Annotated in this window: 101 protein-coding genes, 8 tRNA genes and 2 pseudogenes (2 of these 111 only partly in view); 80 read left to right on the top strand and 31 right to left on the bottom strand. The window is 53.3% G+C overall.

Annotation, left to right across the window (positions count from 1 at the left end; translation table 11 throughout):
* The 8 genes and pseudogenes from KP806_RS12105 to KP806_RS12070 form a co-directional block, all read left to right on the top strand.
* Positions 1–1,561 carry the 3' portion of a sensor histidine kinase gene (locus tag KP806_RS12105; RefSeq protein ID WP_224723872.1) on the top strand. Its footprint begins 191 nt before the window's first position, so 1,561 of the gene's 1,752 nt are visible here — the last part of the coding sequence; the start codon falls outside the window, past its left edge; its stop codon occupies positions 1,559–1,561.
* Positions 1,558–3,159: a response regulator transcription factor gene (locus tag KP806_RS12100; RefSeq protein ID WP_224723866.1), complete on the top strand. Its 1,602-nt coding sequence runs from the start codon at positions 1,558–1,560 to the stop codon at positions 3,157–3,159. Before KP806_RS12105 ends, KP806_RS12100 begins: the two co-directional genes overlap by 4 nt.
* A 102-nt stretch (positions 3,160–3,261) precedes the next feature.
* A complete protein-coding gene (locus tag KP806_RS12095) occupies positions 3,262–4,794 on the top strand; it encodes an ABC transporter substrate-binding protein (protein WP_224723865.1) in 1,533 nt (510 codons plus the stop codon).
* 79 nt (positions 4,795–4,873) lie between these two features.
* Positions 4,874–7,213 carry a glycoside hydrolase family 2 protein gene (locus KP806_RS12090; protein ID WP_224723863.1) on the top strand — a complete coding sequence of 780 codons (2,340 nt, stop codon included), beginning with the start codon at positions 4,874–4,876 and terminating at the stop codon, positions 7,211–7,213.
* A gap of 23 nt (positions 7,214–7,236) precedes the next feature.
* Positions 7,237–8,578, top strand: a pseudogene (locus KP806_RS12085) (glycoside hydrolase family 43 protein).
* A gap of 192 nt (positions 8,579–8,770) precedes the next feature.
* On the top strand, positions 8,771–9,529 hold the full coding sequence (locus tag KP806_RS12080; protein ID WP_397376386.1) for an SDR family oxidoreductase: 759 nt from the start codon (positions 8,771–8,773) through the stop codon (positions 9,527–9,529).
* Positions 9,530–9,544: 15 nt separating this feature from the next.
* Complete coding sequence (locus KP806_RS12075) at positions 9,545–10,354, top strand: SDR family NAD(P)-dependent oxidoreductase (protein WP_224723861.1); 810 nt, start codon at positions 9,545–9,547, stop codon at positions 10,352–10,354.
* A gap of 34 nt (positions 10,355–10,388) precedes the next feature.
* Positions 10,389–12,695, top strand: a complete 2,307-nt coding sequence (locus KP806_RS12070) for a glycoside hydrolase family 2 protein (RefSeq protein WP_224723860.1) — start codon at positions 10,389–10,391, stop codon at positions 12,693–12,695.
* A 113-nt stretch (positions 12,696–12,808) separates the two neighbouring features.
* Here the strand turns inward: KP806_RS12070 and KP806_RS12065 are convergent, their stop codons facing one another.
* Positions 12,809–13,858 (bottom strand): YheC/YheD family endospore coat-associated protein, encoded by a 1,050-nt coding sequence (locus tag KP806_RS12065; RefSeq protein WP_224723859.1) that lies wholly within the window; start codon positions 13,856–13,858, stop codon positions 12,809–12,811.
* 184 nt (positions 13,859–14,042) lie between these two features.
* Here KP806_RS12065 and KP806_RS27965 point away from each other — a divergent pair.
* The 7 genes and pseudogenes from KP806_RS27965 to KP806_RS12030 all read left to right on the top strand — a co-directional run.
* A pseudogene (locus tag KP806_RS27965) lies at positions 14,043–14,171 on the top strand (YncE family protein); the annotation flags it as partial.
* Between the two features lie 108 nt (positions 14,172–14,279).
* Positions 14,280–14,972, top strand: a complete 693-nt coding sequence (locus KP806_RS12055) for a YncE family protein (RefSeq protein WP_224724029.1) — start codon at positions 14,280–14,282, stop codon at positions 14,970–14,972.
* 228 nt (positions 14,973–15,200) lie between these two features.
* The gene (locus KP806_RS12050) at positions 15,201–16,181 is read left to right on the top strand and encodes an ABC transporter permease (RefSeq protein WP_224723858.1); all 981 of its coding nucleotides are present in this window, start codon (positions 15,201–15,203) and stop codon (positions 16,179–16,181) included.
* A 19-nt stretch (positions 16,182–16,200) separates the two neighbouring features.
* Positions 16,201–17,079 carry a carbohydrate ABC transporter permease gene (locus KP806_RS12045; RefSeq protein ID WP_224723857.1) on the top strand — a complete coding sequence of 293 codons (879 nt, stop codon included), beginning with the start codon at positions 16,201–16,203 and terminating at the stop codon, positions 17,077–17,079.
* Between the two features lie 69 nt (positions 17,080–17,148).
* The gene (locus tag KP806_RS12040; protein ID WP_224723856.1) at positions 17,149–18,744 is read left to right on the top strand and encodes an extracellular solute-binding protein; all 1,596 of its coding nucleotides are present in this window, start codon (positions 17,149–17,151) and stop codon (positions 18,742–18,744) included.
* 96 nt (positions 18,745–18,840) lie between these two features.
* Positions 18,841–20,580 carry a sensor histidine kinase gene (locus KP806_RS12035; protein ID WP_224723855.1) on the top strand — a complete coding sequence of 580 codons (1,740 nt, stop codon included), beginning with the start codon at positions 18,841–18,843 and terminating at the stop codon, positions 20,578–20,580.
* Entirely contained in the window at positions 20,577–21,281 is a 705-nt protein-coding gene (locus KP806_RS12030) for a response regulator transcription factor (RefSeq protein ID WP_224723854.1), read from the top strand. The genes KP806_RS12035 and KP806_RS12030 overlap by 4 nt, the downstream gene beginning before the upstream one ends.
* Positions 21,282–21,388: 107 nt before the next feature.
* Here KP806_RS12030 and KP806_RS12025 read toward each other — a convergent pair whose 3' ends face one another.
* Positions 21,389–22,018, bottom strand: a complete 630-nt coding sequence (locus tag KP806_RS12025; protein WP_224723853.1) for an HAD hydrolase-like protein — start codon at positions 22,016–22,018, stop codon at positions 21,389–21,391.
* A 110-nt stretch (positions 22,019–22,128) separates the two neighbouring features.
* Here KP806_RS12025 and KP806_RS12020 point away from each other — a divergent pair, with 110 nt between their 5' ends.
* From KP806_RS12020 to KP806_RS12000, 5 genes are all read left to right on the top strand, one after another.
* Complete coding sequence (locus KP806_RS12020; RefSeq protein WP_224723852.1) at positions 22,129–23,256, top strand: NAD(P)/FAD-dependent oxidoreductase; 1,128 nt, start codon at positions 22,129–22,131, stop codon at positions 23,254–23,256.
* A 103-nt stretch (positions 23,257–23,359) separates the two neighbouring features.
* Entirely contained in the window at positions 23,360–23,746 is a 387-nt protein-coding gene (locus tag KP806_RS12015; RefSeq protein WP_224723851.1) for a hypothetical protein, read from the top strand.
* Between the two features lie 542 nt (positions 23,747–24,288).
* Complete coding sequence (locus tag KP806_RS12010; protein ID WP_224723845.1) at positions 24,289–25,704, top strand: FAD-binding oxidoreductase; 1,416 nt, start codon at positions 24,289–24,291, stop codon at positions 25,702–25,704.
* Positions 25,697–27,082 carry a (Fe-S)-binding protein gene (locus KP806_RS12005; RefSeq protein WP_224723842.1) on the top strand — a complete coding sequence of 462 codons (1,386 nt, stop codon included), beginning with the start codon at positions 25,697–25,699 and terminating at the stop codon, positions 27,080–27,082. The genes KP806_RS12010 and KP806_RS12005 overlap by 8 nt, the downstream gene beginning before the upstream one ends.
* Positions 27,083–27,413: 331 nt before the next feature.
* A complete protein-coding gene (locus tag KP806_RS12000) occupies positions 27,414–28,592 on the top strand; it encodes a transglutaminase domain-containing protein (protein WP_224723839.1) in 1,179 nt (392 codons plus the stop codon).
* 399 nt (positions 28,593–28,991) lie between these two features.
* On the opposite strand, the gene KP806_RS11995 is transcribed toward KP806_RS12000, so the two are convergent.
* Positions 28,992–30,149, bottom strand: a complete 1,158-nt coding sequence (locus KP806_RS11995; protein WP_224723837.1) for a conserved virulence factor C family protein — start codon at positions 30,147–30,149, stop codon at positions 28,992–28,994.
* A 373-nt stretch (positions 30,150–30,522) separates the two neighbouring features.
* Here KP806_RS11995 and KP806_RS11990 point away from each other — a divergent pair, with 373 nt between their 5' ends.
* The 3 genes from KP806_RS11990 (at position 30,523) to KP806_RS11980 (ending at position 34,649) form a co-directional block, all read left to right on the top strand.
* The gene (locus KP806_RS11990) at positions 30,523–31,602 is read left to right on the top strand and encodes an MBL fold metallo-hydrolase (protein WP_224723836.1); all 1,080 of its coding nucleotides are present in this window, start codon (positions 30,523–30,525) and stop codon (positions 31,600–31,602) included.
* A 118-nt stretch (positions 31,603–31,720) separates the two neighbouring features.
* Positions 31,721–32,788, top strand: a complete 1,068-nt coding sequence (locus KP806_RS11985; protein WP_224723834.1) for a Gfo/Idh/MocA family protein — start codon at positions 31,721–31,723, stop codon at positions 32,786–32,788.
* Between the two features lie 241 nt (positions 32,789–33,029).
* Positions 33,030–34,649, top strand: a complete 1,620-nt coding sequence (locus KP806_RS11980; RefSeq protein WP_224723832.1) for an ABC-F family ATP-binding cassette domain-containing protein — start codon at positions 33,030–33,032, stop codon at positions 34,647–34,649.
* A gap of 64 nt (positions 34,650–34,713) precedes the next feature.
* Here the strand turns inward: KP806_RS11980 and KP806_RS11975 are convergent, their stop codons facing one another.
* The 3 genes from KP806_RS11975 to KP806_RS11965 are packed head-to-tail and all read right to left on the bottom strand — an operon-like array spanning position 34,714 to position 37,649.
* A complete protein-coding gene (locus KP806_RS11975; RefSeq protein ID WP_224723830.1) occupies positions 34,714–35,541 on the bottom strand; it encodes an ABC transporter ATP-binding protein in 828 nt (275 codons plus the stop codon).
* A 55-nt stretch (positions 35,542–35,596) separates the two neighbouring features.
* Positions 35,597–36,643, bottom strand: a complete 1,047-nt coding sequence (locus KP806_RS11970; RefSeq protein ID WP_224723828.1) for a FecCD family ABC transporter permease — start codon at positions 36,641–36,643, stop codon at positions 35,597–35,599.
* Position 36,644: 1 nt separating this feature from the next.
* Positions 36,645–37,649, bottom strand: a complete 1,005-nt coding sequence (locus tag KP806_RS11965) for a FecCD family ABC transporter permease (protein ID WP_224723826.1) — start codon at positions 37,647–37,649, stop codon at positions 36,645–36,647.
* Positions 37,650–37,875: 226 nt separating this feature from the next.
* On the opposite strand from KP806_RS11965, the gene KP806_RS11960 reads away from it, so the two are divergent.
* From KP806_RS11960 to KP806_RS11950, 3 genes are all read left to right on the top strand, one after another.
* Positions 37,876–38,880, top strand: a complete 1,005-nt coding sequence (locus tag KP806_RS11960) for an ABC transporter substrate-binding protein (RefSeq protein ID WP_224723820.1) — start codon at positions 37,876–37,878, stop codon at positions 38,878–38,880.
* A gap of 275 nt (positions 38,881–39,155) precedes the next feature.
* Positions 39,156–40,058 carry a cation diffusion facilitator family transporter gene (locus KP806_RS11955; protein ID WP_224724028.1) on the top strand — a complete coding sequence of 301 codons (903 nt, stop codon included), beginning with the start codon at positions 39,156–39,158 and terminating at the stop codon, positions 40,056–40,058.
* Between the two features lie 394 nt (positions 40,059–40,452).
* The gene (locus KP806_RS11950) at positions 40,453–41,511 is read left to right on the top strand and encodes a C40 family peptidase (RefSeq protein ID WP_318153589.1); all 1,059 of its coding nucleotides are present in this window, start codon (positions 40,453–40,455) and stop codon (positions 41,509–41,511) included.
* A 109-nt stretch (positions 41,512–41,620) separates the two neighbouring features.
* On the opposite strand, the gene KP806_RS11945 is transcribed toward KP806_RS11950, so the two are convergent.
* The 3 genes from KP806_RS11945 to KP806_RS11935 form a co-directional block, all read right to left on the bottom strand.
* Positions 41,621–42,244, bottom strand: coding sequence for a YqaA family protein (locus tag KP806_RS11945; protein ID WP_224723817.1), 624 nt, complete (start codon positions 42,242–42,244; stop codon positions 41,621–41,623).
* Positions 42,245–42,416: 172 nt separating this feature from the next.
* Complete coding sequence (locus KP806_RS11940) at positions 42,417–43,832, bottom strand: NAD-dependent malic enzyme (RefSeq protein WP_224723816.1); 1,416 nt, start codon at positions 43,830–43,832, stop codon at positions 42,417–42,419.
* Positions 43,833–43,920: 88 nt separating this feature from the next.
* The gene (locus KP806_RS11935) at positions 43,921–45,036 is read right to left on the bottom strand and encodes an MGDG synthase family glycosyltransferase (RefSeq protein ID WP_224723815.1); all 1,116 of its coding nucleotides are present in this window, start codon (positions 45,034–45,036) and stop codon (positions 43,921–43,923) included.
* 205 nt (positions 45,037–45,241) lie between these two features.
* Between KP806_RS11935 and kapB the strand changes: the two genes are divergently transcribed.
* Positions 45,242–45,634, top strand: coding sequence for a kinase-associated lipoprotein B (gene kapB / locus KP806_RS11930; RefSeq protein ID WP_224723814.1), 393 nt, complete (start codon positions 45,242–45,244; stop codon positions 45,632–45,634).
* A gap of 7 nt (positions 45,635–45,641) precedes the next feature.
* Here the strand turns inward: kapB and KP806_RS11925 are convergent, their stop codons facing one another.
* Entirely contained in the window at positions 45,642–46,961 is a 1,320-nt protein-coding gene (locus tag KP806_RS11925) for a stalk domain-containing protein (RefSeq protein WP_224723813.1), read from the bottom strand.
* Positions 46,962–47,426: 465 nt separating this feature from the next.
* On the opposite strand from KP806_RS11925, the gene gltB reads away from it, so the two are divergent.
* The 9 genes from gltB to KP806_RS11880 all read left to right on the top strand — a co-directional run bounded on the left by gltB (position 47,427) and on the right by KP806_RS11880 (position 57,771).
* A complete protein-coding gene (gene gltB, locus KP806_RS11920; RefSeq protein ID WP_224723812.1) occupies positions 47,427–52,031 on the top strand; it encodes a glutamate synthase large subunit in 4,605 nt (1,534 codons plus the stop codon).
* A 295-nt stretch (positions 52,032–52,326) separates the two neighbouring features.
* A complete protein-coding gene (locus tag KP806_RS11915) occupies positions 52,327–52,677 on the top strand; it encodes a hypothetical protein (protein ID WP_224723811.1) in 351 nt (116 codons plus the stop codon).
* Between the two features lie 87 nt (positions 52,678–52,764).
* The gene (locus KP806_RS11910; protein ID WP_224723810.1) at positions 52,765–53,202 is read left to right on the top strand and encodes a PilZ domain-containing protein; all 438 of its coding nucleotides are present in this window, start codon (positions 52,765–52,767) and stop codon (positions 53,200–53,202) included.
* 246 nt (positions 53,203–53,448) lie between these two features.
* A complete protein-coding gene (locus KP806_RS11905) occupies positions 53,449–53,700 on the top strand; it encodes a hypothetical protein (RefSeq protein ID WP_224723809.1) in 252 nt (83 codons plus the stop codon).
* 275 nt (positions 53,701–53,975) lie between these two features.
* Positions 53,976–54,899, top strand: a complete 924-nt coding sequence (locus KP806_RS11900) for an ABC transporter ATP-binding protein (RefSeq protein WP_224723808.1) — start codon at positions 53,976–53,978, stop codon at positions 54,897–54,899.
* Positions 54,892–55,689, top strand: a complete 798-nt coding sequence (locus KP806_RS11895; RefSeq protein ID WP_224723807.1) for an ABC transporter permease — start codon at positions 54,892–54,894, stop codon at positions 55,687–55,689. The genes KP806_RS11900 and KP806_RS11895 overlap by 8 nt, the downstream gene beginning before the upstream one ends.
* A 164-nt stretch (positions 55,690–55,853) precedes the next feature.
* The gene (cls, locus tag KP806_RS11890; RefSeq protein ID WP_224723806.1) at positions 55,854–57,284 is read left to right on the top strand and encodes a cardiolipin synthase; all 1,431 of its coding nucleotides are present in this window, start codon (positions 55,854–55,856) and stop codon (positions 57,282–57,284) included.
* Positions 57,285–57,380: 96 nt separating this feature from the next.
* A complete protein-coding gene (locus KP806_RS11885) occupies positions 57,381–57,572 on the top strand; it encodes a hypothetical protein (protein WP_224723805.1) in 192 nt (63 codons plus the stop codon).
* 13 nt (positions 57,573–57,585) lie between these two features.
* Entirely contained in the window at positions 57,586–57,771 is a 186-nt protein-coding gene (locus KP806_RS11880) for an H-type small acid-soluble spore protein (protein WP_224723804.1), read from the top strand.
* Positions 57,772–57,837: 66 nt separating this feature from the next.
* Here the strand turns inward: KP806_RS11880 and KP806_RS11875 are convergent, their stop codons facing one another.
* Both KP806_RS11875 and KP806_RS11870 read right to left on the bottom strand, forming a co-directional pair.
* Positions 57,838–58,149, bottom strand: coding sequence for a dehydrogenase (locus tag KP806_RS11875; RefSeq protein WP_224723803.1), 312 nt, complete (start codon positions 58,147–58,149; stop codon positions 57,838–57,840).
* Positions 58,150–58,221: 72 nt separating this feature from the next.
* Positions 58,222–58,668, bottom strand: coding sequence for a cupredoxin domain-containing protein (locus tag KP806_RS11870; RefSeq protein ID WP_224723802.1), 447 nt, complete (start codon positions 58,666–58,668; stop codon positions 58,222–58,224).
* Between the two features lie 341 nt (positions 58,669–59,009).
* Between KP806_RS11870 and KP806_RS11865 the strand changes: the two genes are divergently transcribed.
* From KP806_RS11865 to KP806_RS11845, 5 genes are all read left to right on the top strand, one after another.
* On the top strand, positions 59,010–59,618 hold the full coding sequence (locus KP806_RS11865; RefSeq protein WP_224723801.1) for a DedA family protein: 609 nt from the start codon (positions 59,010–59,012) through the stop codon (positions 59,616–59,618).
* A gap of 78 nt (positions 59,619–59,696) precedes the next feature.
* Positions 59,697–60,263 carry a thioredoxin family protein gene (locus KP806_RS11860; protein ID WP_224723800.1) on the top strand — a complete coding sequence of 189 codons (567 nt, stop codon included), beginning with the start codon at positions 59,697–59,699 and terminating at the stop codon, positions 60,261–60,263.
* A gap of 7 nt (positions 60,264–60,270) precedes the next feature.
* On the top strand, positions 60,271–60,936 hold the full coding sequence (locus KP806_RS11855; protein ID WP_224723799.1) for an MBL fold metallo-hydrolase: 666 nt from the start codon (positions 60,271–60,273) through the stop codon (positions 60,934–60,936).
* A gap of 23 nt (positions 60,937–60,959) precedes the next feature.
* Entirely contained in the window at positions 60,960–63,218 is a 2,259-nt protein-coding gene (locus tag KP806_RS11850; RefSeq protein WP_318153586.1) for a Tex family protein, read from the top strand.
* A gap of 184 nt (positions 63,219–63,402) precedes the next feature.
* Positions 63,403–64,074, top strand: coding sequence for a nitroreductase family protein (locus KP806_RS11845; protein WP_224723798.1), 672 nt, complete (start codon positions 63,403–63,405; stop codon positions 64,072–64,074).
* A 91-nt stretch (positions 64,075–64,165) separates the two neighbouring features.
* On the opposite strand, the gene cmpA is transcribed toward KP806_RS11845, so the two are convergent.
* Positions 64,166–64,309, bottom strand: a complete 144-nt coding sequence (gene cmpA, locus KP806_RS11840; protein ID WP_224723797.1) for a cortex morphogenetic protein CmpA — start codon at positions 64,307–64,309, stop codon at positions 64,166–64,168.
* Positions 64,310–64,384: 75 nt separating this feature from the next.
* The gene (locus tag KP806_RS11835) at positions 64,385–64,750 is read right to left on the bottom strand and encodes a hydrolase/acyltransferase (protein ID WP_224723796.1); all 366 of its coding nucleotides are present in this window, start codon (positions 64,748–64,750) and stop codon (positions 64,385–64,387) included.
* 126 nt (positions 64,751–64,876) lie between these two features.
* Here KP806_RS11835 and KP806_RS11830 point away from each other — a divergent pair, with 126 nt between their 5' ends.
* The 10 genes from KP806_RS11830 to KP806_RS11785 all read left to right on the top strand — a co-directional run bounded on the left by KP806_RS11830 (position 64,877) and on the right by KP806_RS11785 (position 66,937).
* Positions 64,877–65,353, top strand: a complete 477-nt coding sequence (locus KP806_RS11830; RefSeq protein ID WP_224723795.1) for a SprT family protein — start codon at positions 64,877–64,879, stop codon at positions 65,351–65,353.
* A gap of 31 nt (positions 65,354–65,384) precedes the next feature.
* Positions 65,385–65,460: transfer RNA gene (locus KP806_RS11825), tRNA-Asn, on the top strand.
* 5 nt (positions 65,461–65,465) lie between these two features.
* A tRNA-Ser gene (locus KP806_RS11820) sits at positions 65,466–65,556 on the top strand.
* 101 nt (positions 65,557–65,657) lie between these two features.
* A tRNA-Glu gene (locus tag KP806_RS11815) sits at positions 65,658–65,732 on the top strand.
* A 50-nt stretch (positions 65,733–65,782) separates the two neighbouring features.
* Positions 65,783–65,858 (top strand) — tRNA-Lys (locus KP806_RS11810).
* 54 nt (positions 65,859–65,912) lie between these two features.
* Positions 65,913–65,998: transfer RNA gene (locus KP806_RS11805), tRNA-Leu, on the top strand.
* A 176-nt stretch (positions 65,999–66,174) separates the two neighbouring features.
* Positions 66,175–66,489 carry a hypothetical protein gene (locus tag KP806_RS11800; protein WP_224723794.1) on the top strand — a complete coding sequence of 105 codons (315 nt, stop codon included), beginning with the start codon at positions 66,175–66,177 and terminating at the stop codon, positions 66,487–66,489.
* A 108-nt stretch (positions 66,490–66,597) separates the two neighbouring features.
* Positions 66,598–66,672, top strand: a tRNA-Glu gene (locus tag KP806_RS11795).
* A gap of 49 nt (positions 66,673–66,721) precedes the next feature.
* Positions 66,722–66,797: transfer RNA gene (locus KP806_RS11790), tRNA-Lys, on the top strand.
* 54 nt (positions 66,798–66,851) lie between these two features.
* Positions 66,852–66,937, top strand: a tRNA-Leu gene (locus tag KP806_RS11785).
* A gap of 54 nt (positions 66,938–66,991) precedes the next feature.
* Here KP806_RS11785 and KP806_RS11780 read toward each other — a convergent pair.
* A complete protein-coding gene (locus KP806_RS11780) occupies positions 66,992–67,720 on the bottom strand; it encodes a FadR/GntR family transcriptional regulator (RefSeq protein WP_224723793.1) in 729 nt (242 codons plus the stop codon).
* Positions 67,721–68,014: 294 nt separating this feature from the next.
* On the opposite strand from KP806_RS11780, the gene KP806_RS11775 reads away from it, so the two are divergent.
* The 11 genes from KP806_RS11775 (at position 68,015) to KP806_RS11725 (ending at position 83,165) form a co-directional block, all read left to right on the top strand.
* Positions 68,015–69,823: a cache domain-containing sensor histidine kinase gene (locus tag KP806_RS11775; RefSeq protein ID WP_224723792.1), complete on the top strand. Its 1,809-nt coding sequence runs from the start codon at positions 68,015–68,017 to the stop codon at positions 69,821–69,823.
* Between the two features lie 57 nt (positions 69,824–69,880).
* Complete coding sequence (locus KP806_RS11770; protein WP_224723791.1) at positions 69,881–71,236, top strand: ABC transporter substrate-binding protein; 1,356 nt, start codon at positions 69,881–69,883, stop codon at positions 71,234–71,236.
* Between the two features lie 99 nt (positions 71,237–71,335).
* Positions 71,336–72,205, top strand: coding sequence for a carbohydrate ABC transporter permease (locus KP806_RS11765; RefSeq protein WP_224723790.1), 870 nt, complete (start codon positions 71,336–71,338; stop codon positions 72,203–72,205).
* Positions 72,205–73,023, top strand: coding sequence for a carbohydrate ABC transporter permease (locus tag KP806_RS11760; RefSeq protein WP_224723789.1), 819 nt, complete (start codon positions 72,205–72,207; stop codon positions 73,021–73,023). The genes KP806_RS11765 and KP806_RS11760 overlap by 1 nt, the downstream gene beginning before the upstream one ends.
* A 74-nt stretch (positions 73,024–73,097) precedes the next feature.
* On the top strand, positions 73,098–74,690 hold the full coding sequence (locus KP806_RS11755; RefSeq protein WP_224723788.1) for a response regulator: 1,593 nt from the start codon (positions 73,098–73,100) through the stop codon (positions 74,688–74,690).
* A gap of 16 nt (positions 74,691–74,706) precedes the next feature.
* Positions 74,707–76,431: a glycoside hydrolase family protein gene (locus KP806_RS11750; protein ID WP_224723787.1), complete on the top strand. Its 1,725-nt coding sequence runs from the start codon at positions 74,707–74,709 to the stop codon at positions 76,429–76,431.
* A 69-nt stretch (positions 76,432–76,500) separates the two neighbouring features.
* Positions 76,501–77,181, top strand: a complete 681-nt coding sequence (locus KP806_RS11745) for an aspartate/glutamate racemase family protein (RefSeq protein ID WP_224723786.1) — start codon at positions 76,501–76,503, stop codon at positions 77,179–77,181.
* 14 nt (positions 77,182–77,195) lie between these two features.
* Entirely contained in the window at positions 77,196–78,455 is a 1,260-nt protein-coding gene (locus tag KP806_RS11740; protein ID WP_224723785.1) for a ribulose-bisphosphate carboxylase large subunit family protein, read from the top strand.
* Positions 78,456–78,460: 5 nt separating this feature from the next.
* Complete coding sequence (locus KP806_RS11735) at positions 78,461–79,861, top strand: four-carbon acid sugar kinase family protein (RefSeq protein WP_224723784.1); 1,401 nt, start codon at positions 78,461–78,463, stop codon at positions 79,859–79,861.
* A gap of 372 nt (positions 79,862–80,233) precedes the next feature.
* A complete protein-coding gene (locus KP806_RS11730; RefSeq protein WP_224723783.1) occupies positions 80,234–81,571 on the top strand; it encodes a glycoside hydrolase family 55 protein in 1,338 nt (445 codons plus the stop codon).
* Positions 81,572–81,590: 19 nt separating this feature from the next.
* Positions 81,591–83,165, top strand: coding sequence for a glycoside hydrolase family 55 protein (locus KP806_RS11725; RefSeq protein ID WP_224723782.1), 1,575 nt, complete (start codon positions 81,591–81,593; stop codon positions 83,163–83,165).
* On the opposite strand, the gene KP806_RS11720 is transcribed toward KP806_RS11725, so the two are convergent.
* From KP806_RS11720 to KP806_RS11675, 10 genes are all read right to left on the bottom strand, one after another.
* Entirely contained in the window at positions 83,162–84,337 is a 1,176-nt protein-coding gene (locus KP806_RS11720) for a glycosyltransferase family 4 protein (protein WP_224723781.1), read from the bottom strand. The two genes, KP806_RS11725 and KP806_RS11720, sit on opposite strands and share 4 nt — an antisense overlap.
* Positions 84,338–84,394: 57 nt before the next feature.
* Entirely contained in the window at positions 84,395–85,006 is a 612-nt protein-coding gene (cysC, locus tag KP806_RS11715; RefSeq protein WP_224723780.1) for an adenylyl-sulfate kinase, read from the bottom strand.
* A 21-nt stretch (positions 85,007–85,027) separates the two neighbouring features.
* Positions 85,028–86,833, bottom strand: coding sequence for an ABC transporter ATP-binding protein (locus KP806_RS11710; protein ID WP_224723779.1), 1,806 nt, complete (start codon positions 86,831–86,833; stop codon positions 85,028–85,030).
* A 1-nt stretch (position 86,834) separates the two neighbouring features.
* Positions 86,835–88,007 carry a nucleotidyltransferase domain-containing protein gene (locus KP806_RS11705; protein WP_224723778.1) on the bottom strand — a complete coding sequence of 391 codons (1,173 nt, stop codon included), beginning with the start codon at positions 88,005–88,007 and terminating at the stop codon, positions 86,835–86,837.
* The gene (locus KP806_RS11700) at positions 87,925–88,491 is read right to left on the bottom strand and encodes a lasso peptide biosynthesis B2 protein (protein WP_224723777.1); all 567 of its coding nucleotides are present in this window, start codon (positions 88,489–88,491) and stop codon (positions 87,925–87,927) included. The genes KP806_RS11705 and KP806_RS11700 overlap by 83 nt, the downstream gene beginning before the upstream one ends.
* Before the next feature lie 14 nt (positions 88,492–88,505).
* Complete coding sequence (locus KP806_RS11695) at positions 88,506–88,793, bottom strand: lasso peptide biosynthesis PqqD family chaperone (RefSeq protein ID WP_224723776.1); 288 nt, start codon at positions 88,791–88,793, stop codon at positions 88,506–88,508.
* A gap of 1 nt (position 88,794) precedes the next feature.
* The gene (locus tag KP806_RS11690) at positions 88,795–89,751 is read right to left on the bottom strand and encodes an aldolase (RefSeq protein WP_224723775.1); all 957 of its coding nucleotides are present in this window, start codon (positions 89,749–89,751) and stop codon (positions 88,795–88,797) included.
* Positions 89,752–89,847: 96 nt separating this feature from the next.
* A complete protein-coding gene (locus KP806_RS11685) occupies positions 89,848–89,967 on the bottom strand; it encodes a paeninodin family lasso peptide (protein ID WP_224723774.1) in 120 nt (39 codons plus the stop codon).
* A 29-nt stretch (positions 89,968–89,996) separates the two neighbouring features.
* The gene (locus KP806_RS11680; RefSeq protein ID WP_224723773.1) at positions 89,997–91,928 is read right to left on the bottom strand and encodes an asparagine synthase-related protein; all 1,932 of its coding nucleotides are present in this window, start codon (positions 91,926–91,928) and stop codon (positions 89,997–89,999) included.
* Positions 91,925–93,169 (bottom strand): sulfotransferase, encoded by a 1,245-nt coding sequence (locus KP806_RS11675; protein WP_224723772.1) that lies wholly within the window; start codon positions 93,167–93,169, stop codon positions 91,925–91,927. The genes KP806_RS11680 and KP806_RS11675 overlap by 4 nt, the downstream gene beginning before the upstream one ends.
* A 594-nt stretch (positions 93,170–93,763) precedes the next feature.
* Here KP806_RS11675 and KP806_RS11670 point away from each other — a divergent pair.
* The 5 genes from KP806_RS11670 (at position 93,764) to KP806_RS11650 (ending at position 97,923) form a co-directional block, all read left to right on the top strand.
* Positions 93,764–94,513 carry a YveK family protein gene (locus KP806_RS11670; RefSeq protein WP_224723771.1) on the top strand — a complete coding sequence of 250 codons (750 nt, stop codon included), beginning with the start codon at positions 93,764–93,766 and terminating at the stop codon, positions 94,511–94,513.
* Positions 94,494–95,144 carry a CpsD/CapB family tyrosine-protein kinase gene (locus KP806_RS11665; protein WP_224723770.1) on the top strand — a complete coding sequence of 217 codons (651 nt, stop codon included), beginning with the start codon at positions 94,494–94,496 and terminating at the stop codon, positions 95,142–95,144. Before KP806_RS11670 ends, KP806_RS11665 begins: the two co-directional genes overlap by 20 nt.
* 225 nt (positions 95,145–95,369) lie before the next feature.
* Entirely contained in the window at positions 95,370–96,272 is a 903-nt protein-coding gene (gene galU / locus KP806_RS11660; RefSeq protein ID WP_224723769.1) for a UTP--glucose-1-phosphate uridylyltransferase GalU, read from the top strand.
* Positions 96,273–96,274: 2 nt separating this feature from the next.
* Positions 96,275–96,970, top strand: a complete 696-nt coding sequence (locus tag KP806_RS11655; protein WP_224723768.1) for a sugar transferase — start codon at positions 96,275–96,277, stop codon at positions 96,968–96,970.
* 14 nt (positions 96,971–96,984) lie between these two features.
* Positions 96,985–97,923, top strand: coding sequence for a glycosyltransferase family 2 protein (locus KP806_RS11650; protein WP_224723767.1), 939 nt, complete (start codon positions 96,985–96,987; stop codon positions 97,921–97,923).
* 47 nt (positions 97,924–97,970) lie between these two features.
* Here KP806_RS11650 and KP806_RS11645 read toward each other — a convergent pair whose 3' ends face one another.
* The gene (locus tag KP806_RS11645) at positions 97,971–98,204 is read right to left on the bottom strand and encodes a hypothetical protein (RefSeq protein ID WP_224723766.1); all 234 of its coding nucleotides are present in this window, start codon (positions 98,202–98,204) and stop codon (positions 97,971–97,973) included.
* On the opposite strand from KP806_RS11645, the gene KP806_RS11640 reads away from it, so the two are divergent.
* From KP806_RS11640 to KP806_RS11600, 9 genes are read left to right on the top strand one after another with little or no spacing between them, the layout of a single operon-like run.
* Positions 98,194–99,327, top strand: a complete 1,134-nt coding sequence (locus KP806_RS11640; protein WP_224723765.1) for an O-antigen ligase family protein — start codon at positions 98,194–98,196, stop codon at positions 99,325–99,327. The genes KP806_RS11645 and KP806_RS11640 overlap by 11 nt on opposite strands.
* A gap of 3 nt (positions 99,328–99,330) precedes the next feature.
* A complete protein-coding gene (locus KP806_RS11635) occupies positions 99,331–100,689 on the top strand; it encodes a lipopolysaccharide biosynthesis protein (RefSeq protein WP_224723764.1) in 1,359 nt (452 codons plus the stop codon).
* A gap of 53 nt (positions 100,690–100,742) precedes the next feature.
* Positions 100,743–101,984: a glycosyltransferase family 4 protein gene (locus tag KP806_RS11630; RefSeq protein WP_224723763.1), complete on the top strand. Its 1,242-nt coding sequence runs from the start codon at positions 100,743–100,745 to the stop codon at positions 101,982–101,984.
* A gap of 35 nt (positions 101,985–102,019) precedes the next feature.
* Positions 102,020–103,210, top strand: a complete 1,191-nt coding sequence (locus KP806_RS11625) for a glycosyltransferase family 4 protein (RefSeq protein WP_224723762.1) — start codon at positions 102,020–102,022, stop codon at positions 103,208–103,210.
* The gene (locus tag KP806_RS11620; RefSeq protein ID WP_224723761.1) at positions 103,207–104,406 is read left to right on the top strand and encodes a glycosyltransferase family 4 protein; all 1,200 of its coding nucleotides are present in this window, start codon (positions 103,207–103,209) and stop codon (positions 104,404–104,406) included. Before KP806_RS11625 ends, KP806_RS11620 begins: the two co-directional genes overlap by 4 nt.
* Positions 104,403–105,554, top strand: coding sequence for a glycosyltransferase (locus KP806_RS11615; protein WP_224723760.1), 1,152 nt, complete (start codon positions 104,403–104,405; stop codon positions 105,552–105,554). The genes KP806_RS11620 and KP806_RS11615 overlap by 4 nt, the downstream gene beginning before the upstream one ends.
* 2 nt (positions 105,555–105,556) lie before the next feature.
* Positions 105,557–106,930 carry a sugar phosphate nucleotidyltransferase gene (locus tag KP806_RS11610; protein WP_224723759.1) on the top strand — a complete coding sequence of 458 codons (1,374 nt, stop codon included), beginning with the start codon at positions 105,557–105,559 and terminating at the stop codon, positions 106,928–106,930.
* Positions 106,931–106,945: 15 nt separating this feature from the next.
* Entirely contained in the window at positions 106,946–108,703 is a 1,758-nt protein-coding gene (locus tag KP806_RS11605) for a phosphohexomutase domain-containing protein (protein ID WP_224723758.1), read from the top strand.
* Between the two features lie 51 nt (positions 108,704–108,754).
* Positions 108,755–110,092, top strand: a complete 1,338-nt coding sequence (locus KP806_RS11600) for a UDP-glucose dehydrogenase family protein (RefSeq protein ID WP_224723757.1) — start codon at positions 108,755–108,757, stop codon at positions 110,090–110,092.
* Between the two features lie 117 nt (positions 110,093–110,209).
* On the opposite strand, the gene KP806_RS11595 is transcribed toward KP806_RS11600, so the two are convergent.
* Together KP806_RS11595 and KP806_RS11590 are read right to left on the bottom strand one after the other, a co-directional pair.
* The gene (locus tag KP806_RS11595) at positions 110,210–110,578 is read right to left on the bottom strand and encodes a helix-turn-helix domain-containing protein (protein ID WP_224723756.1); all 369 of its coding nucleotides are present in this window, start codon (positions 110,576–110,578) and stop codon (positions 110,210–110,212) included.
* A 196-nt stretch (positions 110,579–110,774) separates the two neighbouring features.
* On the bottom strand, positions 110,775–110,957 hold the full coding sequence (locus KP806_RS11590; protein ID WP_224723755.1) for a hypothetical protein: 183 nt from the start codon (positions 110,955–110,957) through the stop codon (positions 110,775–110,777).
* Positions 110,958–111,259: 302 nt separating this feature from the next.
* Between KP806_RS11590 and KP806_RS11585 the strand changes: the two genes are divergently transcribed.
* Complete coding sequence (locus tag KP806_RS11585; RefSeq protein ID WP_224724026.1) at positions 111,260–111,598, top strand: helix-turn-helix domain-containing protein; 339 nt, start codon at positions 111,260–111,262, stop codon at positions 111,596–111,598.
* A gap of 115 nt (positions 111,599–111,713) precedes the next feature.
* Positions 111,714–112,208, top strand: coding sequence for an acyltransferase (locus KP806_RS11580; RefSeq protein WP_224723754.1), 495 nt, complete (start codon positions 111,714–111,716; stop codon positions 112,206–112,208).
* A 68-nt stretch (positions 112,209–112,276) separates the two neighbouring features.
* On the opposite strand, the gene KP806_RS11575 is transcribed toward KP806_RS11580, so the two are convergent.
* Positions 112,277–112,795, bottom strand: coding sequence for a serine O-acetyltransferase (locus tag KP806_RS11575; RefSeq protein ID WP_224723753.1), 519 nt, complete (start codon positions 112,793–112,795; stop codon positions 112,277–112,279).
* A gap of 365 nt (positions 112,796–113,160) precedes the next feature.
* Between KP806_RS11575 and KP806_RS11570 the strand changes: the two genes are divergently transcribed.
* A complete protein-coding gene (locus KP806_RS11570) occupies positions 113,161–113,439 on the top strand; it encodes an ATP-binding cassette domain-containing protein (protein WP_224723752.1) in 279 nt (92 codons plus the stop codon).
* Positions 113,440–113,497: 58 nt separating this feature from the next.
* On the opposite strand, the gene rpiA is transcribed toward KP806_RS11570, so the two are convergent.
* Positions 113,498–114,175, bottom strand: a complete 678-nt coding sequence (gene rpiA / locus KP806_RS11565; RefSeq protein ID WP_224723751.1) for a ribose-5-phosphate isomerase RpiA — start codon at positions 114,173–114,175, stop codon at positions 113,498–113,500.
* Between the two features lie 79 nt (positions 114,176–114,254).
* Between rpiA and KP806_RS11560 the strand changes: the two genes are divergently transcribed.
* The gene (locus tag KP806_RS11560) at positions 114,255–114,812 is read left to right on the top strand and encodes an NADPH-dependent FMN reductase (protein ID WP_224723750.1); all 558 of its coding nucleotides are present in this window, start codon (positions 114,255–114,257) and stop codon (positions 114,810–114,812) included.
* On the opposite strand, the gene KP806_RS11555 is transcribed toward KP806_RS11560, so the two are convergent.
* Positions 114,809–115,343 carry the 3' end of a low temperature requirement protein A gene (locus tag KP806_RS11555; protein WP_224723749.1) on the bottom strand. 686 nt of this gene lie beyond the right edge of the window, so only the last 535 of its 1,221 coding nucleotides appear in the window; its start codon lies beyond the right edge, outside the window; its stop codon occupies positions 114,809–114,811. The two genes, KP806_RS11560 and KP806_RS11555, sit on opposite strands and share 4 nt — an antisense overlap.

Raw genomic sequence — 115,343 nt, 5'->3', positions numbered from 1 at the left:
CAGTCTCGACGACATCGATTCATACATGAGCTCGGTAGCTTCAGGTTATGATTTGTTGTCGCTTAGTCAAGCGGCAACGGACGGAGATTACTACAGCGCCAAAATTTATTTATTCAACAAATTAAGCCGGGATATTACTTTGTACGATTCGATCGGCTCTTTTTTTGTGTATACGGAGAACAGGCAAGATTTTTTACACGTTTCTAAAGATTATCCTTCTGCGAAAGAAAATGACAGGATTGAACAGCATATGATTGATTTTATTCATTCCAATCATTTTCCAAAGGGGATTTCTTCGGATATATGGAGTTATATGAAAATTGATCAGGTTGATTACCTTGTCGATATTGTGCATGCGGGAGATATCTACCTTGGGGCCTGGATTAAAACCGACCAATTATTAAAGCCTCTCGAAACTCTTCAGATCGGAGAAGGGGGAGAGGTGTTGTTAGCCAATAGGGAAGGGGAACCCATTTCGAATACCAATCTTGTAACCGAATATGGGATTGATTTGCGAAAGAATCTAAATGAATACGACATCTCAGGAGACAAAAAGAGCTTTCTTGTTGTCGGTTCTCCGTCAAGCGGAGGAGCCTTCAGCCTAGTTGCATTGATACCCGACCATTATATTTTGGCCAAGCTTCCGTACCTTAAATCCCTTATTTGGATCATCACAATCGCCGCGGTTCTCTTTATTCCGGCGGGGCTTTATTCGATGAGGCAATCCATTCTGGTTCCTATCTACCGGCTGCTTCGCACGATGAAGAAAGTGCGCGAGGGAGATTGGAGCAGCAGGGTAGAGCTAAGTCATACATCGGGAGAATTTCAGCTGATCGGCGGGGCGTTTAATGCCATGATGACGGAGGTCGAACGGCTGCGCATTAACGTCTACGAAGAACAGCTGAATAAGCAAAAGGAGGAATTGCAGCGGCTGCAGCTGCAAGTCAATCCTCACTTTTTCTTGAATACGCTTAATATTATTTATAATTTGGCCAAAATTAAAAACTATGAATTGATACTGGATACGTCGATGTCGTTAATCGAATATTTCCGTTATATGTTCCGAAGCAATACCTCTTTCGTACCGGTGAAGGACGAGCTTGAACATACCCGGAATTATTTGAGAATCCAGAGCATCCGGTTTCGCGACAAACTGAAGTGGACGATCTATGCACCGGATTACTTGCTCGACGTTCCTATTCCGCCGCTTGTCATCCAATCATTCGTAGAGAATTCGATCAAGCATGCCATCTCGCTGGATGAGACGCTTACCATCTTCGTTCACATCGAGTTTTTGATTGAAGAGAGCGGCTCCAGAATGAGTATAAGCATTAGAGATACAGGCCCTGGTTTTAGCTGCCAGGTACTTGAAGAGCTGCAGGCAGGCAGAAGTGTCCAGAACGAGAAGGGCGAGCACATCGGCATTTGGAATGTGGAGCGGCGCTTACGGCTGCTGTACGGTGAAGCCGTTTCAATTCGATACGATAATGACAAAGAAACCGGCGGCGCAGTTATCGAGATGATTATTCCGACAAATCCGGGAATGGAGGAAACCAGATGAATTATTCTCTTCTGATTGTAGATGACGAAGTTCTTGCCATTGAGGGCGTAAAGTCCGATCTGGATTTGAATAAATTAGGGATCACGAAATTATTTACAGCGATCAATATCAGACAAGCCAAAGATTGGTTTGAACAGGAAAAAATCGATATTCTGTTGTGCGATATCGAAATGCCGCAAGGCAGCGGCTTTGACTTGCTGTCATGGGTACGAGAGCATTCACCGCAAACGGCCACAATCTTTTTTACCAGTCATGCCGATTTTAAATATGCTAAGGAAGCGCTCCAGTTAGGGAGCCTCGATTATTTGCTTAAGCCTGTTCGCGCAATGGATCTGGAAAACGCCATCCGAAAGGCACAAGCCGCCATTGACAGAAACAGTGAAATGAATAGAAACAGCAAATCCCATCAGTTATGGCTCAAGCATCACACTTTTATTATCGAACGGTTCTGGGTGGATCTGATTAACCATTCCATACCTAGTCAACCGGCGGCGATCCGAGAACAAGTTAGACACCATCATATTCCGATAACCGAAGATTCGATCTTTCTTCCTGTTCTTATTTCAATCCAAAGATGGAAAAAGGGATTAAACCGAAGAGATGAGAAGATCCTTGAATACGCCCTTAAAAATACGGCCGAAGAAATTCTGATTGGCGACCGGTCGAACGGAATATGCTTTCAATTAGATCGGGGAATGCTGTTAATCATATTGGCTGCGAACCGCGGAACAAGTTGGGAGCTTGATCATCTGGTAAAAGCTTGCCAACAATTTATCGCTTCTTGTAACGAATATTTTTACTGTGATCTTTCTTGTTATTTCGGACAGTTCGTGGAAGCCCATGAGATGGCGGATATGGTCGCGGCATTAAGGAGGAGAGACCGCAACAATGTCGTCTCTGTCAATCAAGTCATTTTTGACCAAGGTAACGAATTCTCTTTGCAGCCTGCGAAGCTGCCGGCATTGGGGGTAGTCGGGTCTCTTATGAAGACAGGCACAAAAGACGCTGTTGTTCATGAGGTTGAAACGATAGTAAACAGTCTGATTCATAATCAAGGGATGGATGCCGAGATTTTGCATCAATTTAATCAGAATTTTACGCAAGTCGTGTTTTCCTTTCTCAACTTGAGAGGGATTGAAGCCAATCAATTATTCGGAGATGAACAGTCAAGGCACATTTCGGAGACCGCTGTTCGTTCCGTAACGGATATGCTGGCATGGGTTCGTCATTCCGTAAGTAAAGCCATGAACCATGCGGAAGCGGTTAAAGAAATAGATAAGATCGTCCAAACCGTCAAAACTTACATTTCCCTTCATATCGATCAGGATATTACCCGCGAAACGATTGCCGACCAGGTATTTTTGAATCCGGACTATCTGTCGAGAATTTTCAAAAAAGAAACGGGTTATGCCTTATCGGATTATTTAGTATTGGAAAAAATCAAGGTTGCGAAGGAGTTATTGTCTCAAACCGAGCTCCCTGTAAGCTCCATTGCATCGACGCTCGGTTACACGAATTTTTCGTATTTTACCAAACTGTTTAAAAAACATGCGGGGATCGGGCCAATGGAGTATAGGAATCAATTCGGCGGCTCTTAGGTCGTGAAAACGCTATTATGAAGTCGTCAGAGTGTTAGTCGGTCCGCTTACAGAACGATATGATGAAGGTGTGAAAGAAATACATTTCATAGGGGGAATTCGATGAAAAGCAAATCGAAACTGGCTGCATTATCGCTTGTTACAGTCATGTTAGCGGGGGTGATTACCGGCTGTGCGTCATCCAATAAGGAAGGAGGCAATGCTTCTCCGACAGCTCCGGCTTCCAGCGCAAGTCCGGACAGCGCAACAAAAGATCCGTATGAAATCGCAATAGCCATACCTGTATTCGGAGCCGTTCCCAAGGATATTCAAGCGGTACAAGATGAAATCAGTGAAATCTCGAAAGCAAAAATCAACGCTACGGTGAAGCTCCTTCCGATCAGCATCGGGGCTTGGGGGCAGCAGAAAAATTTGATGACATCCGGCCGCGAGAAGCTGGATCTGTCCTTCGAATTCGGGATGGGATATAGCTCCTCAGTCGCATCAGGAACATTGAAAGAGCTTGACAACCTATTAGACCAATACGGAGAGGGCATCAAACAGCAGATTGCTCCCGAATATCTAGGGAGTGCCGAGATTGACGGGAAAATCTATGGGGTACCGGTTTACAAGGATTATACGACCGGGGTTCCAGGTATTCTAATGAGAAAAGATCTGGTGGATAAACACAATATTGATGTATCTTCCATCAAGAGTATCGATGACCTGGATCGCGTGTTTCAGACGATAAAAGAGAATGAGCCCGCTATCGTTCCGTTGGGGTCCGGGTTAACCCTCCCGTCAGATAAGTATGTTTGGTTTGATAAACTGGGTGACCGCTATGGAGTTTTGCCGGGATTTGACAATGATCTTAAGGTCGTAAACCTGTTTGAGACCAAAGAGTATGAAGACTTTCTGAACAAGATGCGCAGCTGGGGGAAAGCGGGATACTTTAACAAGGATGCCGCTACGAGTCAAATAAACGGATCGGATCTGTTGAAAGCGGGCAAGTCATTTTCTTACTTAACTTCCATTAAACCGGGCAACTTGGAATCGGAAAGCCGGGCGGCAGGAACGGAGCTTGTTTTTGCACCGTTAATGCCTAATATATATGCCACTACATCCGATGCGCTCGGGGGATTATGGACCATCTCCACGAATTCCGAAAATCCGGAACGAGTCATGATGTTCCTTAATCTGATGTACACGGATAAGGAACTCGCCAATTTATTCATCTACGGCATTGAGGGGAAACACTATGTGAAGGCGACGGACAATTCGATCGATTATCCGGCCGGCATTGATTCGAAGACGGTTGGATACTCCATTCAAAGCTGGATTTATGCCAATCCTTCCATCGCTTATCTGATGAAATCGGACTTGCAGGAGATGTGGAAATTGACTGCAGAAGCAAATCAAAAAGCGATCAAATCGAAAGCGCTCGGCTTCTCTTTCAATTCGGAGCCGGTCAAGAACGAGATGACTGCTCTAAAGAATGTAACGGATCAGTATCAGAAAGGCTTGGAGACAGGGACCCTCGATCCGGCCGAGAAGCTGCCTGAGTTCAGAGCGAAATTGAAAGCAGCGGGTATCGATAAAGTGATTGCGGAAAAGCAAAAACAGCTTGAAGCCTGGGCGGCTGCAAACCAAAAGTAAGGAAGATGAAAACCGGGTTCTATCTCATTGGACCTGGTTTTTTCATGAAAACATTTGAAGAACCGGAGGGAATGCAAGCATGAGAAAAGTCGTTAATCTGAACATGGACTGGAGATTTGTTAAACAAGATGAAGGCAATGCCATGAGTAAAGTCTTCTGGGACGAACATTGGGAAGCCGTTCATCTGCCGCACACGTGGAATGCGATAGACGGTACATCCGGCGGGGACTACTACAAAGGAGCTTGCTGGTACCGTAAAGAGTTTGCAATCGGCTCTCGGGAACGACGGAATCAAATATTCATCGAATTTAACGGCTCGAACAGCGTTACGGATGTTTATGTGAATGGCCGGCATTTCGGTCAGCACAGAGGCGGTTACTCCATCTTCCGGTTTGATATAACGGATGCGATTGAGTTCGGTCAAAAAAATACGTTAGCCGTTAAGGTTGATAATAGCGTATTCGAGGACGTTTATCCGCAGGCTGCCGATTTTACCTTTTACGGCGGAATTTATCGTGATGTGAATTTGGTTATCGTGGAGCCTGTTCACTTTGATCTGCTGGATTACGGTTCTCAGGGAATCTATCTCGTGCAAGAAAAGGTTACGGCAGAACAAGCCCGGCTAACGGTCAAATCAAGGATTGCAAATGAAAGCGGCGAAGAGAGAAAAGTGAGATTGTGGGTTGATCTTCTGAATGCCGAAGGGGAATGTGTGGCTTATACGGCAAAGGAAGTGTTATTGGCTGCCGGTGAAACGAAAGAAGTCGAAGTGCCGGCTGTTATCGAAAATCCAATCTTATGGAATGGACGTAAAAACCCTTATTGCTACGAAGCAAAGGTATTTCTTACAAGCTTCAACGATACGATTGATGAAGTCTCCTTTCCTTTCGGGGTGCGTCATTTTTATGTGGATCCGGACAAAGGTTTCTTTCTGAATGGGGAGCATTATCCTTTACGCGGCGTTTCCAGGCATCAGGATCGTCAAGATATGGGCTGGGCGATCACGAAGAAAGAACAAGAAGAAGATATGGAATTGATCAAAGAAATGGGGACCACCTCGATTCGATTGGCGCACTACCAGCATGATCCATTTTTCTATGATCTCTGCGACCGCGAGGGGATGGTCGTTTGGGCGGAAATTCCGTTTATTTCGATGATGTCAAGAACGGAATTGGAGGGGATAAATGCCAAGCAGCAAATGATCGAATTAATCCGCCAAAATTTTAATCATCCGTCCATTCTCTTCTGGGGCATTCAAAATGAAATTCAAATTGGCGGAGAACGGCCGGAAGTAAGAAAAGTTGTCAAGGAATTAAACGAATTGACCAAAAAAGAAGACCCTACCCGGTTATCCACAATGGCCAATGTCTATATCGTTAAAGATGATGATGAATATAACTTCATTACGGATACGGTCGGTTACAATCGATACTTCGGCTGGTACAACGGCAAATGCGAGGATTTTGCTCCTTGGCTGGACGGTTTTCACGAGCTTAATCCGAACGTGTGCCTTGGCATCTCGGAATACGGTGCGGAAGGCATTATTCAATATCACAGCAATGATCCGCTGGTTAGAGATTACACGGAGGAATATCATGCGCTATGTCACGAGAAGGTTTGGGAAATTTTCTCAAAACGTCCTTACTTATGGTCAACGTATGTATGGTGCATGTTTGATTTCGGTTCAAGCAGACGGGATGAAGGAGGAGTTAAGGGTCGAAATAATAAAGGGTTAATCACTTACGACCGTAAAATTAAAAAAGATGCTTTCTATCTATATAAAGCCAACTGGTCGGATGAGAGATTTGTCCATATTACAAGCAAGCGATTTGTGGACCGTCCGGATAGCGAGATCAATGTTAAGGTTTATTCGAACTGTGAAGCGATAGCGCTCCACTCCAACGGGATTGAAATCGCCACAAAAACAAGCGATAACGGTATTTTCGTTTTCGAGGCTGTTCCTTTAAAAGACGGCTTGAACGAAATCAAGGCTGTCTCGAAGCAGGATGGAGTAACACACGTCGATGTCGCCCGCTTCAATCGGGTAAAAGAACCAAACCCGAGCTACGAGGCCCCAGATAAAGGGAAGGGAGAGGCTGTCTCCAACTGGTTTTCCGTCCCGGATTTGGACAACGTCATTATTGAGGACATCGAAATCACGGATGATGTATTTTCAACAAAGGTTGTTCTTCGTGAGCTATTGGCGAATGAAGAAGCAAAAGCTATTGCCGAGAAGTATCTAGATAAATTGTTCAAAAGAATGGATGGCTCAATGAATGAAATGGTTCTATCCATGAATTTGGAATCACTGACTTCCTTCTCTCAGGATCCCCGTAAACAGAAACTGTTTTATCGGATGAATAAGGAGCTTACAAAAATTAAAAGGACACAAGCTTTATCGGAAGGAAGTTATCTTTAGTTTTATGAGAGGGGGACGGCTGTATGTCACATGGTCAATATTCCAACCCGGTCATTCCGGGCTTTCATCCCGATCCGAGCATCTGTAGAGCAGGTTCGGATTTTTATCTCGTCACGAGTTCCTTTGAATATTTTCCGGGCGTGCCGTTGGTCCGAGCCCGTTTGGCTGGATTGGCCGAGTATTGATCCGTCTTTATTTTTCGACGAGGACGGCCGCGTCTATATTACAGGAACAGGCGGATTTTTTGGTGACGAGCAGAAGGGGATTTATCAAGCGGAGATTGATTTGGAAACCGGAAAGCTCGTCTCCGAACGACGCCTGATCTGGCAAGGCACGGGGGGCAAATCGGCGGAAGGCCCACACCTTTATCGAGTCAACGGAAAGTATTACTTGATGATTGCGGAGGGAGGGACCGAATACGGTCACATGGTTACGGTCGCGCGCAGCGACTCGCCATACGGACCGTTCGAGAGCAACCCGGACAATCCGATCCTAACGCATCGGAGTTCTGATAGTCCGATCCAGGCGACGGGGCATGCGGATTTCGTTCAATTGGAGGATGAAAGCTGGTGGGCGGTCTTTCTGGGCATTCGTCCGGTGTCCGTTCCCTTCGGCGGGCGACACCACCATTTGGGACGCGAGACGTTTTTGGCTCCGGTCACGTGGTCTCCGGATGGCTGGCCCGTCATCGGGGATGGCGGCAAGGTGACGTTGAAGATGGATGCCGGATCGCTTCCGCTCGAACCCGATGAATCACCTTTGTCAGACACGGATGATTTTGACTCGAACCGTCTTCAGCCCGAATGGAACTTCTTGCGAAATCCGCGGGATGAGGACTGGTCGTTGGAGGAGCGTCCGGGCTGGCTAACGCTTCACGGATCGGCTGTAAGCTTGAATGATACCGGTTCTCCGGCGTTCGTCGGACGGAGACAGCAGCATTTTCGCTGCAGCGTGACGACATTCATGTCCTTCGCCCCGACTCAGGTTGGGGATGAGGCCGGGCTGACCGTGTATATGAACGAGAGGTTCCATTATGAGATTGCACTAACCTGTGGAACGAATGGATGCCTGAGCGTCATCCTTCGCCGGCGAATCGGGTCGTTATGGAAAGTAGAGCTCAAAGAAGAATATGAAGGCAGAGATATTATTCTCGGTTTGGAAGCCGATTCGTCCCGGTATACGTTCTTTTACTCTTCTCCGAACGGAGAACGGAAGTCTTTCGGCGCCGGGGAGTGCTCGCTGCTGTCCACCGAAGTGGCCGGCGGTTTTACCGGCGTGTACTTCGGTCTGTATGCAACGGGTAACGGCAAACCGTGTACAGCTCCCGCTTCTTTCGATTGGTTCCAATATAAGCCACATGCATGATCACCTAGGAAAGGATGAATTTCGAATGGATTGTCGTTAAAACGTTATGGATAAGTCGTTAGAGTGTTAGTGGGGGTGCTGGAATGCTTATATGATAATTAAAGATCACGAGTATCTGGAAGGAGAAAAGCCGGTGATTCCGGCTTTTTCTCACTAAAGATGCGTTGATATCAAAATATGGGGGTATGTGAGATGAAGCTTTCCGGAAAAGTTGCGGTTGTCACAGGGGCGGCGTCAGGAATGGGCAAAGCGATCGCTGAGCTCTTCGCCGCTGAGGGAGCGAAGGTAGTTGTTTCGGATCTGAATGTGGAGAATGCGGGCAAAGTGGTTGAAGGAATTAAGGCGAGCGGCGGAAGCGCCATCGCGGTGGCATCCAATGTCGCGATAGAAGAGGACGTTCAAAGGTTGATCGATACTACGGTACAGGAATTCCGAACGGTGGATATATTGGTCAATAATGCGGGAATTATGGACAACTTCGTACCGGCGGGGGACATGACGGACGAGCTTTGGGAGAAAGTGTTCGCCGTGAACACAACCGGTCCGATGCGGACGACGCGTAAGGTTCTTCCCATCTTCATCGAGAAAAAGCAAGGCGTCATTGTGAATATCGCTTCAGCCGGCGGTTTGTTCGGGTCCCGGGCCGGCGTCGCCTATACCGCTTCGAAGCACGCCGTCATCGGGTTCACCAAGAACGTCGGCTTCCAATATGCGAAGCTCGGCATACGCTGCAACGCCATTGCGCCAGGGGCTGTTGCGACGAATATCGCTTTAACCATGACGGCTCTGAATCCGTTCGGCGCAGAGAGGGCACAAATCGGCATGGGCATTAACCCCGGCTTAGGTAAGCCTGAAGATATCGCGAAGGTCGCATTGTTTCTGGCATCCGACGACTCCGGTTTCGTCAATGGCGCGACGATTACGGCAGATGCAGGCTGGACTGCTTATTAAGAGGGAGGTTTTTTCTTGACGGATTTTTCGAGTGTAAAAGACAAAGTTGCTATTGTAACCGGCGCAGCCGACGGTTTAGGTAAGGCGATTTCGCTGTGTTACGCAGAGAACGGTATGAAAGTCGTTGTTTCGGATATCCAAGCGGAAAAGGGTATGAAGATTGTTGACGAGATAAGATCTAAAGGCGGGGAAGCTTCATTCTATCGAGCTGACGTAAGCAAAGAAGAAGATATGACGGGTCTTGTTGATTTTGCGGTCAAAACGTATGGCCGTTTAGATGGACTTGTGAATAATGCCGGTATCGCCGCTGAAAGCAGACCGACGCATGAGTATTCAACTGCTGAGTTTGACAGATTACTGTCCATTGACTTAAAGGGTGTCTTCATGGGGATGAAGTTTGCCGTCGAGGCGATTCTGAAGTCCAAATCATCCGGCGGATTTATCCTTAATATTGCTTCTTTAGCAGGTGTATTAGGGAACAGCTCTATGGCGATTTACTCTTCGGCCAAGCATGGCGTTGTAGGATTAACCAAGAGTGCAGCACTGGATTATGCGCGATACAACATCACGGTGAATGCGATTTGTCCGGGGACCTTTCGGACGTCGGTTTGGGGACAGGCTCCAGAAGAAGTAATGAAAGAGTACGCAAAGATCTTTTCTCCGAATGGAAGACTTGGCGACCCTGGGGAAGTCGGTTATTTAGCTCTGTTTTTAGCCTCCGATTTGGCACGTTACATTAGCGGTACGGCTATAACGATCGATGCCGGCTCTAGTGCAGGCAAGATTACGCCTACCATATGGTCTCATCCGGAAATTGTCGATTGATTTTTTAATTCAGACAGGGAGAGTGGCTCAACAAATGAAAAGAACTATCGCGATGAATGAGGCTTGGCGATTTATTCGGCAGAATGCAGAACAAGCAGAACATGAAGGGTATAATGACGATCATTGGAATACGGTAGATATTCCCCATACATGGAACGCGATCGACGGTGCTAACGGATATGAATATTACAAAGGCGCTTGCTGGTACAGAAAGGTGTTTACGGTTGAGCCTTCTTACGAGGGGAATAAATTGTTTATGGAGTTCAACGGTTCTAACAGTATTACGGATGTATACGTAAATGGCCGGCATATAGGTCAGCACAAAGGCGGGTACTCCACCTTCAGGTTTGACATTTCAGATGCCGTTAAGTATGGAGCTAATAATGTACTGGCGGTAAAAGTTGACAATACGGTTGTGGATGACGTTTATCCTCAGAAGGCAGACTTTACTTTCTACGGCGGGATTTACCGCGATGTGAATATGATCGTTACGAATCCCGTTCATTTCGATTTGATGGACTATGGTTCAAATGGCGTCTATATCGTTCAGGAAGAGGTATTCAAGGAAAAAGCACGTTTGACCATTAGATCCAGACTTGTTAATGAAAGCAATGAAGAGAAAAAAATTAGACTTTGGGCGGATATTTTTGATGCCGATCATCGAATTGTAACTTACGCCGCTAAGGAAATAGTACTGGCAGCTGGAGAAACCAAAACAGAAGAGATGTCTTGTGGCATTGACAATCCAACTCTATGGCATGGCAGGAAAAATCCTTATTTGTATAGTGCCGCCATTTCCTTGACCAGCTTTAATGACACGATTGATGAAGTATCGATTCCTTTTGGAGTGAGATACTTCCATGTTGATCCCGAACAGGGCTTCTTCTTAAACGGCGAGCATTTGCCTTTGCATGGCGTATCCAGACACCAGGACAGAAAGGATAGGGGCTGGGCCATTACAGAACAAGAGCAAGTCGAAGATATGGAATTTATTAAAGAAATCGGAGCATCATCCATTCGACTGGCCCATTACCAGCATAGCCAATATTTTTATGATTTGTGCGACAAAGAAGGCATGGTGGTATGGGCTGAGATCCCCTTCATTTCGGTCATGTCGCAGAATGAATTGGAAGGGATCAATGCTAAGCAGCAGATGCTCGAATTGATCAAACAAAATTTCAATCATCCTTCAATCATCTTCTGGGGGCTGCAAAATGAAATTCAAATCGGCGGAGAACGACAGGAGGTCAGAAAGCTCGTTAAAGAATTAAACGAATTAACGAAAAAAGAAGACCCCACCAGACTAACGACGATGGCAAATGTTTTATTCGTCAAGGAAGAAGATGAATACAACCGCATGACGGATGTGGTCGGATACAATAAGTATTATGGCTGGTATCACGGCAAGGCGGAGGATTTCGAGCCCTGGCTTGAGAAGTTTCATACGATAAATCCGGATGTGCCGCTATGCATATCCGAATACGGCGTAGAAGGGATTGTACAATACCACAGCGCTAACCCAAAAGTAAAAGACTACACGGAAGAATACCACGCGCTATACCATGAAATCGTTTGGAAAATTTTCGAGAAACGGCCTTTCCTGTGGGCTTCTTATGTATGGAACATGTTTGATTTTGGAGCCAATATCCGAGATGAAGGCGGAGTCAAGGGCAGAAATAATAAGGGTCTTGTCACCTATGACAGAAAGATCAAGAAGGATGCCTTCTATATGTATAAGGCCCATTGGTCGGAGGAGAAATTTGTCCATATCACAAGCAAGCGCTATGTGGATCGGGCAGAGAGCAGCATTCATGTGAAGGTGTATTCCAACTGCAGAGAAGTAACGCTGTACGTTAACGGAAATGAAAGTCAATCGAAAACCAGTGATGATAAAATTTTTATCTTCGAAAACGTATCCCTCGCTGAGGGCATGAATGAAATACGTGCAGTGGCTGCTCATAATAGCGAGCAATATGTTGATATCGCTATATTTAATAAAGTGGAAGCGCCTAATTCAAGCTACGAAGCCCCCGTGGTCGACAAGGGTGAAGAAGTCAACAACTGGTTTCAAGCGCCTGATTTGGATGGAGAAATGACAGAGGAATTACAGATTACGGACGATGTGTTTTCCACCCGCTGCACGTTCAAAGTGCTTTTTGACAATATTGAAGCGGAGGCCGTACTGAATAAGTATTTTGGAGAAGACTATAGAGAGAAACCAACGTATGGCATGACGCAAGGATTTACGATCGATATGCTGGCGGATATGGCGCCGGAATACTTCAATGAAAAGCTGTTATACGCACTCAATAAAGAACTTACAAAAATAAATAAAGTTTAAGCAGCTCCGGCTTCGTCAATAGCGCGACGATTACGGCCGATGCGGCCGGACTGAGCTTAATGGACCTGCCGGATGAAATATCAAGCAGGTCTCTTTTTTATCGACATCGGAATTCAAGTCTGTGACAAATAATAAGCATACTCCAAAGGAAATTTAAATACCGCATCAATCCCGCCGCGTAATCCTCTATTTAGTTTCCAATAAATGGATTTTTGTGGTTTGCCATTGACTTCAATGATCCATATCTCTCCATCTTCATCAATGGCTAAGTCTAGGCCGATTTCCCCCAATAAACCTATCCGTTCGTCTAGTAACTGAGCGATCCTTATACTTAATAGGCTGATCTTTTGGTAGAGTGACTTTTTGTCCGAAGAGGGACGTGACAAGGCTTCGAGTACTTCATCTATATCATGGATGTTCTCGGAGCGATTTGTAATATAAAAGTTATAGGGAGCTACTCGGCTTACCCCTTTTGTAACCTTCCAACAGCCAGTCGCTTCTTTTTGAACGAGTATTCTAAAATCAACAACGCTATCATCTACTCTCGCAAAGTTGATCATTCGTTGAATGACGAACTTTTTATTGGCAACAAGCTGAGCGATTTCCTGGAAGAAGCCGTTTGCGTTATAGGACGCGTACAGAGGCGTGAACGTATCTTCATAAATTTTGAATAGGTGATGCTCTGTCTTTTCAACCATATAGACTTTCTTTCCGTGGAACCCATAGCAAGGCTTAAGAATGAATGGCTTCTCTTCCTGGAGTAATTCCCGAAACCGATCCGGATGATAGACCGATGTCTCGGGCACATATTGCTCAAGATCACTGTTTCTTAGCTCTTGGTATATCTTCCATTTATCTATTTGGGTTACACGATTGAAGCATTTGTTCGGTCCAAGATAGGTTTCCAAACGTTGAATGATTTGTGTTCCTTTTTGATAACAACGGTTATAGACGGCATCGGGAAAGTGAAATATTCGGTATCGCCACATTTTATTTTCCAGGCATAAGCCTCGAATCGTCCTTTTTTTCCAATGAATGTTTTGGGGAGTAAAGGAGAAGAGCCGGACGGAAAGTCTCCCTTTATAGCGTTCATAGGTTTGAAGAATCGGTTTGAGATCTTTTTCATTCGATACCATAATTCCTATCAAAGGGACTTTCTTCATGTATCTAATCACCCGCATTATGCAATAGTAGACTAACAGTTTACGCGGACGAGTCGCTAAGGGTGTGGGACCTATTTGTAAGTCTCTAAAAATAGGTTAATAGCCAAGAGTTATTTGACCTCACGGTTTTAGCCGGACGGAAATACAATGATTAGGCAGCAGACTTTAAACATAATGAAGAGAGGTGTTTGGTTTGGGAGTTCTCCCTGCAAGGGTGCTTGCTTATGTAACCAATCAAGCTGAAAATACAGTTTCGGTCATTGATACGAGAACGGACACGGAGATTCTTCGAATAAGCGTCGGAACGGCGCCAACAGGCCTAGCCCTGGCTCCTAATCAGAGAAGATTGTATGTGGCTAACAGCGGTGATGGCACGATCTCCGTAATTAACACTTTAACGAACAGGGAGATCCTCCCGCGAATGAATTTCTTGTCGTCAGGTATGAGTGTCTCGCCTGATGGCGAACGTTTGTATGTGACCAATTCGGAAGAAGGCACAGTATCCGTTATTAATACGGATACCAATACCCAAATGGGTCAACCCATTCCGGTTGGGTTAAATCCTACTAGTATTTTCATATCGCCGGACGGTACAAGAGGTTATGTCGCAAATTCGGGTGAAAATTCGGTGTCCGTGCTCGATTTAACGGCGAACAATGAAATTGCACGTATCACGGTCGGGAGTTCCCCCGCAGCGGCGACAATAAACCCTAGACGTGCCAGGGTATATGTAACAAATGTGCAAAGTAACAATCTGTCGGTTATTAATACGGACACAAATACTGAAATCCTCCCGCGTATTCCAGTCGGGACAAACCCGATTGTCGCGATCTTCACGTCTAATGGAGACAGAGCCTATGTGACGAACTCACAGAGTAACAATTTATCCGTCATCGATACAGCGCTGAACGCGGAAATTTCCCCTCGCATTCCAGTGGGAGTCCGGCCGTTTACGCTTGCATTTACTCCGGATGGCAGACGAGCGTACGTGACCAACCAGGGAGAGAACACGGTCTCCGTCGTTGACACTATAAGAAATGTGGAACTCCCTAGACGAATTCCGGTTGGTAATGGACCTTTTAGCATTGTTGTGGCAAGGATTCCGAATAGGTAGCTCATGCCATAGTCGGTATACTAACGGAACGAACCGCTACAGGATCGGCACTTTTAATGCTTAACATGGCTCAGCCAATGTTAAGCATTTTTTTGTGAAAATGCGAGAGCTTTAACTGATCTCAACGCGGCGTTCCGGCTGCCTTAAAAAATGACAACGCTTTCTTAAGAATGTAATCTATCTAGCACATTGAAGAGATAGTAAGATGAATACAAAGGAGGACGGCACATGAACCTGAATACAGAAGCGTCATTGCAGTTAAAAGCAAACCGTCAGCACCAACTTTGGAAGCGTTTTAAAAAACAGACCGTGCTTCATTTATTTGTGGGATTGGGCATGTTATTCCTGCTTATATTTGCTTACACGCCGATGTTCGGAATCGTGATGGCTTTCAAAGATTACACGATTGTGACCGGTATCAAGGGGATTTTTACGAGCGATTGGGTAGGGCTCCAATACTTTAATGAATTTGTCGATGATTACCGCTTCGGTGAAATAGTTCGGAATACGCTCGTTCTAAGCTTTCTAAAAGTGATCTTCGCGTTTCCGGCGCCCATCCTGTTCGCGATTTTGTTGAATGAAGTGAGACATCTGGCATTCAAACGTTTTGTCCAAACGGTTAGTTACCTGCCCCATTTCATATCTTGGGTCGTCGTAGTCGGAATCGCGTTCTCCTTCCTCTCGGCGGATATCGGAATATTGAACAAGCTGATGGTCAAAATCGGGCTTATTGACAAGCCGCTCGATTTCCTGACGAGCGCCAATTACTTCTGGGGACTTGCCGTCGGCAGCGCCGTGTGGAAGGAAATGGGCTGGTGGACGATTATTTTTCTGGCTGCGATCGCAGGCATTAATCCGGCGCTTTACGAGGCGGCACAAATCGACGGCGCAGGCAGGCTGTCCAGAATTTGGCATGTTACGCTTCCAGGCATTAAAGGTACGATTGTAGTCGTGCTGATCCTGACGATCGGCAGCATTCTTGGCGGGGGCCTGGTAGGCTCCAACTTCGAGCAGGCGTACCTGCTGGGCAACGATGTCAACAACTCGACGTCGGAAATCGTCCAAACCTATGCGTTTAAGGTCGGGCTTGCTGATGGCAGATTTTCCTACGCCGCTGCTATCGACCTGATCCAGTCGGTTATTTCCGTATTGCTGATCTTCTCCAGCAATTACATCGCGAAGAGAGCTTCAGGCTCGAGCCTATTCTGAAGACAGGGAGGGCAGTCAATTGCCGACTAATCAAAAACAAAAGGATCTGCTGCTGGACAGCATCGTATACGCGTTATTGTTCTGCATCATGCTCTCGACTTTATATCCGTTCTACTACGTCCTCGTCGTTTCGTTCAACCAAGGCAAGGACTCCTTGCTCGGCGGCATTTATTTTTGGCCCAGAACTTTCACGCTGGAAAATTACGCCACGTTTCTTACCGATGCGAAATGGTACAACTCGCTGCTCATTACCGTTGCCCGCACCGGCGTCGGAACGCTCCTCGGCGTCCTGTTCACCTGTCTCGTCGCTTACGGATTGTCGCATAGGGATCTGCTATTCAGAAAAGTTTACTTTACCGTCATTGTGTTCGCCATGTACTTTTCGGGCGGATTGATCCCTTATTACGTCGTGCTGCGGTCGCTAGGACTATTAAATACCTTCGGCGTTTATGTGATTCCATCGATGCTCAGCACCTTCTTCCTGTTGATCGCCATATCCTTTTTTCGCGAAATTCCAATAGAGCTGAAGGAATCCGCCTATATGGACGGAGCTAATGAATTTGTGATTTTCTATAAAATCATTCTTCCGGTCTCCACCCCGCTTCTTGCAACAATGGCGCTGTTTCTCGGGGTAGGGCAATGGAACGCGTGGCTCGATTCGGCTTATTTCGTACAATCCGACGCTCTAAGGACGCTGACCTTCCGAATGATGGAAATCATCAACAAGAGCAACATCCCGATCGAGTCTGTCGGTGCGGCGGCCAGCGCGACGGGCGTCACGAATTATTCGCTGCAGGTGACGTCGATGGTCGTTTCGATTGCTCCGGTCGTTTGCGTGTATCCTTTCTTGCAGAAGTATTTCGTCCAAGGGATTATGCTGGGGTCGGTAAAAGGCTAGCTAAACGTGACTTTCAATATTGAAGCAGCTGCTTTGATATAATTTCAAACAACATGGAGGGGTTTTTAGATGCGGAGTCAACTTTCAAAAATGCTGATGCTGTCGCTTTCCTTCGTCATGATCATTGCCGTTTTGACCGCATGCAGCGGCGGCAATAGCTCCGGAGACAGCTCCGCTGACGGTGCCGACACGGGCGGCAGCACAAGCGCCAATGCGTCGGACGAGCCCGCTGCCGGCAGCCAGGATGTCGAAGAGCTCACGTTGTTCATTAACCACAGCTGGTATCCGGTCAAGGAATGGAAAGGGGCGGTGGCCGATAAAATCACGGAGAAAACCGGCGTTAAGCTCAAGGTTACCGTAGCGACCGACGATAAGCAGCTGCCGCTTATGATCGCATCCGGCGATTTGCCCGATCTGATCTTTACGGCCTCCGATATCGACCGGCTCTCCAATTCCAACATTTCGTATTCGTGGAACGAGCTGATCGAGAAATATGCACCTGATTTTAAAATCGATCCTACGAGAACCGCGATCAATACGATGGACGACGGCAATTTCTACACCATTCGTAATGCGTTCGCGACTCAGCAGGAATGGGAAACGAATCAGTATGCGCTTGGCAATGACGGCAATCCTGGCATAGCTTTGCGCGAGGATATTATGAAAGAGCTTGGCAACCCCGAACTGAAAACGCTGGACGATTTTGTAAAGCTGCTGGGAATGGTGAAGGAGAAGCATCCTGATCTGGTTCCCCTTGTCATGGATAAAAACTGGATCGAATCTTATTTCATGACACAGTACGGCATCGAAGCCGGCTTTGGGTCCTGGTATGAAAAAGACGGGAAGGTAGAGTATTACCTTAAACATCCTAAAATGCTTGACTTCTTCAAATTTATGAACGGCCTTTACCGCAACGGCTATATTCTGGCGGAAAATTTCGCGCACGCCAACGATCAAATCGACGATGAATACGCGGTCGGCGGAAAAGCCTTTGCGCATAGCCACACCGTTAGCGTTGCGGAACGCGACAACATCTCCGCCAAGCAAACCGGCGCCGCATATACCTTTAAGATGATGCCGAGCGCGCTGTCGGAAGAAGCAGTGCGCGTTAGCACCGGGGTAGGCTGGTCCGGGACATTTATTACGAAAAACAACAAAAATCCCGAGAAATCCATCAAGCTGCTGCAGTTCCTTGCCAGCGAAGAAGGAAAGCAGCTTACGATGTTCGGCGTCGAGGGCGAGCATTGGACATGGAACGAGGAAGGATACCCGAATCTGAAATACAACACGGCTGACTCCGATTTCGTCAACAGCAACGGCATTAAGTGGTGGTTCCTTTATTCGGACGCCATTGTAGAGGGACTTTGGGGATATGTACCGGGCACGCAAACGACCCAGGCTTTGCTGGAGACGAAGGCGATCACGACGTACAAGCCTGAAATCGGCATGATCCAGGTCAAGGCGGATTCCGCAGAAAAAACGATCAAAACAAAGCTCGACGAGATGGTGACCAACGAGAAGGTGAAAATCTATCTCGCAAAATCCGAGGAAGAAGCCGTCCAGAACTATGAAACCATGATGAAGAACGCCGAGAAGATCGGGCTTGAAAAGCTCGACGAGTGGGCCAACAAAACGTATCAGGAGAAACAGGCATTGTTTAAGTAACAGGAAAAATCCGGTAGGGCTTGCCCCTACCGGATTTTGCGGGCTCATGATACCCTAAGAAGAAACGGATAAGGAACTACTCAGGGGGGGGCGGCCATGAGCATAGTCAGGAAGATCATACTGGGATACGTAGTGATCGTTTTCATTCCTGTGATTGCATTCGGGATCTATTATTACAATCAGATTTACGGAAGCTTGACACAGCAATTTGTAGGCGGGCGCCAAAAGATACTTGAGCAAGCTTATTCAAACTTGCGGGCGGATATGGTCCGAATTGAATCGGTGCATAGACTGCTGCAGTACAATCCCTATGTAACCGATTACTTGGATGGCATGTACCAAACGGACTCGGATAGTGTCTACGCCCATATTAGATACATCAGCCCGTTATTCACGCAAACGATGTTCGCCAACCCCGAGATCGAATCCGTGATGATCTACAAGCTAAAGGATGAAGTATTTCCGATCACGAAGCAGTTCCTGGATCGATCCGAGCTTGCTCCGGAATTGCGGCCGGCCGTCGAACACCTGAGGCCGGGCAAGGGGGTCTGGATTCGGCGGGAGGAGGGGCTGAGCAAGCCTTCCTTTGTGTATTATCAGGATATTTATAACAGCCTGTTTACGGAAAAAATAGGCTTGCTCGAAATTCGGGTCAGCCATGAACCGATAAGGAAGTTCTTTGAGGCGGCCGGCGCCGGAAACGACTGGAGTGCCTTGCTGTTCTCGGAGCAAGGGGAATTGCTGTTCACCACAGGCCGGAGCCCCGCTGCCGATAACCGCGCGCTGATGAAGGAGATTGAAGAGCGGGATGCCGACGGTTATTTTATTACCCGGGAGTCCATCGTCAATCAATTGCATATCGGGGAATTGGGTGTCCGGGTCGTGGTTACCGGCCTGGTTGAGGATGTGTTTCAAACGGTAAAGCGCGAGAAATATATTCTGATCGGCGCGATTGCCGTTCTTCTTATCGTGCTGTCGGTCGTCTATTATTATTTCGCATCCGCGATCGCCAAACGGATACTGCGATTGGCACGGCATATGAGGTCGGTTCGCGACGATAACCTGAAGGTATTGGTCAACCGGCAGGATAACCAGGATGAGATCGGGTTTCTTACTTCAACCTATAATGCGATGATCCAGCGTATGGATGAGCTGATCAACAATGTCCATCGCGCCGAAATCCGAAATAAAGAAGCGGCCTATAAGGTGCTTCAGGCACAGATCAAACCGCATTTTCTGTACAATACGCTTGAAACGATCCGTATGCTGGCGGAAGCGAACGACGACCACGAGGTCGCCGACATTTCCTATTGGTTCGGCCGTCTCATGAGGTACAGTCTGTCTTCCCAGAAGGACGTTACCGTTCTAAGCAGCGAAATTGAAATGGTCATGTTTTATTTAAACATCCACAAGATGAGGCTCAGGGACCGGCTCGACTTCCAGTTTGAGATTTTGCTAGAGACCGACAAAATGGAGTGCCCACGATTTCTGCTTCAGCCGCTAATCGAGAATAGCGTCATTCACGGAATTTCGGTCCTTCGGCCGGTTCGGATCAAGCTGCTCGTCGAAAAGAAGGACGAATATGTCCGCATCGTCATCGAAGACAATGGAGCAGGCATTCCTCCGGAGAAGCTTCAAGGCATTCAATCGCTGCTGGCGCGCGGAACCGATGTGCTGCCGTCCGGCTCGGATGAGGGAGGGCTTGGGCTGTTCAACGTAAGCGAGCGGATCAAAGCATTCTACGGAGGAGAGTCCCGTCTTGAGCTCGAAAGCGAGAAGGGGAAAGGCACAACATTGACCCTATATCTGCTTGGAAAGGGGGAAGCTGCGTCATGAAGGTGCTGGTAGTGGACGACGAACCGTTGATTCTGCAGGGACTCGTTAAAATCGTGAAGGAAGGAGCCCCCGCCCATACGGAGGTCATATCGGGCAATAATGCATACGAGGCGCTGGATTTAATGAAAAGCTTTATGCCTGACGTTACCGTGACCGATCTCAATATGCCCGAGAAAAACGGGTTCGAATTGATCGAGGAAGCGAAACGGGACGAGTTATGCCAGCGGTTTATTATTTTGACCGGTTATGACGATTTCGAATTTGCGCGCAAAGCCTTACGGGCAGGCGTTGTGGATTACTTGCTTAAACCGATCAACAAGGACGAGATTTCGGTACTCCTGCACCGGATCGCCGGGGAGCTTCCCTGTGAGGCCGATTCCGATTACTGTCGCCATACGGCGAAGCTTCTAGGCTACATCGAAACGAATTTCACGCAGGATCTGTCGTTGGACATGCTCGCTGACTACATGAATATGCATCCCAACTATATCAGCAGCCTGTTCAAGAAAGAAACCGGTGCGACCTTTATCCATTACTTGAATGAACTCCGGATTAACGAGGCGAAGAAGCTGCTTGCCGAGCACCGTCAGATTCCGGTCAATATGATCGGAAGCAAGGTTGGTTATGAAAATCGCCATTATTTCAATAAAGTGTTTAAGAAGTACACGGGAGTTACTCCTGGCCAATATCGGGAGGGCTAAATGGGAGGATCGCTTGACAAAAAATCGTGAATCCTAGCAAGAAAAGGCTGTGCCAAACGGGTTATCCGAGCACGGCCGTTTCTTGTTTTTTATTCTATCGCCGTTTGTTACCGAAAACCCAGTATCTCTACAATTTCATGAGGTTTATTTGCAACAAAATCCGGCTTCGCGTTTTGTAGCAGCTCCTTTGAATCAAATCCCCAGGTTACGGCAATCATTTTGATGCCCGCCCGTTTGCAGGCCTCGATATCCCTTAATTCATCTCCGACGTATATCAGCTCTTCTTTCGAAAAACGATGTAATTTAATGTAGCGGTCAATCAACCGGTGCTTGCCGAAAAGATGGCGTCCGCTAAATACGGACCCAATGGAGCCGGAAAAATGATTCGATTCTATAAAGGCCTCAATCGTATCGGCACGATTGGAAGAAATAATGTCGGGCTTCAGGCCTTTATCCGATAATGTCATTAAGAGCTCGGAAATTCCTTCCACAGCAAATAAAGTATGTACTTTCCTTTTATAGATCTTCTTAAAATCGAATATTAGCTTCGGCAAATGAACAGCCGGGATGTTTAGTTCTTTCATCCGATCCGGTATACTTAACGAGCTAAGCAACGATACCTTTTGCCGTTCGATAGGTTTATAACCTCCGGTTTCGGCTAATTCGTTGTAGATATCGATCGCCAGCTGCTTGCTGTCTGCCATCGTTCCGTCAAAATCGAATATAAGTTGTACCATTGTCGTTTCACCTCTTCCTTCACAAATTTATTTCAATTGCAGCAGGTTGTAAATACGGAAATTTCAAGCTCGCAATTATAGATATCAGGAATTAAGAAAGGAATGGAGTCATGAAAAAATGTATCGTCGTCGGATCAGGAATACTGGGGGCTTCAACTGCGTATCACTTAGCAAAAATGGGAGCCGATGTCCTGGTCATCGACCGCAAAGATAAGGGACAGGCTACGGACGCCGCGGCCGGCATCATCTGCCCCTGGCTGTCGCAGCGGCGCAATCAGGCTTGGTACCGGCTCGCTAAGGCCGGTGCGCGTTTTTACCCCGGGCTGATTGAAGAGCTGCAAAGAGAAGGAGAAACGGAAACCGGCTATACAAAGGTTGGCGCCTTGAGTATCCATCAAGATTCGGAGAAAATTGGAAAAATAGAGGAACGGGCACACTCCCGGAAATCGGAAGCACCGGAAATCGGCGGCATTACCAGGCTTACGGATCAAGAAACCCGCGAGTTTTTTCCGTTATTGGAAGAGGGGTATCATGCCGTCCGGATTGGCGGTGCCGCCCGTGTAGACGGCCGCGCGCTGCGCGACGCGCTGATCCGGTCCGCGCAAAGAAACGGGGCCGTGTTAATCCATGGGGATGCAGCGCTTACGTACCAGTCGAACCGAGTAACTGGAGTTTCTGTCGGCGAAAAACGCTATACGGCTGATACTGCCATTGTTTGTGCAGGCGCTTGGGCAGGTCAATTGCTGCAGCCTTTAGGAATTCGCTTTAACGTAGGTTTTCAAAAAGCGCAAATCATGCATTTGCAGGTTCATGACTCCTATGACACAGAGAACTGGCCTGTCATTATGCCGCCTTCCGATCAATATTTGCTGGCTTTCGGCAAACAGAGGATCGTTATAGGGGCGACTCACGAAAACGGTATCGAAGAGAACGATACAAAAATTACGGCAGGCGGAATGCAGGAAATTTTGAATAAAGGGTTAGCTTTGGCGCCTGGTTTAGCCGACAGCACGTTTCGAGAGGTCAGGGTAGGTTTTCGCCCGTTTACGCCCGGTTTTCTGCCGGTGATCGGCACTGTCCCGGGCTGGGATGGCCTGATGGCAGCCAACGGGCTCGGAGCGTCGGGATTGACGATGGGCCCTTTTATCGGAAGTCAGTTGGCCAAATTGGCTCTGGACATGAAATTGGATATCGATACGAACGATTACGACCTTCGGACTGCGATAGATATCAATTAATCTAAGAAACCGGCCGTTTGCCCATACGGACGCTAGGATGAACGCATAGGATAAAGAGAGAGCTATTAAGTTCAGATCATACTAGTATAGAAGGGAAGCGGCAGTGATCAAAACGAAGCCCTTGCTTATTAAAAACGTATCCAAATCGGCCGGGTCCATCGAGTCATCCGGGCAAAGTTCCGAGCAAAGCTCAGAGCAAAGCTCAGAGCACCGCTCCGCTCATCGAAGCTCAAGCTCGGCCGGCACAAGAGCCATGGAAAGGTCCGTGCACCGTTCGTTGACGGAGGCTTCCAGCTCGCCCGACATCGGCAGCTTCATCTCCCGATTGGGAGGAATCGACGGCATTACGAAAACGATCGTCACGCTTCAAAAGCTGATTCAAGCCGTAACGCCGCTCCTTCCGCTAATCGGCCTTCGTCCGAACGGGGAGCAGAACAGCAGGAAGACAAAAGCTTCGTCCAAAACCAAACAGAGAAGAAAACGCAAATAAAAGGTGCGAAGATTGCAGAGATCCCGCAGAAAGGCCGGGTCGGACGCAATCTTTTTATTTTGCCGATCACAGGCAGTGTTAAATATTTCATAGAGGATGACAATCCGCACAATCCGATAGATTCATAGATTCATATGTTAATAGAGGAACGGCAAGCAGACAACTGCAGCCGAACCTTTAAAAGAGGATCCGAAGCTTTAAGGGGGGGTGTTCGTAATGGCTTATGGCGACTGGTTTGGCATCATATTGGTTATTTTTATTTTGGTGGTTCTCGTTTTAGTTTCCGGGCTTTTAAATACGGATGAATGAATGTAATACAGTATTCGTTTGGTATTGGAAGCGGCAAATTTTGTGAACGGAAAGGCCTGTCCGCAAAATGGTTTGCGAATAGGCCTGTTTTCTTGCAATACATACATATGTGCAGCCTTGAAAGGCCGATCGAAGCGCAGCCGCTTGAGATAGGACTATACAACAATACCCGGGATCGCCTATAATAAGCAAAAAGTCATCAGATGACCTGATTAATATGAGGAGGACGTAAGATGCTGGATACACAATTAATCGGCCGGCTGCGGGCGATTGTGGGGGACGGCCATTTCAGGGACGATCGGGAGGCGCTGGTCGCGCATTCGTATGACGGAACCCCGATGCTTCAAAGCTTGCCGGACGGCGTCATCTATCCCGGAAGTACGGAGCAGGTTTCCGAAATTATGAAAGCGCTGGCGGAGTATCGCGTGCCAGTCGTGTCCCGCGGCTCCGGCTCGAACCTATGCGGCGGAACCGTTCCTGCGCACGGCGGAGTCGTGATGGTGATGCACCGGATGAACCGGATTCTGGAGGTCGATCAGGAAAATTTGACAGCAACCGTGCAGACCGGCATCGTCACGGCCGCATTCACGGCCCATATCGAATCGCTAGGCCTGTTCTATCCGCCCGATCCGAGCAGTATGAAGATTTCCACGATCGGCGGCAATATTGCGGAATGCTCGGGCGGCCTGCGCGGGCTGAAATACGGTACGACCAAGGATTATGTGATCGGTCTTGAAGCGGTGCTGGCCAGCGGTGAAATTATCCGGACCGGCGGGAAGCTGATGAAGGACGTTGCCGGCTATGACCTGACCAAGCTGCTGGTCGGATCGGAGGGGACGCTGGCCATCATAACCGAGGCGACCTTGAAGCTGATCCCTCCGCCGGCAAGCAAAAAGACGATGCTGGCGATGTTCAGGGATCTTTACGGGGCGGCCAGAACGGTGTCGCGGATTATCGAGGCGAGGATCATTCCGGCAACGCTGGAGTTTATGGACAATCCGACGATCCGTGTCGTTGACGACTTCGCCAAGCTTGGCCTGCCGCGCGATATGGAGGCGATCCTTCTGATCGAGCAGGACGGCGACCCGGAAACGGTGGAGCGCGATATCGAGCGGATCCGGGAAATATGCGGGCTGGAGCTTGCGGACCGGATCGAGGTGGCGGAAACCCGGGAGCAGGCGGAGAAGCTGCTAACGGCCAGACGCAGCGCGTTCACGGCGCTTGCCCGGCTTCGCCCGACGACCATTTTGGAGGATGCGACCGTTCCCCGGTCCAAGATCGCGGATATGGTGCTGCGCATTAATGAAATCGCTCATAAGTACAACGTTTCGATCGCAACCTTCGGCCATGCAGGCGATGGCAATCTGCACCCTACGGCGACGACCGATGCGAGGGACAGCGAGGAAATTCACCGCGTCGAGCAGGCGTTCGAGGACATTTTTGCGGCGGCAATCGAGCTTGGCGGAACGATAACGGGAGAGCATGGCGTCGGACTGGTGAAGGCCCCGTTTCTGGAGTGGAAGATCGGAAAGGCGGGCATGGAGGTCATGCGCGGCATTAAACTGGCATTCGATCCGCACAACCTCCTCAATCCGGGCAAAATCTTTGCCAATGAAACGAGAAAAAGGGTGGTGATCGACCGTGGCTAATGCGAATACTGCGGAGCTTCCGCAGAAGCAGCCGGCCGCAGCAAGCGGAAATCCGCTCGCCAGGACGCTGCAGGCGAAGCTGGACTACGATCAATTGACGAATTGCATGCGCTGCGGCTTTTGTCTGCCTGCGTGTCCGACCTTCCGGGAAACCGGGATTGAGCCCGAATCGCCGCGCGGCCGGATCGCGCTCATGAAAGCGGTGGCTGACGGCTTGATGGAGCCGGATCAGGCTTTTAACGATCAAATGAACCATTGCCTCGGCTGCAGAGCTTGTGAACCGGCCTGTCCCGCGGACGTCAAATACGGGCAGCTGATCGAGCAGGCCCGCGACGCCATCGAGGATCACGCGGATCGCGGAATTCCCGTAACGGGCATGCGCAAGCTGTTCTTCAAAGGCATATTCCCGCATCGCAGCCGGCTGCGGCTGCTGGGCGGAACGCTTGCCGCCTACCGGAAATCAGGCCTTCGGCGAATCGTCAGAGGAAGCGGCCTGATGCGTTTGTTTCCTAAGCATTTGCGCGAAATGGAGAGCATTTTGCCGGACGCGACTGCAAAAGGGGTCGTCGAGACGCTCGGCACCGTTTATCCAGCCAAAGGGGAGCCAATTGCCCGAGTTGCACTGTTCCGCGGCTGCCTGATGGACGTGATGTTCGCGGGAACGAACGTCAATACCGTAAAGCTGCTGTCGGAAGCGGGGTTCGAGGTCGTCATCCCGGACAATCAGGCTTGCTGCGGAGCCCTTCATGCCCATGCCGGGGAGATGGCAGCGGCCAGGGAGCTTGCCCGGGTGAACCTGCAAGCGTTCGCGGATGCCGGAATCGAATACATCGTCTCCAATGCCGGAGGCTGCGGCGCGATGCTTGCGGAATACGACCATCTTCTGCATGAGGATCAGCCGCTTCGGGGCGACGCGGAGCGGTTTGCCGCCCGCGTGATCGACGTCAGCAAGCTGCTGGTCGACCGGGGGCGGCTGCCCGCTTTCGCAGAACCGGGAAATAAGGGGCAGGAGCAGGTGACGATTACCTATCAGGACTCCTGCCATCTCCGCAACGTGATGAAAAGTCCGGACGCCCCGAGGCAGTTAATGAAGCGGGTCGCGAACGTCGGCTTCGCCGAGATGAAGGAAGCGGACCGGTGCTGCGGCTCGGCAGGCATCTATAACGTAACGCAGCCCGAGATGGCCGGACAAATTTTGGAGAGCAAAATGGAGCACGCGGTCGCGACCGGAGCCCGGTATTTGCTGACCAGCAATCCGGGCTGCCTGCTGCAAATGAAGCTCGGCGCCGCAAAGCACGGGGGCGACTCTCCGATGGAGGTACAGCACGTCGTAGATTTCCTGTATGAAAGAGCGGTACGGACCGAGAAGCATAGTTGAACCGCTAAAGCTTCCCTGCAGGCCTTAAGGCCTGCGGAGGGGGCTTTTTTAAATATAAGAATTTCATCGCGAAACGGGGTGGTATGAAGGGGCTGTTGCGCACATATGATGGAAACGATACGACCATAGCTCTAAAGGACGGTACAGAACCGGACTGCAGCTAACGGTTCGTGTATAGCAGCAGCCGTTCACGCTTGCGCGAAGATAAAAATTGCATTAACGTATTAGGATATAAGAATCAGGTCGAAAATAGAGAATAAACAAGCCGGCCCGGTTTCCCGTCAGCCAGCCTTATCTTTAATGCCGCTCACCAACCGTTTAGGGGGTTCCTATGAATAAAGCGATTTCGAAGCTTCTCATTATGGCCGTTATCATTTTGGCAGTGGTTAGTCTTGATTTGAAGATTAACTTGTTTCCATCTGCCACGGTATCGAATGAGGAGGCGGCCATGCGGCAGACGGATGAGCTGGAAAGGCTGGAGCTGGAAATCGCGGAACATTTCAAGGCGAGATCCGAGCATTTTTCCGTCTCGTATACGGGAGACAAGCAGGAGCTTTCCGATAAAATGACGGAAATCGTCCGTGCGGCGCTCGGGCATGACGATTATACGGCCTATATACTCGAATCCTATATCTACACGATCCGAAGCTGGGGTAACCGGTCGACGATCGCCATTGAGGCGAGATACCGGGAATCGCTCGAGCAGACCGCGGCAGTCGACCGCGAGGCGGCAAAAGCGCTGGCGGCGATCATCGAGCCGGGGATGAACGATCATGAGAAGGTGAAAGCGATTCATGATTGGATCGTCACGAACGTGGAATACGACCAGTCGCTGACACGCTATACCGCTTATGATGCGGTTACGTCCGGGAAGGCGGTTTGCCAGGGGTATTCGCTGTTAGGCTACAAAATGCTTAAGGAGTCTGGGATTCCGGTGCTCATTGCCGAAGGTACGGTGAATACGGGCGAGCATGCGTGGAATATGGTGCAGCTGGACGGCAAATGGTACCATCTGGATTTGACGTGGGACGATCCGGTCACGAAGACGGATTCTGCCGGAGGGGCGGCCGCACCCGTGTCGAAATCGACCGACAATGTGGTCCGCTACAACTATTATTTGAAGACGGACGAGGAACTTAGGACCGATCATGGGTGGACCAAAACGTATCCCGCTGCGGACACCGTTTATGCCGATGTTATCCGCGAGCTGGAGCAGCAGGGGGAGAAGGCGGAGCGCGAACGCTTCGGCAAGTTGAAGCTGGCGTTAGGCCTGCACTGGCTGGAGCCGGAGTATACGGTCTCGGATGCGGAGCAGCTGCGGACGCTCATCGCATCGGCGCTTAAGTCCCGCGCTTCAAGCCTCGAGTTCAGATACGTGGAGGGCGATCGGTTTCCGGAGGCGCTGAAAGCCGCCTTCCGGGATGTCAGCGTCGCAGCCGGCTACCGCGCCAGCTATGAGCCGTTTGGCAGCGATGACTCGCTGCTCGTTCGCATTCAGCTGGAGTATTAGCTAGCAAGTCGAGTTCCTTGTCACCGCTCAGGCATGGCATAGACGCAACAAAGGAGGCGCCGGGCAGCGCCTCCTTTTTTTTAGGCTGACTTATTCTAATGGACAAAAATGTCGCTTACACAGCGTACTATGCTATTGTTCCGTTCTATGGTTAACATAGAACTTTAAAGCGAGTCCTATTAAAGAAACGCCGCTTCAAAGCGACCCAAGCTCATCTGGTGTCCATTAGCCGATCGACCTCGCCTGCTCATTAGTTACTCTATGAGTTGTCTATGTCCGTTAATAGACACTGCATTACCGACCGCGCGTTGGACAACACTCCGGTTATGCCGCCAGCATCCGTACAGGGGACATGACTCCAGTCCTGCAAACCGAATTCGTGCAATGGACAACACTCCGTCATTGCCCCTCGCCCTTACGCGCGGCGGTCATCTGCTGCCAGACGGAGCCGGCAGCCTCCTCGCCGCGTTCGATCCGCTCGAGCGCCATCTGGGCCTGCAGCCGGATTTCAAACTCGCTGTCCCGGGCCGCTTCGCGCAGCGCCTCGACGGACGATTCGTCGCCCGCTTCGTACAGGAAGCGGGCCGCGCGCCACCGGACCAGCTTGTTCTTATCGCGCAGCGCCTCGATCATCGGGCCGACGGCAGCCGGGTCGCCCAGATCGGACAACGTGTCGCCGGCGGTGCGCCTTACCGAAGCCGAAGGATCGCGCAGGGCGGTGAACAGTTGCGGCAGCGCCTCCGGCGAACGCAGGTCGCCCAAATAGACGACGGCCAGCCTCCGGATCGAGCTGTTATCGTCCCGCAGCGCCTCTGCCAGAAGCGGGATGCCCTCGAGCGTTGCGGTATATCTCTCCAAAGCCGCATACCGCGTCTGCCAATCGGCCGAGCGGAACTGCTCCGTCGCCTCCTCCAGCGTAAGCGGCGCTGGCCGGTAGGCCGGCTGTGCACCATCCTCAGGCACCGATGCGCCTTGCTTAATCGACGCCTCGACGAGGGCGGAGAGCCTTTCGTCCGTATACGAAGCTTCCAGCTCCCTGACGATTTCCGCCGCTATTTCCTCCGGCTCGCCGTAGCGAACGCCGAATTCCTCCAGCCTGCGCTCCCGGATCATGCCCCCGCCGGCCGCTTTTGACACGGCATCGCCGAATTGCTGCGGCAGCGCGGAACGGACCTCGCCGTCGCCCATCCTGACGCGCACCTGCATCGGGATGCCCCTGTACATCTGGACAAGCACCTGCGCTTCGCCATAACCGGCGGAAGGATCCGCCTTGTCCGCGCCTTGCCCGCCATCCGTTTCTTCCTTCTGCAGCAGCTGTCCGGCCTCCGCCAAAATCGCAGCCCAATCCGCGCCGGGCTTCCGGTCAAGCGCAATGAAATCGGCCGTTCGGAACAAGCTGCGCACCCCGTTAATCTGCAGCAGCTTCTGCAGCAGCTCCGGCGCGTCGCCGGCTTCCCCGGCTTTGTATGTCATTCTGCGGCCCCGCGGCAGCGTTTCGTCGACGTTCAGCTTCATCGAGTTCGGGCTCGGCGTCGGTTCTATCGATATGAGCTTCATTTGGAAAGCCTCCTCATTAGTGATAACCGTTTAATCGGCACGGCTTCTGCTTAGCTTGAAATATAAGAATTTATAAGTTCGAACTTATAAATGACTTCTATTTCATCGCGAAACGAGCTTTTACCATAAGCAGGCACAGAACCGAGCTGCGCAAAGATGCAGCTAACGGTTCGTGCGTAGCGCCAGCCGTTTACGCTGGAGCCATGTTTGTGTAAAAAAGCTTATATAGAAAGTTTACCGCATTTGACGGAAGGATGCGACTTTAGAGGAGGACCCGTCAGCCGCCCGGATTGGAGGATTTTCATTTGCAATACGCACCTTTGGCTTGGTATCTTAGTAAAATAAAGGCGAATAGCGAGGGAGGAGTGCACACTTGAGGTTGAAAAGATTTGCCAACATAGATCCGATCGAGCAGCATACTTCGTTCAAGCAATTCAACAGATGGCGGCAGGATCGCATCCGCAAGCAGAAGCATAAGGATTATTCGTTTTGCGTCCCAAGCACCCGTCCGGATATCCAGTACCTTGAGAATAATCGCAGATGGCCTTCGATCACCTGGATCGGCCATTCTACTTTTCTAATACAAATAGGCGGCCTCAATATCGTTACCGATCCGGTATGGTCGTCCCAAATGGCGTTTCAGAAAAGGCTGTCGCAGCCGGGCATCCCGATCGGCGACATGCCTCCGGTCGATGTGGTGCTGATCTCGCATTCCCACTACGACCATTTAAGCATAGCCACGCTTCGCAGGCTGATCGGTCCAAGGCAGATGCTTGTTCCCGCCGGTCTCGGCCCGAAGCTGCGTAAGAAAGGCTTCATTAACGTCAAGGAGCTTCATTGGTGGGAGTCGGTTATCATCCACGGCATCAAGTTCAGCTTTGTGCCGTCCCAGCATTCCACGCGCAGAAACCCGTGGGATATGAACAGCTCGCATTGGGGCGGCTTCGTCATCGAACAGACCGCGCCCGGCAGAGGCAAGCTGATCGGCCATGCCTGGGGCAAAGCGAAAATTTCAAATCTGCCCGAAGCGGAAGCTTCTGCGGCTGACGAAGCGATGCAGGACGGGGAATGGCCGTCCGGCGGCGAAGCCGAGCTGCCGTATGCCGCGGAGATACCGAATATTTATTTTGCCGGAGACAGCGGGTATTTCCAGGGCTTCAAGGAGATCGGCCGCAGGTTCGCCATCGACGTCGCGCTGCTGCCTATCGGAGCTTATGAGCCGGAATGGTTCATGGGACCGCAGCACACGACGCCGGAGGAGGCGCTGCAAGCATTCGAGGATACGGGGGCCAAATGGTTCGTACCGATGCATTACGGAACGTTCAAGCTTGCGGACGATACCCCCCGCGAAGCGCTTGACCGGCTGGAAGAGAACCGAAGGAAACGGTCCATCGAAGAGAAGCGCATCGTTATTTTGCCGCTTGGCCGTACCTGGCGCCTGTCGGGCAAATGACAAACGAGGACACAAGCGCGCCAAATGAGCACAGTGACGCGGGTTTGAAGAAGCGTTATACTAAACAAGATAATAAGGTTGGTACGCAAGCTTCATCAAACCCGAGGAGGAAACGGTAATGACTCAGTCTAATATCCGTCTTGGCATTATTGGTGCCGGTGCGATCGGCAATGTTCATATGGAGACGTTCAATAAAGTAGAGGGCATCGAATTGGCGGGGGTGGCGGACGTTTATGTGCCGCTTGCCGGGCAGCGCGCGGAGGAGCACGGCATTAAGAAGGTTTATGACAGCCCGCAAGCGATGCTGAAGGATGCTGCCATCGATGCCGTCGTTATCGGCGTGCCGAACCAGTTCCATGCGGAGCTGGCGATCGAGGCTTTGAAGCAGGGCAAGCACGTGCTGCTGGAGAAGCCGATGGCGATCGATTCCGCGGCTGCGAAGACGATTGTGGACGAAGCGGCCAAATCGGGCAAAGTGCTCATGATGTCTCACCAAATGCGCTGGACGGGACTCAGCCGCGCGCTCAAGCAGCATATCGACAACGGTGACGTCGGCCACATTTATAATGCGAAGGCAGGCTGGTTCCGCAAGAAAGGCATACCCGGCTGGGGCTCCTGGTTTACGCGCAAGGATATGTCCGGCGGCGGTCCGCTCATCGACATCGGCGTTCATATGCTTGACCTGTCGCTTTATTTGATGGGCAATCCGAAGCCCGTATCGGTGTTCGGCACAACTTACGCGCAGTTCGGGCCAAGACGCCTCGGGATCGGAACCTGGGGCACCCCGAACTGGGATGGCTATTACGACGTGGAGGATCTGGCTTCGGCCTTGATCAAGCTCGACAACGGCGCGACTTTGTCTCTGGAAGTCAGCTGGGCGGCACATTCGGCATTTCTGCCGGAGGAGCCGTTCATTCATCTGATGGGGACCGATGGCGGCGTCGCGATCGTCGGCAGCAACGGCAAATATGTCACCCATACGGATAATGAAGTGGTCGAGACCGATATTGTCCCGCTGGAGGGCGAAGATGACCGTATTTTGATGAGCCGCCATTTCGTCGAATGTATCCGCGAGGGCAAGCAGCCGATTACTTCGGCATTGTCCGGCTATACGAACAACCGGATTTTGGATGCGATCTATGAATCGTCCCGCACCGGCGGCGAAGTCAAGCTCGATTGGGATTAAGCTGCCAGGACAGCGTTATATCAAATGAACTCCGGAGCCTTCTCAGCTGCAATTACGCCAAGTAATTCAGGTGAGGAGGCTTTTTTGATAAAAGCCGCCGGCGCCGCCAACCAAAGAAAATAAGTGCGCACCGGCGCCAACTTTTCGCCCAAAAGCCCGGATTGCCGTTCGTTTCGGCGCGAGACTGTGTTATAATAGTTCGAGATTTAGCGATTTTGTAGTGAAGGACGGGATTATACGAATGATTAGTACGAGTGGCATAACGCTGCGCTTCGGAAAGAAACCGCTTTTCGAAGACGTCAACATTAAATTTACGCCAGGGAACTGCTATGGCTTGATCGGCGCGAACGGCGCCGGCAAATCTACGTTTCTAAAAATATTGTCCGGAGAAGTAGAGCAGTCGTCGGGCGAGGTTCATATTACGCCGGGCGAGCGTCTGGCCGTATTGAGACAGAACCATTACGAATATGACGAGTTCGTCGTGCTCGAAACCGTCATCATGGGTCACAAGCGTCTCTATGAAGTGATGAAAGAGAAGGATGCCCTCTACGCGAAGGCGGACTTCACGGACGAAGACGGCATGCGTGCAGGCGAGCTCGAAGCCGAATTCGCGGACATGAACGGCTGGGAAGCCGAATCCGAAGCGGCCGAGATGCTGAACGGCCTCGGCATTACGCCGGATTTGCACGACAAGAAGATGGCGGAGCTTTCCGGCAACGAGAAGGTTCGCGTCTTGCTGGCGCAAGCTTTGTTCGGCTCGCCGAACATCCTCCTGCTTGACGAGCCTACCAACCATCTGGACATCGAATCGATCCGCTGGCTGGAAGATTTCCTTGGAGGCTACGAAGGCACCGTCATCGTAGTCAGCCACGACCGTCACTTCTTGAACACGGTCTGTACGCATATTGCGGATATCGACTTTGGCAAAATTCAAATGTATGTCGGCAACTACGACTTCTGGTATGAGTCGAGCCAGCTGGCTTTGCAGCTGCAGCGCGGCGAGAATAAGAAGAAGGAAGACAAAATCAAGGAGCTGCAAGCGTTTATCCAGCGCTTCAGCGCCAACAAATCGAAAGCGAAGCAGGCGACTTCCCGCCAGAAGCTTCTCGACAAAATTACGCTTGACGACATCCGTCCGTCCAACCGTAAATATCCGTTCATTTTGTTCAAGGGCGAGCGCGAAGCGGGTAAGCAGCTGCTGCTTGTTGACAGCCTGACCAAATCGCTTGACGGCGACAAGCTGATCGACAATTTGACGATTACGATCAATAAAGGCGACAAGGTCGCATTCGTCGGCCCGAACAGCTTGCCTAAGACGCTGCTGTTCCAGCTGCTGATGGGCGAAACGGATCCCGATGCGGGCAGCTTCTCGTGGGGCGTTACGACGACCCGCGCGTACTTCCCGAAAGACAACTCCGAATATTTCGATGGCGTGGATTTGAACCTCGTCGAGTGGCTGCGCCAATATTCGAAGGATCCGGACGAGACGTTCATCCGCGGTTTCCTGGGACGGATGCTGTTCTCCGGCGATGACGCGATGAAGAAAGCAACCGTATTGTCCGGGGGCGAGAAGGTCCGCTGCATGCTGTCGAAGATGATGCTGGAGGGCGCGAACGTATTCCTCCTCGACGAGCCGACGAACCACTTGGATCTCGAATCGATTACGGCGCTCAATAACGCGTTGATCGATACGGAATGCACAATCCTGTTCACATCGCATGACCATCAGTTTGTTCAGACGGTTGCCAACCGCATCGTTGAGATTACTCCGAACGGTGTTATCGACCGGATGACGACATATGATGAGTACCTCGAAAGCGCGGAAATCAAAGCTTTGCGCGAGCGCATGTACGCCGTATAACAAATAAACGAAGCAAGAGCCGCTTTCCATTGGAAAGCGGCTCTTGCTTTTGCCGGTGCGGCGCTCATCGTGCGGAAGAGGCAGTAGCAGCGGCAGCCAGCTCGAGCTTGCGGCCTTTGCCGTACGGGATACAAAGAGGGGTGCCGAACAGGGGATCGGTCGACATTTGGCATTCCATATCGAACACGTCCCGGATCAGCTGCTCGTTCATTACGGTTTCCGGCTTGCCCTGCGCGTAGATTTGTCCGTCCTTAACCGCCACGATATGGTGGGCATAGCGGCATGCGAGGTTAATGTCGTGCAAAACCATAACGATCGTGCGCTGTTCCTGTTCGTTAAGCTCGAACAGCAGATCGAGAATTTCAATTTGATGGGTCATATCGAGGTAAGTCGTAGGCTCGTCGAGCAGGATGGTCCGCGTGTTCTGCGCCAGCGTCATGGCGATCCATGCCCGCTGCCTCTGCCCTCCGGAGAGCGAATCGACCGATCGGCCCGCAAGCTCGTTCATATGCGTCAGCTCCAGCGCTTTTTTGACCAGCAATTCATCCTCGCGCGACCACTGCTGCAGCCAGCTTTGGTACGGATAACGCCCCTGCTTGACAAGCTGGTGTACGGTCAAGCCTTCCGGAGCAGCCGGGCCCTGCGGCAATATCGCAAGCCTTCTAGCAACCTCTTTGCTCGAGAGCTTCGCGATGTCGCTGCCGTCAAGCAGGATAGACCCCTCCTGGGGTTTCAGCAGGCGTGCGAGAGAGCGGAGCAGCGTCGATTTGCCGCAGCCGTTGCTGCCGATAAAAACGGTAATTTTGCCCGGGGGAACAACGACGTCGAGATTGGAGAAAATCGGCTTTTGCCCATAGGACAAAGTCAGCCCCTGCGCTTGAATGGTGGTCACGGTAACACTCCCTTTTGATTATTTGGTTCCTATATAAATGAAAAGGCCGGACATCTTACGACCCGTTGCGATGACGGTAAAGCAAATAGATGAAGAAAGGTGCGCCGATCGCCGCGGTAAAAACGCCCGCCGGAATATCGAGCGGAATGAACGCGACTCTGGCTACAAGATCGGATAAAAGCAGGACCAGGGATCCGATTAAAGCGGATACCGGAATGACGCCGCCATACGCGGGTCCGACGAGCTTGCGCGCGATATGGGGGGCCATCAAGCCGATAAAATTGATGGCACCGCCGATGGCGACCGCCGCGCCGGCGAGGGCAACGCTGATGATCAGCAGAATCGTCCGTTTCGTATGAACGGCGCTGCCGACGCTGGCGGCGACATCGTCCCCGAGCTCCTGGACGTTCAAATGCCTGGCGTACAGCAGGGCAACCGGCATCAGAACGATAATCCAGGGAAGCAGCGTCTTAACGTCTCTTGCCCAGGATACGCCGTAAATGCTGCCGGTCATGAAAGTAAACGCTTTGACGGCTACGGCGGTCGGCGTGAATGAAGCCGAAAGAATGAGCATGTAAGTAACGGCCGTCAGCGCGGTGGCCATGCCGATGCCGACCAGAACAAGCCGAAGCGGTGTAATGCCTTTCCGGTATGCGAACAAATAAATAAGAAATGCGGCTCCGAATGCGCCGGCGATCGAGCTGACCGGCATGTAGCGGATGCTCACCTGTGAGAAATACAAAATGAAAACGACGGTTCCGAGCGACGCTCCCCCCGTAATGCCGATCACATCCGGCGAGGTGAGCGGGTTGCGGACGATTCCTTGCAGCAGCGCACCGGAGACGGCAAGAGCTGAGCCTACCAGCATGCCGATGACGACGCGCGGCATCCGAAGCTCGAAGATGATCATGAAATCCGACGGATCGCCTATGCCGAGAAGTGTCCGGATGACGTTTAACGGCGGAATCATCAGGCTGCCAAGCGAGGTGCACAGCACGACTGCGGCTGCATTTGCGAGTAACAGGTAGATGATGACTTTTATAGTACGGATGCTAATTTGATACGAATGCCGGGGGCCTCGGATTGTGATCCATTTGTTCATATTAAGAGCGGCCTCCTTTTCTGGCGATATAGACAAAAAAAGGAACGCCGATTATGGCGGTCATAACACCCACCGGTATTTCCTTCGGAAATGCGATGTAGCGCGAGCCGATATCCGCTGCCAGAAGCAGGTTTCCTCCGTACACCGCGCAATATGGGATGACCCAGCGGTAATCGATGCCGACGAGGTAACGGACGAGATGCGGGACGATGATGCCTACGAACGCAATCGGCCCGGCCATGGAGACGGCTCCTCCGGCAAGCAGCACGACGATAACGCCGGCAGCAAGCTTTATGTACGCGGTTTTTTGTCCGAGTCCTACCGCTACGTCGTCTCCCAGAGATAATACGTTCATGTGCCTGGCAAGCAGAAAGGAGCCGACAAGCGCTGTGCCCATATAAGGAGCGGCCGCTTTGAAAATGCCCATATCGCGTCCGGAGACGGAGCCGACGAACCAGTACAGCACCTGGTCGAACGTTTGACCTCCCGTTAGCAGCACGCCAAGCGACAAGGAGGAGAAAAAGGCTGTTATGGCAGCTCCGGCCAAAGTGATTTTAAGGGGAGTCAGTCCGTCGTTTCCGATGGAACCCAGCACGTAGACAAGCACGGCAGTGACGGCCGCGCCGGCGAAGGCGAGCGTCGCGAAGGTCGTTAAGCCGCCGGCCCCGAAAAAAGCGGCACCCGTAACAATGAAAAAAGCGGCCCCGGCATTAATGCCGAATAAGCTTGGCGAGGCCAGCTGATTGCGGGTTATGCCTTGCATAAAGGCGCCTGCGACGGCAAGGCCCGCACCGACCAAAGCTGCAATGAAGGCTCTTGGCATTCTTGCCGTCTGAATGATCAGATGCTCTTGTGAGCCGTTGAAGGCGGTAAAGGATTCGACAATCGTCCGCCAGCCGATATTCGTTACTCCGAAGGCGATGCTGCAGACGATTCCGACTGCCATAAGAAGCAATCCGGCGGCCAGGACCGATGTCTTTTTGGTAGGGGTAGCTAATATGTCCATAATGTCCTCTTTCCCAGTTGTCATGCGTTGCGGGGCGAAGCGTGTATCTACTGATTAAATGCAAGCCCAGAGGGCTACTCAAACATTTTAGGGGATAGCCGGAGCAGTGTCAATGAACTTGAAAATCATTATCAACAAATTCGTTGACATTCCGAATGCCAGCTGTTATAGTTTCGTTTGTGAGTGAGTTGAGAACGATTTTCAACATGAGAGGGAGTAGAAGAAAGTGTTGCATGTATTTAAAAGAAAACTGACATGGACGGCTTCCGCGGCTTTATTGGCGCTGGCAGTCCTTATAACCGGCTGCGGCCAGTCCGGAGCGAATAACAACAGCCAGACAAACTCGGCAAAAACTGCCGAAACTGAGGCCCCGAATGCGGGAGACGTTCGTAAAATTACGCATGCTATGGGCGAAACGGATATCAAAGGAACGCCTGAGCGCATCGTCGTGCTTACGAATGAAGGAACGGAAGCGCTGCTGGCGCTTGGCGTCAAGCCAGTAGGTGCCGTGAAATCATGGACAGGCGATCCATGGTACGAGCATATTAAAGCGGACATGGAAGGCGTTACGGTCGTAGGCGATGAAAGCCAGCCGAACATGGAGCTGATCGCGAGCCTGAAGCCCGACCTTATTATCGGCAACAAACTCCGTCAGGAGAAGGTTTACGCCCAGCTTGAAGCGATTGCTCCGACCGTGTTCTCGGAAACGCTTCGCGGCGAATGGCAGTCCAACTTCAAATTGTACGCCGAAGCGCTCGGCAAGTCGGAAGAGGGCGATAAGGTGATCGCCAATTACGACAGCCGCACCGCCGATTTTAAAGCGAAGGCCGGCGACAAGCTGAACCAGAAGGTATCCGTCGTCCGATTCATGGCAGGCAAAACCCGCATTTATTTGGAAGATACGTTCACAGGCCTTGCCTTCTCGAAGCTTGGCATTACCCGTCCCGACAGTCAACAAAATTATAAAGATACGTTTGTAGAGGAAATTACGAAGGAACGCTTGCCGGAGGTTGACGCCGACCTGCTGTTCTACTTCACTTATGAAACCGGCGACGGAAAAGGCACCGAGATGGAGCAGGAAATGCTGAAGGATCCGCTCTGGCAAAGCCTTAGCGCGGTGAAGAACGGAAAAGCGATCAAAGTAGACGATGCGATCTGGAATACGGCTGGCGGCGTAATCGCAGCTAACCTGATGCTGGATGAGCTTTACAAAATTTACGAAATCAAATAAGAATCGGATCAATGTGTGAAGCAGTCGGGTGATATCCGGCTGCTTCTTTTTTTGGGGATAAGAAAGCGATACTTGTACATAATAAAGGAATTCGTGCCGCCAAATGCCAGGCGTTCGCCTCGGAACGGGAGCGAATTGTTGCCCCCGTGCATAAAAGTGCGTACCCGGTCAACACTGTTTCTCTAGACCCACACGGGTTTGAACGGGTATGATACCAGTATGTCATTTGACTGGCAAATATTTGATCGTTTTTTTGGCTTGGGAGGGTATTGAAACTGGATCAGTATGATGAAATCAAACAGGGCGAGAAAGGCGCCTGGGTCAGTATCGGCGCCTATCTGGCATTGTCTGCCGTAAAGCTTGGCGCCGGTTATTGGTTTGCATCCGGCGCTCTCGTCGCGGACGGCTTTAATAACCTGACGGATATCGTAGCTTCCGTAGCGGTGCTGATCGGCCTGCGGATCTCGCAAAAGCCGCCGGACAAGGATCATCCGTACGGGCATTTTCGTGCGGAGACGATAGCGGCGTTGATTGCTTCCTTTATTATGGCGACGGTCGGCATTCAGGTGCTGATCAGCGCGGTAAAATCCTTATTCGCAGCGGACCATGAGGTACCGGAGCTGACGAGCGCTTGGGTTGCTTTGGCGGCTGCGGTCTGCATGTCCGGCGTTTATATTTATAACCGGAAATTAGCTTTGAGAATTAATAACCAGGCCCTGCTGGCAGCTTCAAAGGATAATCTGTCTGATGCGCTCGTAAGCACGGGGGCTGCCATCGGCATTATCGGGGCGCAATTCGGACTGCCGTGGCTGGACCCTGTTGCCGCGCTGGCCGTCGGAGCGATCATTTGCAAAACGGCTTGGGAAATTTTTTACAGCTCGACTCATGCTTTAACGGACGGCTTCGACGAGAACGAATTGTCCAGCTTGCGCACGACGATCGCGAAGACGAAAGGCGTCAAGACGATCAAGGACATTAAAGCCCGGGTTCACGGCAGCCACGTTCTTGTCGACGTCATCGTCCAGGTTGATCCCGAGCTGACGTTGATCGAGAGCCACCGGATCAGCGACGAAATCGAAAGCCGGATGGGACGAAAACATAATATTATGAGTGTTCACGTTCATGTCGAGCCACACGAGCTTGTGGAGAACATAGAGTTAACGACTGCCGGAAAGTAACAGGTCCGCATCAAGCTTATACAGGAACAAAGACGGGAACACTAGGTCTGAGTTTAAGGGAATTGTTTCCAGAGAAAAGCGCTATGAAAATTATGGGTCTTAAGTCCATATGCTGCATACGGATCGTTGGACTTATTCGCCTGATTGCTTTCGGGATTTTTGGGGCATATTACCAAGCGATCACCTGCAAAACCAGCTTATCGATAGGAAAAAAGGCATCTCTTTTGTAGAGATGTCTTTTTTGCATTTATTTACAGCGGATGAATATGTCCGGATGCTCATTTTGCGAAACGGGCAAATAGGAAGAATGGTCGATTCCTGCCGTATTTTTCCGAATTTACAATGGTACAAGGACCGTTACACAAACACTTCTTACACCAAGGAGGCTTAATTGTTGAATTTCACCTTGATTCAAAGAATGGCGACAGCAACGTTAACGGCTGCACTGTTGTTTAGTTCGATTTCGATCCCGGCAGCTTCGGCGGCGCAAGCGGCTGAGGTTAAGGCAGGCGTGAATATGCGTTCGGCTCCGTCGGCATCGGCAGCGGTCATCCGTGTTCTGAAGGCAGGCGAGCAGCTCAGCGTGATCGAGAAGGTTAATGCTTACTGGTATAAAGTGACGGACGCAACTGGGAAAACTGGCTACGTATCGACCTCATCGCAATACCTTTCGCTTGAAGCTTCTCCGGCACCAACGAGCCCTGCGCAGACGCCAAGCCCCGAGCCGGCTCCTGCGCAGACGACGAACGCCGCCGTCAAATCGCCGGTCTCGCTCCGAAAAGCACCATCTACCTCGGGAGAGCTTATCCGTTATTTGAAAACGGGCGAACAGGTTGCTGTCGTGGCCAAAACGAACAGCTACTGGTACGAAGTGACGGACAGCAGCGGAGTCCGGGGGTATGTAAGCACGAATTCCGCCTATTTGAATGTAACGGGCAGCATTCCCGGAAGCGCTTCCGGCTCCGGCAGCACAGGCGGAGTTGCAACTCCGCAGCCTGCGGTAACGGGAAGTGCAGCAGTCGAGAAGGTGATCGCGGCAGGCCTCAAGTATTTAGGGACGCCGTACGAGTACGGCTCCAGCCGCAGCACGACGACAACCTTCGATTGCTCCGATTTTGTAAGACAAGCGTTCCTGGACGGCGTTGGCCTTAAGCTGCCGGCCTCCTCCAGTCTGCAGGGGCAATACGTGAAAAACAAGGGCGGTGCCAAGACGGATTGGCGTCAGCTGAAACGCGGAGATCTCGTGTTTTTTATGTCCTACAAAGGCTCGAAGGCTTCCGCCTACAGCGGGATCGACAAATCGACGGCCGCAGTAACGCACGATGCGATTTATTTGGGAGACGGCAAGCTTCTGCATACGTTCTCCAAGGAAGGCGGAGGCGTTACGATTACAACAAGTATGGCCGGCACGGCGTGGGAGTACCGCTTCCTGTACGGGGGCAGCGCGCTATAAGAAAAGGAGTGTCCTCACAAGCCTTAGCGGCCGGGGGACACTCCTTTTTTTATTTGTCGAGAAACGTATGCCGAAACTCGAAAGGACGGCGTCATCCGTTTACTTTTGGTTAGGAATTAATTTGAACCCGATCTTCTTGTGCTTTGACCTTTGCTTCCCGCGAGGAGCGTTCCTTCTTGCTCAGGCGCCTCTTGCGAAGCAGCAGGTAGACGATGGCGACCGGCACGGCGCCGATGAAGATGTACAGCGAAACGTCCTTCACCATGTTCTCGGCCGCGCGGCCGTATAAGTAGAACAGGATGCCGACGATATAAAATTTAAGTCCGCGGCCCAAAGCTGCGTACCCGATCAATTTCCACAACGGAAAATTCAAGACGCCCGACAGTATCGTAAACACTTTAAACGGAATAGGCGTAAAGGAACCGATGAGAATGGCGGCTTCGCCGTTTTTCTGGAATTTCTCGGTCGCCGCATCGATCCATTCCTTCTTCAAAAATTTATATAGGACGGATTTCCCCATTACTTTCCCTAAGTAGTACCCGACCGGTGTGCCGAGCATGCAGGCGATATATCCAACGGTTGCGAGCCATAAAGCGGTCGACGGATTCAGGATGCTGAGCGACACTTGAAGAAAGAATGCAGGGATGGGAAAGAACACAGCATCGATGAAAGCGTGAATGAACAATCCCAAAGGACCGAAGTCCTTTAAAAAATCTACTACCGCTTGAAACATTTGAGGGCTCCTTTTCCTTCGACTGGCCATTCTTATTATATCATATTTAATACGGTTAAAAAGATGATAGGTGTCATGTCTTTTACGTATACAAAAAAAGAAATCACAGCTTTCGAACCCGGAGTTTGAGCTTCCGAATTCGAAAATGTGATTTCATTGAAGACTTGCGCTTCTAGTCCCTGATCTGACGGCGCGACACTCCGCTCCGCTGGGCGGCTTGGATCACCCTGCGGCGGACCTCCTCGACGACACGGCTGTTGAAGACGCTCGGAATGATATACATCCGGTTCAGCTCGTCGTCGCTGATTACCGAAGCGATGGCTTCGGCTGCCGCCAGCTTCATCTCCTCGTTGATCGTAGTCGCGCGGCTATCGAGCGCACCGCGGAATATTCCGGGGAAGCACAACACGTTGTTGATCTGGTTCGGGTAATCCGACCTGCCGGTAGCGAAGACGGCAACGATGTCTTCCGCAAGTTCCGGCCTGATCTCCGGCTCCGGATTGGCCATGGCGAACACGATCGGATCCTTCGCCATCGACTCGATATGGGCCCTCGACAGAATGCCGCCGGCGGAGACGCCGATAAATACGTCGGCCCCTTCCAGCGCTTCCGTCAGTCCGCCGCTAATACGGTCCGGGTTCGTGTGGTCGGCGTACCATTGCCACATCGGATTGCCGTACGATTTGTCCGCGGTCAAGATTCCCTCGCGGTCTACGCCAACGATGTGCACAGCTCCGCCGGCAAGCAGCATCTTCGTGCAGGCGGTGCCGGCCGCTCCGATGCCGCACACCACGATGCGTGCCTCCTGAAGGCTGCGGCCCGTCAGCTTCAGCGCGTTGAGCAGGCCGGCGTACAGCACGACAGCCGTTCCGTGCTGGTCGTCGTGGAAGACGGGGATGTCCAGCTCCTCCCTGAGTCTCTGCTCGATTTCGAAGCAGCGCGGCGCTGAAATGTCCTCAAGGTTTATCCCGCCGAAAGCCGGAGCAAGATTTTTTACGGCTGCGATGATCTCCTCGGTATCCTGTGTATCGAGGCATAGCGGGAACGCGTCGACGTCGGCGAATTGCTTGAACAGCATCGCTTTGCCCTCCATAACCGGCATGGCGGCATACGGGCCGATATTGCCGAGTCCGAGCACCGCGCTGCCGTCGGATACGACGGCAACCGTGTTTCTCTTGATCGTCAGCGTATGAGCCTTGGACGGTTCCTCGTGAATGGCCTGGCACACCCTGGCCACCTCGGGCGTATAGACGCGCGAAAGGTCGTCGCGGTTCTGGATCGGCGTTTTCGGCTGAATCGTAATTTTTCCGCCCAGGTGCAGCAGGAAGGTTCTGTCGGAAATGTTGATCAGTCGAATGCCGGGCAGCGACCGAAGCGCATTGGTCAGCCGGTCGGAGGCGCCCTGCTCCGTAATTTTGACGGTTAAATCTCTAATATTTTTGTTCTTGTCCGTATGTATGACGTCTATGGCGATAATATCGCCCCGCGCCTGTTCGATTGCCGTTGCCGCTTGTCCGAATCTCGCAAGATCCGTATCGATTTCCAGCCTCAAAATGATCGTTTTGCCGTCCGCCAATTGTGTACTCATGTTCGTACAGCTCCCTTCATCATATATACTATGTGGAAATGGGGATACAAATTATGCTTCGTACGGAAGCGGTGAGAATAGAAAGCCGTTACTGCATGAGACGCAGAACGGCTTTCGGACAGCTCATCGGGTCGTATTGTTGATTTCTCTTGGTTAGCAGGCTGTTCCTGAATTGCCCGGATGCGTAGGCGTCGTGGATGAGCGAAAACCATCTGTCGACGGTATCGTTCGAATCCAGCATTTCACCGAATCCGTTCTTGATGAAGTATTCGCAATTCTCTTCTTCTTGTCCGGGGATCGGTTCGTAGAACAGCATCGGGATCCCCTTGCTCATTCCTTCGGTGCACGTCATGCCCCCCGGCTTCGTGACCAGCAAATCGGATACGTCCATAAGCTTGTTCACCTCGCGGGTGAAGCCAAGAATGTGGATGTTCGGATGCTGAAACATCGGATCGGCCAGCATCTTCTCCTTCATCTTCTCGTTAGAGCCTACGCAATAAATCAGCTGAGTCGTTTCCCGCCATTTTGTCATATACTCGAGTGCGTTGTCCTCGTACATGATCCCCCAGCCCCCGCCCATAATAAGAACGGTCGGCATCGGCTTGAGCCCGAACTGCCGCAGAACCTCTTCCTTATCGTTTGTATGCCAGAAATTCGGGTGGACGGGTATGCCCGTTACTTCGACGCGGCCGGGCTCAACGCCTTTCTCCACAAGCCTTTCCTTCACGAGCGCGGAAGAGACTAAATATTTGTTCACCTCTTTGTTGACCCATGAGCCATGCGCGTCGTAATCCGTAATAAGCGTGTAGAGCGGCATGTCGAGCCCGAGACGCTTCAGCCTGGCGACGACGGCGCTCGGTACGGGGTGCGTACAAACGATTAATTCCGGCTTCAGCTGGGATATTACTTGGGAAGTTTGGGTATAAAACATACGATGAAGAGCGAGCTGCGTAATCCGGTTAAACGATTTTTTGTAATTGCTTCGATACATGAGCCCTACCATCTTAGGCTGTTTGCTGACGGTTTTGCGGTAAGCGGATATGATCCAGGGTCCCAGCACCGGGTTCAGGAACTTTCCAAGCTCGATGACGCGGCTCTGGATATCCGGGCACAGCTGCTTTAATCCGACAGCGAGCGCATAAGCGGCTTGGGTATGGCCGGAGCCGAAGCCTTCAGAGAGCAGAAGCACTCTTTTCTTACGCATTCATTTCCACCTACTTTTCTAATTCCATATTACGATGCAAGTGCCAGTAACACAAGTTTTATCCGCAAGGGTTGCCATGAAAGGAGAGGATAAATTATCCTTAAGTGCGGATGAGCACATTTACAGTATATGAATTCCTGCGGTCAACTATATTTACATATATTTTACAACCGCATGTCCATATAAAAAAGTGAGGATGATAATAGTGGATCAAAGAAATGATTTTTCTCAAATACAGGTTGGAGATTTGGTAAAAGCGGAGGTTCGGTCCGGACAATATATAGGCGAGGTTATGGAGCTCGGCGGGCCCAGGGCACTCGTAAAGGTGCTGGCGGTAATGAAGCATCCCGAGCAGGGGGATCTGCATAATCCATACAACCCGGACGTTCCGATGTTCCATGAACGGCGGGCGCTGAGCTATACGGAGAAAACGACGGTGCCGCTCCGCGACATCGTCCGGTACGAAGGTAGCGTACCGGACTACGTCGAATCGCTGCGTGCCGCGGCTGCGGCGGAGATAGCCGCGCTCGACCGGCTGCAGCGCTGGGCGGCCAAAGGGCTGGAGCAGATGCTGCAGCTTCAAAAGGAATATAAATAAAAGTTTATTATTTATTAATGAAGGCGGTTTTCAGCGTATCGCGGTAGACGACCTGGAACGCAAGACCTTCCGATAAAGCGGCAAGCGGGAGATAGGTTTTGCTTTCCTTGCCGACCTTGTGAAGAAAGGCGGGCTGGGCGTTCAGCTTCGTCTTTACACCGTTGACGGTGAAGGTGGTCGCTCCGATCGTAATCGCGACGGTGCGGCCTTCCTGCTCGATGGTCGCGGTCTGCGTTTTCGAATTCCATTTGACCGTTGCGCCCAGCGCTTCCGTTATTTCGCGGAGCGGCACGAACGTTCTGTTCTGGATGAGCACGGGCTTATAGCTGCTGACAAGCTCTTTGCCGTTCACGACCACGGAGATCGGTACGTTCTTGTCCCGCGGCTTTACCGCCAGGTATTCGTTCCATATCGTTTCGGAGAACGCTTTGCCCATAGCGGCATAACCTAAAGCATTGGGATGAATATCCCCTCTGGCTACGGAGGTATAGGCCAGTTCATTCCCGGTGAACGGTTTGGCGACATTGGCCGCCTTCACGTCGATTCCGTCCTGTACTAGACGGGCAATGAGCGAGCCGAGACGGCTTTGCAGCTGCTTCTGGGCGCTGATCAGAAATTGGCGGTTCGTTTCCGGATAAAGCTCGACCGGCGAGTCCTTAATGATAAGAGGCGAAGGAACCGGCAAATATTGGTCGGCCACGACGATTTCGGCACCGGGCTGCAGCTGTGCGAGCAGCTTGAGAGCCGCTTCGAGCTCCTTCTCGTATTCGGACAGCGAGGTTTCAAGCAGGGCTGCGGCGGCCGCAAGCTCCGCTTCGGTTGCTGCCTTCTCGCTGCTAAGCGCGGTAATCACCGTCTTCAAATCGTTGCCGCCGATAGTCATCACAATGAGGTCCGCTTTTGTCAGAGCTGTGCTGAGCTTCGGAGTATCTGCAAAGATGCGCTCCGCTCTCGGGTCGGCCAAGCCCGTTTGAACCTCTTCGGCCGTGATGCTTTTCTTCTGAGACACCGCCTCGATCCAGCGGGTAAGCCCCGGCGATTTAAGCCCGAGCACGCCGTAATTCACGTATTCCGCCCGCAGCCCGTGGAACAGCGCCTGCTCGTAGACGCGCTCCACGTAGCCGTACGGAACGGATTGCTCGGTGAAGCCCAGCTGGTAGCCGGCTGTCAGCGAGTCGCCGACCGCGACGATTTGATAAACGCCGTCGTCGGCCGCGCCGGCAGCCGCTGCGGGAGAAGCTGCGCCCGTGCCCGAGAAGGCCAGCGCCGCGGCCAGGAGCGGAGCGGCAAACGCCCGGAAAGAAACTTTCCTTAACTTGCTATACAACACGAACACATCCTTTTGCTAATATAGTAGATGATATAAATTTCATTTTAATACACAATCCAGCTTTAGGTAACGATTAGACGAATAATATCGGCGCTTTTGTTTTTTATCGTTCGCAAACCGAACGGAAGAGACAGGCCAGCGTGCCGGACAGACGTTTTTTAGTCAAAAAGTACAAACAATTATCAAAAATATTAAATTGATTCCGTTTTGGCCTGATGTTAAAATAATATAATAATCGCATTGTCGCGGTATAGGCCCGGTATGGTTTTTCGGAACGGGCGCTTCCGGATCCGGACGGCGCACGTTCCGCTTTAAGAATGGCAAGGGCAGGCCGATGCGCCCAGCTTACTATCATTCTATGATGAAACAAGCCAATCATGAAGCGTAACGCGCATTCATCGGTGCTTATCTACAATCCGTTCACGCTTGCCCAAAAATCTTCTCATAGAAAGGTTGCACACAATGAAAGAACATATTTTGGGATTGCCGCCGAAGCAGGGGCTATACGATCCGCAATTTGAGAAAGACGCCTGCGGTATGGGCTTTGTGGCCAACATCAAGGGAATCAAATCGCATAAAGTCATCCAACAAGCGCTCATGCTCCTCGAGAATATGGAGCACCGGGGCGGTCAAGGCAGCGAACCGAATACGGGGGACGGAGCAGGTATTTTGCTTCAAATTCCGCACGAGTTTTTTGCCGCCGAACTTAAGAAACAGGATATTGAGCTTCCTCAGCAGGGACATTACGCCGTCGGTATGATTTTTATGCCGCACGATGCGGAAGCCCGCAGCGCAATCGAGCGTGAAGTGGAGTCGATCGTGAAGGAAGAGAACCAGACGGTTATCGGCTGGCGCACGGTTCCGACGAACGACGAGAAGCTCGGCGAATCTGCGCTTAAAGTGAAGCCTTACGTCCGTCAGCTGTTCATCGCTCAGAACGAAGACCTGAAGGACAACATGGCGTTCGAACGCAAGCTGTACGTCATCCGCAAGCGCGCGGAGCTTGCGATCCGCTATTCCGGCAAGGAAGGCGGCAATATGTTTTATTTCTCGAGCCTTTCCTCGAGAAAGATCGTTTACAAAGGCATGCTTACAACCGAGCAAGTTCGTTCGTTCTATATCGAGCTTAACGACGAGTCGGTCGTATCCGCGATGGCGCTTGTCCACTCGCGTTTCAGCACGAACACGTTCCCGAGCTGGGAGCGCGCGCATCCGTTCCACTACATGATCCACAACGGCGAGATCAACACGCTGCGCGGCAACGTGAACTGGATGCACGCCCGTCAGACGCTTTTCGCGACCGAGCTGTTCGGCGAAGACCTTGAGAAAATCAAGCCGATCATCAATCCGGACGGCTCCGATACGGCGATGTTCGACAACACGCTGGAGTTCCTGTTCCTGTCCGGCCGCTCGATGGCGCATGCGGCGATGATGATGGTTCCGGAGCCTTGGTCCAATCACGAGAGCATGAGCGACGAGCGCAAGGCGTTCTACGAGTATCACAGCACGCTGATGGAGCCTTGGGACGGACCTGCCGCACTCGGCTTTACGGACGGTGTGAAGATCGGTGCGGTACTTGACCGCAACGGCCTGCGCCCTGCCCGTTACTACGTGACGAAGGACGATCATATTATCCTCGGTTCCGAGGCTGGCACCGTCGTGCTTCCGCCGGAGGATATTTTGTACAAGGACCGTCTGCGTCCGGGTCGCATGCTGCTCGTCGACACGGAGAAAGGCCGCATCATTTCCGACGAAGAAGTGAAACGTGAAATCGAGACGGAGCACCCTTACCGCGAGTGGCTTAACGAGCACCTCGTCGATCTCGAGGAGCTTCCCGAGGCGCCTGAGCTGCCTGAACCGGATCACGCGACCGTTCAGAAGAGACAGCAGGCGTTCGGCTACACGTTCGAAGATATCCGTAAGGTGCTTGAGCCAATGGCCGGCAGCGGCGCAGAGCCGATCGGCTCGATGGGCTACGACGCCCCGCTCGCCGTATTGTCGGAGCGCCCTCAGCGCCTGTACAACTACTTCAAGCAATTGTTCGCTCAAGTCACGAATCCGCCGATCGATGCGATTCGTGAAGAGATTATTACGGCAACCGGAACGACGATCGGTCCGGAGCGCAATCTTCTCAATCCGGAGCCTGAAAGCTGCCGCCATATCAAATTGGAAACGCCGATTTTGTCCAACGAGCAGTTCGCCAAGCTGCGCCACGTGCGCCGTCCGGGCTTCCGCTCGATCACGCTTCCGATCTTCTTCCCTGCGAACGAAGGGGAAGCGGGACTTCGCGCAGCGCTGAAGCAAATGTGCGAAGCGGCCGACCGCGTCATCGACAAAGGGCATAACCTGCTTATTCTGTCCGACCGCGGCATCGACAAGGACAATGCAGCCATCCCGGCATTGCTTGCCGTATCGGCTTTGCATCACCATCTGATCCGCCAGGGCACGCGGACTAAGGTTGCTTTGCTGCTTGAATCCGGCGAGCCGCGCGAGGTGCATCACTTTGCGCTGCTGCTCGGCTACGGCGTGAGCGCAGTGAATCCGTACCTGGCGTTCGAATCGCTGGACGACATGATCCGCCAAGGCATGCTCCGCGGCGTATCGCATGACAAAGCGGTCAAGAACTTTATCAAAGGCGCTACCAAAGGCGTTATCAAAATTTTGTCCAAAATGGGCATCTCCACGATCCAGTCGTACCGCGGCGCGCAAATTTTCGAAGCGCTCGGCTTGAAAGAGGACGTCATCAACGAGTACTTCACTTGGACGCCTTCACGGATCGGCGGCATCGGCCTCGATGTTATCGCGGAAGAGACGCTGAAGCATCATAACCGCGCTTACGCCGAGCAAGAGGGCGGCGAGAAGGAGCTTGACTCCGGCGGCGAATATCAATGGCGGAAAGACGGCGAAGACCATCTGTTCACGCCGCAGACGATTCATACGCTGCAAATGGCTTCGAGAGCTAACGATTACAAGCTGTACAAGAAGTTTTCGACGCTCGTCCAAGGCGAGGACAAGAAGCATTTGACGCTTCGATCGCTGCTGCAGTTCAAGAAAGGTCGCGGATCGGTCCCTCTTGAAGAGGTGGAATCGGTGGAGTCGATCGTCAAACGGTTCAAAACCGGCGCCATGTCGTTCGGATCGATCAGCAAGGAAGCGCATGAAAGCCTTGCGATCGCGATGAACCGCCTCGGCGGCAAGTCCAACACGGGCGAAGGCGGCGAAGATCCGGCGCGCTTCATTCCGGACGCGAACGGCGATTCGAGACGCAGCGCAATCAAGCAGGTTGCATCCGGACGCTTCGGCGTTACGAGCAACTACCTTGTTAACGCCGACGAAATTCAAATTAAGATGGCTCAAGGCGCTAAGCCTGGCGAAGGCGGTCAGCTGCCTGGCCTGAAAGTATATCCGTGGGTAGCAGAGGTTCGGGGCTCTACGCCGGGCGTAGGCTTGATCTCGCCGCCTCCGCATCACGATATTTATTCGATCGAGGATCTGGCTGAGCTTGTTCACGATTTGAAGAACGCGAACCCGCGCGCACGCATCAACGTTAAGCTCGTATCCGGCGTCGGTGTCGGCACGATCGCGACAGGCGTTGCCAAAGGCCGCGCCGACGTTATCATGGTCAGCGGCTATGACGGCGGCACAGGCGCATCCCCGATGGGATCGATCCGCCACGCCGGTCTTCCATGGGAGCTTGGCCTTGCGGAAACGCACCAAACGCTTATGCTCAACAACTTGCGTGACCGTGTCGTACTGGAAACGGACGGAAAGATGATGAACGGCCGCGACGTTGCGATCGCGATCCTCCTGGGAGCCGAAGAATACGGCTTCTCGACGGCGCCGCTTATCGTACTCGGCTGTGTCATGATGCGCGTATGCCAGCTTGACACCTGTCCGGTCGGCGTAGCTACGCAGAACCCTGAGCTTCGCAAGAAGTTCATGGGCGATCCGAGCCATGTCGTGAACTACCTCCGCTTCATCGCCGAGGAGCTTCGCGAGATTATGGCGGAGCTTGGCTTCCGCACCATTCAGGAAATGGTCGGCCGCGTAGATCTGCTTGAGACGAAGCAGCTGCAGGAGCATTACAAAGCGAAAGGCATCGACCTCTCCGGTCTTTTGTACGAAGCGGAGCTTCCGCAGGATGCCGTTCGTTACAACATTCAGGAGCAGAACCACGGCCTTGAGCTGTCGCTTGACATGCAGGAGCTGGTGCCGGCGGCACAGCCTGCATTGGAGAACGGCGAGCGCGTACGCGGCACATTCCCGATTCTGAACACGAACCGGGTTGTCGGAACGATTCTCGGCAGCGAGGTTACACGCCGCTACGGCGCGGCGGGTCTGCCTGAGGATACGATCCAGTTCCACTTCGTCGGGACGGCCGGACAAAGCTTCGGCGCCTTCGTACCGAAAGGAATTACGCTTTCCATCGAGGGCGACTCCAACGACTACGTCGGCAAAGGTTTGTCGGGCGGCAAGCTCATCGTCGCTCCTTCACCGAAGGCGACATTCAAGGCGGAAGAGAACGTCATTATTGGCAACACGGCATTGTACGGCGCTACGAGCGGTCAGGCATACATCCGCGGCGTTGCCGGCGAACGCTTCGCCGTTCGTAACAGCGGCGTTAACGTTGTCGTCGAAGGCGTAGGCGATCACGGCTGCGAATATATGACAGGCGGACGCGTCGTTATTATCGGCGGCACGGGACGCAACTTTGCGGCAGGTATGTCCGGCGGCGTAGCGTATGTCCTGGATGAGAAGGGCGACTTCTATAACCACTGCAACCTGGAAATGGTGCTTCTGGAGCGCCTTGAGGACGCTGAGGATATCGCCGAGCTGAAAGGTATGATTGAAGCCCATGTGCGTTATACGGACAGCACCGTAGGTTCCGGCATCTTGAATGACTGGGACGCAACGGTTGCGAAATTTGTGAAGGTCATTCCGAAGGACTACAAACGGATGCTGGAGCAAATCCGCAAGGCGGAGGACACCGGTCTTAAAGGCGAGAACGCGCTTTTGGCAGCCTTCGAAGCCAACAAACGTGAGCTGGCCCGCGCAGGCGGCAAATAATAAAATCGGACTGCGGTTCGCCGCAGAATGAATAAAGGGACTGACATCGAGGTAGGGCGACTACCGAGATGCCGGTCCCTTTTTTATTTGAAAGATAAGAATTTATAGATTTGAGCGTATAAATGTCTTATCTTTCAATGTCCGCCTCCTTTCGACAAAATGAGGGAAAAATAGAAGAAACATGCACCCACTAACCGACAATATCCATCTATGGGCTCTTGTATAATGATGATATCTTTCTTTCATGATTGCTAGAGCAGGAGCACTTCGAAGCAAACCAGAGGAGGAACGAACGGTGGCTGCCAAGGACAAGCCTGCACCGGCGGAGCAGCCGGTGCTCGATATATCGAATGTGCCGCAGCAGCTTGAACTGCCGTCGCAACGGCAGTTTGAATGCAGCAGTGCTAGCGCATCATTCTCTCAACCCGCACAAATAAAACGTTTTGTCTCATCAGCCGTCAGCATTCTGCCGTCCAGCTATATGAGATCAACATCGTCAGCTCAAGAGATCGACAAAGGCACGCCTCGATATACCGAGAAGCCCGGCAGTCCGCATTTGCACCCACCTCCGATTCTCCCTCGCCCCGGCTATTCGATCGCCGATGCTCATCGTACTCCTTCTGTCATTCACGCTCCATATTTTTAAATGAATACTAATTTGCCGATGTGCATGTTTTTTCATGTAATTCAAATTGAAGATTACAAGGTCTACAGTAAGATGGAGGAATGCGGCATGGCGAATCCGAATGACGATCCCCGCTCTCATATCAGGCTTCGTTTTATAGAAGGCTTGAAGGCAGAGCTGCGATTGCTAAACCCGCAAGGCGTTCAGCTTACAAGCTCTACGTCGACGGTGCTTCTTCTTAATATGAGTCAGGACGGTCTGTGTTTTCTGTCAGGGCTTCAGCTGCCGGTCCAGCATAACTATATGGTGGAGCTGAGGCTGCAGCTGGCGAAGACTCATCTGATCGTGCGGGGCCGTATTGTCTGGTGCTCGAAGCACGACAATCAATATCAGCATGGCGTCAGGTTCGAATGCTCCGATACGCTGAAATCTCTGATTGTCGGAGCCATGAATGAAGAGCTGCTGGCAAGACAGCCGCAGCAGCGGAAGATCCATCAGCTATACAACCGGTTATTACATAAGAACAAATACTACTTCGGAGGGTAACCCCCGGAAAGCGGCATGGGTGGAAGCGGAGAGGGGAACCTCAAGGGGGATTTGTCGAGGCGGGCCGCAACAGAAGTTACGACATGTATTTCAAAAGAAGCGAAGTTTGGACTATTTTGTCAGGTGAGAGCGTAGTTATAATTGACGAAACTTATCGCCATGTGCGAGGAGATTACAGGTCGTACATCTCCCGTAACGCAAAATAGCTGAACAATCATTACGAAGAGAGAGGAAGCGATCTATCGGATGATGCGTTTCGAGGACAGTTTTTATTGTATTAGTTGCGGAAAGATGGTGGCCAATCCCGATGCGGATATTTTGTTTCGGACGGGATTTTTCCAGGTGGTACATCCAATGGGCTATTGCTTAGCGTGCAGCATGGAGGAAGATAAGCAGGAATCGACCGCTGAATCGCCAGGTAAGACCAGTAACTATGACTTAAAAATGTTCCTTCGAGCAGATGCAAAAGCAGCCGAGCACATCGTACACCCTTTTTAAAATGATTAAATTTATACGCTTCAAAGCCGTTAATTGACTTATCATTCATCGCGAAACGGGCACCTCTTCCCAGTGGACGGCACAGAACCGATGGTTCGTGCGCCGCAACAGCGTTTGCGCTTGAAGTACGATAGCAGCCTCATGCTCCGCGTGCCGGAAAAAAGCGCGGAATGCAGGAGGCTGTTTTTCGCTGTGCACCTGCGCCTCACTACCAAATCCTACCTTTATCGTATATAATGAATGGGATTTGGATTTACGTAAGGAGGGTCTTAGAGATGACGCAGCCCATTGTGAAAATGGTCAATGTAACAAAAAGGATCGGCAAACGAACGATCATCGACAAGCTGTCGCTGGATTTGCCGCTCGGAGAGGTGTTCGGCTTTCTTGGTCCGAACGGCTCGGGCAAAACCACGACGATCCGGATGATGGTCGGGCTCATGTCGTTGTCGGAAGGCGAAATCTACATAAGCGGACATAGTATTACGAAGGATTACGAAAAGGCGATCCGCTACGTTGGCGCCATCGTGGAAAATCCCGAAATGTACAAGTATTTGAGCGGCTATGATAATCTCATCCATTACGCCAGAATGATCCCGGGCATTACGGAGCATCGCGTCAATGAGGTCGTTAAGCTGGTTGGTCTGGAAGGGCGCATATACGATAAAGTGAAAACCTATTCGCTCGGCATGAGGCAGCGGCTGGGCGTCGCCCAAGCTATCCTGCATAAACCGCAGCTCCTCATTCTGGACGAGCCTACGAACGGCCTGGATCCGGCCGGTATCCGCGAGCTTCGCGACTATTTGCGGCTCCTGTCCAAGGAGGAGGGAATCGCCGTGTTCGTATCGAGCCACCTGCTCTCGGAGATGGAGCTGATGTGCGACCGTGTGGCGATTATTCAAAATGGCAAGCTGATCGATGTCCGCACAATTCGCGGATCATTCGAAGCGGGAACCGTCTCTTCGCGCGTGCTTATCGAGGTGGACAGCCCTCAAGGAGCGGCTCAGGCTCTGCAGGCCGCCGGTTATTCCGCCGCGCTGGAAGGCGGGCAATTGATTGCCGTCGAGACGGACCGGGAAGGAACCGCATCCGTTAACGCCGCTCTTGTCGCAGCCGGTATCAAAGTATACGGCATCCGTACGCACGTCAAATCGCTGGAGGATCAGTTCTTGGAGGTTACGGGAGGGGAACGCATTGGGTGATTTTTTGCAGCTGGTCAGAAACGAAAATATGAAAATATACCGCAGGCCCCGCACATGGGTCATGATGAGCATTCTGCTTGGCTTAGTGCTCGTGATTTCGATCCTATGGCTGTCGTTCGGGGACCGGAACTCGACCTCGATGTGGGAGGTCGTATTTATTGAAGCTTCCGTTTTATTTTTACTTGTCACGATTTTTACGGTCGTCATTGCAGCCGGCGTCGTAGCGGAGGAATTTACGACCGGTACGATCAAGCTGCTGCTGATCCGCCCTTGGTCGCGCTCTAAAATTTTATTGTCCAAATATATTGCGGTCATGATGTTCGCCATCTTGCTGGCCGTGGAGCTGTTCGTCAGCACGATTGCTGTAAACTGGCTTGCCTTCGGCATTCATGCGGATCCGGAAGCCGCGCTATCCTTTCCCGTACCGACTGGGGGAACTCCGGTATCTTATCTGCTGCAATATTACGCTTTAACGCTTGTATCGCTGGTTGTGACGGTGACGCTGGCTTTCATGCTGTCCACCATCTTCCGCAGCGGCGGCCTCGCCATCGGCTTATCGCTGTTCTTGCTGCTGGGCGTCAACAGCTTTGTGGCGCTGATCGCTATGCTCGATTACCAATGGATCGATTATCTTCTGTTCATCCATTTGAACCTGACGCAGTATTTGGACGGCAATCCGATGCGCGAAGGAATGACTTTGGGATATTCTTTAGGCGTGCTTGCCGTTTATTATATTTTGTTTATTGCAGTTACCTGGTATGTATTCAACAAACGGGACGTCGCAGCTTAATCGTTGGACGCCGGCCCGCCGCAAAGCATAGCCGCATTCCGCTCCTTATCTCCGATAAGAAGTGCGGGCTGCGGCTTTTTTTTGTGCATACGAACTGCATCCGGTGACAAAACTAAGCAGAAAACTGCGGTCGTCATTGACCGGGGGAGGACGAGGGGAGACGAATGTGGACATGGCATACAGGGCTAACGGCGTTTCTGGCTGCTTACGCCGCTCAATTAGCGGCAGTATTCTTTATAGAGCACCGGCGGCCCGTCCAAATGACCGCCTGGCTGCTGCTCACTTTCGTTTTCCCGTTTATAGGCTTCGCAGCTTATTTATTGCTGGGCAAAAAATATTTGCGAAGCAGAAAGCTGGACCGGTATAAGGAGGAAACGAGCCGGTTCGCTTGCGCCATGTCCAGGCCGGCGGCATCTGCGGCCGATGCCGGCAACAAGGAGCTGGAGCAGCAGGAAAAGCTGTTTAAGATGCTCACCAAGATGACACCGTTTCCCATTACGAGCAGAAATAGAACGAAAGTGCTGACGAACGGCAGGGAAACGTTTGATTCGATTTTGGAGGAGCTTGAAGCGGCGCAGCGCCATATTCATTTGGATTATTATACGATCAGGGACGATGGAGTCGGCAGCAGTTTTTTGGAGGTGCTCACCCGCAAAGCGAAGCTTGGCGTCGAGGTGCGCGTCCTTTATGACGGAATCGGAAGCCTCCATCTCGGTGAGCCGTACTTGCGGCGGCTGAAGGAAGCCGGCGCCTCGTACAGCTGCTTTCTGCCGCCGCGGCTCGCTTTATGCGGGAGAAAGCTGAACTACCGCAATCACCGCAAAATCGTCGTCGTAGACGGAAAAATCGGCTTTGTGGGCGGCATCAATATCGGCGACGAATATTTGGGGAAGGAGCCGAAACTTGGATTTTGGCGGGATACTCATTTGCGGCTGGAGGGTGACTCGGTTTATTTTTTGCAGGAGCTTTTTTTGAAGGATTGGGCGTTTGCCGCCGGCGAACGGCTCGATGAGCATGCCTATATGCCGGAGCATAACTGCGGCGGGAAGGAGCGTGTTCAGATGGTGCCGAGCAAGCCGGGTCATAACGACCAGAAAATCAAGGAAATGATGTTCGCGGCGATTACGGCGGCCAAATCCCGCATCTATTTGACGACGCCTTATTTTATCCCCGATCCGGGGCTTCTGATGGCACTGAGAACGGCCGCGCTGGGCGGCGTGGACATTAAGCTCATCATTCCGGGCATCGCCGATTCCAGGCTTGTGCTGCTCGCGTCCTTGTCCTACATTCACGACTTGCTGGATGCCGGCGTTCAAGTATACCGGTATGAAAAAGGGTTTATTCACGCCAAAGTCTTGATTGTCGACCGCATGCTGGCGACCGTCGGCACGGCAAATGTGGATATGAGAAGTCTGAACAGCAACTTTGAAATTAACGCGGTGCTGTTCGACGAAGGCGCGATCGGGAGGCTGGAGCAGGACTTCCTGAACGATTTGGAAGACAGCTCGGCGCTCGATCCGGAGCGGTTCAACAGGCGCCCCTGGAAGCAAAAAACGGCCGAATCCATCCTCAATATGCTGTCGCCGCTGCTGTGAACATGCATGGGGCGAAACGTTTTCGGGCATATTTTTTCGTGAGGGCTTGAGACCGAGCCGTTGAACAATATATGTGCCAAACAGGAGGAGAAATCGATGACCGAATCGCAAAATCCAAACCCGCAAAATACGGCTGAGCCGCGCAACGAAGGCCGTGACGATTATTTTATGGATATCGACAGAATGGTGAATGAAGGGCTCGGCGGCGGCAATGTAACGATGCAGAACGGCCTGATCGACGAATCGACAACCGATACGATGGACAACGAATCACGTAGTCACACATAGGAGGATTGAAGCAATGGATACAGCGCGCGCGATGGAAATTTACGGATCGAAGGAGACGTTTAAGGTCATGCTCGACGAGGACTCGGTATGGATCGAGAACGTGGATGAAGACAACGGCATGGCGACGGTAAAGGTTGCAAACAACCCCGTCAATATGAAAACCGTATCCTGCGACCGTCTGAGGGAAGTTAACGGATAACACCAATCAGGCATCGGATACACAAAAAAGCGGTGAAGCGTTAAAAGCTTCATCGCTTTTTGCCGTTTATCCGCCGTAAGCATCCCGGAAGGCGGTGCAAAGCTTGACCCGGTCGACCTCCCACAGCTCGGCGATTTCACCGCTCACGTTTTCGTCCCACCAATCGGCCTGTACTTTCCGGTTGCTTTCGTTTTCCACAATCCAGACAAGATTGAGAGCTACTTTTTTGAAGTACAGTTCAACGGCCTGCTCCATCTTTTCCTTGGGGATCCACACCTTCATCCGCTTAACGGCGCGGTAAAGCTCGTTGCTGCAGGCCCTCCTTATTTTGCGCGCGGTCGGATAGCCGGCGGTATGCTTTTGCGCGTTCGCTTTCATGGAACCGACTCCTCTCTCCCCATATGTATGCGCCCGGGGAGGAAGCGGTCACACGATTAAGCGTCTACGCGCCTAATCCACCACGATATATCCGACCATCGGCCCGCCATGGCGCATGTCGGTGTGGGTCAGGCACATGATCGGGTAGATGCCTTCCTTTTCCGCGGTGAAGCGGACGATCGTCGTTTTGCCTTTGTGAGCCTCGCCGCGCAGTCCGAGTCCTTCGACGACAAAAGGGTGGCTGTTGCCGTTGACGCCGCTGATGTGCAGCTCCGTAAGCTCCCCTTTGTTCACGTTAACCGTTCCGGGATGCCAGGTGTAGACTTCGATCTCTTGGCCGTCTTCGGTCTGAGTCTTGAACTCGCCCGTAAGCAGGTGAATAACCCTGGCCTCGGACGCCGTTCCGCTTACCTGCTGCGACCGGTCCCAGCTCAAGTAGACGCCGGTTAAAATAATCAGAGCCGTAATGACGATAAACCATTGAATCTGCCTCTTGCTAACAACCAACACCTTGGACATGATACGCTCACCCCGCCTGAACTTTTCTAAGATATAGGAAAGTATAAGTTTCACTCCTATACTGACGCCTATATCTCACCGCGAAACGTAAGCTATTGCCGCCAAAGGACGGCACAGAACCGAGCTGCGCAACGATGCTGCTAACGGTTCGTGCGTAGCGATAGCCGTTTACGCTTGCTGCGAAACGAGCTTGGCCGCCAATGGACAGCGCCGGCACGTTTATGCTTTAGGCTAGTCTATGCGCAGGCTTGTCAGCGCATGACAAAAGTGGATGGCCGCTGCATTCCTATGTTAGAATAACTTCAGATAGATATGTATTTTGGATAAAGTTGGAGGATGCTATGGAAAATTGGATTACGGATTTTATGGAGCAATACGGTTATTTCGGCATTTTGTTACTGATCGCGCTTGAGAACTTATTTCCTCCTATCCCATCGGAAGTGATTCTGACCTTCGGCGGCTTTATGACCACCTACACGAGCCTTACGCCCGTAGGCGTCATTGTAACCGCGACGCTCGGCTCGGTAATCGGCGCCATTATTTTGTACTATGTGGGCAGGCTGCTCGGCGTTGAGAGGATGGAGAGAATTGTCGACAAGTACGGCCGCGTGCTGCGTGTGAAAAAGGAGGATATCCGGAAGGCGGATGCCTGGTTTGAAAAATACGGCTATTGGGCCGTGCTGCTGTGCAGAATGATTCCGTTAATCCGAAGCCTGATCTCGCTGCCTGCCGGCATGTCGCATATGAGGTTCGTGCCTTTCCTGCTGTTCACGGTGCTGGGGACGCTGGCCTGGAATACGATTCTCGTTATGGTCGGCTCCGCGGTAGGCGACAACTGGCACGACATCGTCGCTTTTATGGATGTCTATTCGAATATTGCATATGCGATTATTGCGATTGTCGTTGTCATCGTGCTGGTCCTTTACATTCGCAGAGCCAGGAAATTTTAATGTATACTTGTAGGGCGGACATGCTGCCATGTCCAGTGTTTTCGTGAATCAACGACATAAGAAGAGAGAGGGATTGAAATGAGCAAAAGCGTTGCGGATAAACTGGGTAAGGGCATCAGCCCGCAGCAATTTATAGACGGAATGACCAAGAACAAGGAGAAGTTTCTCGACTGGTCCGAACAATTCGTTTGGACGGACGCAAGCGACAAGGAATATTTCGAATCGCTTAACAATCGTGACGATCTTCGCTGCCTGATTCTGATGGCCGACTGGTGCGGCGACGTGGTCCGCAACATTCCGGTCGTATTCCGCGCTCTGGAAAACAGCGGGATTCCGATTGACGTTCTGATCATGGAGGAGCACCTCGATACGATGGAGCAGTTTTTGACGATGGGCGGCCGTGCCGTGCCGATCGTGATCTTCGCCGATACCGGCGGTGCCGTGCTTGGCCAGTGGGGGCCGCGTCCGAGCCACGTACAGGAGGCGATGACCGCCTTCAAGCTGGCTAATCCGGACCGCGAGGCTGCCGATTATCAGGAGAAGCTTGCCGTTACCCGCCAGGAAATGGGACGCCGCTACGGAGAAGGTACGGGCTACCAGTCGGTTATCGTAAAAGAGCTCCGCACGCTGCTGGAGTCTTTTTAATACGCTTATGACGACTAATTTAAAAATTGAGACGTTTACGCTTGGCCCTTTGCAGACGAATGCATACTTATTAACGGTGTCTGAGCCGGATGCCGGTCAGAACGGGCCGGCCAAGGAGCGGGGCATCGTCATTGACCCGGGCATGAACCCGGGACGTTTGCTGGAGCGCATCCGGAATATCGAGGTGGAAGCCATTCTGCTGACGCACGCCCATTTCGACCATATGGGCGGCGTAGACGAGGTGCGGAAGGCGGCGGGGTGTCCCGTCTATTTACATGATCTGGAGGCCGACTGGCTGACCGATCCCCGCAAGAACGGTTCGATGCGCTGGCAGGACGTTACGCCGCCGCTATCCACCGATCCGGCCGAATACGCGCTGGACGAAGGACAAACCCTGCAGCTGCTTGGACTCTCCTTCCAAGTGATGCATACACCCGGACATTCGCCGGGAAGCGTTAGCTTCCTGCACGGCAGCCACTTGTTCTCGGGCGACGTGCTGTTCAGAATGTCGGTTGGCCGAACCGATCTGCCGGGCGGACGGGAACGCGATTTATACGATTCCATTCGGACGAAGCTGTACAAGCTGAATCCGGAGGTAACCGTCTATCCCGGACACGGAGGACGGACGACGATCGGGTTTGAAATGGCGAACAATCCCTACACAAGAGAATAAGCGCAAAGGATGGTGCAGGAGGCTTGGCGGATACGAAAGTACAGAAATATGCGGACGAAACCGAAGAGTCGGCGGTCAAGTCGAAGCTGACGGCAGAAGAAAAGGCCGCTGAAAGCGAAAGAATAGTGAAAGGGATAGCCTCGCAGCTGTCCATCCCGATCACGAAGGTCAAGTCGGCCGTCGGGCTGCTTGATGAAGGAAATACGATACCTTTTATCGCACGGTACCGGAAGGAAATGACGGGCGAGCTGGATGAGAACGAACTCCGGTCGATCGAAGAGAAGCTTCAATACATGCGGAATCTTGAAGAGCGCAAGCGCGAGGTCATCCGTTTGATCGCCGAGCAGGGCAAGCTGACCGATGAGCTGCAAGCTGCCATCAGCCAGTCCGTTAAGCTTCAGGAGGTCGAGGACCTTTACCGTCCTTACCGGCAAAAGCGCAAAACCCGCGCCAGCGTCGCGAAGGAAAGAGGGCTCGAGCCTCTGGCGAACTGGCTGTGGTCGCAGCCCCGTCAGGGCGATCCGCTGGCCGAAGCGTCCCGGTTCATCGATTCGGATAAGGGAGTGCCGTCCGCGCAGGATGCGCTACAAGGCGCTATGGACATATTGGCTGAAAATATCGCCGATGACGCATCGATCCGTGCCTGGGTCCGCAAATTTACGTTCGATCAGGCTGTGCTGAAGACGGATGCGAAAAATCCGTCCGAGGAAACCGTATACGAAATGTACTACAGCTACCAGGAGCCGGTCCGCAAGCTGCCTCCGCACCGCTTGCTGGCAATTAACCGGGCGGAGCGCGAGGAGGTGCTGCGCGTTTCGCTTGACGTTCCCGCAGAGCGGATTCACGAGCACGTTCAGCGCAAGCTGCTCAGAAACGGAACCGCGCAGCCGGTCCGCGACGTGCTCATAGCTGTTATCGAGGATTCGTATAAACGGCTGATTGCGCCGTCCATAGAGCGCGAGGTGCGCGGCGAGCTGACTGAGAAGGCGGAAGAGCACGCGATTTCGATCTTTTCGACAAACCTGCGGAATTTGCTGCTTCAGCCGCCGGTCCGGGGCAATATCGTGCTTGGCGTCGACCCGGCATTCCGGACGGGCTGCAAGCTTGCCGTCATCGACGACACGGGAAAGCTGCTGGAGGTAGCCGTCTCTTATCCGACTCCCCCGAACAATAAAGTCGCCGAAGCGGAGAAGCTGATCAACGGATTGATCGACAAGTACAAGGTAGAGCTGATTGTTATCGGCAACGGCACCGCTTCGCGCGAAACGGAGCAGTTCATCGCGGGCCTGCTTGGCAAACGCAAAGCCGCAGCAGCGGGCGGAGCCGAGCTGAAATATATTATCGTCAACGAAGCGGGCGCGAGCGTCTATTCGGCGTCCAAGCTCGCCCAGGAGGAGTTCCCTTCGCTTGATGTCGCAGAACGCAGCGCCGTCTCCATTGCGCGCAGGCTGCAGGATCCGCTGGCGGAGCTGGTGAAGATCGAGCCCAAGGCGATAGGTGTTGGGCAATATCAGCACGACGTCAGCCAAAAACGGCTTGACGAGACGCTTGGCGGCGTCGTGGAATCGGCGGTTAACCACGTCGGTGTCGACGTGAATACCGCTTCGGCATCGCTGCTGTCGTACGTGGCGGGTGTCAATGCTACGATTGCCAAAAATATCGTGAAATACCGCGAGGAGAACGGGCGTTTCGTCAAACGGACGCAGCTTCAGAAAGTCCCTCGCCTTGGCGCAAAGTCCTATGAGCAGTGCATCGGCTTCCTCCGGATTCCCGAAGCGGCGAATCCGCTCGACCGGACGCCGATCCATCCGGAGTCCTATGACGTCGTGGACAGGCTGTTCGGGGAGCTGGGGCTGGACCTTAAGCAGCTGGGCACAGACGATCTGAAGGCAAAGCTGGCGAAAGCGGATGCGGATACACTGGCGCCGGCTCTCGGCGTAGGCGTACCTACCTTGCGGGACATTATCGACAGCCTGCTGAAGCCGGGGCGGGATCCGCGCGAGGAGCTGCCTCCTCCGATCTTCCATACGGACGTCCTTGCGATCGAGGATTTGAAGCAAGGAATGGAGCTGCAGGGGACGGTGCGCAATGTTATCGACTTCGGCGCATTTGTGGATATCGGCATTAAGAACGACGGGCTTGTTCATATTTCGCAGATGAGCGATAAATTCGTCAAACATCCAATGGATGTCGTATCGGTTGGGGATATTGTAACGGTATGGGTGATCAGCGTTGACGAGAAGAAAGGACGGGTAGGCTTGACGATGCGCAAGCCTGTCTGACGGCAGAAGAGTCGTTCCTTGACCGCAGGCGGTCTTGGGACGGCTTTTATTATTGCTCCGGATAAAATAAGCAAATAAAACAAAGTAAGTTAGTTGACATGAGTAAGGAATATGGATATACTGTGATTATTAAAGTTACAGTTTATCTAAATATAAAGAGTGATTTTTTCAGGAGGGAAACCTAATGACGCAAGCAATCCGTACCGATGCTGACGCTCAGATTCAATCGAAAGAACAAACGCCTTTTTTTGAAGTGCTGGAATCGCGGCGCTCCGTCCGCAAATATGACAGCAGTGCGGTCATCACTCAAGATGAAGTGAAAGAAATTTTGGAAATCGCGACGAAAGCCCCTTCTTCTTCCAATATGCAGCCATGGCGGTTTCTCGTCGTAACCGATCCGGAGCTGAAGCAGAAGCTGCTTCCGATCGCATTTAATCAGCAGCAGGTGACGGAAGCTTCCGCTATCGTTATCGTTCTGGGCGATCTTGAAATGTACAGCTTATCCGATCAAATTTACGGGGCGGCTGTTAAGGCGGGCTACATGACGGAGGAAACGGCAGGCAACTTTATCGCGAACTCCACGAGAATGTATTCCTCGCTGCCGGCGGATAGACTGAAGGAAATCGTCGTATTCGATACGGGGCTGGTAGCCATGCAAATTATGCTGACTGCTCGCGCGAAGGGCTATGACACAGTACCAATGGGCGGCTACAACCGGGATCAGGTGAGGGAGCTGTTCCAAATTCCGGACCGGTATTTGCCGACGCTGATGCTTCCGATCGGCAAAGCGGCTGCCGAGGGCCATCCTACAACACGTCTTCCGATCGACGATATCGTTTTCGTGAATGGTCTATAATCAGGCAGAAATAACAAACCGGCCCCTGCCGAACGCCGAACGGGAGCCGGTTTTTTTGTTATCGATATGCTTTGGAAAGCATGGATTGGAATCAATGGAATTCCGTAATGCTCGCCTGCTCCTTCGGACCTTGCTTGCTGCGGTAGAAATACCAGCAATCGTTGAGCAGCTTGATTTGTCTGCGGTCTTTCTTCAGAAATGCGCGCATCAGTTGGTTGCACAGCCACTGCGGCATATGCATCGTCCTCCTCCCCGGGCCTCGCTTGTTGTACTATTACCATATGGGGAAGAGCGGATGTACGTGCAGGTCCTACCGAATTGATTGTTCTTCCTCGTATTCCTCGTACCATTGCTCCAGCTGGGCCTGAAGCGCCCGGATTTCCGTCAGAAGCGAAATCAGGGGATAGGATTTCTCTTGTACGCCCGCGAAGTCGCGCTCGAGCCCGTTAATGTAATCCAGCCCTGAAACGATCGAAATGGAAGGGTCGTGCAGCTCAACTTCATTGCATTCCGCCACAGCATACGGCAGGTTAGGGACATCCTCGGCCGTCAGTTTGTCGATTTCTTTATGAAGGCGCAAATTCAGCGCACTTAGCTGATAAGCGTGAGAAGCGGGCATCTCCACGAACAGGATGCCGTCCGTTTGTTTCATAAGTACATAGCGCATAGTAGCCATCGTCGTAATTGGTCTCCCCTCGGTTTGTTGCCGATTTTCTAATGTATGAAGCCGTTTTAGTAATTCCTACTTGACAGTGTAGCCTATCGGGGCTTTAAAATTCAAGTAGTTGGGGGAGATTAATGAATGGATAACGAAGCTTTGCAGCAGTGGGTAGAGCAGGTGTCGCTCCAATCGTTCGGACGGCCGTTTTTGCACAAAGCGACCTTTAACAGCCGGCTTAAGGCGACGGGCGGACGCTATTTCATGAAGAGCCATCATATCGAGATCAGCCCGCACCAGCTTATGGCGTTCGGACGCGAGGAGACGGAAAAAATCATTAAGCATGAGCTGTGCCATTATCATTTGCATCTCATGAAACGGGGATACAGGCATCGCGATGCCGATTTCAAAAATTTGCTGGCGCATGTCGGCGGTTCGCGTTATTGCGGCACGCTGCCCGAGCGGGCGGCACGGAAGGCTGCGCCTTACCGGTACAAGCTGGTATGCGTAAAATGCGGCATGGAATATATGCGGAAACGGAAGCTGGATCCGTCCAAATATGCCTGCGGAAAATGCCGGGGAAAATTAAAAATAATTATGCTTGACAATAATCCGGGGTAATGGTACATTATAAAAGTCGCTTTTACAATTTTCCCTGATAGCTCAGTCGGTAGAGCACTCGACTGTTAATCGAGTTGTCACAGGTTCGAGTCCTGTTCGGGGAGCCAGTTCTGGAGAGATACCCAAGTGGCTCAAGGGGACCCTCTGCTAAGGGGTTAGACTGCGTAAGTGGTGCGAGGGTTCGAATCCCTCTCTCTCCGCCACATGATTTTCGCAAATGCTTGCAACGGGAGACCGTTCAACCGGTCTTTTTTATTTGCCCGTCAGGCAATCGGAATGCGGACAAGCAATAATAATTGAATCAGGCCCGTTGGTCAAGGGGTTAAGACACCTCCCTTTCACGGAGGTAACAGGGGTTCGAATCCCCTACGGGTCACCATTATTCTCCTGAGTGAACAGCTTTTCAGAGTTGCTTTACAGTTACAGTGAGAGCCATTAGCTCAGTTGGTAGAGCACCTGACTTTTAATCAGGGTGTCGAAGGTTCGAGTCCTTCATGGCTCACCATTTGCTCCATCCCTCGGAGCGGATGAGAGTGAAGGATGAATAATTTTGAAACGTGCGGTAGTGGTGGAATGGCAGACACGCTATCTTGAGGGGGTAGTGGGCGTACGCCCGTGGAGGTTCGAGTCCTCTCTACCGCACCATAATTTTATCGTTACCTAATAAGGTGAATGAACACGGTGTTGCCTAATGGACACCATTCCGATAGATGCTGCCACTTTAAAGTCAGATCGCAAAAATCTGATTAGAGAGTGGTTTTTTCGTTCTTAGTCGCTACGTCGCGTAAGCAGATGCATCATTCGAGTGAGGAGTTGTGAACATGAGAGTTAACTTGAACTTCACGAACAAGGGACAAGCTGCAATTGCCAAATTCACCAACGAAGAATTATTGGAAATTTTCGCGAGATACAGCAACACCTTAATGAAGAAATATTCAATCGACGTATCCGTTCAGGAAGAAGGCAACGAAGCGATCGCCGATAAAGGCGTTTTAACGGTATCGGTGGATAACGTGGAATGCGACGTCGAGACTTTCTTCAAGGAGCTGGGGCGGGACGTAAAGGTGCCGCTGAAGAAGAGACTGACACAGGAAGAGAAGCTTGACAACGTGTTTAAAGCGGAGACGGTGGGGTAAAGAGCCCCGCTTGCTGCTCAAGCGGAATAAGTTTTAAAAAAAAGCTTGTACTTTCTCGAAATAGCTGATATAATTATTTTTGTTGTCTCACAGATAACAGTTTTTCACGGCCCGTTGGTCAAGGGGTTAAGACACCTCCCTTTCACGGAGGTAACAGGGGTTCGAATCCCCTACGGGTCACCATTATTCTTCTGAGTGAACAGCTCTGCAGAATTGCTAGAAGTCACAGTGAGAGCCATTAGCTCAGTTGGTAGAGCACCTGACTTTTAATCAGGGTGTCGAAGGTTCGAGTCCTTCATGGCTCACCATTTGCTCCATCCCTCGGTGCGAATGAGTGTGAAGGATGAACAAATTTGAAATGTGCGGTAGTGGTGGAATGGCAGACACGCTATCTTGAGGGGGTAGTGGGCGTACGCCCGTGGAGGTTCGAGTCCTCTCTACCGCACCATAACTTAAATCGTGATCAAAACCCTTGCGGAAGCAAGGGTTTTTTTGAGCTTCCTCAGCGGGAGGAAAGCTTGTCGTACAGCACGGCTTCAACTTTGGAAATGTGCACCTCCATCAGCCGGGCGGCTTCGGCATCGTAGCGCGAAGCGATTGCCTCATAAATAGAGCGGTGCTCTGCCAGCAGCCTTTCGGCGGAGGACAGCTGCGAATAAAACCATAAAGCGCGGGTATCCTTCATGCTGTCATGCAAATGATGCGACAGCGATCCCATCATTTCTGCGAGCATCGGGTTATGGGTGGCGGCGGCAATTTGTTTGTGGAAGAGGATGTCCGCCTGCTCGTTGAGCGATTCGTCCTCAATCGCCGACTGCATCTGCTCTAGCGTAGCCGAGAGGGCGGCGAGGTCTTCCTCCGTCCGGTTGCGGGCGGCTAACGAGGCGCAGCCGGTTTCGAGCACCTTGCGCACCTCCAGCACATGGCGCAGCGTATGAGCGCGTCCTACCCAAGATTCTTCGTTCAGAAAAGCGGGCTGCTGCGCCGATGCCGATCCCGCGAGCGCATTCACATAGGTTCCGCTGCCTTGACGAATCGTCAGAAGTCCCATCGCCTTGAGTGCGCTTAACGCTTCGCGCACCGTCGATTGCCCCACTCCATAAGAGCCTGCAAGCTCGGCTACCGACGGAAGCCTGCTCCCCTCTGCGAGTTCCCCGTTCATAATTTGACGCTTCACGTCGTTCAATACCCACTCGTGGCTTTTGAGCGGACGGTTATTCGTTGCATCCATCGGCGTCACCTTTCAAAGGGATAAAATTGTTCCTATCCGTTCTATTTTTTTAGTGTATCCTTTTTTGGATGAAAAGTCATCAGATGACCTGCTTAAGAGTCGTATCCACCTATTGTTTGATAGAGATTAAGCTTTTATCATAGGGGAGAGCAGCAGCCATGATAGAAGCAGACGCCATTTGACAATGCGGATTCGGCATTCATACAGCCCAAGCTCAACGGACGAAGAGCTTGGGTCATTTTAGCTTACTGCGACCATTGGGGAGGGATCGGCATCCGAATCCGTACGGTTCTGTTGCTGAGTTATTTTATTATCATTCTAGTTTGCATCACGCTGGTAGGCTCCGTTTCCTTCTATATTTCCTATACGACGATGGCGAAGCAGGCCGAATCGGCCAGTCTTCTGCTCGTTCAGCAAATCGAAAAAAATATGGACAACGACTTCCACAGCAAGCGGAACCTGCTGCTAGCGGCTTATAACGAGCAAAGCTACATCGACGGAATTAATCTGTATCCCGAGCTGAGCGACCGCGAACGGTTTCAGTTCCGGCAGCGCATCGGCGATCTTTATTTGAAGAGCTTCAACGTAACGCCGATCCGCGATTTTATCCGGTTCCAAATTTATTACAGCACCGGAGAGCTGCTGAGCTCGTCGGACGGCAGCGGCCTGCGGGATGCCTCGCAAGTGAGCCATGCGGAATGGTTTCGTTCGACCGTGGCGAAGGACGGCGAGGTGTTTTTCAGCGGATATATTCCCGAGGCCGAACGCGCAGACGGTGATGAAGCCGCCTATTTCTCGGCTATTATGATTCGCGATTTTTCCAATCCCGTCAGGTTTATGATCGTCAGGGCGGAATATCGTTCCGAAATTTTTAACAGCATCGGCCGCAACGAAGGTTTGTCCGAGCATAGCAGCATTCTTATCCTGGACGAGGGCAACCGGGTCGTCTATGCCTCGGGCGACAGCCACGCCTACGCGTCCGAGCCCGCTTTGATGGACCTGATCAACGGCAACCGGGGCAGGTTCTGGAACGATACGGCGGGAGGAGAGCAGCTTGTATCGTATATGCGTTCCGGCTATTCGGGGTGGAAGGCGGTGCTGGTTATTCCGAAGGCGGATATTTTCGGTTCGCTTGACGTAATCAAATCGACGGTTATCTGGACGGCGGTTAGCGCTTTTGTCATTACGCTGATCATCTCCTTCTTGTTCGGGCAGCGGATTACGAAGCCGATCCTCCATTTGTACAAGTCGGTGAACCGGATAAAAAGAGGCGATTTCTCGGCAAGGGTAGAGGTAAAGCGGCTGGACGAAATCGGCAGGATCGCGATGAACTTCAATGCGATGCAGGAGGAGCTGCGGCAGCTGATCGAGACCAGGTACGTCAACCAGATCAAGCTGCAGGAGGCGGAGCTCGCCATGCTGTATTCGCAGATCAATCCGCATTTCCTGTACAACACGCTGGACAGCATCAGGGCGATGTCCGACTACTACCAGGTGAAGGAGATCAGCGGGATGGCGGAGTCGCTCGCCGATATATTCCGGTACAATACGAAAAACAAAAACGAAGTCGTCACGCTGCAGGAGGAGCTTGTACAGATCGACGCCTACATGAGCATCCAGAAAATCCGCTTCGAGGATAAAATCCATTACGACCAGCAGATCGGAGAGGAGCTGGTTGGCCTGCCGCTGCTGAAAATGACGCTTCAGCCGCTCGTAGAGAATGCCGTGTTCCACGGAATCGAGAGAAAGCGCGGCAAAGGCACAATTACGACAGCCGCCCGGCAGGAGGACGAATTTATCGTTCTGACCGTCAAAGACGACGGGGTTGGCATTCCGGACAAGCGGCTTGCCGGCATCCGGGCCAGCCTGCGGCCGCCGCTTCTGCAAGCCGGACATGAGCTGAACGAAGCGCGCATGGGGATCGGTATTCAAAACGTATATTCCCGTTACGCTCTCCGCTGCGGTCCCCGATTCCAATTTCGGATCGACAGCAAAGAAGGAGCAGGCACGGAGATCACGCTGCTCATCCCGATCGACAAGCTGGCGGATTCTGAAAAGTCAGAATTTTTAACAAAACAGGTCGAAATCATGAATAGGCCGTAATGAAGCGCTTTCATATAATGAAGCTGTAACGGACTATTTTTGAGAGGGTGTCGGAGCATGTATAAAATGAAAGCGATTTATGTATGGCTGACCATGATGTTGATGATGACGGCTTTAGCGGCTTGCGGCGGCAATAACGGCGAACAGCCGGGTACGGCGGCGGAAGGCTCGGACCAGCCGGCTTCCGAAAGCCCGGCGTCTGCGCCGGCGAAGGACCCGGTTACGCTGACCTTTCTCATTCCGAATACGGATGACGTGACGCCGTATAACGAGATTTTCAAAGCGTTCGAGGAAAAAACGGGCAACAAGGTAGAGGTTCAGGCGCTGCCGGGCGGGGATTACGACAACATGCTGAAAACCCGCTTCTCGACCGGCGATTTTCCCGATGTGTTCCTGATGCAGCCGGGAACGAAGCAATATGTAAAGCTTAGAGCGGATGAAACTCTTTACGAGTGGTCGGGCGAAGCCGGCGTATGGGATAACGTCATCGATTCGATCGTGGAATTCCAGAAAAACGCGGACGGCAAAGCCTACGGCGTTCCATTCGGCAAAACCGGCATGATGGGCGTGTTCTATAACAAGGACGTCTTCGCAAAGGTCGGAGTCGAACCTCCGGCTAACTATGCCGATCTGATTGAAATCGCCAAAAAGGTGAAGGCGGCGGGAATTACCCCGTTTTATGAAGGCGTGAAGGACGGATGGCCGACGCAGGTGTTCTATCTGACGGGCTGGGTGAGCCAGGTCGATCAGGAAATCGGGGACGAGGGCGTTCGCAAGCTTGACAAGAATGAGCTGAAGCTGTCGGAAATAGCGGCGCTTAAGGACTTGTTTGTCAAATCGAAGGAGCTTAAGGAGCTGGGCCTTTTCCAGAAAAATACGCTCTCCGGCACGTTCGACGAGCTGCAGAATGAAATGGGCGAAGGCAAGGTGGCGATGGCCTTTATGCTTGACGGCATTTTGCCGCAGCTGGAGAAAAAGTTCGGCAAGGATTTTGTCAGAGACAAAATCGGCTTCTTCCCGTTCCCGTCGGCAACCGATACCGGCACGGCGATGATAACGCCTCCGAATCAGCTCATGGTGCCGTCCAAGGCGAAAAACCTGGAAGCGGCGAAGGAGCTCGTCAAGTTTATGATTTCGAGCGAAAGCGTCAACATGTTTTATGCGAGCCACCCTGGCATTCCGATTTTTAAAGGCGCGACGAGCGAGCTGTATCCGGTTCAGCAAACGGTGCAGCAGTACATCGACTCCGGAAAGTCCAAGGTTAACGTACAAAACCGGCTGACCGCCTCCTTCCTCGATCTTGGGAAAACGCTGCAAAGCTTCCACATTTCGGGCGATGTCGATGCGGCCATTAAGGAAATGGATACGAATTACGTGAAGGATGGAAACTCCAAGCGGCTGGAAGGCTTCTAAGCGATTATAAGATCCGGCAATGAACGAGGGGCTGCCGCGGGGCGACCTGGCGGTTGAACGGCAGGCGGCCCCTGCCTTAAAAGATCAGGAGGGAGCCGCATGGAGAGAAAGAAGTATCCTTTATTTTTTTCGTTTCCCGCAATCATCGTGTTTTTGCTGTTTTTCATTACGCCGACCGTCATCGGCATCTATTACAGTTTTACGGACTGGAACATTAACGCGGACGAGATCAAGTTTATCGGGCTTGACAATTACAGGGAGCTGTTTAATGAACCGAGATTAAAGAAGGCTTTTACAAATACGCTTATATTCGCCGCTGCGGTTACTGTGCTGCAGAACGTCACTGGAATCGCGCTGGCGTTAATATTAAATGAAAAGCTGAAGCTGCGAAACCTGCTCCGGATGATCTTTTTTATGCCTTACGTTATCGCTCCGCTCGTGATCGGCTATATTTTCCGGGCGATCTATCATCCCGAGCACGGCATCGTCAACCGGATTTTTGACTCGGTCGGCCTTGATTCCATGATGCAGGATTGGCTGAACGACCCCAGATTCGCCTTATTCACGATTATCGTAACGGATATTTGGAGGGTGGCGGGCTTCTCGATGGTCGTCTATCTCGCCGGCCTGCAGTTCATTCCGAAGGATTTGACCGAATGCGCTTCTATTGATGGAGCAAGCTACTGGACCCGTTTCAAGCATGTTGTGTTTCCGCTGCTGGCCCCGGCATTTACCGTGAACGTGCTGCTTGCGATGATCGGCTCCATGAAGGTATTCGAAATCGTGATGGTGCTTACCGAGGGCGGGCCGGGCTATACGACCGAGGTGTTCTACACCTATATCCGCAATACGTTCAGCTCCGGCGAAATGGGTTATGCGACGGCGATTAACATGCTGCTGTTCGTGCTTGTCACCCTGGTCGGCGTACCGGTTCTGATGGCGATGAAGAAAAGGGAGGTCGAGATGTAATGAAAGCCAAGCTGTCTCCCGTTATTCTGGAAATCGTTGCGGTTGCGCTCGCTTTGGTCATTCTCATACCTTTCTTCATGATTTTTGTCAATTCATTCAAGGGAATCCGGGAGTCGGCCCTGTTCGGGCTATCTCTGCCGACGACGTGGGAGCTGGACAATTACCGTGAGGTGCTCAGCCAGGACAATATTTTGCGGGGCTTCAAAAACAGCTTCCTGATGTCGGCGCTTGTCGTGCTGTGCGTCAACCTGTTCGCCTCGATGGCCGCATTCGTCATTCAGCGACGCGGCGGAAAATTTTTGCAGGGTATCTACATGGCCTTTATTATGGGGCTGATCGTGCCGGTATCCATCGTGCCCACGATTCGGCTGATGGACATGCTGCACATGAAGGGCAGCTATCTCAGCATCATTATGTATTACACGGCGGTGCTGCTGCCGTTCTCCGTCTTCCTGCTCGTCGGCTTTATGAAATCAGTGCCGCGTGAGCTGGACGAGGCGGCCGTTCTGGAGGGCTGCGGCTATTTCCGGCTTTATTTCCGGATCATTTTGCCGCTTGTCAGCACGGTGCTGGTTACCGTCTCGATCGTCGTCATCGTCTCGGTGTGGAACGATTTCTTCGGGCCGTTCTATCTGGTGACGGACAGCACCAAGTGGACCATCGTGCTGCAGGTATTCAATTTCGTCACGCTGTACAGCACGAACTGGGGCGTCGTGTTTGCGTTTATGCTGGTCGTCATCGCGCCGGTGCTCCTGATCTATCTGTTCCTGCAAAGATACATTATCGACGGATTGACGGCAGGCTCGGTGAAGGGCTGAAGCTGCCGGGCCGGGTCAACATACATGCACGGCTTTAGCAAAAGACATTAACGCAGAGAAGGGAGGCGGAGCGGATGAGGAGGGTCATGATTGTCGACGACGAGCGATGGATTCGCCGGGGCCTGATCGGGGCTATCCCGTGGGAGGAGCTGGGGCTCGAGCTGGCCGGCGAGGCGGAGGACGGCGAGGATGCCTACCATATGGCGCTCGGCCTAAAGCCGGATCTGCTGTTTCTCGACATGCGGATGCCCGGGCTGGACGGCAGGGAGCTGCTGCGCCTGCTCGGCTCGGAGCTTCCGGAGCTGCTTACGGTCGTCGTTAGCGGCTACTCCGATTTCGAATATACGAAGGAGGCGATCAGGCATAATGCGTTCGATTATTTGCTCAAGCCGCTGAAACGCGAGGAGCTGCTGGGCGTGCTTGGGAAGGCGCTGGCGGAGCTGGACAGGAGGGACGGAGAGCGGTCCCGGGCAAGCAGCGACCGCTGGCAGAGCTGGCTGCGGCAGACCCTTGCCGGAGACGGAGCGGACGGGGCCGGGGCTGTGGACGTCGCCGTCCCGCCGGACGGCTGGCATGCCGCCGACGCCAGGCTGCTTCTCGCCCTGCCCGACCGAAGCGCGGAAAGTGCCGACCGGCATGCTGTTATGGAAGGCCTTCGGCAGCTGCTGCGGCAGGAGCGGCCATTTTATTTCGGCGGGGAATGGGAAGTCGTGATGACGAAAGCTCCTGGCGGCTGCGGCGGGATCGTGCTGTGCCTGTTCGGCAGGCGGCTGGATGAAGCCGGGCTGCTTCGCCTGATCCCGAAGCTGCAGAGGGCGATCAAGCGGCTTGCCGGCGTCGGGTACAGCTTCGGCATCGCCGAAAGGGCAGAGAGCTTCGACCGGTTTCCCGGCCTCTACATCCGGACTAAACAGGCTCTGAACGGCAGAAGGCTGGCCGAGTCGGAGCTTATCGTGCTGGCGGGCGGCCCGGCGGGGCCGCAGGCAGGCGTGAAAGCGTCAGCCTATCCGCGGGAGCTGGAGCAGGCGGTTCTGCTGTATGTGCAGCTTGGCAACGGGGAAGCTGCTCTGGAGGAGTTCGGCCGCTTCTACGACGCGATTGCGCAGGAGAGCGCAACTGTAGGGGAGCTGCAGCGAAACGCGGCGTTATTCGTCCATTCGCTGGAGAAGCAGCTGCAGGCGTCCGGCACCAGTCTGGAGAGGCTGAGCGGGAAAAGCTCTCTGGCCTATACGGAGTCGATCGGCCTTAAGCAAGATGAGGCGTCCATCAAAGAGCTGATGGCCGGGGAGCTGCTGCCGGCGGTGTTCTCTGCGAACGCTCCGACAGGCGGCAGGCAGGGCGAGCAGATTGTGAAGGAGATTCAAAGGCTGATCGAGCTTCATTACGACCGGCCGCTCAGCCTGCATCAGATCGCAGAAAGCCGTTTTTTGAATCCGGATTATTTGAGCCGTTTGTTCAAACGGACGACAGGCAGCAATTTCGTCGACTATTTGACGGATTACAGAATCGGCAAAGCCATCGAGCTGATGGAGGGCTCCGCCGGCAAAAACTATGAAATCGCGAAGCGGGTCGGCTATGAGGATTACCGGTATTTCAGCCAGATTTTCAAGAAGAAAACGGGCATGACGATCGGCGATTACCGCGGCTCGCTAAGACTGAACAAATGATGAGGAGAGAGGACAAATGACGAAGAGATTAATACCCGACACCCTTACGCTGGAGGACAGAGCCGGTCACGCAATGAACGCGATTGCGGGCATGGCGGACCGCGACTACAACGATATTCCTTTTTTTGCGGCGAACCTGATGAAGGAGCCGGCTAACCTTACGCATGGCGATTGGGACTACGGCTCGTCGCACGGGCGGATGGTGGACGGGATGATTTTGGCCCGGCATATGTCCGGGGAGACGTTCGGTACCGAAATTGAGGAGAAATACAGGGCGAACCTGCTCTCCTTCTTCAAGGAGGACGGACTCAGCTACCGGCAGACCAATCCGCATCATAACTGGGAGCCAAACGCCAACTTGATCGACCAGCGTGCCGTTATTTTGTCGCTGACAACCTGGTACTTGGCGACTGGCGATCCGGCGGTCAAGGAAGCGGCCGATAAGCATGTCGCCGCATTGAAGCGAATCGCTATTAAGGAGAGGGACGTATGGTATTACCCGGCTTCGGAGTACAAGGAAGGCGGCTGGCCATCCTCGAACGCCGTACAGCTGAGACTCGCGCCCGATCCGGCGGCATTCTGCGGCAGGCTGGTCATGCCGCTGCTGAAATATCACGAGCTGACGGGCAATCAGGACGCCTTCGAGCTGTGCCAGTTCTTTACCGCTTTAATTGTGCAAAGAAGCGGCGTGTTTAATGCCGACGGCAGCTTTAACGACGCTCTGGCTTACCGGAGCGGGCATTTCCACACCCGTCTCGGCACGCTTGACGCATTGGCCCGGTTCGGCGTCTTTACGGGCGACGCGGCGCTTATCGCTTTTGTAGAGAAAAGCTACGCTTGGGCGGTGACGCAGTGCACCGCGTTCGGCTGGACGCCGGGCGACATGAAGGAGCAGGCGTACGAGCATGAGACATGCTCGCTCGTCGATCTGATCTCCACCGGCATTACGCTGGCGCAAAGCGGCTACACAAAATATTGGGGCGTCGTCGAGCGTTATATCCGCAACCATTTGGCGGAATCGCAGCTGCTCGACATGGATTGGGTGAAGGAGACGGACGACCGTTCTATGAACGTTCCCGGACTGATTACGTATGAGACCATTGCGAAGCGGACGCGCGGGGCGTTTGCCGGCTATTCGGCGCCGAACGATTTTTGCTGCAACGTCAATCACGGGCGCGGTCATACAAACGATTTGCAAATTTGCTGTCTCGGCTCGGGCACACGCGGCTTGTACATGGGCTGGAGCAATACGGTTACCGAGAAAAACGGCGCCGTCAGCGTCAACTTCCTGCTGAACCGCGGCTCGAAGTGGCTGGACGTGGACAGCTATTTGCCGCATGAGGGCAAGCTGGTGCTTCATATTCACCGCGATATTCCAAGGCTGCAGGTCCGGATTCCGGAATGGGCGGGGTATGCGAAGGTAACGTTCACGCGGGAGCTGGGCGGCCGGACGGAAACGGGGAAAGGCAGCGAGCCGAGCCGGTGGGTGAACGAGCACTTTTTGCTGCTCGGAGCAGCGTCCGCGGGAGAAACGATTACGATCGAGTTTCCGCTTGCAAGAAGGCAGACGGTCGAGACGGCCATCGGCCAGGCTTTCGTGACGGAATGGCAGGGAGACGACGTCGTCGGCATTTCGCCGCAGGGCACGAGCCATCCGTTTTACAGCGGGCGCAAGGTTTATGAGCAGGCTCCGATGCGCGAGGGCGAGTACCGCCGTCCGGACGAGGAGCTTGTCTGGTAGCGGACGGATAGGATGAAAGCCGGGCCTAGGAGCCCGGCAATGCCGGAAATAGTTAAGGGGGAAAACGGAATGAAGACGGTAGTGGCGGTTTATACGGGACAAGGGCTTGCCGATCCGCTTAAGGCGGTGTTTAAGGAAATTTTGCCGGATTGCAGGCTTGTGAACATTATCGACGACAGCCTGATCGGGGATGTGGTCAAGGCCGGCCATATTCCGGCGGGCGTCGCGAAAAGGCTGACTCAGTATTATGTCAACGGCGAGGAAATCGGGGCGGATGTCATCTTGAACACCTGCTCCTCCGTCGGCGAGGTGGCGGATGAAGCACGCGGCTGGATGAAAACGCCGATCGTCAAAATCGACGAATCGATGGCGTCGCTTGCAGCGGAGCAGTACGGGAAAATCGCCGTGCTGGCTACGCTGCCGTCGACGCTGGAGCCGACGATGCGGCTGATCCAGCGATCGGCCGAGGAAGCCGGGAAGGAAATAACGCTTATTCCGGGACTGGCTGCAGGCGCGTTCGACGCGCTGGTGTCCGGCGATCCGGCAAAGCATGACCGGCTTCTGATGGAGACGGCAAAGCGGGTCGCTCAGCAAGCTGAGGTGCTGGTGCTGGCACAAGGCTCGATGGCTCGGATGGAAGCGTCGTTGAGGGATTCGATCGGCAAGCCGGTATTGTCGAGTCCTCGCCTGGGCGTGCTGCAGGTGAAATCCGTGCTGGAGCAGCTTGAAGCCAAGCGGCGCAGCGGTTAGGGGGCGGATTTTCAATGAATAAGGAGAGAGTGACTGCCGTCTACCTGGTCGAAACGCCGTATTCCCTGGAGCGTGCGGCCGAGGTTATAGCGGGCGAGCAGTCGACCGGCACGTTCACCGCGGTACCCGGAGAAACGGACAGCCTGAAGGAGCGTCACGGCGCCAAAATCGAACGAATCGTCCCGCTGGAGGAAAGCGGGGCGGCTTCCCTTCCGGGCAGCAAAACGCCGGCCGGACATGACGGGAAATACCGCCGCGGGCTAATCTCGATTTCTTTTCCGCTTCATAACTTCGGTCCGTCCATTCCTAACCTGATGTCCGCGGTTGCCGGCAATCTGTTCGAGCTGCAGGAGCTTTCGGGTCTGCGTCTCGTCGATTTGGAGCTGCCTGCCGCGTTCGCAGAGCGTTATCCCGGTCCGAAGTTCGGCATCGAAGGGACGCGCAGGCTGACCGGCGTATACGGCCGTCCCGTTATGGGGACGATCGTCAAGCCGAGCATCGGCCTTGGCATGGAGGAGCTGCAGCGGATGATCGAGGAAATGTCTGCGGCCGGCCTGGACTTTATGAAGGACGACGAGCTGAACGCAAACGCGCCGTATGCTCCGCTGGAGCAGCGCGTGAAGGCGGTCATGGAGGCGATCGACCGGGCGGCTGACAAGACAGGCAAAAAGATCATGTATGCATTCAATATAACGGGCGATATCGATGAGCTCGAGCGTAACCATGAGCTGGTCGTCAAGGCGGGCGGCAACTGCGTCATGGTCAGCGTCATGAGCGTAGGACTGGCGGGCCTTGCTTATGTGAACCGCTTCAGCGAGGTCCCGATCCACACCCACCGCAACCAGTGGGGCATGATGACGAGATGCCCGCTGCTCGGCTTCGAATTTACGGCTTATCAGAAGCTGTGCAGGCTGGCAGGGGCCGATCAGCTGCATGTGAACGGACTGAACAGCAAGTTTTACGAGAGCAACGAATCCGTTACCCGTTCCATCAAGGCGTGCATAACGCCGATGTACGACGGGTACGCGGCGATGCCGGTCGTGTCCTCCGCGCAGTGGGCGGGGATGGCCCACGCCACGTATGAGGCGGCAGGCACGGTCGACGTCATGCATTTGGCGGGCGGCGGCATCCTGGCTCACCCGGAAGGAGCCGCGGCCGGCTTCGAAAGCATGAAGCAGGGCTGGGAGGCGGCCGTCAAGGGCGTTGAGCTGGAGGAGTATGCCAAGGAGCGCGCCGAGCTGCGCCGCGCCATCGAGAAATACGGAAAGGGCTGAGCACGATGACGGCAAACGGAAAAAGCTTTTCCAGGCTGCTCTGCTATTACGGCGACGATTTCACCGGCTCTACCGATGTGTTGGAGGCTTTGTCCGGCATGGGCATAAAGGCGGCCTTGTTTCTCGAACCGCCGGACGAGGAGCTGCTGAACGGAAAATTCCGCGGCTTGGAGGCTTTCGGCATCGCCGGAATCGGGCGCTCGCTGGCGCCGGATGAGGCTGAAAGGGAGCTGCGCCCTCTATTCGAAGCGCTGAAGCAGGCGGACGCCGCAGTCGTCCATTACAAGGTTTGCTCGACATTCGATTCTTCGCCGGACACGGGAAATATCGGAAAGGCGGCCGAGATCGGCCGTTCGGTGTTCGGAAGCGCTTATGTGCCGGTGCTGGCCGGCGTCCCTTATTTGGGCAGATACACCTTATTCGGCAACCATTTTGCTGCTGCTGCGGACGGAGCGGTGCATCGGCTTGACCGCCATCCGACGATGTCCCGCCATCCGGTTACCCCGATGATAGAAGCGGATTTGCGGCGCGTACTGGCGGAGCAGAGCGGACTGCGTACGTCGCTGATGGACATTTTGGCGCTGAACGGTTCGCCGGCTGAGGTGTCATCCCGGCTGCAGAGGCTGCTTTCGCAAGAGGAGCCCGGCCTCGTGTTGTTCGACGTGCTGGACGAGGAGAGACTCGGGGCGGCTGGCCGGCTGATTTGGGAGGAGGCTATGCGCCGCGGAAGCACGCTGTTCGCAGTCGGCTCCTCCGGCATCGAATATGCGCTCGGCGCCTGCTGGCGCGAGGAAGGCAGGCTGCAGCGCGAGGAGGCTTACGGAGAGGCGGCTATCGCTCCGGCAGAGCGGCTGCTGGCGGTATCCGGCAGCTGCTCCCCCGTCACGCGGGAGCAGATCCGCACCGCTTTGGCGGCGGGTTTCGCCGGCATCCGCGTACCCGCTGCGGAGCTGCTCTCACCCGAGACGGCTGCGTCGGCCCGGGACGCCATTCTGGCGGAGGCGGCCGGCCTGCTGAACGAGGGAAGAAGCGTGCTCTTGTATTCAGCCGAAGGGCCGGACGATCCGGGCATCGCGGAGTTTCGGGCGGCGCTTGCCGCCGGCGGCTACAGCGCGGGAGACAGCAGCAGGCTGCTCGGCGGCATCCTTGGCTCTCTGGCCCGCTCGCTGGTGCTGGAGACGGGCGTGACGCGCCTGCTCGTCGCCGGCGGCGACACCTCGGGTTATGTGACGCGCGGGCTTGGCATCTACGGCATGGAGTGCATGGCTGCGCTTGCTCCGGGCGCTCCTATATGCCGGGCGTTCTCGCATGAGCCGAAGCTGGAGGGGCTGGAGCTGGTGCTGAAGGGCGGGCAGGTTGGCGGAACCGATTTTTTCCTAAGGGTGAAGGAAGGCGGTCTGGCGTAGGGGCGGATGACATCTTGAAGCTGCGGATGCGTCCTTTACGAAAGCCGCAAACGGACGTGAATGAAGGCGGACAAACGGCATGAAGTGCCGGGGTCCGCTTTTTTGTCGTCAGCCGTGCCAACAGATGAACGACTCCCATATGCTAAATGAATAATCGGACTCATGAAATGATTGCTGTTTTGCTATTTTTCAAAAAACAAACTGATTGCCTTTTGAATATATGCTAATAAAAATTAATAATGAAATCTATATAATATTTATAAGATTTATTCAATTTGAATATTAATTTTGGTAATCTATTGTTATGGACAAAAGATACAACACATCATGCAATTACATAAACGTCCAATCGACTAATATGGAGTGATTGTGATGGCAAAATGGATTACGCGCAAGGATTTTATGAAGATGCTGGGGGCGGCGGGCATCGGGTATTTCGTAGGCAATATGGTTGACGACCTCGCCGAAAAAGCAAATGAGACAAGCCAGCCGGCCAAGCCGGACAAAGACAGCAGAGGTTTCATTCACGCCAAAGAGGATTTCGGCGTTTCGGGGAACGGTCTTTTTGACGATACGGCCAAGCTGCAGGCGGCCTTTAATGAAGCTGCACAGTCGGGCTTAATGCTGTACGTCCCGAAGGGAACCTATAAGCATACCTCCCCGCTGTTCGCGGATGGCAACGATTTCAGAATGTTCGGCGACGGGACGCAGACGGTATTCAAGCCGACCTATTCGAACGCGGACGCCATCGTCATCGGAAACCGGTCGAACACATCGATGCGCGGCAGCGGCTCCAAGCCTTCCGGCTGGGCGAAGGATTTCGCAGTTATCGGTCCAGCCCCCAAGCCGAATACGAAAAGCACAGGCATCAAGCTGAACGGAATGAGACAGTTCCGGGTGGAAAATACGTATGTTTCCAATTTCGATATCGGCTACGATTTGATCAACAACTGCTTCGGCTCCTCCTTCCACAACATCCGCGCATTATGGGCCGGCTTGAACGTCGGCGTCAATTTGCGGACGGGGCTGCAATCCGGCAACGATATCCAGTTTTACAACGCTTGGTTAGGCGGCGAAATAGCGGCCGTTCATATTAGCGGGGACGGCGGGGGCTATCAGTTCTGGGGAGGGCAGTTCGGCAACGCGGAAAAAGCGGCAAACTCGAAGGTGCCGGACGACCAGCGGGGCGTCGTCATTTTGGGGAAGGATTATCACACCAACAAGCTGGGCGGCGTTGCGAACGTCACCGTGGAAGGGGTAGATATCGAAAACTTTAAGTACGGCTGGGCTTTTCGTGCATTTTATGAGGTGGACTTGAGCTTGAGAGGACTGGGCGTATACGCGAACGACACCAAAAATTTTCCGCGCGGCTTTCTGAAAATGGACAATGCCGGCGCATCGAATATTTCCATGCTCCGCGTGCCGGTTAAAGGGAAGTATGCCGGAAGCCGCCTGATCGAAGTAAACGGGCAGCAGTCCGGCTTCTGTATTAACGAAATCGAGTGCAAGTACGCCGTCACATTAGGCGGCAAGATGCAAAACGGCGGCAGCATGCTCGTGCAGTCGCGTATTCAGCAAGGACAGGCGATGTACCGGGACGACGGAACCAGCAAGCTGCTGCTCGATAACGTGATGCTTCGGCCGAGAGGGGGGAGACTTGAACTATCCGCGGATTGGGGGAAAACCTGGAAGGAAATTGCAACCAAATGACATGAGGGGGAATGACATCATGATTAACGCTAAAACGGACTTCGGGGCAAAAGGCGACGGCATCGCAGACGATACGCAAAGCTTGCAGGCCGCAATGAACGAGGCGGGCAGATCGGGGAAGGTGCTGTACGTCCCGAAAGGGAGTTACAAGCATTCCGCGACGCTCGTCGCGGGTGCCAACGATTTCAGAATGTTTGGCGACGGGACGCCGACGGTATTCAAGCCGACCTATTCGAACGCGGACGGCATTGTCTTCGGGCTGAGCACCAACACGCCACAGTCGGGAAGCGGCTCCAAGCCTTCAGGCTGGGCAAAGGATTTTGCGGTTATCGGTCCAGCCCCCAAGCCGAATACGAATAGCGCGGGTATCAAGCTGAACGGGATAAGGCAGTTCAGAGTGGAAAATACGAACGTAACCAATTTCGATATCGGCTACGATTTGGTCAACAACTGCTTCGGCTCCTCATTCCATAACATCCGCGCCGTATGGACCGGCCTGAACGTAGGCATCAATTTGCGGACAGGGCTGCAATCCGGCAACGATATCCAGTTTTACAACGTTTGGGTAGGCGGCGAGAAAGCGGCTGTTCATATTAGCGGATTTTGCGGAGGCTTTCAGTTTTGGGGAGGGCAATTCGGGAATACGCAGAGAACCGCAGCGTCTACCGGCATTCCCGTGGACGAACGTGGCGTAGTTATTATCGGCAAGGATTATGTGACAGGTGAATTGGGAGGAGTCGCGAACGTCACGATCGAAGGGGTGGATATTGAGGGCTTTCAGGAAGCCTGGGTCATTCGAACCTTCTCTCCGGTAGACATTAGCTTAAGAGGCCTCGGCATAAACTCGTATGACCAGACCCGTCCGGGAATCGGCGTTTTGAAAATGGAAAATGCCGGTCCTTCCACCGTCTCCCTTATCCGCGTGCCGGTAATAGGCAAGTTTTCCGGCGATCGTCTGATCGAGATCGAATCGCATCAATCCGGCTTCTCCATTCACGAATTCGGCTGCCGTTACCGCGCTGCGATCGGCGGCGGGACCACTCAGGACGGCGGGAGCCTGCTGGTGCAATCCCGCATTCCGAACGGCCAGGCTATATTCCGCGATCAGGGGTACAGCAAGCAGCTGCTCGACGATGTGCTGATCCGCCGAAATCAAACGACAAAGGAGCTGGAAATTTCGCCGGATTGGGGAGCGAGCTGGACACTGATCAATACCCGCAAGCCGGTCTATTATAAAAGTCAAGCCAGCCCTGTCATCGGAACGGGAGGCAGCTACGGGGCCGTTTCCGTTATGAGGCCCTATACAAACTTCAATATTATCGACGCGGAAAGATTTCAGATCATGGCGGAGGGCAGCTTCGCTGCTTCGGAAACCGTTACGGTGAAGGTAGGCTTCATATGGTCGGATAACGTGGAAATGACGCTCGAGAAAAAAATGACGGCAGCCGGGACGATTTGGCTGGGTGACGAAGATTTTGCCGCTTTGAGCCGAGGAGACCAAAATGTAGTTCGACTGTGCGTATACGCCAAAACAACCGCAGCCGCAACCGGCGTTTCGGTTACGGCATACGGCTTTGGCTATAACAGGGTTTAACGGTAAGCGGCAAAAGCTTCCTGCGAGCCGCGTCGTTTTTCCAGAAGGCTCGTGTATAAAGAAAGTCTCGCTTCCGCGACGTTGTCCCAGCTGTAGCGCTGAGCGGTGATGTAAGCATTTTGCCGCAGTTTCCTGCGCAGCCTGTCGTCGGAGAGCAATTGCTTGAGCGCGAGTTCAATCGCTTCGCTGCTTCGGGCCGGGACGACCAGCGCATCGAGCCCGTCCGTAACGGTATCGTTAATGCCCGGGATGTCGGTGACGACCGGTGCCGTTCCGCAAGCCATCGCCTCAAGCAAAGTTAAGGGGCTTCCCTCCGAGAGTGAAGGGAACAGCAAAATTTGATGGCCTTTCAGCAAGGACGGAAGGTTCGGCTGATCGTATTTCGGGATAACCTGAATGCGGCTGTGCACCGATGCGTCAAAATCCTTTAACACCGCGTCAGCCTCGGCGCGAGTGCCGATGAACGAAACGGATACGTGATCCGTCCGCTTCAGCAGCCGATTGAGCGCCGGTACCGAATATACGATTCCTTTCCGCGGGATATAGCTGCCGACACAGGCGATACGGATCGGCTCGCTGCTTCCAGGAGCAATTTCCTCAAACGGCAAATTCATAAAGCTGCTGCGGATGCCGTTGCTGACCTGATAGGCTTTGGAGGACGGAACGCCGAGACGGTTGACCGCGTATTTCAAGTCCTGCCCGTTCAGCAGCAGCGCCGCGTCCGCTCTTCGGAAGGCAACTTTCTCCTGCCAAAGCCGGAAGCCGCCGTGGTAAAACGTATATTTCCAGCTTAATTTGAGGCGGCCTTCCCGCGCCTCCATCACACGATTGTCGTGGGCGACGTTTTCCAGACCGTGGCTGTTCGCGATAATGACGGGCCTGCCGGGCAGCAGGCTCAGCACCCACGAGTCGCCGGTGGCGATTTCCAGCACGTCGTACGTACTAAATTTTCTTTTGAGCAGGGCGACCTTCAAGGGAAACAGCAGATCGTCCAGCACGTTTCCGGTAAAGGTTTTCAGGTCATCCATAAAAAAGGTGTCGCAAACGGCGCCTTTTTCCTTTAGGGCGGCTGCCAAAGATACGGTAGCGCCGGCAACGCCCGCATTCGGGTCGTAATCGCAGCTGGCGATCAGCGCAACCTTGAGCGGCTGGCCTGGTTGGTGCTTGTTCATCGCGAATCCTCCTTCTTTATGCGCGTCATGCGAAGTCCATCCGCATCCGCATCTGCATTATTTCAAATAAGAGCGGTTCTCCAGAGCCTCCAGCACACTAGCGACCGATTGCTCAACGTTCAGCACTTCCGTGTCGATAACCAGATCCGGGGAGCGGGGGATATCGTAGGGAGCGGAAATGCCGGTGAAGCCGGCGATTTCGCCCTTCCGGGCCCGGCGGTACAATCCCTTCGGATCGCGCCGCTCGCACTCCTCCAGAGAACAGCGCACGTAAATTTCCAGAAATTCCTCGTCAGCAAAATAGCTCCGAACCATATCGCGATCCTCCTGGTTCGGCGAAATAAAGGCAGCCAATACGATCATTCCAGCATCCGCAAACAGCTTTGATACTTCGCCGATCCGTCTGACGTTTTCCTTTCGGTCCTCCGCCGAGAAGCCCAGGTCGCGGTTCAGCCCATGCCGGACATTGTCGCCGTCCAGCACATACGATTGAACGTGACGCGCGAACAGTTCCTGCTCCAGCGCGTAGGCAAGGGTCGATTTGCCGGAGCCCGACAGGCCGGTAAACCAAAGGACGCAGCCCTTGTGGCCATTGCGGGAATGGCGGTCTTCACGGGTAAGGCCGGGCTTGTGCCAGACCAGGTTAGGCGTTGCAATTGTTGTGTTCATCGGAATTGTTCCTCCCTTTGGTTATGAGGTTTCGGCATGCCAGTCGGCCTGCTGGCGGAGCAGGGAGCCGAACAGGCCCTTTGGCTTGCCGGATAGCTGCTCGAAGCTGCCCAGCTCCGCGATTTCCCCTCGCTCCAGAACGACAACCTGATCGGCGCCCCGGATCGTCGACAGCCTGTGCGCAATGACGATGACCGTCATGGTGCCCTTCAATCGTTCCAGAGCGGATTGAATGAGCCTTTCATTCGCGGTATCGAGGGCGCTCGTCGCTTCGTCCAGTACGAGCACCGCCGGCTTGCGGAGGATGGCTCTCGCGAGGACGATCCGCTGCCTTTCTCCGCCGGACAGCCGGATGCCGCGATCGCCGATGACTGTATCTAGCCCTTCGGGGAGGGCTTTGACAAACGAATCGGATGCGGAGAAGGCGAGAGCTTCCCACATTTGATCCTCGGTCGCATCGGGGGCGACGAGCTGCAAATTTTCCCGGATGCTCGCATGGAAGAGAAACGGATCCTGGGATACATAGCCGACCGAACGGCGGAAATCGGACATTTTCTCTCCGGTCAAGGCCGCTCCGTCTACGAGAATGTCCCCTTGTCCGGGCTCGATCAGTCCTAGAAGCATGTCGATGAGCGTGCTTTTGCCTGCGCCGGACTTGCCGACGACGGCCGTCATCCGGTTGGCGGGAATGAACAGGTTAATTTGGCTTAGCGCCTGCTGTCCGCCTTCGTCCCCGTAGCTGAAGCCGACCTCGCGGAATTGAATATGCTCCTTGACCTGAAAGCCCGATCCGCCCGTATCGGTCAGCGGGAATCTCTCTTTTGCTTCGTCGCATTCCCGCTGTACCTCCATAATCGCCCGGAAGGCAGGGAACATGGAGCCGATTTGCTCCAGATTGCTTTGAATGCCGGAGAAGCGGGGCCAAAGCCTTGCGAAGATCAGGACGATCAGCATTAATTGCTCCGCCTGCACGGCCAGCACTCCGATGGACAAATAAACGAACAACGCGATAAGGAGAGCGGCCGTTATCCGGTAATACAGCTGAGTCATCGACTGCAGCGTCACGAACCCGACGACATTGGCCTCCATCCGGCGGCAGAGCGCTTCGAACCGCGCCAGCTGCGTCCGCTCGAGCCGGTTGCTCTTCATATCCTTCAAGCCGCTGAGCTGATCCGTTATGCCGGCATAATAATCCTGGGACAGGCGCGAGGTCTGATCCCCGAGCTTTTTGGCGCGACGGATAAATTTACGGGCGAATAGGGCGAGCAAGGCGCCGCTTCCGAGAACGAGCAGCGTCAGCTTCGCGGAAAGGGTGAAGGCCACTACGATCTGGATGGCGGTAAACAGCAGCGCTGCGGCAAGCTGGAAAAAAACGATCGTCCCTTGACTGACCCGGGCCAGCTCGGCCGTCAATATATGATTGAAATCGGATTTGCGCTTGCGCAAGAAATAGGACCATTTGGCCTGCAGAAGTGACTGGTAAAGTTCGATGCGCAAATAGCGGACAAATCCTTGTTGTATTCGAATGTTAAGCAGCGATTGGCTGCGCTGCAGCAGAGCCTGCCCCGTCAAGATTGCGATGTATGCTCCCAGTACGGCAGGCAGGCTGAGAAATACATCCGGCAGGCCGAGCCGGGAAGTCAGCCATTCGACTGGCGATGAGCTTCCTGAGCCCATATCGAACAGTCCGATTAAGCCGAGCATCGGAATAAGGAGATAGATGCCGAGCCCTTCGAAGAACGGAATAACGATCATGTAAAATAAGTTCAAATACAGCTTTTTGCCGGCAAAGACATGCAGCCGTTTCACAAAAGGCAATATTGCCATGCTAACTTGCCTCCTCCCGCGATGCTTGCCGGTTCAAATGCCGCCATACCCACAGAAGAGGGCGAAGCGGGAAATACAGAAAATGCAGGCCGGCCGGCAAGGGCAGCCTTTCCGCGTCATGCGAGCTCGGATAAAATCTGTTTTTGAAATAGGCCCATTTTTGCCTGGCATTCATAAGCGACAGCAGGTAGAAAATAAAAGAAAGAGACTTCGGGTTCGGCTTCTCCATGGCTTTGATGAACCCTAATGCGCTGACGGCCGTCCGCTTGGCTGAAGCTTGCGCGCACAGCGATTCCATGCCGGATGCCATAGGCGTCCCAAGCAGCTTGCGGGCTAACAGCAGCGCTTGTCCTCCGAGCGGCTTGGATTTGTAGGTCTTGAAGATGGAATCAACGGTTTTCCAATCGATCGGCTTGTGAGCCAGGCGGTCGATATCGCACAGCCACCGCAGCCGGAACCAGCCGTGCCTCGCGCCGTGAACGGCCAAATAAAAGAACAGATCCTCGTTGCCGGGGAAGTAGACGGGGCAGCCGGTGAGCATGCTCGTTCTCCGTCTGGCCCACAGCTCCTCGAACGGAGGCTCTGACATCGCGTCCGGATTCATGCGCCAATGGAGTTCGATCTGAATGCCGGTACCGCGGTGAAGGTAGGACAAATGATGGGATTTCCATTTCCAGTTATTCAGGATTCGGGGTACATCCTCGTGGAGTTCGAAGCCGAGTCCGAGCAGGACGGCTTCGGCTTTTTCCACGTCCGCCTCCGGAACGAGAATGTCCAGATCCTTGGAGGTGCGCAGGGCCAAATCCCCGAACAGATACTCCGAGAGCACAGGCCCCTTAAGGACGAGAGAAGGGATGTGCCGGTCGTTTAGAGCCTGGCATAAGCGCTCCATTTCCCGGGACATATGCATCATTTTGAAGGTGTTGCGGGCGTATTCGGCCGCGATCTTCTCCGCCGTATGCGCCGGCAGCCAATAGGATCCGATTCGTTTCAGCTTCGCGTGGACGAGCGGATAAACCCTGTGATGCTTGACCAGGGCGAGAAATACCTCCCAGTCGATGCCGAGCGGCACGAGCTGATGGGGGTCGCGGTTATCGGCTTCTCCGATTAGGGCCAGCAGCAGCTGAAGCTCCGGCGGAAGCGGGAGACGATCCTCCCCGATATCGTGTACCATGATTTGCGCTCCTCCGTTTCTTGCTGTTTTGAAGCGTCTTGCCGAATACACCGACGACCACATAACGCTCCAGCTCATACGCTCCGGTGACGTAGGCTTCGCCGCTTCTGAGCCAGGCATGGGCCACCATTTTGCCGGTTTTCTTGTCTCTGGCCGTACCGAGATACATGGTGCTTTCGATGCCGCGACGCGCCAGCATCTGCATGCCTGCCATCGCCAGAACCAGACATTGGCTGTCCCACCACGTGTAACGGCTCATCGTAATTAAAGACTTGCCGATAAGCGCCAGTGTCAGCTCGTCTTCCCGGTTACGGGCATGAGAGGTTTCCGTGCGCTCAGCACCCAAAATCCGGAGCGCACGCGCGAACGGGACGGCCTTCAGCACTCGCGCGAACCCGAGCATGAGGTATGCCTCCGCTAACAGGTACCGCCTTTGGGGGCGGTAGGACAGGTATGTTTTCAGTCTTCTCAGCCATATCCTCATAGCGGCCTCTATGGTCAGTCCGCATGAGGCTGAATCAGCTGCTCCTTGAGCAGAAGCTTCATATACGAGGAAACCTGGTAGGCACACTGCTCCGGCATCACATCGTATTCCTCGGTCAGCGTTTCGACGAGCTGAGACACCGATGCGGGCTCGACCAATAGCTCCCAAATCCTGCCGCCGACCTGTCCGAGATTAAAATATTTGCCCGAGGAAACGTTAAGCATCACTTTTTCCCCGTCCATATCGCTTACGATGTTGCCGGGAACCTGAACAAACGGCCGATCGGGTGCTAGGTTTGTCATATCACGATTCTCCTTTGCCTATGAGTTGTAGGATTTGCCCGGCAAGCTGGTGTGCGGTAAATCCTTCTGCCGGACGGCGGATGCGGTACACGGCAACCTTGCCCGCAAGTGCGGTAACCGTGTCGAAATGCCACTGGTCAAGGCCGAGCATCGGCGCCAAAAAGCTTCGGTAGGTATGCCTCGTCAGCGCATCGATCCGTTCCAGCTTTGTGAACGGCCGGATTTCGATGCCGGTCCCGTCAGCTGCAAATAATTCGAATACGCCTGCCAGGGGCAGAGGCTCGGTTTGAAACCGTGCGGCTACCGGAATGGCGAATTTAGCCCCTTCCCGGAATAACTGCCGGTAACCGGATTGCTCCATGCCGAAATGCGACATGCTTTCGCTCCAGAGCTTCTGCTGCGGATAAGAGGGAATGGCGTAGGGCGGACCGCCGTCGGATGGGGAAGTGAACCCGGAGGGAACGCCGATTACGTCATCGCTTACCATGTGGAAGCCTTGCTGGAGAAAGGCGGCGGCCAAGGTGGATTTGCCTGCGCCGCAATTGCCTACAAAGGCGTAAGCCCGCCCGTTGACGGCGATCGCACTGCCATGCAGAGGAAGAATTCGCCGTTGGTAGAGCAGGGCGGCCATGCAGGTGCCAAGCACAAAAAGCCTGATCTTGCTCATATCCGCTCCAGGAAACGGAAAAAAAGTGATCCGGTCGCCGCCGCTGATGCGGAACAGGGCGGTTTCTTCAATTTTGATCAGAATGGAAGCTTCGCGAACAGCCGCTGTATAGCGTCCGGTGTTCAGTTCCTTCAAATGGGGGGACAAGTCCTCATAGCCGATATACACCGGTTCTCCCCGGTCTCCCGGCACGGAAGCCGATTCCAGCTCAGGCAGTGCCATTTCGCTGAAGATCGGGAAGCCGAATGCCCGGTATTCGTAGCCTTTAAGCGCTGGAAGAATGGCTCTCACCCTCTTGCTAGATTAATAGAAAAGATGGCCCTTATACGGATGCTGCTTGTATAAGGGCCGGGTCAAGCAATACTTTCTGTTACTCTAAGTACGGTACTAGCTGTAAAGGTCATGGTCTTCAACAGTTACGATGTCAACAAGTGTAACGCCTTTGCCTTGCATTGTGGAGGAAACTTCCAATACTTCCAAAGCTGGTGTTTGCCATTCTTTTTTCATTGCTTTCACCTCCTTTCATGAGTTCATGTTCAGGAGCATGCTTTTTTAAGAAAGCGGTATATAATGAGGCCTCGCATGAGAACTCTAACCTCCGGAAGGAAGGCGTATTCCGGTTTCGGGGCGGCCCCGTACGCCGATATTGCGGCCTTGATATGCTGAACGTTCAAGTACTCGCCGGCGACGGGGTCGTCGCAGATCTCGTTCAGCTCCCGGATGAAAGCCGGCCAGGATGCGGTCATCCGATGAACCCAGTCGGCTGCCTGAATGCCCCGAATCCGCTGATTGAGCCTGATGTTATCGGGCAAATAACCTAAGGTCGACCTGCGGATGAGGGCTCGGTCCATTCCGTCCTTGACGTACTGTCCGAATGGGAGCGACAAGCAAAACTCAATCACTCGCGGATCGGCGGTCGGATCGCGCTCCAGCACGCCATACCGGAGAGACAGCTTGGTCGCGGATGCCCCGTTCTTGTTGCCGAGGGCCATGCTCTGAAGCTTATCCCGCCGCAGCTCCGACGCCTGCCGGATCAACGGATCGCGTAATCCGACGCGCTGCGCGCGCAGCGTGGCGAACACATTCGTCCGATTGGCGAACTCCGGATTGATCAGAAGCATAGGCATATTGGCCGGCTGGGCCGAGCTGCCTTGAAGGAAGGGGAAGGCTTCCTTGGCGATTCTGGTCATCAACAATTTCCCCGCCATGCCTCTGTTCCGGCTGTACTGACGTGCCTCCCTGTAGCATTGAAGCCATTTCAGCTTGCGCACCAGCGTTGCGAAGTAGGGAACGGCAGGACCCCACGAGATGCTGAAGTTGCCTCTGGATCCCATGAGCAGGGCGCCGACCTTTTTCTGCTCAGCGGTTTCATAGATACCTTTTAACCAGAATGAATTTTCAAAAAATTTGTAAGGCGTTTCAAGTATGGACAACCAGTCGTCGATTTCGTCATAGGAGCTTTTGCCCGCAAAATCCAGATAATGTCCGTTAATATTGCCCACGTAGTTGACAGTGGACTGAATATACGGGCTTTCGTTGGCTACGGTGCCCCTTGGGGTCCAATCCACGAAATCGCGTTCCGGTATATAGCTGAACGTATGCAGGGATTTGCCGTTCTGCTTCAGCGCCTTGGCGGCGAAGCTGGCGACCGAACCGGAGTCGAGACCGCCGCTAAGCGTTGCTCCGACGTGCTGCCGGCAGCGGATTTTTGAGTCTACCGCTTTGCGGAACACTTCGCGGAACGCTTCCTCGTACTCTTCGTCCGACCGCAGACGGAGCTCCTTCACCGGCTCCCAGGCCCGGTACGGCATGACGGTCAGCCTGCCATCCTGCAAGGTAAACGTGTGGGCCGGCGGAATTTGGCGAACGTTCCGGTAGACGGTAGAAAATATATCCGTCGACTCGTACATTTCCGGTATGGCCATAAATTCGGCGAGCCACTGCTCGTCTGGTCGCTTATCCGTCCGCTGAAACGAGAGGAGAGGAGCGATCGTCGTGCAGAAGGCGGTATGCCCCGGCTCCTCGCGATAATAGAGAGATCTGCCGCCCATCCGGTCTCTGGCGCCGAATAAGCGCCGTTCCTTGTAGTCCCAGATGAGGAAGGTGAAATCGCCGATCATATATTCGGGAGCGCGAGCTCCCCATTTCCGGTAGGCGAGCAGAATCAGCTCGGCATCTGTGAGAACGTCTTGCTTCCCGCCGGCTTGCAGCCGGGCGATCAGGTCGTCCCGGTTGTCCAAAATCGCATCCGCGTTAATGACCAGTCCTGTCTCGCCGTCCTGGAAGGGAAGCCGCTCATGTTCCGCTTCGGGGGTGAAAAACTGCCCGATACAGGCGAAGAACAAGCCTTTGCCCATCCAGGTGCGGGAATAATCGTGTCGGTAGGAGGCCAGCCCGTTCATCATCTCAAGGGCTTCAGCTTCATTCACCGGTCCGTCCTGCGTATAAATACAGGCGACTGCGCTCATTTTCTCACCCCATCCGCAATCAGATAGCGGGACGCAAAGCGGGAGAGGGACTTACCGAACGGAATGAACGATTTAATCCGTTTCAGCTTCCCGTTCAGCTCCTTGAGCCTGGCTTTAGCCCTCCGCTCTTCCAGCAAACTTTTCTCCAGCCGCTTCTCTACCGCCCGCAGCGTAATTTGAAGCTGAAGCGCATTCGGCTGTCCTGTTCGGCTTGACGCCGGAAGGATAGAGGGGGCATCGGCCGCAATATGTTCAGCGGACGACTGGAGAAGGTAACCGGGGGTCCAGACGACTCCGCTCAGCTCGGCCAATTGCTTCGTCCGAAGCTCCAGCAGCTCCGAATCCGGCGCGCTTTCGAACCGGACTCCCGTTATTTTCTCGGCCTCCGCCAATTCCTCCGAATAACCGAGCTCATGAAACACCCGGGCGCCGAGCGCACGGCCGTACAGCTCGATTTCCTGTTTGTCCAGCGTTTCCTTCCAGCTGTGGACCGAATCCCGGTGAGGCTCGTTATGCCTGCTCAGGAATGGATCGCCAACCCCCATGCTGTAGAACAGCTCCGCTTTGGCCGTATTCATATGCTCGCTGTATTTCTCAACCCCTGCCTCGTATTCAAGGCCCAGAAACTCGCATAAGCGCATCATTTCCGCCTGGGGCTGCGAGACAAGCTGTTCGTACCGCAGCCGGCAGGCATAAGGCGAATCTCCCGAAAAGTAGCTGATATACCGCATAAGTCCGATCGTTATATCCGCCGTTTTGATATTGAATTTGGGAGACCGCAGATCCTGGATGAGATCGAAGCGGTCATTCATATGATGGTTGACCTTCTTATAGGAAGCGATGATGGAAAAAGGATTACGAATCAGGAAGATACGCTTGGAGTGAGGGAATAGCCGGTCGAGAAATTCAAGCATGTAGTAATATCTTGGTGATTTATCCACGACCATCCGGGCGCCGTCGCTTGTGCTTAGCAAACCGTTGTATACCTGAAGCGCGAAAGCCCGGCATGACTGGTCGAATAGTTCTTCGGTTAAAATTCCGTTATAAAACTGATTGATGATAGCCGTTCCCCCGTAAGGCCGGTAGGAGTTCTTCCGTAAGTCGTGCAAGCTCATCAGGAACCACATTTCCTGAGTGGCGAACACCTTGCTGTGATTTTGAAGCATTACCGTTGAAAGCGAGGTGCCGCTTCGAGGCACGCTCAGCAAGAATATGAGATTGTTGCCTCTCGGGTCAATCATCGTCGCTTCCTCCTTGCTCCTCTGTGTATCTCGTGCTTCCGGGTGGCTATGGTCATCATTATACATACTTTTATTCAAAACGCAAACAAAAGTTTTAGTATTCTATGAATACAATTCGAATCGAGAATGGCATTAATGAAGAAATCCATTACAGGCCGCGAAGCGGCAATTTTGTAGGCAGAATGCGGTAGAAAACCGACGCAAACGACGGCAGCCATTCAGAGCGAATATCAAGCGGAACAACCTTGTAGAATCCTGGCGGAATTGGCTACGCTTTCAGAAAATATTATTCGAAATGAGAATTTTTCTGTTTACAAAACTATGCAAAGGGAATAAAATCTACTCAACAGGTTCTCCTATCGAATAACCTGGAGGACGGTGAAAGGCTCATAATTGGCAGAGCAAGGGGGATCACCGCTTGATTCGTTTCCAAATCCAATTATGAAAACGGGTAGTGAAAACAATAGGTCCGTTCGACAACTTGGCATGCAGCTCCTCAATGAACGGCGCCAGGCGTTTACGCACGCCCTAAAGGTCGCGTTACGAATAATGTTTTTGGTTCATTAACAAATTTGTACAACGGAGGAATTGCAAATGGAACTGAAACAGTATTGGTCGGTCATCAGAAAAAACGTTTGGATGATCGGGTTAATCGTACTGATTGGCGCTGCGGCCACCGGATATTACTCTTACTTCCTGGTCCAGAAGCAGTACGCCGCCTCTACGAAGCTGATCGTAAACGAAAGCCAGAACGTGACGATCGCCGGAGAAGCGCTGGATGTGGGAAGCATTTCCGCGAGTATCCAGTTGACCAAAACGTACACGGAGATTATCCGGACGCCTTACATTATGAAGCTGGTCGTCGAGCAGTATCCGGAGCTCAACGCTACGCCGGAAGAGCTAATCGCCCGCGTACAGGTATCGAGCGTGAACGAGACGCAGGTAATGTCGATCAGCGCTATCGACAACTCCTACAGCAGAGCCGCCAATATCGTAAACGCCGTGTCGGTCGTCTTCCAGAAGGAAATTCCTCATTTAATGAAGATCGACAATGTGAACATCCTGAATCAGGCCGATCCCGCCGCCGGAGGGGCAACCATATCCTCAAGTCCGGTATCCAATATCATGATCAGTATTTTTATGTCGCTCCTGCTCGGGATAGGTTTTGCCTTTCTGCGTGAGTATTTGGACGACACCGTGAAAACGGAGAAGGACGTCGAGCAGCTGCTTGGCTTTCAGACGTTCGCGTTTGTCCCCTATACGAAGCCGGCAGGCCGCGTCGGCGGCGATAGCCGTCATAACGCACAGCTAAGGAGGGATAGCAATGCCGCGCTTGAAGTCTAGCTACCGTCTGATGACCGAGAATAACCCGAAATCCCCGGAGGCCGAGGCTTACAAAAAGCTGAGGACCTATATCGATTTTGCGGATCCGATCGAGGATATCCGCACGATCATGATCGCCTCGGCGAAGAAGGGGGAAGGGAAAAGCATGACCTCGGCCAATCTTGCCGTCGCTTACGCCCTGGCGGGGAAAAAGGCGCTGCTGATCGACGCCGATCTTCGCGAACCGACCCAGCACATCATCTTTCATGCTCCGGAAAATGCCGGCTTGACTACGCTGCTCCGGCTGAAGCATAAGTTCGACGACGCCGTGCAGCCGACCTCGATTATGAATCTGGATCTCCTGCCCGCCGGCCCTGTCCCGAGCAGCTCGTCCGAATGGCTGGCTTCCGCTCAGATGGAGAGCGTGCTTGCAGAAGCGAAAGAACGTTACGACGTTGTAATAGTGGACACGCCTTCCGTTCTGGAAGCGACGGACGCCTCAATCGTTGCGGCTTTATGCGACGGGGTGCTGCTGGTCATCAATCAAGGCAGGACGAGGAAGGAAACTGTGCTGCAAGCGAAGGCCGATTTATCCAAGGTGAAAGCCCGGTTTCTTGGTGTCGTTATGAACGACGCCAGAACGAGAGCGTAGCCGAAATCGAACTTCATTCTACTTCTATTGTTTCTCCCCCATAGGACAGCGCCAAGCGTTGCGCTGCATAGCTTTAGGTAATGTCTCCTGCACCGTTATCACCGGAGGCACTCGGTCATGCTGTGGGTCAGCGTACCTTAGACGTTAATCGTCGGGAGTGTGGCGTGAGGCGGGGTTAAATGCCCCTGTCACACTAAAAATAGATAATGAGGATAGGTGATCGAGATGAAAAAAGTCACGAAGGCAATTATACCCGCCGCAGGATTAGGTACAAGGTTCTTGCCGGCAACGAAGGCTATGCCTAAGGAAATGCTGCCGATCGTGGATAAGCCCACGATCCAGTACATCGTAGAGGAAGCTATCCAATCAGGAATCGAAGATATTATCGTGGTGACAGGTAAAGGCAAGCGTGCAATCGAGGATCATTTCGACATGGCTTTTGAGCTCGAGTACATGCTGGAGGAAAAAGGAAAGCTGGATATTTTGGAAGAGGTCCGCAGATCATCGAATGTCGAGATTCATTACATCCGTCAGAAAGAGCCGAAGGGTCTCGGCCATGCGGTCTGGTGCGCAAGGAAATTTATCGGCAACGAGCCGTTCGCCGTACTGCTCGGGGACGATATCGTCCAGGGACCGGTTCCTTGCACAAAACAGCTGATAGATCAGTATGATCACACAGGCCGCTCAGTGATCGGCGTACAGGCGGTAGGCGTTGACCAGACCCACCGCTACGGCATTGTCGATCCGCTCGATTCGTCCGGCAGACTCTATGAGGTCAACCGGTTCGTGGAGAAGCCGAAGCCCGGCTATGCGCCGTCCAATCTGGCTATTATGGGCCGGTACGTGCTGACGCCGGAAATATTCGAATATCTCGGCAGGCAGGAAGTTGGAGCCGGCGGCGAAATTCAGCTGACGGACGCCATCCAAATGCTCAACGACAGCCAAGGCGTATACGCCTACGATTTCGAAGGCATCCGCTACGATGTCGGCGAGCGGCTGGGCTTTATCCAGACGACGATCGATTTTGCCCTTCGCAGACCGGATCTGAAGCATCCGCTGCTGACGATGATGGAAGAGCTCATCGAGAAGGAGCGCTCCGGCGCGTACCCCGTAATCAGAGGTGAGTAATTATGCAGGCACCTAACCAAAGCGAAGCGGAGCTGGCCAAGCCGTACGGCGTGTACGTTCCGGCGGCGTTATCCAGCCGGTCGTCCGGCACTCTGTTTTTTGAAGTAAGCAAAAGAGGCGTGGATATTGTCGCATCGCTGACGGGGCTGATTTTATTGGCCCCGCTTTTCATTTTTCTGGCGGTATTGATTAAGCTTGAGGATCCAAAAGGATCCGTCTTCTTCAGTCAGACCCGCATCGGCAAATCGGAGAAGCCGTTCCGCATGTTCAAGTTCCGCTCGATGGTATCCAACGCCGAGGAGCTGCTGAAGGACATCCTCCATCAGAATGAAGTGAGCGGCGCCATGTTCAAGATGAAAGAGGATCCCCGCATTACGAAAATCGGCAAATTCATCAGGAAGACAAGCCTGGATGAGCTGCCGCAGCTGTGGAACGTGCTGAGGGGAGATATGAGCCTTGTCGGGCCGCGTCCTCCGCTTCCAAGAGAGGTCGAGGAGTATTCGGAATACGACAAGCTGCGCCTGACGGTAACGCCCGGCTGCACAGGCCTATGGCAGGTCAGCGGAAGGAATGATCTCAGCTTTAACCAGATGGTAGAGCTGGATTTGCATTACGTGGCGCAAAGAGGCTGCAAAATGGATACAAAAATCTTTTTCAAGACGATCAAGATCATATTATTTCCGAACTCAGCTTATTAAGAGAGGGAATGAGGATGGATATTTCGGTACTAGTTCCTACCTATAACAGGCCGGAGGATTTGGAAAGATGCCTGAAGGCCGTTTATCGGCAGACGCATATGCCGAAGGAGGTCATCGTCACCGTAAGAGTGGATGACGATGCTACTCATGACCTGCTTGCCCGGCTTCTGCCTCAGCTTCCCCAAAGCCCGGCGGAGCTTATTCTGGTAGACCTGCATGAGCCCGGCGTCGTACAGGCCATGAACAAAGGGATTGGGGTCTGCACGGCGGATATCGTGGCGATTACGGACGACGACGCGGAGCCGTTTCCGGATTGGCTGGAGCGTCTGCGCGCCCGTTTTATGGAAAGCAACGAGGTCGTAGGTGTAGGCGGAAGAGATCTTGTCTATCATAACGGAACCTATCAGGAACGCAAGGTGAAAAAGGTAGGAAAGCTGCTGTGGTACGGCAAGATGATCGGGAATCACCACGTCGGCAGCGGTGCGCCAAGCGACGCGGATTTTTTGAAAGGCGTCAATTGCGCATACCGTACCGACAAGCTGAAAGCCATTGGCTTCGAGAAGCGTTTGCTCGGCAAGGGAGCGCAGGTGCATTGGGAGCTGGTTCTCGGCCTTGCTCTCAGAAGAATGGGCGGCAGACTCATCTACGACCCGGAAATTAAGGTGAACCATTACGAAGGCAAAAGGCATGATGTGGATCAGCGGCAGACGTTTGTGCACCCGGTCGCGACCAAAAACATGGTGCATAACGAAACGTATGCGGTACTGACTCACCTTAAGTCGCTCCAAATTTTTGTCTTTTTTTTCTGGGCCGTAATGTTTGGCACCACCGCATCGCCAGGACTTGTCCAGATCGTCCGTTACCTGCTGAAGGGTAAGGGCAGTGTCGTACCGAGAAGCGTTTATTGCTTTCAGGGAAGGGTGATGGGCTTACAAACCTGGCTCAAACATTAACAGTTGGCAGGTGTATTGACATTGACAGCAATTATTGCAAGAAACGGCTATGTACCGTTAGGGGCGTTTATCGTATTCATCTCTTTGATTTCAACGCTGGGCGCGATCCGCTTCGGATGGCTGCCGGTTCTTTTGTTGGCCATTGTCATGCCCTGCTTAATCCTTTGGACAAGAAGCTCGCGCTGGTTCATGCCGTACATCTTGACCATATGGATCGTGGCCCCCGAAATCCGGAGATTGTACGATTGGACTATCCAGGAGTACAGCTCGATGTCGCTCATTATCATAACCCCGCTGCTGTGCAGCCTGTTTATCGCTCTTTCCATTAAAAAGGAGAAGAAGCTCGATAAGCGGATGACCAAAACGCTGCCGGCCATCTTCATTTTATTCGGACTAATGAGCGTTATCGGATTTATGAAAAACGGCATGAGCGCGCTGTACGATTTGGGCAATTACGTCATGCCGATGCTGGCCCTCTATTATATGGCCACGTCGGAGGACAAGAAGTTGTATGCTCTGCTAACGAAAACCTTTTATGCATTAGGTGTTATTGTGGCGGTATACGGCTGGATTCAGTACGTATGGGCCCCGCCGTGGGATACGTTCTGGATGATCGGCTCCGAGATGAGGTCGATCGGCCTGCCGGAGCCGTTCGAAATCAGAGTGTTTTCCCTGCTGAATTCTCCGGGGCCGTGCGGCATGTTTCTGGCCGTCGTGCTGGCCATGTGCCTCATGGACCGGCAATTAAGCAAGCCGGTCCAGCTGCTGCTGACGGCTGTTATCGGGAGCACGCTTCTGCTTACTTCGGTCAGGACAGCCTGGATTTTTGTCGTCGCCGTGCTTCTATTCGTTGCAATCTCCAACTACAAGAAAGACGGCTTCAAGCAGATCCTGAAGTATGCCGTCACAATTACCGCGGTTATACTTATCAGCATCAATTTGCCGGCTTTCAGCCATATTACGGATCGGCTGGCCTCGTTTTCGGACATTGAAAACGACCACTCTTTTAATGAAAGAATGGAGCTGCTGGACGCTTTTGTCCCGCTTGTCCTGCTGAATCCGGTCGGGAGCGGCTTCGGCAGCAACGGCCTCGGCACGAAAATAAACAACGGCGGGGAAATCGGGAGTCTGTCCATTGTGGATAACGGCTTTTTGAGCATTGGCATCACGTTCGGCTTGTTCGGCTTTATCGTCTATTTTTGGGCGATATCGGGAACGCTGCGAGATCTGTACCGCTATAAGCTGCCTCATGCGGCAGGCGAGTACAAGCCCGTCTTTTATGCCGCCATCATAAGTATGGCTTTCGGCAACGGGCTGATCGGGCTTTCCGGTTTTTGCTTGTGGCTGATGATGGCGATGCCTTTGCTGGGCAGCGAGGTCAGGAACTCTAGTGAAGGAAGCTGAGATATGAGAACATACGCCGGTCCACTCAACAAATTGTTCGGCTTTTATAAAAACGCCAAGGATTTGAAGCATGTAGCCGGCACCTTCGGCGCAACGCTCACGATCTTGCTCGGCAATATCGGTACCGGTATTTTATGCGCCAGATTTTTAGGTCCGGAAGGAAGGGGAGAGCAGGCGGCCATGATTATGTGGCCCCAGCTGCTCGGCTATGCGCTTATATTCGGCCTGCCGTCCGCACTGATCTACCGTTTGAAGACGAACGAGCGGGACAAATCGGAGCTGTTCTCGGCTTCAATCCTGCTCGGCTTCTTCCAGGCGCTGCTCGCGGCAGCCGTCGGTATCGTGCTAATCCCCGTATGGCTGGGCTCTTACGATCATGGAGTTGTCGTATTCGCGCAAATGTGCATGCTGATCACGCCGCTCGTCACTTTGACCCCGGTACTCGAATCGGCCTTGAAAGCGGAGAACGAGCACAAGCTGTACAACCGGTTAAGGCTATTAACGATCGCAGTTACTCTCCTGGCCATTAGTTTCTTTGTTCTGACCGGGAGGATGACGCCGCATAATACGGCTTTGGCTTATTTGCTAGCGAGCATGCCTTCCTTCTTCCTGATGGTGCGAAAGCTGATCGCTCTGTATAAGCCTAAATTAAAAAAACTGAAGCAATCGGTCAAAAGGTTAACGGGCTACGGCATTCGGTCGGCGGGCATCGACCTGCTCGGCACCGTGTCGGATAAGCTGGACCAGGCGCTTATCATCGCCTTTCTGTCACCGGCGCAGATGGGTCTTTATGTCGTGGCGCTCAGCCTGTCCCGCATGCTCAACATTTTTCAAAGCTCGATCGTGTCCGTCTTGTTTCCGAAGATGGCCGGCATGGATAACGGCGTCATCGGACCGATGACCTTGAAGGTGGCGAGAATATCGTTCGGCTGCTCGATTCTCGCAGCGCTCGTGCTGATGGCAGCCGGCTCGCCGGTATTGCAGCTGCTGTACGGGAAGGAGTATTTGGGAAGCGTCGGCGTATACCGCATATTGCTTCTGGAGGTCGTGCTTCACGGCACGATTTGGATTTTGGCACAGGCCTTTATGTCCGTCGGCAGGCCGGGCGTCATCACCCTCCAGCAAATGCTCGGAGTAGGCCTGAACATCCCGCTTATGCTTTTTCTGATTCCTAAATTCGGCATTACCGGAGCCGCTTTATCGCTGCTTACGGCTACATCGGTGCGGATGACGTTTATCCTCATTTATTACAAAAAATATTTCAAGCTGGCCGGCAAAGAGTTCCTGGCGATTGGGGCGGACATCGGCTGGCTGAAAGCGAAGCTGAAGCAAAGCGATGCGCGGGTGAGCGAGCATGCATGAGCAGCCTGCGAAAATAATGACCGTCGTCATCATCATCCGGAAAGGAGCTTGGTATGAAGATCGCCTTGTTTATGAGCACGGACACGTTTGAGGATTTTTTCGGCGGCGGGCTCGGATTGACGGAAGCGGACTATATCTCCACCTACCGCAACGACTTTTCGTTCGAATACGCGAAGATGCTATCGGAGGTCGGTATCGGTACGGTCATTTATAATTTTACCCGGCATGGGGAAAGCAGAGGCGCAAAGCACAGCCTTGTGGACTGCTTCGTGAAATTCGTTCCTACGACGAGCTGGTATAAGCTGTACCGCTCGATTCCTTATTCGGGAAAAACCTTCCTGGGCAGATATATCTCCTCCTACATTTCTACGAATGAAAGGCAGCTGGAGCAGGAGTTCAGGAAGGAAGGAATCGATATCGTCTACGTGCAGGAGTACGCCTACGGCAGATTTGATGCGATTGCGAAGGTCGCCAAACGGATGGGCATTCCCGTCGTCGGCGCCCATCACGGCAGCAGCATTCACAAAGGATTGCTGGAGCGGAAGCGGAGAAGCCTGAAGCTGGCCGATCTGATCACCTGCCTCAACTACGACGAGCTGAATAAAATGAAAGCTTGTTATCCGGAGCTGGCTGACAAAATCAAGCTCGTTCCGAATGCGGTCAATACCTCCTTGTTCAAGATCAAGGACAGGGAGGAATCCGCGCGAAACCTTGGCCTGGATCCCCGGAAAACCTACTTGTTAACGGTTGGCAGGCTGTTCGATACGCAGAAGGGCCATACGACGCTGATCAAAGCGATGAGCTTGATGGAGGCGGGACCGCAAACCGAGCTGCTGATTATCGGTACGGGTCCGGACCGTGAACTGCTGCAAAAGCAGATTGACCAGCTGGGACTGGGGCAGAAGGTGACTCTGGTCGGTCAAGTGCTGGACCGCGGCAAAATGAGCGATTATTTCAATTTATGTGAAATGTTCGTACTGCCGTCGCGCTACGAAGGGATGCCGCTCGTCATTCTGGAGGCGGGAGCGTGCGGCAAGCCGACGGTTGCCTTCGACGTTGTCGGCGTACGGGATCTTCTAAATGACGGCGAGAACGGCGTTAAGATTCCCGTCCACAGTGCGGAGCTGCTGGCCAAGGAAATCAGTTCGCTTCTGGCGGACGGCTTAAGGCGGAAAGCGATGGGCGCCAAGGCGCATGAGCTGGTCCAGCGGGAATACAACGAGCTGAGTCTCGCCAAAAAATTCAAACGTGAATTCGAGCTTATGCTTCCTGCCTCCTCTTACGCAGCAAATTAGAAGCTGAAATCTTATAGTGAAGCGGGTGTTATCGCATGAATGTCCTAACGACCGGAATGGGCTGGATCGACTTTCAGCCTGGAGGGTTAAACCGTTATTTTGCCGATTACAATCATGCCATGAAGCAGCTCGGGCACAGCGAGCTTGGCTTGGTTGTCGGCCCGCAGGGGCAGGCTTTACCGACCGGCTCGCTCAATATTACGAATGTCAGCCAAAGAGGCGGGGCCCGCGATTTGCTGTCGCGCATGAAGTCGATACAGAAGCACTCCAGGCAGGCGGTACATGAATTCCGGCCGGACATCTACAATCCTCACTTCGCTCTGTATGCCGCACTCGTGTCGCGAAATCTGATTCCGTCCCATGTTCCGATCGTGACGCATTTCCACGGTCCTTGGGCGATGGAATCCAAGGTCGAGGAAGCGAAATCGCTCGGCCCGGTCCGGGAAACCCGTTATTTTTTGAAAAAACAGGTGGAAATGCTCACTTACCGACGTTCCGACAGCTTTATCGTTCTGAGCGAGTATTTCCGTGACATTCTGATCGACACCTACGGTATCGACCGGAGAAGAATCAACATCATCCCGGGAGCGGTTGACCATATACGCTTCAAGCCGCATGAAGACCGGGAAGGGCTGCGCCGCCGGCTCAGCCTCGATCCCGGGCATACGGTGCTTTTCTGCGCCAGGAGGCTTGTTCGGCGGATGGGCATCGACCGTCTGATCGAGGCGATGCGGGAGGTAGTGAAGCATGAAAGCGGCGTTCGCCTCTTTATTGCAGGGGACGGACCGATGCGCGAGGAATTTGCGGGCTCCGTGGAGCGGTATGGCTTGTCTTCTTATGTGAAGCTGCTCGGCAGGGTATCGAACGAGGAGCTGGTGGAGTGGTACCAGGCTGCAGATTACAGCATCGTGCCTACCATTACACTGGAAGGCTTCGGGCTTGTTACGGTGGAGTCGCTTTCCTGCGGGACTCCTGTGCTCGGAACGCCTTATGGCGGAACGAACGAAATATTGAGCAAGCTGAGCGGCGATCTTCTGTTCAAGGACAGCTCGGCGGAAGCGATAGCCGCCAAGCTGGTGTCGGTGTTGAAGCACGAAGGACGCATCCCGTCGCGCGAGACTTGCAGGGAGCACGTCATGCAGCACTATACATGGCGCCGCGTCGCGGAGTCGGTTACGGCCGTGTTCCGGGAGGAAGTCGGAAAGCGAAAGGTGAATGCGAAATGAAAGTTGCCATTTACAATCATACGAGCCTCGTATCCGGAGCAGAGATTAGCATGCTGCTCACCGCCAAAAGCTTGACGAAGGCTCATCCGGTTATTTTCGCGCCGGAGGGGGAGGTGCTGGAGCGGGCCCGCAAGCAGGGAACCGCTGTGCTGGCGATTCCGAGCTACCGGGCGCGGATGTCGAAAAATCCGTTTCGATTGATGCGCGATGCTCTCGGTATGGCATTGGCCGGCTGGCGTCTGTCCGTGCTGCTGAAGAAGCAGCAGGTTGACGTCATTCACGCGAATTCAATCAGGGCCGGCATCATAGCGGCCTTATTCGCATGGCATCACCGGACCCCGCTCGTCTGGCATCTGAGGGATATGCCGCCGCAGGGATTGATCGGGATTCTGATGAAGCGGCTCGCCGATACGACGAGCCACGCCTTCATCGGCATCTCCGAATCCGTACTGTCCCATTTCCGTCACCCCCGTCTAGAGGGACGCTTCCACCTGATTCACAACGGTGTCGAGCTGCAGGAGACCGACGAAGGAGAGCGGCGCAGACACAGGCAGAACATTCGGGCGGAGCTGGGCACGCCGCAGGACGCTCGGGTAGCCGTGATCATCGGTCAAATCGCTCCATGGAAGAGGCAGGAGGATGCGATCCGGGCTGCGGCCGAGCTGATCGGCAAGGGCGACGATTTTTATCTCTGGATCGTAGGAGAGGCGAAGTTCCGTAAGGAAAACGAGGAGTATTTAGCCGGCTTGAAGCGGATGGTCGAGCAATTGAATATCGGAAACCGGGTCGTCTTTACCGGCTTCCGCGACGATGTGCTGGAGATCTGCTGCGCTGCGGATCTCCTTTTATTATGCTCCGACAACGAACCGTTCGGCCGTGTCGTTATCGAAGCGATGTCTCAGGGCACCCCCGTGATCGGAACACGGGCCGGCGGCGTGCCGGAGATTATCCAACATAACGAAAGCGGGCTGCTGTATCCGGTAGCCGACACCGGCAAGCTTGCCGAGCTTATGCGAGCGGTGCTGAGTGACGAGAAGCTGCGGCGCCGGCTGGGCGGTAACGGGCAAACTCGCGTGAAGGAAGAATTCACGATTGCCCGGACGGCCGAGAAGGTAGAGAAGGTTTATGCCCGGATCGCCCGGCGCGAAGGAGCGGCGGGCCGTTCGTTCGACCGGAGAGAGGAGCTGACGAAATGAAGGACGGGAGGAAGCTGAAGATCGCCATCGTCCACGATTATTTGAACCAGGCGGGCGGAGCGGAGCGGGTGGTCGGCGTGCTCCACCGGATGTTTCCGGATGCCCCTATCTACACAACGATCGTCGATCGCGGCAAGCTGCTCCCCGAGCTTCGGGATGCGGTTATCCATACGACTTTCATGCAGCGCATTCCGGGGATCCTGAAGCGCTTCAAGATGTTTTTCTGGCTGTATCCGATGGCGGTCAGGACGATGGACGTCCGCGGTTATGATCTCATTTTAAGCTCCAGCAGCGCTTATGCCAAAGGAGTCCGGAAAGGCCGCGGAAGCGCGCATCTCTGCTACTGCCATACGCCGATGCGGTTCGCGTGGGATTTCGAGAGCTATATGGAAGGCGTAAGCATTCCGAAATGGGCGAAGGCGGGAGCGAAGCTGCTCACTTATCCGCTGCGGCTGTGGGACCGGGGGAATACACGCAGCGTCGACATCCTCGTCGCCAATTCGACCGTCGTTCAATCCCGAATCAAGAAGCTGTACGGCGTATCGGCCCCGATCATTTTCCCGCCGGTCGACGTCGGACGCTTCGAGGTGGCGGACGCTGCGCCGGACGACAACTTTCTGATCGTATCCCGCCTCGTCTCCTACAAAAGGATCGACCTGGCCGTCGAAGCCTGCACCCGGCTCGGCCGCAAGCTGATCGTCATCGGGGAAGGCCCCGACCGCAAGCGGCTCGAATCGCTGGCAGGACCGTCGGTATCCTTTCTGGGAAGAAGGAGCGACGAGGAGGTGACGGCGCACATGAAGCGCTGTAAGGCGTTTCTGTTTCCGGGAATCGAGGATTTCGGCATCACGCCTCTTGAAGCCAATGCTTGCGGACGTCCCGTCATTGCTTACGGGGAAGGCGGCGCGCTCGATACCGTCGTCCCGAACGTCACCGGCATGTTCTTTTTGAAACAGTCGCCGGAAGCTTTGATGCAGACGATCCAAAGCTTTGAGCAGCGCCAGTGGGATTCCCGCCTTATCCGCAAGCACGCGGAATCGTTCCGCGAAGACGTATTTGTCCGGCAGCTTCGTGAAAGCATCAGCCATTTGACAGGTAGGGAAATGAGAGATCAGGCATCATTCATCAAAATGGAAGTGGGTGTATAGCCATGAAATTGATTTTGCTGTCAGGCGGTTCCGGCAAACGGCTCTGGCCGTTGTCCAACGATATTCGTTCAAAACAGTTTCTGAAGGTGCTGGAGCAGGAAAGCGGCGCAGGCTTGTCGATGGTCCAGCGGATGTGGGAGCAGCTTGGCAAAGCCGGACTGCGGCAATCCGCCGTGCTGGCGACCGGCAGTCCGCAGGCCGAGCTGCTGCAAAGCCAGCTCGGGCTGGATGCGGAAGTGATCGTGGAGCCCGAGCGCCGGGACACGTTTCCCGCGATCGCCCTTGCCGCCGGTTATTTATATTCCGTCAGGGGCGTCAGCCTGAAGGAGACGGTTGTCGTCATGCCGGTCGATTCGTACGTGGAGGACCGTTTCTTCGACAAGCTGGGCGAGCTGGAGGCAATCGTCCGTCATTCCGGCGCAGAGCTTGGACTGATCGGGGTTACGCCCGACCATCCTTCCTCCAAATTCGGCTACATCGTACCTGACGGAGCGGCGGTCCGGAGCGGCGGTCCCGAATATTACCGCGTGAAACGCTTCTCGGAGAAGCCGAAGGAGGAGCAGGCCCGCCGTCTCATCGAGGAGCAAGCGCTTTGGAATTGCGGCGTATTTGCTTTCCGCTTGGAATACCTTATCAATGAGCTGATCGGCAGAGGTCTTCCTATCCAGTACGACGAGCTGCTGAAGCAGTACGACCGTGTCGAGAAAATAAGCTTTGATTACGCCGTCGTGGAGAAGGCCCGCAATATTGTCGTAACGCCGTATACGGGCGAGTGGAAGGACCTCGGCACCTGGAACACCTTGACGGAGGAAATACGGACTCCGCTTATCGGCCGGGGGACACTAACGGACGACTCGGTCAACACTCATGTCATCAATGAGCTGGACATTCCGATTACGGTTATCGGCGCAGCGAATCTGATCGTGGCCGCCAGCCCGGACGGCATCCTCGTCTCGGACAAGGACGCGAGCATGCGCATCAAGGATGTGCTGAAGGAGGAGCAGCGCCCGATGTACGAGGAACGCCGCTGGGGTCGCTACAAGGTGCTCGACTATACGAAGTTTCCGGACGGCAGGCAAGTGTTGACGAAGCGGATTTGCGTTACCGAGGACAAAAATTTGAGCTACCAATACCATCTGATGCGAAGCGAGGTATGGACCGTCGTATCCGGCCGGGGAGTGCTGGTGCAGGACGGCAAGCAGCGCATCATCGAGACCGGGGATGTCGTCGTCATTCCCAAAACCTCCAGACACAGCCTGCGCGCCATTACGGAAATTGAAATTATCGAGGTGCAGACGGGCAGTGAGCTTGTGGAAGAGGATATCGTGCGTCTAGCTATGAAATGGGAGGAAATCGAACAATTCTGCGCCTCTTAGAAGGAGAAATGTTCCATGTACGCGATCGCAGATCAACTGGAAAGCGTTGTGCAGAGGCGATATGACAGGTGGAGGAGCGCCGAGCTCCCCCCTTATTTAAAGAAAGAGCTGAATGAGCTGAAAACCGCGGAAATTACAGACCGCTTCTACAAGCATATCCAGCTTGACGCGGAAGGGATGAAAGGAAAAATCGGTGTCGGCACCAATCGGGTGAACCGCTTTTCGATCCGCCGAGTCGCGGGCGGCTTGGCAGACGAGATCAAGAGCCGGGGTTTTGCAGCTCAGCAGCGCGGCGCGGTCATCGGCTTCGATGCCCGCAGCATGTCGAGGGGCTTCGCGGAGGAGGCTGCGCTTGTGCTCGCCGAGCACAACATTAAAGCCTATTTGTTCGAGCGGCCCGTACCGACTCCGATGCTCGCATTCGCCGTCCGCGCTCTGCATGCTGCGGCAGGCGTTATGATCACCGCGGGCAATCATTCCTCCGACTACAACGGCCTCAAAATCTATGGAGAGAACGGGGATCCGCTGCAGGAGGAGCTGGTCTCCCGCGTATCGGGTTACATGGAGGCGATTTACGACGGCCTTCAAGTGAAGGCGATGAGCGCGGAGGAGGCGCTGGCTACGGGCAGGCTCGTAATGGCAGGCACCGAAATGGAGGCGGCTTATTTGCAGCATATGGGCAAAATCCCGTTGTGCAAGGAAACGAATCAGCTGATGGGCTCCTCCGTCCGTATCGTCCATTTGGCGCTTCAAGGGGCCGGCGGGGAAACGCTGATCCGTGCCTTGAGGCAGGAGGGCTTTACGGAGGTGCATGCCATTACGGAAGAGCGGATGCCGGGCGGGCCGTTCGCGAGGCCGGCTCGGCCGGATCCGTATAACCCCGTCAATCTGGCTGCGGCTTACGAATATGCGGCCAAGCTGGAAGCCGATCTCATTATTGCTACGAATCCGGAGCTTAATGAGCTCAGCCTGTCGGTCAAAATCGAGCCCGGCAAATACGCTTTGCTGAGCGGCAGTGAAACGGCGGCGCTGCTGGCCGAATACATGCTGATGCGCAAGAAAAGCCGTAACACACTGCCGCGCGGCGGCATCGTGCTGAAGTCGGCGCTTGCAGGCGATCTCATTTCCGATGTCATTGCCCGTTACGGCCAGCGGCTGGAGGAGGTGCCGGCCGGCTTCCGCCAAATCGCGAGAAAGCTGGAGGAACAGGAGAATGACCCGGCTGGAGGCGGGTATTTGTTCGGCATGGAGGAATACGGGGGCTACGCGGTCAGCCCGTATATCCGGGACAAGGATGCGATCCAGGCTTCGCTGCTTATCGCCGAAATGGCCGCATATTACAAATCGGTCGGCCTGACCGTCTATAAGCAGCTTATTCAGATCAGCCGCATGTACGGCTGGTACGCAGAGGACAGGATCCGCCTGACCTTCTACGGGCTGGAGGGCTGGCAGCAGGTCAAGCTCGCCATGCAGCGGCTGCGGACCGAAGCGCCGAAGACGGCAGGCGGACAAAAGGCGCTTAAGCTGCTCGATTACCGGACCTGCGAGCCGAACGGCGGGAAACGGAGGCAAGCGGGCAGCCCGGAAGCGGCATCCTGTAATTTATTGAAATTCGCGCTCGAGGACGGCTCGTGGTACGCGTTCCGCCAATCGTCCTCGGAGCCGGCAATTACGGTTTATTTCAGCAGTAGAGACAAAGAGGAGAGAGCCTGCAGGCATAAGCTATCGGCCATTCGCTCGGACGTGCTTTATCATATTGAATCGATCGTTTGAGCAGGGCTGTATGCTTGGGACGGAAAAAACAAAAGGAGCGGTGAATGCCATATGAATATTGCGGTAATCGGAACGGGGTACGTCGGTTTAGTCTCAGGGGTTTGCTATGCCGAGCTTGGAAATCGGGTATATTGCGTAGATAAGGACCCGAATAAGATCAACACGCTGCAGCTTGGGGGAATCCCGATCTATGAGCCGGGCCTCCAAAGTCTTTCCGTTAACAACATGAAGCAGGGCAGATTGATTTTCACGACGGATTTGCGTGAGGCGGTGCAGCAGGCCGACGTCGTCATTATCGCGGTAGGCACGCCGCCGCTTCCTAGCGGAGAGGCCGACATGAGCTACATTAAAGCGGCCGCTCGCGAAATCGGAGAGTCGATGAACGGCTACAAAGTCATTTGCGTGAAAAGCACCGTACCGGTCGGCACGAATATGCGGGTACGCAAAATCGTAAGCGAAGTGTATCCGCACAGCTTCGATATCGCTTCTCTTCCGGAATTTCTAAGGGAAGGCACGGCGGTGCAAGATACGATGAACCCTGACCGCATCGTGATCGGCACGGACAGCACGCGCGCGGCGAATGTGCTCACGAAGCTGCATCAGCCGTTAACGAAGCAGATCAAGGTAACGGATATCCGGAGTGCGGAGATGATCAAGTACGCTTCGAACGCTTTTCTGGCCGCCAAAATTTCCTTCATCAACGAAATTGCCAACATTTGCGAGAAGGTTGGCGCCGACGTCAAGGAGGTTGCGGAAGGAATGGGGCTGGATCCGCGAATCGGACCTTCTTTCCTGAGGGCGGGCATCGGCTACGGAGGCTCATGCTTCCCGAAGGACACGAAGGCGCTTATCCAGATTGCCGGCAACGTCGCCTACGACTTCAAGCTGCTTAAGGCGGTCGTCGAGGTTAACCGGGATCAACGGCTGAGCGTCATAGAGAAGCTGAAGGGGGCGCTCGGACGGCTTGAGGGAACGACCGTAGCGGTATGGGGGCTGGCCTTCAAGCCGGAAACCGACGACGTGCGGGAAGCGCCGGCGCTCGATATATTGCGGCAGCTCATCCTGCTCGGCGTACGGCCGAAGGTCTATGACCCGATTGCGATGGAGAGCTTCAAGAAAATGTACGACGATCCTGCGATTATTTGGGCGGAAAGCGCGATGGACGCAGTCCGGGATAGCGATGCGGTATGCCTGCTTACGGAATGGAAGGAGTTTCTGGAACTGGATTTATCCGATGTCGCGGAAGCGCTGCGGCGTCCGGTCTTTATCGACGGCCGTAATGTGATCGACATTGAGAAAGTTCGTGAGGCGGGGTTGTCCTATTATCCGATCGGGCGTCCGGCTGTCATAGCCGACGATAGAACCGTCTCCCTGGAATCGATTATTTAGCTTTATCCTATGAAAAAATCCAGTCTCCGTTCCAAACCGCGGCAATCGCCGCGCTTCGGGATGGAGACTGGATTTACTTAAATATAAGGCGCTTACAATTCTGTGAATAGGCTTACGTCAGCCGTTCGCCTTTGACTGGCTGTCCTTTCCCGCCCTCGTCTGTATGACATGCTCCAGCATCCTCTTCACAAGCTCCAAATCCTCGCGTTCCAGCGGAATTCCGTCCCAATGCAGCTGTTCGTGGTTGAGCAGCTCCTTGGCATTATTTGAAGGTTCAACCTGATCTGGATATTCCGTTAAGCCCAGCAAATAATCGGCTGTAGTCCTCAGTTTCTTGGCTATGACTTGTATAGCTTCCAGAGTGGGCTGACGATAACCTGATTCATAACCCGCATATGTGCTCTTCGCTACACCAACCGTATCGGCTACTTCCTGCATGGAGAACTTGCGAGTTTTTCTAAGCTGCTTTAGCCGTTTCGAGAACATTACTCGTTCCCCCCAAGTTGAATAATTCAATAAGCGTTATTTTCTCCATTATATCATAAAAAAGAAGCTCACAACCAATGTGATGCATAAAAATTCGGAGAAGAAGCCAAGAGCTGGATGCCCTTGACTTCTTCTTTCGCTTCCGAAAATCGACACCAAGGTATCACCACCGAATGGTCAGGGTAAAACATGTCGGTCAGGCGGTTCGGAAATCATTTTGGGTGCGGATTTTTTCATCCAGCATAGCAAGCTCTGCTTTGTCTAAAAAATCGTTCTCATCGAAGATGATTTGAAGCATTTCAGCCAAGTTTACGGAGCTGCCATTACATTCAAAACCAAGCCGACGCAACAAGCCCAAGATCTCCTTATCCAATGCCATTTGATTACCTCTTTTTTCTATGGTTTCTACCTATCCGACATCCAGTTTACTTCCAAAAGGCTAAAAATGCTGTCGCAATGTGTCGTTCCTGAAAAAACGGGAAATTAGAATCATTTCCGAGCGGACAACGGGAACGGCGGCAAACTTTAATTGAATAGCCAGTCCTATTTATGATACAATATGAATAAACGTAAATTGTTTTATTATTCTATATGAATAATTTTTAAGGGAGGACTGGTCTTATAGTCGCGCATGAGAACCCGGTGGTGTCCGACTATTCGGAAGATGCGGCCGCGTCAGCCCTGATCGGGGCCAAAATCAGAAGCTTACGCAAACGGAGGGGACTTACGTTAACCCAGCTGTCGGAGCTTGCAGGCGTCGCAAAGTCCTATTTGAGTTCCATTGAACGCGGGATTCAGAATAATCCTTCCATTCAGTTTTTGGAAAAAGTGAGCATCATTCTCGACGTTTCCGTCGAGCAGTTCTGGCAGCCGGTACATGAGGCGGACATGAGGCCGCCAAAGCTCGACCGGGAATGGCAGGAGCTCATCCGCGAGGCGATAAGATCGGGCCTGACCAAGAAGCAGTTCCGCGAATATATGGAATTTACGAAATGGAAGAAAAACCGCGGCGGATTCTGATGAGATTCGCTGCGGTTTTTTCGCTGTTAAAACCGATTCGAATATCCCTCTTTACATCCTGGAAAATAGAGGTACAATGGAGTTATTCGAAATGAATAACTATGGAGGGGTTGTTATGAAATCGAATCTGTTGAAGCCCGGCTTGTGGAAGTACGCGCTGCTGCTGCTGTTGAAGGGATACGAGGAGCACGGCTCGGCTATCGGCAAGCTGGGTTCTTTTAACGGGGCGGTCATCGATCCGACTGTATCCTTGAAACAGCCGGAGCGGATATTTTTGGGGCGCAACGTACATATCGGGCGCAATTGCGTATTATGGCCCGGCCCGGGCAAAATCACAATCGGCGACGACGTCTTGCTCGGGCCGAACGTTCAGGTGTTCGCCTCGAACCATGGCATCAAGGCCGGCAAGCTGATCGAGCATCAGGAGCATGAGCCGAACGACGTGGTCATCGAGGCTGACTGCTGGATCGGCGCGGGGGCCGTTATCGTGGCCGGCGTCACTGTTGCCAAAGGCACCGTGGTCGCCGCTGGAGCTGTAGTGACCAGAAATACGGAGCCTTACTCGATAGTCGGCGGCGTACCTGCAAAGATCATCTCCTCCAGACCATAAAGATCGGCGTAAAGACAGACGAAGACCCGCAACCAATCGGTTGCGGGTCTTCGCGTTTGCTCCGGCGGCTATCCGCTGGCCGAGCGGATTCGGCTGCTCGTTATAATTTGCGCAGGAATGCCGACAGCCGTCGCTCCGGCCGGTACATCCTTCACGACGACGGCGTTCGCGCCGATTTGGGCGTTATCCCCGATGCGTACGGGACCCAAAATTTTGGCGCCGGCACCGATAAAGGCGCCGTCCCCGATCGTAGGCGAGCCCAACTGATTGCGGTCTCCTAACGTCACTTGATGGAAGATGGTCACACGAGAGCCGATGACCGCTTTCGCATTGATGAAGACGCCGTTAATGCCGTGCGGCAGATGCAGGTTGCGGCCGATTTTGCAATAGGGCGACACTTCCCCGTGACCTAGAATACGGACGAAAACAAGGTCCATCGCGCGGTACAGCAGCCAAAGCAGCTTGCGCAGCACGGGAACCTTGAAATCACGGTAGAGCCAGCTGCCGAAGCAGTACGTTACGAGCACCATGACGGTAACCGGGTTGGAGCGGTTTGACTTCAAGTGACTTCTCAAATCGGCCATCATATCGATCCCTCCATCCAATAGGTTGTTGCATTTAGAATACTACATTTCATGTGTGTTATTCAATTCGAATTATTGTCGTTAACTGTATTTTATGACTTTATTTTTGGAGAAAATGGCTCTTTCGAATAAATATCGGGATTTGATGCATTTAAAACGACGTTTCTGCTCTGATTCAGTCCTCATCCTTGTTTTATGGACACTGAATCCAGTTATTTCTCGAGAAAGAGCTGCTACTTTCGGAATAGATACATGAAAACCATTTATAATACTCGAAAGGTGACGGATGCTGGGTAGAGACGGGAATCCGAAACAACCTGCTACAGCAAAAAAGGGAAAATTATCATTTTATCGAATTTTATTAAGCTATGCCCGGCAAAGTAGCGTTCGTCGGAACGAACGGTGGCGGGAAATCGACGATCGTCCAGCTGCTTATTCGCTTCTACGAGCCCGATGCCGGACGAATTGCGGTTAACGGCGAACCGCTGGCGCACATCCGCCGCGACGACTGGCTGAAGCGTGTGAGCATCGTGTTTCAGGAGGCCTATCTGCGTGCTGAAGGAAGGCCGGGTTTCGGAGCAGGGTCGCACGATAAGCTGCTGTCGCAAGGGAACGTGTATTCTCAGTTGGTACTTGCAGCCGACTAAAAGGAAAAAGCTGCCAGGAGGACCGGCAGCCTTCGACTTAGCTTGGATGCAGCCGGAATTACGGCTGCTTCCGGTCAAGCTCATAGACGGAGCCGTCCGGCCTTCCGACGATGACCTGCGCGGCCATGCGGATAAACAGCCCGTGCTCGACAACTCCGGGAATGCGGTGGAGCTCCTCGGCGAGCAGCGCCGGATTAGCGATGCTTCCGAACTCGCAGTCCATGATGTAGTTCCCGTTATCGGTTATATACGGCTGCGAATCCGCCGTTCTCAGCTTCGGCTCACAGCCAAGCGCGCGCAGCTTCCTCTCCGTAAGCTCGAAGCCGAACGGGACTACCTCGACCGGCAGCGGAAATCGGCCGAGCTGACGGACAACCTTGGATTCGTCGACGATGACGATCAGCCGTTTGCTGGCATCGGCGACGATTTTCTCGCGCAGAAGAGCACCGCCTCCGCCTTTGATCAAATTCCAGTCGGGATCGACTTCATCGGCGCCGTCAATCGTAATATCGATTTCCTCGACGTCCGAGAACGGGATGATCGTAATGCCTAATTGTCTAGCCAGCTGCTCGGAATGGATGGAAGTGGCTACAGCTTTGATGGACAGCCCGTCCGCCACTTTTCTGCCGATCGCTTGAATCGAATGATAGACCGTTGATCCTGTACCTAATCCTACAGTCATGCCATCCTGCAGGATCTCAACCGCCAGCTCGCCGGCCGCTCGTTTTGCTTCCATAGAATCACCTCATATGAATATTTTTAATGTATGATAGAATATGAGCCTATTAGCCACCACTCAAAGGAGGAACAAAAAAATGAAAAAAATCGGAATCATCGTCGGCAGCTTGAGGGAGCATTCGTTTAACCGGATTATTGCGGAGGCGATCCCCGAGCTTGCTCCTGCCGCCGAATATGAATTTATCTCCATCGATGAGCTTCCTTTGTATAATGGAGATGTGGACAAGGGGCCCGGACCGGAGCCGGTGCAGCGTTTCCGTGAAGCTATCGGCCGGTCGGACGGTATTATGATCGTCAGCCCGGAATACAATTCGGGTATCCCCGGCGTCCTGAAGAACGCCCTCGACTGGGCGTCGACGCCGACCAGAACCGCGGTGCTCCTCCGGAAGCCTGCCGGCGTAGTCGGCGCAACGCCCGGGGCCAAAGGCACGATGCTGGCCCAGCAGCAAATCCGGCAGACGCTGGAGGCCGTGCAGGTGTTCGTGCTTCCTTTTCAGAAAATGTACATATCCCAGGTGATGGAAAAGGTCGATACGGACCGCCGTTTGCTGACGGACGAATCGACCCGCAAATATTTGCAGCGTTATGCGGAATCGTTTATCCGCTGGATCGACCAAGCGCCAACGATTGACTAAACGGTTCCATTAACCTGTTCCGCTGCCGGAGCGGTCTGTACACGGCACAGCCGCTCCGAGAATAGCGATCCCCATAGGGAAGCGGCGATCAGAACAAGACTGGCCAGACCCGACAGGATCAGCGCGTTCAAGAAGACAGAAGCGAAGCTAAGAACGGCGAGCGCCAGCAAGCCAAATAGATAAGGTGCCGGGTAGACGCCCGATACGATTCGCATAAACAGCACGTTGCCGAGCAGGAAAAGGGCCGGTCCTCCCAGAATGACGGCAGTCGTTTTGGCATCGATATGTCCGACGGGATGGGCCAGCAGCAGCTCATCGGCGACGGCTGTCACGATAATGCCCGCCACCAGCAGCAAATGCGTGTACGTGTAGGCAGACCTTGCGACGCGGCCGGGATCGGAGGAATGGGCGATAAAGTGATGCCCGGTCTTGGCCGTCGAATCGAAGTAGATCCACCACATGGCCGCCGTGCCGGCGAACGAGGCTGCAAAGGCGGCCAATGTAACCGGACTCCATTCCAGCTTGGCGAAT

This window comes from Paenibacillus vietnamensis (genome assembly GCF_020169515.1).
Taxonomy (GTDB): domain Bacteria; phylum Bacillota; class Bacilli; order Paenibacillales; family Paenibacillaceae; genus Pristimantibacillus; species Pristimantibacillus vietnamensis.
Note: the sequence above shows the minus strand (reverse complement) of the source record. Positions and strands in the feature narration are given on the sequence as shown.

Excerpts from the sequence above, each read along its gene's own strand:
- KP806_RS12100 (WP_224723866.1), top strand. The coding sequence starts at position 1,558 with ATGAATTATTCTCTTCTGATTGTAGATGACGAAGTTCTTGCCATTGAG.
- KP806_RS12095 (WP_224723865.1), top strand. The coding sequence starts at position 3,262 with ATGAAAAGCAAATCGAAACTGGCTGCATTATCGCTTGTTACAGTCATG.
- KP806_RS12090 (WP_224723863.1), top strand. The coding sequence starts at position 4,874 with ATGAGAAAAGTCGTTAATCTGAACATGGACTGGAGATTTGTTAAACAA.
- KP806_RS12080 (WP_397376386.1), top strand. The coding sequence starts at position 8,771 with ATGAAGCTTTCCGGAAAAGTTGCGGTTGTCACAGGGGCGGCGTCAGGA.
- KP806_RS12070 (WP_224723860.1), top strand. The coding sequence starts at position 10,389 with ATGAAAAGAACTATCGCGATGAATGAGGCTTGGCGATTTATTCGGCAG.
- KP806_RS12065 (WP_224723859.1), bottom strand. The coding sequence starts at position 13,858 with ATGAAGAAAGTCCCTTTGATAGGAATTATGGTATCGAATGAAAAAGAT.
- KP806_RS12055 (WP_224724029.1), top strand. The coding sequence starts at position 14,280 with ATGAATTTCTTGTCGTCAGGTATGAGTGTCTCGCCTGATGGCGAACGT.
- KP806_RS12050 (WP_224723858.1), top strand. The coding sequence starts at position 15,201 with ATGAACCTGAATACAGAAGCGTCATTGCAGTTAAAAGCAAACCGTCAG.
- KP806_RS12040 (WP_224723856.1), top strand. The coding sequence starts at position 17,149 with ATGCGGAGTCAACTTTCAAAAATGCTGATGCTGTCGCTTTCCTTCGTC.
- KP806_RS12035 (WP_224723855.1), top strand. The coding sequence starts at position 18,841 with ATGAGCATAGTCAGGAAGATCATACTGGGATACGTAGTGATCGTTTTC.
- KP806_RS12030 (WP_224723854.1), top strand. The coding sequence starts at position 20,577 with ATGAAGGTGCTGGTAGTGGACGACGAACCGTTGATTCTGCAGGGACTC.
- KP806_RS12025 (WP_224723853.1), bottom strand. The coding sequence starts at position 22,018 with ATGGTACAACTTATATTCGATTTTGACGGAACGATGGCAGACAGCAAG.
- KP806_RS12020 (WP_224723852.1), top strand. The coding sequence starts at position 22,129 with ATGAAAAAATGTATCGTCGTCGGATCAGGAATACTGGGGGCTTCAACT.
- KP806_RS12010 (WP_224723845.1), top strand. The coding sequence starts at position 24,289 with ATGCTGGATACACAATTAATCGGCCGGCTGCGGGCGATTGTGGGGGAC.
- KP806_RS12000 (WP_224723839.1), top strand. The coding sequence starts at position 27,414 with ATGAATAAAGCGATTTCGAAGCTTCTCATTATGGCCGTTATCATTTTG.
- KP806_RS11995 (WP_224723837.1), bottom strand. The coding sequence starts at position 30,149 with ATGAAGCTCATATCGATAGAACCGACGCCGAGCCCGAACTCGATGAAG.
- KP806_RS11985 (WP_224723834.1), top strand. The coding sequence starts at position 31,721 with ATGACTCAGTCTAATATCCGTCTTGGCATTATTGGTGCCGGTGCGATC.
- KP806_RS11980 (WP_224723832.1), top strand. The coding sequence starts at position 33,030 with ATGATTAGTACGAGTGGCATAACGCTGCGCTTCGGAAAGAAACCGCTT.
- KP806_RS11970 (WP_224723828.1), bottom strand. The coding sequence starts at position 36,643 with ATGAACAAATGGATCACAATCCGAGGCCCCCGGCATTCGTATCAAATT.
- KP806_RS11965 (WP_224723826.1), bottom strand. The coding sequence starts at position 37,649 with ATGGACATATTAGCTACCCCTACCAAAAAGACATCGGTCCTGGCCGCC.
- KP806_RS11945 (WP_224723817.1), bottom strand. The coding sequence starts at position 42,244 with ATGTTTCAAGCGGTAGTAGATTTTTTAAAGGACTTCGGTCCTTTGGGA.
- KP806_RS11940 (WP_224723816.1), bottom strand. The coding sequence starts at position 43,832 with ATGAGTACACAATTGGCGGACGGCAAAACGATCATTTTGAGGCTGGAA.
- KP806_RS11935 (WP_224723815.1), bottom strand. The coding sequence starts at position 45,036 with ATGCGTAAGAAAAGAGTGCTTCTGCTCTCTGAAGGCTTCGGCTCCGGC.
- gltB (WP_224723812.1), top strand. The coding sequence starts at position 47,427 with ATGAAAGAACATATTTTGGGATTGCCGCCGAAGCAGGGGCTATACGAT.
- KP806_RS11910 (WP_224723810.1), top strand. The coding sequence starts at position 52,765 with ATGGCGAATCCGAATGACGATCCCCGCTCTCATATCAGGCTTCGTTTT.
- KP806_RS11905 (WP_224723809.1), top strand. The coding sequence starts at position 53,449 with ATGATGCGTTTCGAGGACAGTTTTTATTGTATTAGTTGCGGAAAGATG.
- KP806_RS11900 (WP_224723808.1), top strand. The coding sequence starts at position 53,976 with ATGACGCAGCCCATTGTGAAAATGGTCAATGTAACAAAAAGGATCGGC.
- cls (WP_224723806.1), top strand. The coding sequence starts at position 55,854 with ATGTGGACATGGCATACAGGGCTAACGGCGTTTCTGGCTGCTTACGCC.
- KP806_RS11885 (WP_224723805.1), top strand. The coding sequence starts at position 57,381 with ATGACCGAATCGCAAAATCCAAACCCGCAAAATACGGCTGAGCCGCGC.
- KP806_RS11880 (WP_224723804.1), top strand. The coding sequence starts at position 57,586 with ATGGATACAGCGCGCGCGATGGAAATTTACGGATCGAAGGAGACGTTT.
- KP806_RS11875 (WP_224723803.1), bottom strand. The coding sequence starts at position 58,149 with ATGAAAGCGAACGCGCAAAAGCATACCGCCGGCTATCCGACCGCGCGC.
- KP806_RS11870 (WP_224723802.1), bottom strand. The coding sequence starts at position 58,668 with ATGTCCAAGGTGTTGGTTGTTAGCAAGAGGCAGATTCAATGGTTTATC.
- KP806_RS11865 (WP_224723801.1), top strand. The coding sequence starts at position 59,010 with ATGGAAAATTGGATTACGGATTTTATGGAGCAATACGGTTATTTCGGC.
- KP806_RS11860 (WP_224723800.1), top strand. The coding sequence starts at position 59,697 with ATGAGCAAAAGCGTTGCGGATAAACTGGGTAAGGGCATCAGCCCGCAG.
- KP806_RS11855 (WP_224723799.1), top strand. The coding sequence starts at position 60,271 with ATGACGACTAATTTAAAAATTGAGACGTTTACGCTTGGCCCTTTGCAG.
- KP806_RS11845 (WP_224723798.1), top strand. The coding sequence starts at position 63,403 with ATGACGCAAGCAATCCGTACCGATGCTGACGCTCAGATTCAATCGAAA.
- cmpA (WP_224723797.1), bottom strand. The coding sequence starts at position 64,309 with ATGCCGCAGTGGCTGTGCAACCAACTGATGCGCGCATTTCTGAAGAAA.
- KP806_RS11835 (WP_224723796.1), bottom strand. The coding sequence starts at position 64,750 with ATGGCTACTATGCGCTATGTACTTATGAAACAAACGGACGGCATCCTG.
- KP806_RS11830 (WP_224723795.1), top strand. The coding sequence starts at position 64,877 with ATGGATAACGAAGCTTTGCAGCAGTGGGTAGAGCAGGTGTCGCTCCAA.
- KP806_RS11800 (WP_224723794.1), top strand. The coding sequence starts at position 66,175 with ATGAGAGTTAACTTGAACTTCACGAACAAGGGACAAGCTGCAATTGCC.
- KP806_RS11780 (WP_224723793.1), bottom strand. The coding sequence starts at position 67,720 with ATGGATGCAACGAATAACCGTCCGCTCAAAAGCCACGAGTGGGTATTG.
- KP806_RS11770 (WP_224723791.1), top strand. The coding sequence starts at position 69,881 with ATGTATAAAATGAAAGCGATTTATGTATGGCTGACCATGATGTTGATG.
- KP806_RS11765 (WP_224723790.1), top strand. The coding sequence starts at position 71,336 with ATGGAGAGAAAGAAGTATCCTTTATTTTTTTCGTTTCCCGCAATCATC.
- KP806_RS11760 (WP_224723789.1), top strand. The coding sequence starts at position 72,205 with ATGAAAGCCAAGCTGTCTCCCGTTATTCTGGAAATCGTTGCGGTTGCG.
- KP806_RS11755 (WP_224723788.1), top strand. The coding sequence starts at position 73,098 with ATGAGGAGGGTCATGATTGTCGACGACGAGCGATGGATTCGCCGGGGC.
- KP806_RS11750 (WP_224723787.1), top strand. The coding sequence starts at position 74,707 with ATGACGAAGAGATTAATACCCGACACCCTTACGCTGGAGGACAGAGCC.
- KP806_RS11745 (WP_224723786.1), top strand. The coding sequence starts at position 76,501 with ATGAAGACGGTAGTGGCGGTTTATACGGGACAAGGGCTTGCCGATCCG.
- KP806_RS11740 (WP_224723785.1), top strand. The coding sequence starts at position 77,196 with ATGAATAAGGAGAGAGTGACTGCCGTCTACCTGGTCGAAACGCCGTAT.
- KP806_RS11735 (WP_224723784.1), top strand. The coding sequence starts at position 78,461 with ATGACGGCAAACGGAAAAAGCTTTTCCAGGCTGCTCTGCTATTACGGC.
- KP806_RS11730 (WP_224723783.1), top strand. The coding sequence starts at position 80,234 with ATGGCAAAATGGATTACGCGCAAGGATTTTATGAAGATGCTGGGGGCG.
- KP806_RS11725 (WP_224723782.1), top strand. The coding sequence starts at position 81,591 with ATGATTAACGCTAAAACGGACTTCGGGGCAAAAGGCGACGGCATCGCA.
- KP806_RS11720 (WP_224723781.1), bottom strand. The coding sequence starts at position 84,337 with ATGAACAAGCACCAACCAGGCCAGCCGCTCAAGGTTGCGCTGATCGCC.
- cysC (WP_224723780.1), bottom strand. The coding sequence starts at position 85,006 with ATGAACACAACAATTGCAACGCCTAACCTGGTCTGGCACAAGCCCGGC.
- KP806_RS11710 (WP_224723779.1), bottom strand. The coding sequence starts at position 86,833 with ATGGCAATATTGCCTTTTGTGAAACGGCTGCATGTCTTTGCCGGCAAA.
- KP806_RS11705 (WP_224723778.1), bottom strand. The coding sequence starts at position 88,007 with ATGGTACACGATATCGGGGAGGATCGTCTCCCGCTTCCGCCGGAGCTT.
- KP806_RS11700 (WP_224723777.1), bottom strand. The coding sequence starts at position 88,491 with ATGAGGATATGGCTGAGAAGACTGAAAACATACCTGTCCTACCGCCCC.
- KP806_RS11695 (WP_224723776.1), bottom strand. The coding sequence starts at position 88,793 with ATGACAAACCTAGCACCCGATCGGCCGTTTGTTCAGGTTCCCGGCAAC.
- KP806_RS11685 (WP_224723774.1), bottom strand. The coding sequence starts at position 89,967 with ATGAAAAAAGAATGGCAAACACCAGCTTTGGAAGTATTGGAAGTTTCC.
- KP806_RS11680 (WP_224723773.1), bottom strand. The coding sequence starts at position 91,928 with ATGAGCGCAGTCGCCTGTATTTATACGCAGGACGGACCGGTGAATGAA.
- KP806_RS11675 (WP_224723772.1), bottom strand. The coding sequence starts at position 93,169 with ATGATTGACCCGAGAGGCAACAATCTCATATTCTTGCTGAGCGTGCCT.
- KP806_RS11670 (WP_224723771.1), top strand. The coding sequence starts at position 93,764 with ATGGAACTGAAACAGTATTGGTCGGTCATCAGAAAAAACGTTTGGATG.
- KP806_RS11665 (WP_224723770.1), top strand. The coding sequence starts at position 94,494 with ATGCCGCGCTTGAAGTCTAGCTACCGTCTGATGACCGAGAATAACCCG.
- galU (WP_224723769.1), top strand. The coding sequence starts at position 95,370 with ATGAAAAAAGTCACGAAGGCAATTATACCCGCCGCAGGATTAGGTACA.
- KP806_RS11655 (WP_224723768.1), top strand. The coding sequence starts at position 96,275 with ATGCAGGCACCTAACCAAAGCGAAGCGGAGCTGGCCAAGCCGTACGGC.
- KP806_RS11650 (WP_224723767.1), top strand. The coding sequence starts at position 96,985 with ATGGATATTTCGGTACTAGTTCCTACCTATAACAGGCCGGAGGATTTG.
- KP806_RS11640 (WP_224723765.1), top strand. The coding sequence starts at position 98,194 with ATGTCGCTCATTATCATAACCCCGCTGCTGTGCAGCCTGTTTATCGCT.
- KP806_RS11645 (WP_224723766.1), bottom strand. The coding sequence starts at position 98,204 with ATGAGCGACATCGAGCTGTACTCCTGGATAGTCCAATCGTACAATCTC.
- KP806_RS11635 (WP_224723764.1), top strand. The coding sequence starts at position 99,331 with ATGAGAACATACGCCGGTCCACTCAACAAATTGTTCGGCTTTTATAAA.
- KP806_RS11630 (WP_224723763.1), top strand. The coding sequence starts at position 100,743 with ATGAAGATCGCCTTGTTTATGAGCACGGACACGTTTGAGGATTTTTTC.
- KP806_RS11625 (WP_224723762.1), top strand. The coding sequence starts at position 102,020 with ATGAATGTCCTAACGACCGGAATGGGCTGGATCGACTTTCAGCCTGGA.
- KP806_RS11620 (WP_224723761.1), top strand. The coding sequence starts at position 103,207 with ATGAAAGTTGCCATTTACAATCATACGAGCCTCGTATCCGGAGCAGAG.
- KP806_RS11615 (WP_224723760.1), top strand. The coding sequence starts at position 104,403 with ATGAAGGACGGGAGGAAGCTGAAGATCGCCATCGTCCACGATTATTTG.
- KP806_RS11610 (WP_224723759.1), top strand. The coding sequence starts at position 105,557 with ATGAAATTGATTTTGCTGTCAGGCGGTTCCGGCAAACGGCTCTGGCCG.
- KP806_RS11605 (WP_224723758.1), top strand. The coding sequence starts at position 106,946 with ATGTACGCGATCGCAGATCAACTGGAAAGCGTTGTGCAGAGGCGATAT.
- KP806_RS11600 (WP_224723757.1), top strand. The coding sequence starts at position 108,755 with ATGAATATTGCGGTAATCGGAACGGGGTACGTCGGTTTAGTCTCAGGG.
- KP806_RS11595 (WP_224723756.1), bottom strand. The coding sequence starts at position 110,578 with ATGTTCTCGAAACGGCTAAAGCAGCTTAGAAAAACTCGCAAGTTCTCC.
- KP806_RS11590 (WP_224723755.1), bottom strand. The coding sequence starts at position 110,957 with ATGGCATTGGATAAGGAGATCTTGGGCTTGTTGCGTCGGCTTGGTTTT.
- KP806_RS11580 (WP_224723754.1), top strand. The coding sequence starts at position 111,714 with ATGAAATCGAATCTGTTGAAGCCCGGCTTGTGGAAGTACGCGCTGCTG.
- KP806_RS11575 (WP_224723753.1), bottom strand. The coding sequence starts at position 112,795 with ATGATGGCCGATTTGAGAAGTCACTTGAAGTCAAACCGCTCCAACCCG.
- KP806_RS11570 (WP_224723752.1), top strand. The coding sequence starts at position 113,161 with ATGCCCGGCAAAGTAGCGTTCGTCGGAACGAACGGTGGCGGGAAATCG.
- rpiA (WP_224723751.1), bottom strand. The coding sequence starts at position 114,175 with ATGGAAGCAAAACGAGCGGCCGGCGAGCTGGCGGTTGAGATCCTGCAG.
- KP806_RS11560 (WP_224723750.1), top strand. The coding sequence starts at position 114,255 with ATGAAAAAAATCGGAATCATCGTCGGCAGCTTGAGGGAGCATTCGTTT.